This window comes from Sporosarcina jeotgali (genome assembly GCF_033304595.1).
GTDB lineage: Bacteria > Bacillota > Bacilli > Bacillales_A > Planococcaceae > Sporosarcina > Sporosarcina jeotgali.
Window position 1 is genome coordinate 1718221 of record NZ_CP116341.1, and the last position, 115343, is coordinate 1833563.

Annotated in this window: 126 protein-coding genes, 4 pseudogenes and 2 riboswitches (2 of these 132 only partly in view); of the genes and pseudogenes, 20 read left to right on the top strand and 110 right to left on the bottom strand. The window is 40.4% G+C overall.

What is annotated here, in order from left to right; translation table 11 throughout:
• The 23 genes from PGH26_RS08405 to PGH26_RS08515 form a co-directional block, all read right to left on the bottom strand.
• Positions 1 to 134, bottom strand: partial view of a tetratricopeptide repeat protein gene (locus PGH26_RS08405; protein ID WP_323690638.1) — the 5' portion only. Its footprint begins 844 nt before the window's first position; the window shows 134 of its 978 coding nt (coding positions 1-134); it begins with the start codon at positions 132 to 134; its stop codon lies beyond the left edge, outside the window.
• 74 nt (positions 135 to 208) lie between these two features.
• Complete coding sequence (locus tag PGH26_RS08410) at positions 209 to 745, bottom strand: hypothetical protein (protein WP_323690639.1); 537 nt, start codon at positions 743 to 745, stop codon at positions 209 to 211.
• A gap of 279 nt (positions 746 to 1024) precedes the next feature.
• Complete coding sequence (locus PGH26_RS08415; RefSeq protein WP_323690640.1) at positions 1025 to 1477, bottom strand: GNAT family N-acetyltransferase; 453 nt, start codon at positions 1475 to 1477, stop codon at positions 1025 to 1027.
• A 179-nt stretch (positions 1478 to 1656) separates the two neighbouring features.
• The gene (locus tag PGH26_RS08420) at positions 1657 to 2373 is read right to left on the bottom strand and encodes a DUF421 domain-containing protein (RefSeq protein ID WP_323690641.1); all 717 of its coding nucleotides are present in this window, start codon (positions 2371 to 2373) and stop codon (positions 1657 to 1659) included.
• A gap of 60 nt (positions 2374 to 2433) precedes the next feature.
• Positions 2434 to 4155, bottom strand: a complete 1722-nt coding sequence (locus PGH26_RS08425; RefSeq protein ID WP_323690642.1) for a sensor histidine kinase — start codon at positions 4153 to 4155, stop codon at positions 2434 to 2436.
• Entirely contained in the window at positions 4152 to 4922 is a 771-nt protein-coding gene (locus PGH26_RS08430; RefSeq protein WP_323690643.1) for a response regulator transcription factor, read from the bottom strand. The genes PGH26_RS08425 and PGH26_RS08430 overlap by 4 nt, the downstream gene beginning before the upstream one ends.
• Positions 4923 to 4999: 77 nt before the next feature.
• Entirely contained in the window at positions 5000 to 6127 is a 1128-nt protein-coding gene (msrB, locus tag PGH26_RS08435) for a peptide-methionine (R)-S-oxide reductase MsrB (protein WP_323690644.1), read from the bottom strand.
• An 18-nt stretch (positions 6128 to 6145) separates the two neighbouring features.
• Positions 6146 to 6643, bottom strand: coding sequence for a redoxin family protein (locus PGH26_RS08440; protein ID WP_323690645.1), 498 nt, complete (start codon positions 6641 to 6643; stop codon positions 6146 to 6148).
• A 13-nt stretch (positions 6644 to 6656) separates the two neighbouring features.
• Positions 6657 to 7379: a cytochrome c biogenesis CcdA family protein gene (locus tag PGH26_RS08445; RefSeq protein WP_323690646.1), complete on the bottom strand. Its 723-nt coding sequence runs from the start codon at positions 7377 to 7379 to the stop codon at positions 6657 to 6659.
• Between the two features lie 231 nt (positions 7380 to 7610).
• A complete protein-coding gene (locus PGH26_RS08450) occupies positions 7611 to 8297 on the bottom strand; it encodes a copper homeostasis protein CutC (RefSeq protein ID WP_323690647.1) in 687 nt (228 codons plus the stop codon).
• A 129-nt stretch (positions 8298 to 8426) separates the two neighbouring features.
• A complete protein-coding gene (locus tag PGH26_RS08455) occupies positions 8427 to 8807 on the bottom strand; it encodes a hypothetical protein (protein WP_323690648.1) in 381 nt (126 codons plus the stop codon).
• Between the two features lie 388 nt (positions 8808 to 9195).
• Positions 9196 to 9753 (bottom strand): tubby C-terminal domain-like protein, encoded by a 558-nt coding sequence (locus PGH26_RS08460; RefSeq protein ID WP_323690650.1) that lies wholly within the window; start codon positions 9751 to 9753, stop codon positions 9196 to 9198.
• Positions 9746 to 10261, bottom strand: a complete 516-nt coding sequence (locus tag PGH26_RS08465) for a GNAT family N-acetyltransferase (protein ID WP_323690651.1) — start codon at positions 10259 to 10261, stop codon at positions 9746 to 9748. The genes PGH26_RS08460 and PGH26_RS08465 overlap by 8 nt, the downstream gene beginning before the upstream one ends.
• A gap of 113 nt (positions 10262 to 10374) precedes the next feature.
• The gene (locus tag PGH26_RS08470) at positions 10375 to 10914 is read right to left on the bottom strand and encodes a GNAT family N-acetyltransferase (RefSeq protein WP_323690652.1); all 540 of its coding nucleotides are present in this window, start codon (positions 10912 to 10914) and stop codon (positions 10375 to 10377) included.
• 174 nt (positions 10915 to 11088) lie between these two features.
• Complete coding sequence (locus tag PGH26_RS08475) at positions 11089 to 11409, bottom strand: hypothetical protein (protein ID WP_323690653.1); 321 nt, start codon at positions 11407 to 11409, stop codon at positions 11089 to 11091.
• Positions 11410 to 11546: 137 nt separating this feature from the next.
• The gene (locus tag PGH26_RS08480; RefSeq protein ID WP_323690654.1) at positions 11547 to 11729 is read right to left on the bottom strand and encodes a hypothetical protein; all 183 of its coding nucleotides are present in this window, start codon (positions 11727 to 11729) and stop codon (positions 11547 to 11549) included.
• An 830-nt stretch (positions 11730 to 12559) separates the two neighbouring features.
• Positions 12560 to 13075 carry a GNAT family N-acetyltransferase gene (locus PGH26_RS08485; protein ID WP_323690655.1) on the bottom strand — a complete coding sequence of 172 codons (516 nt, stop codon included), beginning with the start codon at positions 13073 to 13075 and terminating at the stop codon, positions 12560 to 12562.
• Between the two features lie 77 nt (positions 13076 to 13152).
• Positions 13153 to 13473 carry a hypothetical protein gene (locus PGH26_RS08490; RefSeq protein ID WP_323690656.1) on the bottom strand — a complete coding sequence of 107 codons (321 nt, stop codon included), beginning with the start codon at positions 13471 to 13473 and terminating at the stop codon, positions 13153 to 13155.
• 71 nt (positions 13474 to 13544) lie between these two features.
• Positions 13545 to 13727, bottom strand: a complete 183-nt coding sequence (locus tag PGH26_RS08495) for a PspC domain-containing protein (RefSeq protein ID WP_323690657.1) — start codon at positions 13725 to 13727, stop codon at positions 13545 to 13547.
• A gap of 498 nt (positions 13728 to 14225) precedes the next feature.
• Positions 14226 to 14435: a hypothetical protein gene (locus PGH26_RS08500; protein ID WP_323690658.1), complete on the bottom strand. Its 210-nt coding sequence runs from the start codon at positions 14433 to 14435 to the stop codon at positions 14226 to 14228.
• A gap of 88 nt (positions 14436 to 14523) precedes the next feature.
• Complete coding sequence (locus tag PGH26_RS08505) at positions 14524 to 15009, bottom strand: GNAT family N-acetyltransferase (protein WP_323690659.1); 486 nt, start codon at positions 15007 to 15009, stop codon at positions 14524 to 14526.
• Between the two features lie 219 nt (positions 15010 to 15228).
• On the bottom strand, positions 15229 to 15765 hold the full coding sequence (locus PGH26_RS08510) for a hypothetical protein (protein WP_323690660.1): 537 nt from the start codon (positions 15763 to 15765) through the stop codon (positions 15229 to 15231).
• Positions 15766 to 15903: 138 nt separating this feature from the next.
• Positions 15904 to 17082: a MalY/PatB family protein gene (locus PGH26_RS08515; protein ID WP_323690661.1), complete on the bottom strand. Its 1179-nt coding sequence runs from the start codon at positions 17080 to 17082 to the stop codon at positions 15904 to 15906.
• A 216-nt stretch (positions 17083 to 17298) separates the two neighbouring features.
• Between PGH26_RS08515 and PGH26_RS08520 the strand changes: the two genes are divergently transcribed.
• Positions 17299 to 19320 carry a penicillin-binding transpeptidase domain-containing protein gene (locus tag PGH26_RS08520; protein ID WP_323690662.1) on the top strand — a complete coding sequence of 674 codons (2022 nt, stop codon included), beginning with the start codon at positions 17299 to 17301 and terminating at the stop codon, positions 19318 to 19320.
• A 66-nt stretch (positions 19321 to 19386) separates the two neighbouring features.
• Here PGH26_RS08520 and PGH26_RS08525 read toward each other — a convergent pair whose 3' ends face one another.
• A complete protein-coding gene (locus tag PGH26_RS08525) occupies positions 19387 to 20682 on the bottom strand; it encodes an arsenic transporter (protein WP_323690663.1) in 1296 nt (431 codons plus the stop codon).
• A gap of 15 nt (positions 20683 to 20697) precedes the next feature.
• Entirely contained in the window at positions 20698 to 21045 is a 348-nt protein-coding gene (locus PGH26_RS08530; RefSeq protein ID WP_323690664.1) for an ArsR/SmtB family transcription factor, read from the bottom strand.
• Positions 21046 to 21267: 222 nt separating this feature from the next.
• On the opposite strand from PGH26_RS08530, the gene PGH26_RS08535 reads away from it, so the two are divergent.
• Positions 21268 to 21456 (top strand): hypothetical protein, encoded by a 189-nt coding sequence (locus PGH26_RS08535; protein WP_323690665.1) that lies wholly within the window; start codon positions 21268 to 21270, stop codon positions 21454 to 21456.
• Positions 21457 to 21594: 138 nt separating this feature from the next.
• Positions 21595 to 22794, top strand: coding sequence for an iron-containing alcohol dehydrogenase (locus PGH26_RS08540; protein WP_323690666.1), 1200 nt, complete (start codon positions 21595 to 21597; stop codon positions 22792 to 22794).
• Between the two features lie 194 nt (positions 22795 to 22988).
• Here PGH26_RS08540 and PGH26_RS08545 read toward each other — a convergent pair whose 3' ends face one another.
• The 5 genes and pseudogenes from PGH26_RS08545 to PGH26_RS08565 all read right to left on the bottom strand — a co-directional run bounded on the left by PGH26_RS08545 (position 22989) and on the right by PGH26_RS08565 (position 27338).
• The gene (locus PGH26_RS08545) at positions 22989 to 23459 is read right to left on the bottom strand and encodes a peptide-methionine (S)-S-oxide reductase (protein ID WP_323690667.1); all 471 of its coding nucleotides are present in this window, start codon (positions 23457 to 23459) and stop codon (positions 22989 to 22991) included.
• Positions 23460 to 23663: 204 nt separating this feature from the next.
• A complete protein-coding gene (locus tag PGH26_RS08550; protein ID WP_323690668.1) occupies positions 23664 to 25472 on the bottom strand; it encodes a M3 family oligoendopeptidase in 1809 nt (602 codons plus the stop codon).
• 115 nt (positions 25473 to 25587) lie between these two features.
• Complete coding sequence (locus PGH26_RS08555) at positions 25588 to 25902, bottom strand: DMT family transporter (protein ID WP_323690669.1); 315 nt, start codon at positions 25900 to 25902, stop codon at positions 25588 to 25590.
• A pseudogene (locus PGH26_RS08560) lies at positions 25902 to 26242 on the bottom strand (DMT family transporter). Before PGH26_RS08560 ends, PGH26_RS08555 begins: the two are co-directional and overlap by 1 nt.
• 60 nt (positions 26243 to 26302) lie before the next feature.
• Positions 26303 to 26402: riboswitch (guanidine-I (ykkC/yxkD leader) on the bottom strand.
• Between the two features lie 15 nt (positions 26403 to 26417).
• Positions 26418 to 27338, bottom strand: coding sequence for an iron-hydroxamate ABC transporter substrate-binding protein (locus PGH26_RS08565; RefSeq protein ID WP_323690670.1), 921 nt, complete (start codon positions 27336 to 27338; stop codon positions 26418 to 26420).
• Positions 27339 to 27900: 562 nt separating this feature from the next.
• Between PGH26_RS08565 and PGH26_RS08570 the strand changes: the two genes are divergently transcribed.
• From PGH26_RS08570 to tnpC, 4 genes are all read left to right on the top strand, one after another.
• The gene (locus PGH26_RS08570; RefSeq protein WP_323690671.1) at positions 27901 to 29598 is read left to right on the top strand and encodes an IS1182 family transposase; all 1698 of its coding nucleotides are present in this window, start codon (positions 27901 to 27903) and stop codon (positions 29596 to 29598) included.
• 158 nt (positions 29599 to 29756) lie between these two features.
• Positions 29757 to 30059, top strand: coding sequence for an IS66 family insertion sequence element accessory protein TnpA (tnpA, locus tag PGH26_RS08575; RefSeq protein ID WP_323690672.1), 303 nt, complete (start codon positions 29757 to 29759; stop codon positions 30057 to 30059).
• Complete coding sequence (tnpB, locus tag PGH26_RS08580) at positions 30059 to 30412, top strand: IS66 family insertion sequence element accessory protein TnpB (protein WP_323690673.1); 354 nt, start codon at positions 30059 to 30061, stop codon at positions 30410 to 30412. Before tnpA ends, tnpB begins: the two co-directional genes overlap by 1 nt.
• 40 nt (positions 30413 to 30452) lie before the next feature.
• On the top strand, positions 30453 to 32039 hold the full coding sequence (gene tnpC, locus PGH26_RS08585) for an IS66 family transposase (protein WP_323693489.1): 1587 nt from the start codon (positions 30453 to 30455) through the stop codon (positions 32037 to 32039).
• A 62-nt stretch (positions 32040 to 32101) separates the two neighbouring features.
• On the opposite strand, the gene PGH26_RS08590 is transcribed toward tnpC, so the two are convergent.
• Positions 32102 to 32923, bottom strand: coding sequence for an alpha/beta fold hydrolase (locus PGH26_RS08590; protein ID WP_323690674.1), 822 nt, complete (start codon positions 32921 to 32923; stop codon positions 32102 to 32104).
• Between the two features lie 331 nt (positions 32924 to 33254).
• Positions 33255 to 33542 (bottom strand): TIGR04104 family putative zinc finger protein, encoded by a 288-nt coding sequence (locus PGH26_RS08595; RefSeq protein ID WP_323690675.1) that lies wholly within the window; start codon positions 33540 to 33542, stop codon positions 33255 to 33257.
• A 55-nt stretch (positions 33543 to 33597) separates the two neighbouring features.
• On the opposite strand from PGH26_RS08595, the gene PGH26_RS08600 reads away from it, so the two are divergent.
• Complete coding sequence (locus PGH26_RS08600; RefSeq protein ID WP_323690676.1) at positions 33598 to 33930, top strand: hypothetical protein; 333 nt, start codon at positions 33598 to 33600, stop codon at positions 33928 to 33930.
• 501 nt (positions 33931 to 34431) lie between these two features.
• On the opposite strand, the gene PGH26_RS08605 is transcribed toward PGH26_RS08600, so the two are convergent.
• From PGH26_RS08605 to PGH26_RS08675, 15 genes are all read right to left on the bottom strand, one after another.
• Complete coding sequence (locus tag PGH26_RS08605) at positions 34432 to 34623, bottom strand: DUF6366 family protein (protein ID WP_099640068.1); 192 nt, start codon at positions 34621 to 34623, stop codon at positions 34432 to 34434.
• Between the two features lie 97 nt (positions 34624 to 34720).
• Entirely contained in the window at positions 34721 to 35110 is a 390-nt protein-coding gene (locus PGH26_RS08610) for a topoisomerase (RefSeq protein ID WP_323690677.1), read from the bottom strand.
• A gap of 137 nt (positions 35111 to 35247) precedes the next feature.
• Positions 35248 to 35739 carry a YjdJ family protein gene (locus PGH26_RS08615; protein ID WP_323690678.1) on the bottom strand — a complete coding sequence of 164 codons (492 nt, stop codon included), beginning with the start codon at positions 35737 to 35739 and terminating at the stop codon, positions 35248 to 35250.
• An 85-nt stretch (positions 35740 to 35824) separates the two neighbouring features.
• Complete coding sequence (locus PGH26_RS08620) at positions 35825 to 36394, bottom strand: hypothetical protein (protein WP_323690679.1); 570 nt, start codon at positions 36392 to 36394, stop codon at positions 35825 to 35827.
• A gap of 142 nt (positions 36395 to 36536) precedes the next feature.
• On the bottom strand, positions 36537 to 36962 hold the full coding sequence (locus tag PGH26_RS08625; RefSeq protein ID WP_323690680.1) for a hypothetical protein: 426 nt from the start codon (positions 36960 to 36962) through the stop codon (positions 36537 to 36539).
• A gap of 94 nt (positions 36963 to 37056) precedes the next feature.
• Complete coding sequence (locus PGH26_RS08630; protein ID WP_323690681.1) at positions 37057 to 37383, bottom strand: hypothetical protein; 327 nt, start codon at positions 37381 to 37383, stop codon at positions 37057 to 37059.
• A gap of 281 nt (positions 37384 to 37664) precedes the next feature.
• The gene (locus tag PGH26_RS08635; RefSeq protein ID WP_323690682.1) at positions 37665 to 37985 is read right to left on the bottom strand and encodes a hypothetical protein; all 321 of its coding nucleotides are present in this window, start codon (positions 37983 to 37985) and stop codon (positions 37665 to 37667) included.
• Between the two features lie 291 nt (positions 37986 to 38276).
• Positions 38277 to 38723 carry a GNAT family N-acetyltransferase gene (locus PGH26_RS08640; protein ID WP_323690683.1) on the bottom strand — a complete coding sequence of 149 codons (447 nt, stop codon included), beginning with the start codon at positions 38721 to 38723 and terminating at the stop codon, positions 38277 to 38279.
• 107 nt (positions 38724 to 38830) lie between these two features.
• The gene (locus PGH26_RS08645) at positions 38831 to 39586 is read right to left on the bottom strand and encodes a hypothetical protein (protein WP_323690684.1); all 756 of its coding nucleotides are present in this window, start codon (positions 39584 to 39586) and stop codon (positions 38831 to 38833) included.
• Between the two features lie 112 nt (positions 39587 to 39698).
• A complete protein-coding gene (locus PGH26_RS08650; RefSeq protein ID WP_323690685.1) occupies positions 39699 to 40190 on the bottom strand; it encodes a GNAT family N-acetyltransferase in 492 nt (163 codons plus the stop codon).
• A 120-nt stretch (positions 40191 to 40310) separates the two neighbouring features.
• The gene (locus PGH26_RS08655; RefSeq protein ID WP_323690686.1) at positions 40311 to 40475 is read right to left on the bottom strand and encodes a hypothetical protein; all 165 of its coding nucleotides are present in this window, start codon (positions 40473 to 40475) and stop codon (positions 40311 to 40313) included.
• Positions 40476 to 41480: 1005 nt separating this feature from the next.
• Positions 41481 to 41606, bottom strand: coding sequence for a hypothetical protein (locus PGH26_RS08660; RefSeq protein ID WP_323690687.1), 126 nt, complete (start codon positions 41604 to 41606; stop codon positions 41481 to 41483).
• A 294-nt stretch (positions 41607 to 41900) separates the two neighbouring features.
• Positions 41901 to 42584 carry a DUF3169 family protein gene (locus PGH26_RS08665; protein ID WP_323690689.1) on the bottom strand — a complete coding sequence of 228 codons (684 nt, stop codon included), beginning with the start codon at positions 42582 to 42584 and terminating at the stop codon, positions 41901 to 41903.
• Positions 42581 to 42787, bottom strand: a complete 207-nt coding sequence (locus tag PGH26_RS08670; RefSeq protein WP_191689581.1) for a helix-turn-helix transcriptional regulator — start codon at positions 42785 to 42787, stop codon at positions 42581 to 42583. Before PGH26_RS08670 ends, PGH26_RS08665 begins: the two co-directional genes overlap by 4 nt.
• A 208-nt stretch (positions 42788 to 42995) precedes the next feature.
• Positions 42996 to 46157 (bottom strand): efflux RND transporter permease subunit, encoded by a 3162-nt coding sequence (locus PGH26_RS08675; RefSeq protein WP_323690690.1) that lies wholly within the window; start codon positions 46155 to 46157, stop codon positions 42996 to 42998.
• A gap of 271 nt (positions 46158 to 46428) precedes the next feature.
• On the opposite strand from PGH26_RS08675, the gene PGH26_RS08680 reads away from it, so the two are divergent.
• Positions 46429 to 47313, top strand: coding sequence for a TetR/AcrR family transcriptional regulator (locus PGH26_RS08680; protein ID WP_323690691.1), 885 nt, complete (start codon positions 46429 to 46431; stop codon positions 47311 to 47313).
• A gap of 164 nt (positions 47314 to 47477) precedes the next feature.
• On the opposite strand, the gene PGH26_RS08685 is transcribed toward PGH26_RS08680, so the two are convergent.
• Positions 47478 to 48491, bottom strand: coding sequence for an LLM class flavin-dependent oxidoreductase (locus PGH26_RS08685; RefSeq protein WP_323690692.1), 1014 nt, complete (start codon positions 48489 to 48491; stop codon positions 47478 to 47480).
• Positions 48492 to 48835: 344 nt separating this feature from the next.
• On the opposite strand from PGH26_RS08685, the gene rpmJ reads away from it, so the two are divergent.
• Both rpmJ and PGH26_RS08695 read left to right on the top strand, forming a co-directional pair.
• Entirely contained in the window at positions 48836 to 48949 is a 114-nt protein-coding gene (gene rpmJ, locus PGH26_RS08690) for a 50S ribosomal protein L36 (RefSeq protein ID WP_323690693.1), read from the top strand.
• A gap of 151 nt (positions 48950 to 49100) precedes the next feature.
• Positions 49101 to 49544, top strand: coding sequence for a carboxymuconolactone decarboxylase family protein (locus PGH26_RS08695; RefSeq protein WP_323690694.1), 444 nt, complete (start codon positions 49101 to 49103; stop codon positions 49542 to 49544).
• Between the two features lie 120 nt (positions 49545 to 49664).
• Here PGH26_RS08695 and PGH26_RS08700 read toward each other — a convergent pair whose 3' ends face one another.
• The 5 genes from PGH26_RS08700 to PGH26_RS08720 all read right to left on the bottom strand — a co-directional run bounded on the left by PGH26_RS08700 (position 49665) and on the right by PGH26_RS08720 (position 53957).
• Complete coding sequence (locus tag PGH26_RS08700) at positions 49665 to 51215, bottom strand: FAD-dependent oxidoreductase (RefSeq protein ID WP_323690695.1); 1551 nt, start codon at positions 51213 to 51215, stop codon at positions 49665 to 49667.
• 177 nt (positions 51216 to 51392) lie between these two features.
• Positions 51393 to 51884 (bottom strand): LURP-one-related/scramblase family protein, encoded by a 492-nt coding sequence (locus PGH26_RS08705; protein WP_323690697.1) that lies wholly within the window; start codon positions 51882 to 51884, stop codon positions 51393 to 51395.
• A 122-nt stretch (positions 51885 to 52006) separates the two neighbouring features.
• Positions 52007 to 52804 carry a hypothetical protein gene (locus tag PGH26_RS08710; protein ID WP_323690698.1) on the bottom strand — a complete coding sequence of 266 codons (798 nt, stop codon included), beginning with the start codon at positions 52802 to 52804 and terminating at the stop codon, positions 52007 to 52009.
• A gap of 76 nt (positions 52805 to 52880) precedes the next feature.
• Positions 52881 to 53303, bottom strand: a complete 423-nt coding sequence (locus PGH26_RS08715) for a DUF1284 domain-containing protein (RefSeq protein WP_323690699.1) — start codon at positions 53301 to 53303, stop codon at positions 52881 to 52883.
• A 138-nt stretch (positions 53304 to 53441) separates the two neighbouring features.
• Positions 53442 to 53957, bottom strand: a complete 516-nt coding sequence (locus PGH26_RS08720) for a GrpB family protein (protein ID WP_323690700.1) — start codon at positions 53955 to 53957, stop codon at positions 53442 to 53444.
• 178 nt (positions 53958 to 54135) lie between these two features.
• A riboswitch (Lysine riboswitch) is annotated at positions 54136 to 54313 on the top strand.
• A 119-nt stretch (positions 54314 to 54432) separates the two neighbouring features.
• Between PGH26_RS08720 and dapA the strand changes: the two genes are divergently transcribed.
• Entirely contained in the window at positions 54433 to 55317 is an 885-nt protein-coding gene (dapA, locus tag PGH26_RS08725) for a 4-hydroxy-tetrahydrodipicolinate synthase (protein ID WP_323690701.1), read from the top strand.
• 87 nt (positions 55318 to 55404) lie between these two features.
• On the opposite strand, the gene PGH26_RS08730 is transcribed toward dapA, so the two are convergent.
• From PGH26_RS08730 to PGH26_RS08815, 18 genes and pseudogenes are all read right to left on the bottom strand, one after another.
• Positions 55405 to 56487, bottom strand: coding sequence for a tartrate dehydrogenase (locus PGH26_RS08730; protein ID WP_323690702.1), 1083 nt, complete (start codon positions 56485 to 56487; stop codon positions 55405 to 55407).
• Between the two features lie 29 nt (positions 56488 to 56516).
• Entirely contained in the window at positions 56517 to 57515 is a 999-nt protein-coding gene (locus PGH26_RS08735) for an NAD(P)-dependent oxidoreductase (RefSeq protein WP_323690703.1), read from the bottom strand.
• Between the two features lie 21 nt (positions 57516 to 57536).
• Positions 57537 to 58724 (bottom strand): thiolase family protein, encoded by a 1188-nt coding sequence (locus PGH26_RS08740; protein ID WP_323693490.1) that lies wholly within the window; start codon positions 58722 to 58724, stop codon positions 57537 to 57539.
• A gap of 3 nt (positions 58725 to 58727) precedes the next feature.
• Positions 58728 to 59888, bottom strand: coding sequence for an acyl-CoA dehydrogenase family protein (locus tag PGH26_RS08745; RefSeq protein ID WP_323690704.1), 1161 nt, complete (start codon positions 59886 to 59888; stop codon positions 58728 to 58730).
• Between the two features lie 14 nt (positions 59889 to 59902).
• Positions 59903 to 60709 carry an enoyl-CoA hydratase/isomerase family protein gene (locus tag PGH26_RS08750; RefSeq protein WP_323690705.1) on the bottom strand — a complete coding sequence of 269 codons (807 nt, stop codon included), beginning with the start codon at positions 60707 to 60709 and terminating at the stop codon, positions 59903 to 59905.
• The gene (locus tag PGH26_RS08755) at positions 60696 to 61541 is read right to left on the bottom strand and encodes a 3-hydroxyacyl-CoA dehydrogenase NAD-binding domain-containing protein (protein ID WP_323690706.1); all 846 of its coding nucleotides are present in this window, start codon (positions 61539 to 61541) and stop codon (positions 60696 to 60698) included. The genes PGH26_RS08750 and PGH26_RS08755 overlap by 14 nt, the downstream gene beginning before the upstream one ends.
• 119 nt (positions 61542 to 61660) lie before the next feature.
• Positions 61661 to 62311: a 3-oxoacid CoA-transferase subunit B gene (locus tag PGH26_RS08760; RefSeq protein WP_323690707.1), complete on the bottom strand. Its 651-nt coding sequence runs from the start codon at positions 62309 to 62311 to the stop codon at positions 61661 to 61663.
• On the bottom strand, positions 62298 to 62984 hold the full coding sequence (locus tag PGH26_RS08765; RefSeq protein WP_323690708.1) for a CoA transferase subunit A: 687 nt from the start codon (positions 62982 to 62984) through the stop codon (positions 62298 to 62300). Before PGH26_RS08765 ends, PGH26_RS08760 begins: the two co-directional genes overlap by 14 nt.
• 249 nt (positions 62985 to 63233) lie before the next feature.
• Positions 63234 to 64709, bottom strand: coding sequence for a sodium/proline symporter (locus PGH26_RS08770; protein ID WP_323690709.1), 1476 nt, complete (start codon positions 64707 to 64709; stop codon positions 63234 to 63236).
• A gap of 47 nt (positions 64710 to 64756) precedes the next feature.
• Complete coding sequence (locus tag PGH26_RS08775; protein WP_323690710.1) at positions 64757 to 65917, bottom strand: NAD(P)/FAD-dependent oxidoreductase; 1161 nt, start codon at positions 65915 to 65917, stop codon at positions 64757 to 64759.
• Between the two features lie 42 nt (positions 65918 to 65959).
• Positions 65960 to 66937, bottom strand: coding sequence for an ornithine cyclodeaminase family protein (locus tag PGH26_RS08780; protein WP_323693491.1), 978 nt, complete (start codon positions 66935 to 66937; stop codon positions 65960 to 65962).
• Positions 66938 to 67116: 179 nt separating this feature from the next.
• Complete coding sequence (locus PGH26_RS08785; RefSeq protein ID WP_323693492.1) at positions 67117 to 67860, bottom strand: amino acid ABC transporter ATP-binding protein; 744 nt, start codon at positions 67858 to 67860, stop codon at positions 67117 to 67119.
• Between the two features lie 42 nt (positions 67861 to 67902).
• Positions 67903 to 68559, bottom strand: coding sequence for an amino acid ABC transporter permease (locus PGH26_RS08790; RefSeq protein WP_323690711.1), 657 nt, complete (start codon positions 68557 to 68559; stop codon positions 67903 to 67905).
• A 42-nt stretch (positions 68560 to 68601) separates the two neighbouring features.
• Positions 68602 to 69756: a saccharopine dehydrogenase family protein gene (locus PGH26_RS08795; protein WP_323690712.1), complete on the bottom strand. Its 1155-nt coding sequence runs from the start codon at positions 69754 to 69756 to the stop codon at positions 68602 to 68604.
• Positions 69757 to 69839: 83 nt separating this feature from the next.
• Positions 69840 to 69995: pseudogene (locus PGH26_RS08800) on the bottom strand (substrate-binding periplasmic protein); the annotation flags it as partial.
• A gap of 117 nt (positions 69996 to 70112) precedes the next feature.
• The gene (locus PGH26_RS08805) at positions 70113 to 71666 is read right to left on the bottom strand and encodes an aldehyde dehydrogenase family protein (RefSeq protein WP_323690713.1); all 1554 of its coding nucleotides are present in this window, start codon (positions 71664 to 71666) and stop codon (positions 70113 to 70115) included.
• Positions 71667 to 71697: 31 nt separating this feature from the next.
• Positions 71698 to 72858 (bottom strand): LL-diaminopimelate aminotransferase, encoded by a 1161-nt coding sequence (locus tag PGH26_RS08810; protein WP_323690714.1) that lies wholly within the window; start codon positions 72856 to 72858, stop codon positions 71698 to 71700.
• Between the two features lie 610 nt (positions 72859 to 73468).
• Positions 73469 to 74086 carry an NUDIX hydrolase gene (locus PGH26_RS08815; protein ID WP_323690715.1) on the bottom strand — a complete coding sequence of 206 codons (618 nt, stop codon included), beginning with the start codon at positions 74084 to 74086 and terminating at the stop codon, positions 73469 to 73471.
• Between the two features lie 231 nt (positions 74087 to 74317).
• On the opposite strand from PGH26_RS08815, the gene PGH26_RS08820 reads away from it, so the two are divergent.
• Positions 74318 to 76393, top strand: coding sequence for a S9 family peptidase (locus PGH26_RS08820; RefSeq protein WP_323690716.1), 2076 nt, complete (start codon positions 74318 to 74320; stop codon positions 76391 to 76393).
• 76 nt (positions 76394 to 76469) lie between these two features.
• Here PGH26_RS08820 and PGH26_RS08825 read toward each other — a convergent pair.
• From PGH26_RS08825 to PGH26_RS08895, 14 genes and pseudogenes are all read right to left on the bottom strand, one after another.
• Positions 76470 to 76610: pseudogene (locus tag PGH26_RS08825) on the bottom strand (His/Gly/Thr/Pro-type tRNA ligase C-terminal domain-containing protein); the annotation flags it as partial.
• A 55-nt stretch (positions 76611 to 76665) separates the two neighbouring features.
• A complete protein-coding gene (locus tag PGH26_RS08830; RefSeq protein ID WP_323690717.1) occupies positions 76666 to 77070 on the bottom strand; it encodes a hypothetical protein in 405 nt (134 codons plus the stop codon).
• Positions 77071 to 77210: 140 nt separating this feature from the next.
• Complete coding sequence (locus PGH26_RS08835) at positions 77211 to 77690, bottom strand: hypothetical protein (RefSeq protein WP_323690718.1); 480 nt, start codon at positions 77688 to 77690, stop codon at positions 77211 to 77213.
• A gap of 325 nt (positions 77691 to 78015) precedes the next feature.
• A complete protein-coding gene (locus PGH26_RS08840) occupies positions 78016 to 78126 on the bottom strand; it encodes a putative holin-like toxin (RefSeq protein ID WP_323690719.1) in 111 nt (36 codons plus the stop codon).
• A gap of 157 nt (positions 78127 to 78283) precedes the next feature.
• Positions 78284 to 78535 (bottom strand): hypothetical protein, encoded by a 252-nt coding sequence (locus tag PGH26_RS08845; protein WP_323690720.1) that lies wholly within the window; start codon positions 78533 to 78535, stop codon positions 78284 to 78286.
• Positions 78536 to 78631: 96 nt separating this feature from the next.
• Positions 78632 to 78970 (bottom strand): PepSY domain-containing protein, encoded by a 339-nt coding sequence (locus PGH26_RS08850; RefSeq protein ID WP_323690721.1) that lies wholly within the window; start codon positions 78968 to 78970, stop codon positions 78632 to 78634.
• Positions 78971 to 79310: 340 nt separating this feature from the next.
• Positions 79311 to 79790 (bottom strand): hypothetical protein, encoded by a 480-nt coding sequence (locus tag PGH26_RS08855; RefSeq protein WP_323690722.1) that lies wholly within the window; start codon positions 79788 to 79790, stop codon positions 79311 to 79313.
• Between the two features lie 418 nt (positions 79791 to 80208).
• Positions 80209 to 81186 carry a DUF2268 domain-containing putative Zn-dependent protease gene (locus PGH26_RS08865; RefSeq protein ID WP_323690723.1) on the bottom strand — a complete coding sequence of 326 codons (978 nt, stop codon included), beginning with the start codon at positions 81184 to 81186 and terminating at the stop codon, positions 80209 to 80211.
• Positions 81187 to 81322: 136 nt separating this feature from the next.
• Positions 81323 to 82063, bottom strand: a complete 741-nt coding sequence (locus PGH26_RS08870; RefSeq protein ID WP_323690724.1) for a class I SAM-dependent methyltransferase — start codon at positions 82061 to 82063, stop codon at positions 81323 to 81325.
• 377 nt (positions 82064 to 82440) lie between these two features.
• Positions 82441 to 83346 carry a DMT family transporter gene (locus PGH26_RS08875; RefSeq protein ID WP_323690725.1) on the bottom strand — a complete coding sequence of 302 codons (906 nt, stop codon included), beginning with the start codon at positions 83344 to 83346 and terminating at the stop codon, positions 82441 to 82443.
• A gap of 189 nt (positions 83347 to 83535) precedes the next feature.
• Positions 83536 to 84768: an MFS transporter gene (locus tag PGH26_RS08880; RefSeq protein WP_323690726.1), complete on the bottom strand. Its 1233-nt coding sequence runs from the start codon at positions 84766 to 84768 to the stop codon at positions 83536 to 83538.
• A 131-nt stretch (positions 84769 to 84899) separates the two neighbouring features.
• Positions 84900 to 85529 carry a LysE family transporter gene (locus tag PGH26_RS08885; protein ID WP_323690727.1) on the bottom strand — a complete coding sequence of 210 codons (630 nt, stop codon included), beginning with the start codon at positions 85527 to 85529 and terminating at the stop codon, positions 84900 to 84902.
• Between the two features lie 388 nt (positions 85530 to 85917).
• Complete coding sequence (locus PGH26_RS08890; protein WP_323693493.1) at positions 85918 to 87960, bottom strand: catalase; 2043 nt, start codon at positions 87958 to 87960, stop codon at positions 85918 to 85920.
• A gap of 213 nt (positions 87961 to 88173) precedes the next feature.
• A complete protein-coding gene (locus PGH26_RS08895) occupies positions 88174 to 90291 on the bottom strand; it encodes an ATP-dependent Clp protease ATP-binding subunit (RefSeq protein ID WP_323690728.1) in 2118 nt (705 codons plus the stop codon).
• Between the two features lie 312 nt (positions 90292 to 90603).
• Between PGH26_RS08895 and PGH26_RS08900 the strand changes: the two genes are divergently transcribed.
• Together PGH26_RS08900 and PGH26_RS08905 are read left to right on the top strand one after the other, a co-directional pair.
• Positions 90604 to 90987: a CidA/LrgA family holin-like protein gene (locus PGH26_RS08900; RefSeq protein WP_323690730.1), complete on the top strand. Its 384-nt coding sequence runs from the start codon at positions 90604 to 90606 to the stop codon at positions 90985 to 90987.
• Complete coding sequence (locus tag PGH26_RS08905) at positions 90978 to 91667, top strand: LrgB family protein (protein ID WP_323690731.1); 690 nt, start codon at positions 90978 to 90980, stop codon at positions 91665 to 91667. The genes PGH26_RS08900 and PGH26_RS08905 overlap by 10 nt, the downstream gene beginning before the upstream one ends.
• A gap of 132 nt (positions 91668 to 91799) precedes the next feature.
• Here PGH26_RS08905 and PGH26_RS08910 read toward each other — a convergent pair whose 3' ends face one another.
• The 3 genes from PGH26_RS08910 to PGH26_RS08920 are packed head-to-tail and all read right to left on the bottom strand — an operon-like array spanning position 91800 to position 93159.
• Positions 91800 to 92252, bottom strand: a complete 453-nt coding sequence (locus PGH26_RS08910; protein ID WP_323690732.1) for a MarR family winged helix-turn-helix transcriptional regulator — start codon at positions 92250 to 92252, stop codon at positions 91800 to 91802.
• Positions 92249 to 92725 (bottom strand): glutathione peroxidase, encoded by a 477-nt coding sequence (locus PGH26_RS08915; RefSeq protein WP_323690733.1) that lies wholly within the window; start codon positions 92723 to 92725, stop codon positions 92249 to 92251. Before PGH26_RS08915 ends, PGH26_RS08910 begins: the two co-directional genes overlap by 4 nt.
• A 14-nt stretch (positions 92726 to 92739) precedes the next feature.
• Positions 92740 to 93159 (bottom strand): organic hydroperoxide resistance protein, encoded by a 420-nt coding sequence (locus PGH26_RS08920; protein ID WP_323690734.1) that lies wholly within the window; start codon positions 93157 to 93159, stop codon positions 92740 to 92742.
• Between the two features lie 168 nt (positions 93160 to 93327).
• On the opposite strand from PGH26_RS08920, the gene PGH26_RS08925 reads away from it, so the two are divergent.
• On the top strand, positions 93328 to 94383 hold the full coding sequence (locus PGH26_RS08925) for a M42 family metallopeptidase (protein WP_323690735.1): 1056 nt from the start codon (positions 93328 to 93330) through the stop codon (positions 94381 to 94383).
• A 129-nt stretch (positions 94384 to 94512) separates the two neighbouring features.
• On the opposite strand, the gene PGH26_RS08930 is transcribed toward PGH26_RS08925, so the two are convergent.
• From PGH26_RS08930 to PGH26_RS08945, 4 genes are all read right to left on the bottom strand, one after another.
• Positions 94513 to 95148, bottom strand: coding sequence for a hypothetical protein (locus PGH26_RS08930; protein WP_323690736.1), 636 nt, complete (start codon positions 95146 to 95148; stop codon positions 94513 to 94515).
• On the bottom strand, positions 95129 to 95641 hold the full coding sequence (locus tag PGH26_RS08935) for an RNA polymerase sigma factor (RefSeq protein WP_323690737.1): 513 nt from the start codon (positions 95639 to 95641) through the stop codon (positions 95129 to 95131). The genes PGH26_RS08930 and PGH26_RS08935 overlap by 20 nt, the downstream gene beginning before the upstream one ends.
• A 181-nt stretch (positions 95642 to 95822) precedes the next feature.
• On the bottom strand, positions 95823 to 97166 hold the full coding sequence (locus tag PGH26_RS08940) for a TldD/PmbA family protein (protein WP_323690738.1): 1344 nt from the start codon (positions 97164 to 97166) through the stop codon (positions 95823 to 95825).
• Positions 97167 to 97168: 2 nt separating this feature from the next.
• A complete protein-coding gene (locus PGH26_RS08945) occupies positions 97169 to 98557 on the bottom strand; it encodes a TldD/PmbA family protein (RefSeq protein WP_323690739.1) in 1389 nt (462 codons plus the stop codon).
• A gap of 334 nt (positions 98558 to 98891) precedes the next feature.
• Between PGH26_RS08945 and PGH26_RS08950 the strand changes: the two genes are divergently transcribed.
• Positions 98892 to 99188 carry a hypothetical protein gene (locus PGH26_RS08950; RefSeq protein WP_323690740.1) on the top strand — a complete coding sequence of 99 codons (297 nt, stop codon included), beginning with the start codon at positions 98892 to 98894 and terminating at the stop codon, positions 99186 to 99188.
• A gap of 192 nt (positions 99189 to 99380) precedes the next feature.
• Here PGH26_RS08950 and PGH26_RS08955 read toward each other — a convergent pair whose 3' ends face one another.
• From PGH26_RS08955 to PGH26_RS09000, 10 genes are all read right to left on the bottom strand, one after another.
• Positions 99381 to 100055 (bottom strand): hypothetical protein, encoded by a 675-nt coding sequence (locus tag PGH26_RS08955; protein ID WP_323690741.1) that lies wholly within the window; start codon positions 100053 to 100055, stop codon positions 99381 to 99383.
• Positions 100056 to 100244: 189 nt separating this feature from the next.
• A complete protein-coding gene (locus PGH26_RS08960) occupies positions 100245 to 100844 on the bottom strand; it encodes a hypothetical protein (protein WP_323690742.1) in 600 nt (199 codons plus the stop codon).
• The gene (locus tag PGH26_RS08965) at positions 100837 to 101220 is read right to left on the bottom strand and encodes a PadR family transcriptional regulator (protein ID WP_431312487.1); all 384 of its coding nucleotides are present in this window, start codon (positions 101218 to 101220) and stop codon (positions 100837 to 100839) included. The genes PGH26_RS08960 and PGH26_RS08965 overlap by 8 nt, the downstream gene beginning before the upstream one ends.
• Before the next feature lie 105 nt (positions 101221 to 101325).
• Positions 101326 to 101571, bottom strand: coding sequence for a GNAT family N-acetyltransferase (locus PGH26_RS08970; RefSeq protein ID WP_323690743.1), 246 nt, complete (start codon positions 101569 to 101571; stop codon positions 101326 to 101328).
• A 6-nt stretch (positions 101572 to 101577) separates the two neighbouring features.
• Entirely contained in the window at positions 101578 to 101838 is a 261-nt protein-coding gene (locus PGH26_RS08975) for a GNAT family protein (RefSeq protein WP_323690744.1), read from the bottom strand.
• 64 nt (positions 101839 to 101902) lie between these two features.
• Positions 101903 to 102145: a hypothetical protein gene (locus PGH26_RS08980; RefSeq protein ID WP_323690745.1), complete on the bottom strand. Its 243-nt coding sequence runs from the start codon at positions 102143 to 102145 to the stop codon at positions 101903 to 101905.
• A gap of 405 nt (positions 102146 to 102550) precedes the next feature.
• Positions 102551 to 102988, bottom strand: a complete 438-nt coding sequence (locus PGH26_RS08985) for a hypothetical protein (RefSeq protein ID WP_323690746.1) — start codon at positions 102986 to 102988, stop codon at positions 102551 to 102553.
• 149 nt (positions 102989 to 103137) lie between these two features.
• The gene (locus PGH26_RS08990; RefSeq protein ID WP_323690747.1) at positions 103138 to 103455 is read right to left on the bottom strand and encodes a hypothetical protein; all 318 of its coding nucleotides are present in this window, start codon (positions 103453 to 103455) and stop codon (positions 103138 to 103140) included.
• A 159-nt stretch (positions 103456 to 103614) separates the two neighbouring features.
• On the bottom strand, positions 103615 to 103890 hold the full coding sequence (locus PGH26_RS08995; protein WP_323693495.1) for a YqhV family protein: 276 nt from the start codon (positions 103888 to 103890) through the stop codon (positions 103615 to 103617).
• 271 nt (positions 103891 to 104161) lie between these two features.
• A complete protein-coding gene (locus PGH26_RS09000; protein WP_323690749.1) occupies positions 104162 to 104686 on the bottom strand; it encodes a hypothetical protein in 525 nt (174 codons plus the stop codon).
• A gap of 273 nt (positions 104687 to 104959) precedes the next feature.
• Between PGH26_RS09000 and PGH26_RS09005 the strand changes: the two genes are divergently transcribed.
• On the top strand, positions 104960 to 106012 hold the full coding sequence (locus tag PGH26_RS09005) for an aromatic acid exporter family protein (RefSeq protein ID WP_323690750.1): 1053 nt from the start codon (positions 104960 to 104962) through the stop codon (positions 106010 to 106012).
• Positions 106013 to 106278: 266 nt separating this feature from the next.
• Here PGH26_RS09005 and PGH26_RS09010 read toward each other — a convergent pair whose 3' ends face one another.
• Complete coding sequence (locus tag PGH26_RS09010) at positions 106279 to 106716, bottom strand: hypothetical protein (RefSeq protein ID WP_323690751.1); 438 nt, start codon at positions 106714 to 106716, stop codon at positions 106279 to 106281.
• Between the two features lie 329 nt (positions 106717 to 107045).
• Between PGH26_RS09010 and PGH26_RS09015 the strand changes: the two genes are divergently transcribed.
• On the top strand, positions 107046 to 108878 hold the full coding sequence (locus PGH26_RS09015) for an alkaline phosphatase family protein (protein WP_323693496.1): 1833 nt from the start codon (positions 107046 to 107048) through the stop codon (positions 108876 to 108878).
• A 96-nt stretch (positions 108879 to 108974) separates the two neighbouring features.
• Here PGH26_RS09015 and PGH26_RS09020 read toward each other — a convergent pair whose 3' ends face one another.
• Together PGH26_RS09020 and PGH26_RS09025 are read right to left on the bottom strand one after the other, a co-directional pair.
• Entirely contained in the window at positions 108975 to 109691 is a 717-nt protein-coding gene (locus PGH26_RS09020; protein WP_323690752.1) for a dihydropteridine reductase, read from the bottom strand.
• 219 nt (positions 109692 to 109910) lie between these two features.
• Positions 109911 to 110693: an SDR family oxidoreductase gene (locus tag PGH26_RS09025; RefSeq protein ID WP_323690753.1), complete on the bottom strand. Its 783-nt coding sequence runs from the start codon at positions 110691 to 110693 to the stop codon at positions 109911 to 109913.
• A gap of 199 nt (positions 110694 to 110892) precedes the next feature.
• On the opposite strand from PGH26_RS09025, the gene PGH26_RS09030 reads away from it, so the two are divergent.
• Positions 110893 to 111486 carry a TetR/AcrR family transcriptional regulator gene (locus tag PGH26_RS09030; RefSeq protein ID WP_323690754.1) on the top strand — a complete coding sequence of 198 codons (594 nt, stop codon included), beginning with the start codon at positions 110893 to 110895 and terminating at the stop codon, positions 111484 to 111486.
• Between the two features lie 168 nt (positions 111487 to 111654).
• Here the strand turns inward: PGH26_RS09030 and PGH26_RS09035 are convergent, their stop codons facing one another.
• From PGH26_RS09035 to PGH26_RS09055, 5 genes and pseudogenes are all read right to left on the bottom strand, one after another.
• Positions 111655 to 113145, bottom strand: a complete 1491-nt coding sequence (locus PGH26_RS09035) for an aldehyde dehydrogenase family protein (RefSeq protein WP_323690755.1) — start codon at positions 113143 to 113145, stop codon at positions 111655 to 111657.
• 165 nt (positions 113146 to 113310) lie between these two features.
• A pseudogene (locus tag PGH26_RS09040) lies at positions 113311 to 113742 on the bottom strand (lysoplasmalogenase family protein); the annotation flags it as partial.
• A gap of 12 nt (positions 113743 to 113754) precedes the next feature.
• Positions 113755 to 113988, bottom strand: a complete 234-nt coding sequence (locus PGH26_RS09045; protein ID WP_323690756.1) for a hypothetical protein — start codon at positions 113986 to 113988, stop codon at positions 113755 to 113757.
• Between the two features lie 103 nt (positions 113989 to 114091).
• The gene (locus PGH26_RS09050) at positions 114092 to 114784 is read right to left on the bottom strand and encodes a hypothetical protein (RefSeq protein ID WP_323690758.1); all 693 of its coding nucleotides are present in this window, start codon (positions 114782 to 114784) and stop codon (positions 114092 to 114094) included.
• 449 nt (positions 114785 to 115233) lie between these two features.
• Positions 115234 to 115343: the 3' end of a sensor domain-containing diguanylate cyclase gene (locus tag PGH26_RS09055; RefSeq protein ID WP_323690759.1), read on the bottom strand. Its footprint extends 1702 nt past the window's final position; the window shows 110 of its 1812 coding nt (coding positions 1703-1812); its start codon lies off the right edge, out of view — the gene reads right to left on this strand; its stop codon occupies positions 115234 to 115236.

Consider the following 115343-nt stretch of genomic DNA (forward strand, 5'->3'; position numbering starts at 1 on the left):
TCAGTAATTCGGACAGCTTCTTCAAATTCTTCTGCCTGCATAGCATCTTCGGCTTGGTCTAGCAATCGCTCTACCGTTCCGGGAAAGACAATCATATTGCCTTTTTTATGTAGTCTTTTCCGTTTGCGTTTCACGTCCGTCACCTGCTTTCACTGATACTATAGCACAGCATTTCCTCTGGAAGCATGCCAGAGGAAATATCGCGTGTTCATTCTTTTTTAGGAATCAATATTTTATCCATCTCAACGCCTTCATGACTTAGACGATTTTCAATGGGTGAAAGAAACTTCATAAACAAGCGATTCACAGTGAGCGTCAATGTTACATCATCTTTGAATTTGAAATCGAACTCGGATTTCCCGTCATCTGCCGGCACAGATTTATAAACCGCTTCATCGACTTCTCCCCAAGCATAAGAATGAGATTGGAAAGACAGAAGCGGACGATAGGTAATCCGATCATCCGATAACATTGTATAATTCAGCGAGGCTATGTAAAAACTAACGCCAGCCAATACTATCAAACCCAAGCTGATTAGTATGGATTTTTTGTTCATATACATGATAAACAGAACAAAGAAAGCAGCTATCAATAACAAGAAAGCTACCGTGTAGACCAAATAAACACCGCCAGAAACGAAAATGAACCAGCTTCCAGTTTTAAAATAGATGGAGTTGGCAACAAAGTTAGGCAACAAAAAAATTGCAGCAGGTGCTAATAAAAGTAAGGCTATCCCGATAACCATCGGGATATGTCTGCGCTCTGTGTGAATGGCATTTCACTTCCTTGCAACTTATTTCCAATTTACTTTTAACTTTTGATCCGTTTTAGATCTTCTATGTAATTGGATTTCAAAATACAAAATTATTTCATCATCAATGGTACCCTATTAATAAGTGGGATGAAGGATTGTTAATAACAAATTTCTCATTCTCTTAACCTATATAGAGAATGAGAAATTATCTAAAACATGTTTTTCTTCTCATAACACTACCGGATATGGTTCATGCTATAAACCCGGGTTTTAATTGAATGCCATCCGATGGGTCGTTTCAGATGCTGAATCATCGAATTCAAAACCATTATGACGGTAAAACGCATCTGCCTTAGACGACTCGGTTTTCACCGTCAGCTCGTGGAACTCATTACGCGCATGTTCAACAATTTCTTTTAGCAGCAGTGATCCTGCCCCATTTCTCCTCTGATCTGCTTCCACGTAAAAGCGTTGAAGCCGTCCAGTCTCTGGATCTCCTCCTGGAACTGGGAAACGGTTCACACCGCCAATTGCTACCACTTTCCCGTGATCATCTTTGACACAATACAATGCCTCACCAGGGCCGGAGAAAGTATTAACACCTTCTTTGTAGTCCTCAGCAAGCCGTGTTACAAAACGATATCCTTCTTCTTCACTTTCAGAAATCAGGGGCTCAATATCAAGTTCATTTAGATTACTTACTTTTTCTACTGTATATGCCATGTATATCCCTCCGTTTTTGAAGTAGATTCAATCCTTTGATTACTTCGCTATAACTTTAGCGAAATCCTTCTTTTCCCGAATATTCCTAAAAGTCACCTGTTACAAAGCATACTAAAGACCAGCTAATTTTATGATTCAGTTAGCTGGCCTTTGAAAGTTATTATAAACGAACACAAAAACTACTCATTTTTATCGTTCCTCGCATCAATGTGCAAGTCTCCATTCGGTTGAATTTCTGCGTAGAACACTTGATCCACCCTGCTGATGCCATTCTTTTTGAGTTGATCATCCACCCATTGCTCGGTCAAGTTGAGCTCCGCTAAATTCTCCAAGACTAATTCTCCATCTGAAATGATTTCTGTGGGAATGTATTTTGGTTCTTTTGCTGATGCCTTCACATCCGTTTTCGTAGCATTATCGAGTCCGGCGCGTTTCATGACACTTAAATTCCCATTGACTTCGAATATTGCATAATACACATCTTTAATGGAGAAAATACTTTGTTCCCGAAGGAGCATATTTAAATCGTTCAGGTCTAAACGCGCTTTACCTAATGCCTCTTCCTCAATCTTACCTCTCTGAATCACAATAATCGGTTTGTCATCCAGGAGAACTCGCGCTTTTTTGGATTTCATCGAAATGTAATTCATAGCAATCGTCAAAACCGCCCACCAGATCATCGCAACCAGCCCGTCCATAAATGGAGTTTCCGATTCGCCGGCAATATCTGCTGCAATGGAACCAATCGTAATCCCGGTTACGTAATGGAAAAATGTCAATTGAGATATTTGTTTTTTCCCCATGAAACGGGCCAGAATCAGCAACACAACAAAAGCGAGTGTTGTCCGTAAGATCATTTCCCAAAAGTCCAATTTAAAAAAGTCATCGTGTGCCATAACTCAGATACACCTCCGTCTTATACGAAGTATGTTCCTGAACTGTTTTTCAATACGTACTTATAGCGAATTCGATAGCTTGATACTGGCAGTCGTACCATCTGCAGCAGATGAATGAATTGTTACACCATAGTTTTCTCCATAATATAATTGAATGCGCTCATCTACGTTTCGAATTCCAATGCCTCCAAGTTTCATTGTCTTTTTCAATTCTGCATTCTCTGCGTCAAATCCATCCCCGTTATCATGAACGGTCAGAATCAGTGTGTCACCTTCAGAGGACGCAGTAATCACAATTTTACCTTCACGGGAAAGTCCTCGAATCCCATGATAGAGCGCATTTTCAACCAGCGGCTGCAGGATTAGTTTCGGAATTTCAATATCGAGCAGCGTCTCATCACAACGGATAGAATACTGCAATTTTTCTCCGTACCGTTCCTTTTGAATGAACAAGTACCGTTCAACATGTTCCAATTCGTTTTCGACCGTCGTTAACTCGCTCCCTCCGCTGAGAGAAAGCCGGAAAAATGAAGCCAGTGCCTTCGTAAGGTCAATCACTTTTTCATGGTCGCCAAATTCAGCCATCCATACAATTGTATCAAGCGTGTTGTATAGGAAATGTGGATTTATCTGACTATGCAGCGCACTGATTTCTGATGTACGAAGATGCTTCTCTTTAATCTTGATTTCCTCCATCAACTTATCAATTCGGTGTGTCATCGTATTGAAATGTCGCGTCAGACTTTGTGCTTCGTAACATCCCTTGGCGTCAACAGGAATTTCCTTTAAACCCGTTTCAATATCCTGCATCGCTTTTTCCAACTTTTGAAACGGCGCAGTTATCCGTCCTGCAAAGAGATAAACACTTGTAGCAGCAATCACCAGCAAAGCAATTCCGACCCAGATGAAGATTTCCATCAGCTGCTTCTTGATCGCAAGAAGACTGTCTTGGGATGAGACGCTGACTAGCATCCAATCTGCATTTTTCAACGAATGCGTATAGGTCAGCGTATTTTCTTTGGAATCATATCCTGCCTGGTCATCTGCAATTGTTTGCAGCTCGCGCTTTTTAACTTCATTTTGAAAATAAGCGGGATCTTCATGGTAGACGACCTCATTTTTTGCATTAAGGATGAAAGAAAACCCATTCTTTCCTAAGTCCAAATCTGATAAATAGTCTTCAATCACTTCATAATCGAGGTCAATCAGCAATACGCCCCGGTTATCCCCTGACGCATCCGTTATCTCACGGCTCATCGAAATGACCCATGTGTCTTTATCCATCGAGAAATCCTGCATTCGCGCTGACGTTAGGAAGGCTTGGCCGCCATTCGTAATCGCTGAGCGATACCACGTTTCCTGCATCATATTCGTCGATTTGCTCATTGTTAAATCCGCTTCATTGGACAAAATCTGTCCGTCTTTACTCACAATAATGATGGATTTGATGAAATCATCAGACGCAAGTGTTGTGTCAATCGTTTTCAAAAGATCACTCTTGACCGAGGATGCGCGTGATGAATCAGACAAATATCCAACAAGCTGAGGGTTTTCGGCGAGCAGACTTGTCACTGCATTTAACCGGTCAATATACAGATCCAGATACATGCCGCTTTGATGGACAGAGGATTTTGTACTTTTCGCAGACTCACTTAAAAGAATTGAGGAAATACTTGAGTAAAGAATTCCTGCCATCAGTAATAGCATCAAACTACTTGCGATAATATAGTGAAATGCAATTTGAACGCGTAATTTCCTGAACGTTTTTGATTGGTTATTCATTCTCTGGATTTCTCCTTAAACTGATTGGGAGACAATAAAAATCGTTTCTTAAATGCTGCACTGAAATAGTTGGGATCTTCAAATCCGACGGAAGCTGCGATTTCATACATCTTCATATCCGTGCTTAGCAATAGTAATTTTGCACGATCCAGACGAGAAGCAATCATGTATTGTTGGAATGTCGTACCGAATAATTGCTTGAATAACGTGCTGACATAAGATGGACTAAGTGAAAGAGTTGATGCCAAAGAGGCAAGAGAAAACTCTAAATTACTGAGATTTGAATTGATTTCTCGGGTGATTTGCGACTTGTAACCCAAAGAGACATCGATAGAATTTGAGGATTGAATGAGGCCGTCTACAAGTTTCGTCACTTCCTGTTGACGGTGTGCTTCTTGAACTTTTCCAATCAGTTTTTGCAACAATTCCTGTATGTCTGTTTTAGAGACTGGTTTCAAGACGTAATCGTCAACACCTGTTTTTAGCGCAGCTACAGCATAGTCAAAATAGTCATATCCTGTGATCATTGCGATTTTCACATCCGGCTTTAACGACTTCGCTGCTGCAGCGAAGTCAAGCCCATTCATTTTCGGCATATTAATGTCCGCGAGCACGAGATCGGGTTTATGTGTTTTAAACAGATCAAGCGCTTCTTCCCCATTTGCCGCTTCAAGAACTTCAGAAATCGAGAGTGCTTTAAAGTCAACAAACGAGCGAATTCCGCGGATTAAAATAGGCTCATCGTCTACAACTAGCAACGTATACATAGTCGGCTCCTTTCCTATGTAAAGTAAAAACGAAAGGCAGCAACAGCCGCCTTTCGCAGTCTTATTTCCAGTGTACCTTACTTCACAAGGCTTGTCAGATAGCCATAACCTGCGTCTTTCATTTCTTCTAGAGGCACAAAATCGATTGCGGCGCTGTTAATGCAATACCGCAAGCCGCCCTTATCTTTCGGTCCGTCATCGAATACATGGCCGAGGTGACTGTCACCAGCGCGGCTTCTAACTTCAATCCGCACCATATTGAAACTCTTATCTTTATGTTCAGTTACCACTTCAGGAATTATCGGCTGCGTGAAACTTGGCCATCCGCATTGTGAATCATACTTATCTTTTGAAGAAAACAACGGTTCACCCGTAGCTACGTCAATGTAGATGCCATCTTCAAATGAATCCCAGTATTTGTTTGAAAACGCAGCTTCCGTATTGCTGCCTTGAGTAACTTTATATTGCGCTTCAGTAAGCTTCTCTTTCAACTCTTTGTCACTTGGTTTGGGATAGTCTGCCGGGTCGATCAATGAGGGAATGTCTTGGTCTTCCAACGAATCGAATTTCACGTGACAATAGCCGTTCGGATTCTTCTCCAAATAATCTTGGTGATACTCCTCTGCTAATGTATAGTTTGTTAGCGGCTGAACCTGTGTTACGATTTTATCGTCATAGCGCACTTGCTGGTCTTTAACGACTTTTTCGATTACAGTTTTCTCTGCCGGATCTGTATAGAAAACACCTGAGCGGTATTGTGTACCTCGATCATTTCCTTGTTTGTTCAATGCAGTCGGATCAATAATCATAAAGAAATGATCCAGGATTGTATTCAAATCGGTGCGTTCGGGATCGTATTGCACATGAACGGTTTCTGCGTGCCCTGTTTTTCCAGAAACAACATCTTCATATGATGGATTTTCTGTCGTTCCGTTCGCATATCCAGAAGTGACATCGTAAACTCCATAAACGCGTTCCATGTAAGCTTCCACACCCCAGAAACAACCTCCAGCTAAGTAAATGTCTTTCAAATTCGTTTCATCGAATGTTAAATCATCATTTGGATTTGCGGGATATTTCGAAGAGGCTGCTGCAGTCAGTGAACCTGAAGTTGTCTCCGCATCACCTTTTGAATCATTCCCAAGGGTACAGCCGCCGAGTATCAATGTAAGTCCAAGCAGCCCAATTAGGTAGGTCAGTTTCATAATAGGTTCCCCTTTCTTTTATTTTAATTGGTCCATCATTTCTTTAATTTGATCATTCGATAACTGACCTGCTTGTGTTTTAACGAGTTCTCCTTTTTTGTTAATGAATGCAGATGTTGGATAGCCGCGGACTTCGAACTCTTTTACAAGATTTCCGCCTTCGTCCATCAGAACAGGTAAATCTTGTACATCGTCAACACCTTTATACCATTTTACAAACGCATCTTTTTTCTTTTCATTGTTATAACCAGGTGCGACAATGGTCAACACTTCAAAATCCGTGTCTTCTGCTGCAAGTGCATTCACTTCTTCAAGCCCAGCAAGACAGATCGGACACCAAGACGCCCAAAACTTGACGTAGACGTTTTTCCCTTCATAATCTGCCAAGTTGACGGTGTTGCCATCTAAGTCTTCCAATTGGAATAACGCGTCTTTGGGTCCTCCGGATTTAGTTTCCGATGAACAAGCTCCGAGAACGGTGACAACTGCCAGTAAAACAAGTAACTTTTTCAGCATGTCAAATCCTCCTTCATTGTGGAATGAGTGTTGTAAAAAAATTCAAGTTGTTCGTCATGAGGAAGACCCCCATCACGACAATGATAATTCCGCCAGCGACCTTTATTTTCCCTAAGTGACGATTCAGTCTTTTCATGCGCTGCAGTAAGAAATCCGAGAAAATTGAAAGGATAAGAAACGGAATCAGCATACCGAGTGCGTAGATGAGCATAAGAAATGCGCCATGAGCTGCTTGCCCTTCGTTTGCCGAAAGTCCGAGAACCGCTCCTAAAATTGGCCCGATACATGGAGTCCAGCCGAAACTGAATGTAAAGCCAAGAAGATAGGTACCGATATAGTCCCGCTTCCCGCTACGTTTCAAGCTCACTTTGTTTTCACGTTCTAAAAACGGAATATGGAACAGTCCGATTTGATGAAGCCCTAGAATTACGACGACAATTCCACAAATGGTGATGAATGTCGTGGTATTAATGAGTGCCCCTAATGCACCTGCACCGAATCCAAGAAGGACAAAACTGGTCGATAAACCAAGGACAAAAATCATTGTTTTAACAATCAAGCGCGGGTGGATACTGAATTTCCCTATCGTAATGACTCGGTTTTGCCGTAAGGACGTCGGATTTCCTGAGGAGAGAATGGATATGTAAACAGGCAGCAGCGGTAAGATGCAAGGAGAGAAAAAGGACAAAACTCCTGCCGCGAAGACACTGCTGAGTAATACTTGTTCGCCAATCATAATAAATGCCTCCTCTTATCTCAGTTTGTAGTTCAATTGTAAAGCGAGGAGAGAAGAATCCCTATAGACTGATATTTGGAGTTTCTTAGAAATGATACGATAAACCATAAAAAGACAGTCCCTTGAGATAAAAATCATCATTAGGGACCGTCTTTATGTTTTTAATCGGTGCGGATTTCTGCTTTAAACAATCATAACTACAGCCAATGATGTTTAATCAGCGAAGAAATTTCACTCACCGATTACAGATTTGATACGTTCGATTACATCAGGCTTGATAGGATACTGAAAACTTTGGTGATTTCTAACTGCGGAACCAAAATGCACTTCAGTGACACCTGTCGCTTCGATGAATTCCGAAAGTCCTTCAGTTGACATACCGTTGCCAGCCAATATGGTGACAGAAGTGTTCTTGGTCTTATCCACTAATGTCCGGATTTGTTCTTTTGATTCAGGAGCGGGTGCTTGTCCGCCTGACGTTAAAATGCGTTGGATTTGAGGAAAATCTCCAATCATATCGATGGCTTCGAGCTGATCTTCGATTTCATCAAATGCCCTGTGGAACGTTACGTTCAAATCGCCTGAGACATCCAAAAGTCGCTTTAAATTGACGGTATCGACTCGATTTTTCTCGTCCAAAACTCCAATTACAATTCCTGCAGCTTTTGTCTGTCGGATGTGATGAATGTCCGCAAGCATTACTTGCATATCTGCTTCATCGTAGTTAAATGTTCGGCTATGAGGACGGACGATAACATATACGGGGATAGAGACACCTTCAACAACTGACTCAATCAGTCCCAAACTCGGCGTCAATCCGCCTTCTGTTAACGCGGAACATAATTCCAGCCGGTCTGCCCCGGCTTGTTCAGCTGTAATGGCATCTTGCAGGCTTGTTGCAATAATTTCGAGTTTCATACTTGAACTCCTCCTGACGAAGTCAAAAAGTTACTTCTTAAAAGTAAAGGGTGTGAATTACTTGTAAGCTTAACAGTATACGCCCTAACCCGGGATGTTCAAAGTATAAACAAATTAGATTGCTCTACTTTAAGAAGCATGATCTGCAGGCGGCAGCTTCTTATATTCTTGATAGATTTCAAATAGACTTATTACCAGCACAATCCATAATGCAGGACTGGATAACGATATGCCGACTTGAGAAACGCCGCCTAGCAATGTGAAACCAATGAGAAGTGCTAACAAGTACGTCGTAAACGCAACTTGCCATAGAAATTTAAACTTCTGGGAACCGTCATGTTGAAGACGCGTTACAAAATATCCCGAAAACAAAATTAGCAGCAATAGCATGATAATGAGAGGTTTGGGAACAAAAAGAAGTTCACTTAACTGCGGAAAGAAATCATAAGCCATTAACGCAGTGATGGACAGCAGAATCAGTGCCATTAAAATCAAGTCTTTATGTTTCAAGACTTCTCCCTCCTTTGAGTTTTATCGGATAACGAGAGCACTAGTTTTCACTTCTGGATTCCGTTACTTACATTCCAAAGAATAGCGACCCGTGAGGTTATTATGAATCTCTAATTTCACTGCCCCCTTATTCTCATAACATTGTGAGGTAAACGTATTTATCTCTTTTGTATTGAAATAATTAATTGAAATGATTAATAAGGATATAATCAGCAAAAGCACTGTTAATAGAATTATAACGTTTGTATTTCTGACTGCTCTCATCGGTCAACCTCCTAACCTCCACTTAATCTTGAAATCTTTAGTACCTAGTGAGATTACCCTCACAAAGCACACGCTTCTTGCTGAATTTTTGAATTCAACAAACCTAGCACCTACTTTAAAATAATTAATAAAGTAGGCTCATCATGTAGTAAACCGCCAAAACCTCGCTAATCGTGAGATCATTGGTGTTAAGAGTAATCTTTAAATGCGTCGGCAGTAATTTTTCAACATATACGAATGCGCAAATCGTTGTGCTGTCATTTGCATAGATATTGCAAGTACGATTAAAAGAATCTCTCTTAAACAAATAGTCATTAGCGTTCTTATGGTAGCGCACACGCGGATTCGTAGTAATCTTAGTTCTATCTTCCAGCAGAAATACGTCTTCTTTCCCGCCGCCTGTTAAATGAACATCCCATTTCAGTTTAAATAGAGTAGATTTAAAGGACTGCTGCATGATCTGTAAGGAGAATCCATCTGTTTCACCAATGATAGTCAGAGACCCCTGTACGGAAAACGGCACATAATTCAGTACTTTATCAAATAAATTTTTATAGTTCCGTTGAATATATCCAATGCGTGCAGACGCAGAATCCTGGATTTCAATCATTTTGTCCGAATCCTTATTAATGGGTAAGACTGCGAAATAATCAACAGGACCGTATCCGAAATTGTTAACCATGGTTGGTAGAGCTCCAAGAATAATAAACAAATTTGAACTTTTGATCCCGCATTTCAAAGTCTTCTTCATCAGTTGCTATTTCCACAAAACCGTTTCCCTCCAAAATTTTCTGGGAGGCCATATTCGCAGTGGTAGTTTTCGCATGAACTTGTTTTATATCCTTTACGGTTTCCAGTAATACAGACAATGCTTTCTTGGCAATGCCCCTTCCAGAATAGCGGCGTCCGATTCGATAACCCAGGTGACCAATCTTATGAGTTTCATCGATATCGACTAAGTTGATTCGACCCAGAACTGTACCCTGATCATCCTTGATTAAATAAAAATTTGAAATCCCACCGGCCTGCTCTTGTAATAAAGCTTCATTTCTCACTTTAAAAATGTCCGGCTTGTAATAGTCATCTCCTCGCGAAGGCACCATTTCCTCAAAATAGGATCTATTTTCAAGTTCGAATGTATACAAGTCATTTAAATCTGAGTCAGTTAATTTCTCAATATATAAATCCATATTCAATACCTGCCAATCGTTAATGCCGTCTGGCACCATACGTTTTTTTACGACTGATGAATCATAAACCTTAGAAACCCATTTAAGTAAACTTTAACAATCGATTCATCCATTTAAGTCCGTTCGGTTCTTAACACTGAAAATATCACGGCATCATGTGACTGATTGTTTTGATAAAGGTACCCTCTAAGTAAGCCCTCTTCCTTAAAAGCCAACCGTTTTAATAGTTGCATAGACACTTCATTCTGCGGATACGTTACTGCGCCAATTCTATACAATTGCAACTCTTCAAATGAATATCTTAAAACTTCCTTAACTGCTTCAGTTGTAATGCCTTGTTTCCAATACAAAGGATCCAATTCGTACCCGATCTCAGCTCTTTTTCCAGCAACGTTAAGGTTATTTAATCCTGCCGTACCAACTAATTCACCTGTTCCTTTTAAAACTATTCCCCACCTGATTCCTCGATTGCTCTCATATGTGTTTTGGAAGGATTTAATGATGATCGTGGCTTCTTCCCTGCTTTTCAAGCTATCCATCCCATAATATTTTGTCACTTCATCATTAGACATGATTTCAAAAATTCTCGGGGCATGTTCCTCTTTCACTTGAATTAGTTTTAAACGATTCGTTTCTAATTCAGGAAATTCCATGTATTTACCTCCCTTTACTTTCTTACTTGTCATTCTTCTTCAAATTGGACAGATTGTAATAGTTGTCTCGATAAACGACTGGAAGCAAGGCTACTTGGTGACCTTTTTAATTAAATACAATATGAAACAATGCATAACTCCACCTGCCATCCCAAAGAGGAACATATAGAGTATTTACACAAGATCATGTAAAACAATGCTTCCCAAAATGCCGGCTATTCCACCGAAGAATGCATATAATAGAACCTTTTTCCAACTTGGGAAATTTTTAATTTTTAGTGAAAAATCTATGTACAGCGATACAGGAAATGCCGTAAACGCATATAACGGAAAGGAATAAAGAGCCACCATAAAGACAGTTTCACCAAAGCTCCAAGAATCTTGAAGAATTAGTAAATACGTTGCAAAGATTAGCCCAAAGAGAATGGGAGAAATTATAATTGCTAAAATGTATTGGGAAATCCGTTCAAAAGTCATTTGAGAGTCTTGTGTCATTTTCTCGCCCCTTCAATTTCCTGGAATTCAGAAAACCTTTACAAGTTGGACTCAGAATGGCATGCGGAATGCATATAGTTATCGACCTTTGAAATCGGCACCGTTTCGCAGGTAAATTCTTTAGCAAGCACAATCGATTAATTTTGTATCCCTCTGCCTTTAAATACAAAAAAATTAGAGCTAATTCCTATTAATCCGCCACCCATCATCGAAACTACCGTACCAATTATTATCCATCCTGCAGATAAGAAAGCAGACACAATTATTCCCGTCAAAAATAACACAAAGCCAATGGAAAATAATATACTGCCTTTTTTCATTGCTTCACCTCTTCAAGTTTAAGATCATGGCTATATTGCAGCCCGGCAGTTGTTGAATAACCTTCCACGTTAGTTTATTACAAAAATAAAGATATACAGTATAAAAAGAAGTACAAAGACTATGATGTTCATGTATGTTCCAAATTCATCTTCTTTTTTTCGAATATCCCTTATTGAAGTTATTACAAGAGATCCGCCTAATAACAAGATGTAATAAATCATATATTCAAATCTTTGCGTAACTAACATAGTAATGCCTGCTGCTAAAACTATAATCTGCAATACAATATTGAGTGCTTTCAACATAGCCCCCCCTGTACCCATCATTTCCTTAACTGGATTTTTCCAGTACTATGTTTCCTCCTCAACATTCCTTGATAGCCATATAAAATGAGCATCGAAACTCTACTTGCAATTAATTATGTTGATTGTCAGAAATAAATAGCTTCATCACTAATAATAAGCCTGTAAACAGATATAAAATAACCGCTAAAATGATAGTAAATATATTGCTGGGCAGAAACTTCAGCAGAAACAGAAACGAAAACATTCCGGCTATAAAAAGTCGATTTGACATGGTTTCCCTGCATAATCGTCCTCGCTTCACCATCATTATAATCAAGGATACAGGCACAAAAAGTAAGGATATAATAAAAAACGGTGTATCTCTTAGATACCAGGGTAAGTCTTTTTCGTCATATGCAAACAAAGAAATCACTCTCCTTTACTACTCGGCTCAATTGATAAGGCGACAATGATTACTCATCGACACGATGTCGTTTGATATCCAAATCAAGCTTTGATTCAAAATCACTGATTTGCTTCTTTGTTTAATGTAGAAAAGGACTTAGTAACTTTGACATATAGTACTCATCAAGAAACTCATCATCTATAAGTAAAGAATCTCTTTTAGTTCCCTCGATTTCAAAGCCCATTTTTTGATACAAAGACAGGCCAGCTTCATTTCGTGTAACAACAGTTAATTCTAAGCGATGTATTTTGTGAAGTTTCGCCCATTGCTCCAGTTCTTCAAATAATTTCGTTCCTGTACCGTTACCTCTGTGAGCTTTAGAAACCCCTGCAACAATGTAAGATGAGTGTTTGTTTCTTCTAGCCTCACCGCCTATAGCAAATACGTATCCTGCTAACTCTTTACTTTCATTTTCTGCTACAAGTACGGTAGAGTTGTTCCTTTCTTTCATGCGCATTAATACTTCTTTTTGGCGCGCATTTGTAACGTCTCTTTCTCCGTCTTCCCATAGCATATATTCAGAAGTTGACTCCACATGCTTCATTAAGCAAATGAGTTTCTCTGCATCTGAAATTTCCGCTTCTCTTACTATCAAGTGATCTCTCCTCACCTATTAATCCATTACATCGCATTCCGTATTCATGAATTGCTCCTAGTTGTAAAATACAGTTCTTAGGCTAATTCCGTACTTTCAACTTCTGTTATCTTTTTATGATGACGAATGATAAAACCTTGTACTGTGAATAAAAGCAGTATTAATACCATCATTCCATCTCTATATGTTTCATAAGATATGTTGGAAATAAAACGATGATAAAGCTCTATAATCAACCAGCCCAAAGGAAAAATTGGAAGTACGTATTTTGATGCTTTGCCTAAAACCCACTGACCTTCTTCACTTTTAGAATACGTACTCATTAAAAATTTCACATTTGAACCTAATGTAAATATGAAAAATGGAACTAACAACACGCCAATAACTATTACAAGCATGATTAAATCCCCCTTTAACAGAAAATTGGAAACCCTTTTGTTCCGTCTTTTATACATAAATATCAGCGTTTTTACAACACTGAGTCATCAAAAGGCATTGAAAAAGCAAGAAAAAAATAAACCAGTACACTCACCGGTAAAAGTAAAAAAAGGATTCTAACACCCATAGAAGAAATACCAACATATTCCGCTATGCCTCCACATACCCCTGACAGCACTTTATCGTTCGAGCTTTTCCTAAGTTTATTTTGCATCTTTAGCACACCTTTCATTTAAAGTAGTTTGGCCAGATTACATCGCTATGATCTTCGCTGATTCTCAAGCCAGTCAAAGAAACCCCAAATCACATCTAAATGTCCATTCATCTAATCGAATTTTCAAAAAACCATTCGTGTAAAGCTCCTGCACATATTCGTTTATAAGCGTCTAAATCTATTAATGTCATGAAAATCTGCATCTCAATCGGCAAAACTCAGGCTAAATTAAGAAATTTTAAACTTTGTAAAATAGCCGTTATTAAAAAGAATAGGATACCCGTTAATATAACCCAAGAAATAGTACTCTTTCTGTTACGAAAAATCTTATAAGCAAAGAAAACTAATGTAACTAGTAACGCCAGCATTCCAATCATTGTGGCTAGCATTAGAAACAAAAACAAAATAAATCTCTCCTGACTTAAATACGAATAGAAATCCAATTAGTTTCGTCTGTATCTAGTATGGTTGGAATACTTTTACCAAACTCCCACGTAATTACCTTCTATTTAATACCTCAATCAATTTGTCACTGGTGATTTTTGCAAATACAAATGAAAGAACCAGTATAAGCAACGTACCGATAAGTACTCCTATCTCTCCGGTGAGTCCACCTAAGCGAAGAATATTCCATAGAAACGAAGATGCTTTAAAATACACGATGAACAATAGGACAATCAAAAAATACCCGATTATCGTTCTTTGCATAGTGTCATCCCTTTCATTTTGTCATTCTCCCGTACTTTTCCAATGTAGACGCCATTATGATTTTTCTACGAATCAAAAATGCAATGAATTATACTGTCAAAACCATTCGAATCGATTGCAGCGTATGACCATCAAAATCCTCTTCAAACTCTTCAATTGTTTTGAACCCTTTCGCATCATAGAAGGACTTTCCTATTAAGTTTTCTCTTTCAACAGTGATATGAATTTTTTCTGCACTTTTCAGTCGCGAGATCCCTTCTTGCAGTAAGGCAGTTCCTGCTCCATTTCCTTGATGTTCTGGGTGAAGGTAAATTGCAGCTAACTCTGAAACTTCTGAATCCGATACAAATGAAAAATTCGCGAATCCCACAATCTGTTCATTCTTTTCTGCAACAAGCATCAAACTGTGTTCCATCCGGCGCAGCATCATTTCATCACTGTAGGCGCCTGTTAAAAATCGCTCTTGAACATCTGCCGGTATGATTCCTTCATAGGTTGCATTCCAGCTTAATTTTGCCGTTTCCTGAACTTGCTGAATATCATCTGGTTCCATAGTTCGAATAGCAATCTGCATGTTGTCCACCTCTGTTTTAAAGATTTTTTTACCAGTTACACTATCAGCAAACAATTCATTAATCGGATATCAGATCTTCATTAATTCTCCAGTATATGCATGCTGCACAACAGTAGCCTGGCATTTCTAATATTCCAATGACTTCTCAATAATGGTTGGTTGATAAGCATATGTGAACTCAATAAAAGCGACAAAGAGCAAATTGCAGTTAACCTATCTTCAGTTAGTTGCACTAGTTGGAGTGGTTAAAGGAAACCAGAATCCCATAATGTTAATCGCTCTGAATGATTTCTCGTTCAGCTTAATTTCACCTGCAGAAAAAACGTAATACCAGTTAAATGCATAACCCTGAATCTGTTCTTTGTTCGCTTCTAACTTCATATCCTCATCATTTATCACTTTTTCTACTCTCACGCATTCATTCCCTAAACATTCAATGCTATAAGTATCTTTTAGATAACTGTCAAATTCTATGGATGACACAGGGACACGTAATATGCCAAGTATCACACTGACAATGAGAATTAGAGTGGTTTTCTTGGTAAAAGGATAGTTCAAATTGAAAATCAGCCCAATCGAACATATGAGTATTACGATAAGTGCAATCTTTTCATCGAAAATTAAATAAATGAAAAATGAATTAATAAGGACAAAAAGCAAATATTTGGTTAGAAAATCAGCGTTCATTTTTTTCACAATCACAAATAATGATAGAAGGGCTGCGAGTATAAAAAATGTATAATTAAATAGTGCCAAACGTTCCACTCCATTTCATAACAATCCTATTCACATATTTGGACATCCCTTCAATCCACGCAAAAAGGAACCTCTTCAGACAATTCTATCCAAAGAGGTTCCGTTTAGCAATCCAATTTTCCAACTATTCACATTTACTTATGAAGGCAGCGAATCAACTGCTTCTTTAATTTGTTGTGCTGCTTTTTCTATGATGGATCTAGAGCAGGCCAGGTTCATGCGGACAAATCCTTCACCGCCAGGACCGAATGCTTTTCCTTGGTTCAGTGCTACATGCGCTTTTGATAGGAAGAATGTTTCGAGCTCTTCAGGTGTCATACCGAGACCGCGGCAGTCAATCCATGCCAAATACGTTGCTTCGAGCGGCAGAACTTTCAGTGCAGGAATATGTTCTGCGAAGTACTCTGTCACATACTTCAAGTTTCCTGCTACATACTCCAATACCTCATCAAGCCATTGGACGCCATGTGAATAAGCTGCTTCTGTTGCGACAGGTCCAAACGAATTAGGCATGCCAATTGAATTCCGATCCGTTTCAGCTGAAAATTTCTCACGCAGCTCTTCATTTGGAATGATGATATTAGATGTTTGCAATCCTGCTAAATTAAACGTTTTACTTGGCGCTGTACACGTAATACTACGCTGTGCAAATTGTTCCGAAATCGATGCAAATGGGATATGACTTCCCTTCCGGAATACTAGGTCGGAATGGATCTCATCAGAAATGACGATAATTCCATACTTCATACAAATATCGCCGAGCCGCTGCAACTCTTCTTTTTTCCAAACAAATCCACCGGGGTTATGAGGATTGCAAAGCATGAGAACTTTTACGGACTCATCGATTTTTGAAACTAAGTCGTCAAAGTCCATTTCATAAGTGCCATTATTGTTTACGAGCGGGTTGTAAACGACTTCCCGATTATTCGTTTCTGTCACTTTCATAAACGGATAGTAGACAGGCGGCTGGACGATTACTTTATCACCAGGTTCTGTAAATGCTTGAACAGCTAAACTTAATGCAGTCACAACTCCCGGACTGTGACAAATCCATTCTTTTTCAACCGCCCAGTTATGACGGGTTTTCATCCAATCAATAATTGACTGGTAATAACTTTCTTCGCGTATAGTATAACCGAAAATGCCATGAGCAGCCTTATCAGCAACAGCTTTGGACACTTCGTCAGGTACTTTGAAATCCATATCTGCAACCCAAAGCGGCAGCAAATCTTTTTCACCAAACAACCCTTCTGCTCCATCCCATTTAACGCTTGATGATTTCATACGATCGATTACTGTATCAAAATTGTATTTCATATGTCCTTCTCCTCTCTGTTCGGAACGATTCCGATTGTATTTATGTTATTATCGTATCGCTAACGAGAGTTAGAGTACAAAAATCAGCTTGCTTAACTTCTTTCTAGATATAACATTCCAATTTGTTATTTAATTTATGGGTATGTTCTAGTACGATGGATATAATGAATAAATAGACAAACTTACTAATGCATAGGGATAGAGGAGGTCATTCTTTTGAAAAAACTGTTATGTATAGGTTCATTTTTAATCGTTTCAATTCTTTTATCAGGATGCACAGAGAAAGAAACGCCTGCAGATCGAGTAGAAGCGTACGTTAATAATTGGAATGAAAGTAAATTCTCTAAGATGTACACCGATTTTTTAACTTCGGATACAACAAAAATGTACGATGCAGATGAATTTGTAGATCGACAAAAGAAATTAGCAAAAGACTTAGGGATTAAAAATCTGAAAGTCACGTACAAGAAGGCGAAAGAAGAAACAGAATGGAAAGAAGAAGAACCCGCGGTATTCCCTATTAAAATTACAATGGACACAATAGCCGGTCCAATTGAATTTGAAAAAGAGCTTACATGGAACTACGAGACTCATGAGGATACGGACAATTGGTATACTGAATGGGATCCGTCATTTATTCTTCCAAAATTGACGGAAAAAGATAAGATTCAAATTTCTACGATGTCCGCAAAACGCGGCAAACTCTTTGACCGTAATGGGAATCCACTTGCTGTGAATGGCACGGGCTATGAAGCTGGTATCGTTCCGGGTAAGTTTACGGACGAAACAAAAAAGAGTGAGCTTGCTGCACTTCTGAACACGACAGTCGAATTTATCGATAAACAGCTAAACCAAAGTTGGGTACAGCCTGATTATTTCGTCCCCATCGCTCCGGTTGCCAAAAATAATCAGGCACTGCTGGACAAACTTCTCACAATACCTGGAATTACTTATCAAGAGACTGAAATGCGAGAATATCCATACGGTGAATCAGCCGCCCATTTAACCGGATACATCGGGAAAATGACCGCGGAATTACTGGAAAAGCACAAAGATGAAGGCTATAAGGAAACCGATTTAATCGGCCGGCAAGGACTCGAACGTATTCTAGAGGAACGTTTGAGGGGAAAAGATGGAATCGGGATCTATATTAAAGGGCCTGAAACAGGTGCTGTACTGCAAAAAGTAGTCGAAACTGAAGCTGTAAATGGAGAAAATATTACGTTGACCATCGATGCAGAGCTCCAAAAAAAGATTTTCACATCCATGAAGAGTGAACCAGGAACTGGTGCAGCGGTGGATCCACAAACCGGTGAAACACTGGCGCTTGTCAGCTCCCCTAGTTTCGACCCTGCAGAATTCATGTTAGGAATTAGCGGAGATCGTTATAAAAAACTATCAGAAGATCCCCTGAAACCCCTTTTCAACCGTTTTGCAGCGGCTTACGCACCTGGGTCATCATTGAAACCCATTACAGCGGCAATCGGATTGGAAAAAGGAACCTTAAAACCAGCACAGGGGCTGTCCATAACAGGACAAACTTGGCAAAAAGATTCATCTTGGGGAGCGTACCGCGTTTCCCGACTCCATCCGGAAGCACCGAATCCGCTCAATTTAAAAAATGCGCTGATCTATTCCGACAATATTTACTTTGCGCAGCAAGCACTTGCTATCGGCAAGGAAGATTTCGTCACCGGTTTAACTAAATTTGGTTTTGGAGAAGAAATTCCATTTATGCTCAACATTTCCCCTTCACAAATTTCGAATGACGGAAAGATTGCTTCTGAAGGTCAACTGGCTGATACTTCCTTCGGACAAGGACAAATGTTAGCGAATATTTTACATCTGGCGACGATCTATGAACCGATCCTAACGAATGGAATTATGTATAAACCTACGTTATTGCTAGATGATAAAACGCAGCAAGTATGGAAAGAAGGAATTCTGAGTCAAGAAAATGCAGATGAATTAAAAAAAGATTTACGAAGTGTCGTAGTGGATGGCTTTGCACAAGCTGCTAATATTCCTGACATCCCTATTTCAGGTAAAACAGGAACCGCCGAATTGAAAACTTCTGCAGAAGGCCGCGGTCAGGAAAACGGATTCTTTGTAAGTTACAATTCGAACAACCCATCATTTATCCTTGCGATGATGATTGAAAATGTAGAGGATAATGGCGGAAGCGGATACGTCGCTGAATTCGCAGCAGAAGTATATAAAGCGATTCACAAACAATAATAGAAATGAAAAAGCGGGCTGTTCTGGAATGTCGTAGCATGACACTCCAGAGCAGTCCGTTTTTTCTTAACTAACGAGCAGCCAGAAATATAACCCTAGAAGCGTTAGGAATAGTGTTGGAATCGTTAAGACAATGCCAACCTTCATATACGTTCCCCAACTGATCTTGACGCCTTTTTGAGACAAAACATGCAGCCAGAGCAGCGTTGCCAAGGAACCGATCGGCGTGATTTTCGGACCTAAATCGGAACCGATTACGTTGGCATAGATCAGCGCTTCCCGAATTGTACCTGTCGTGCTCGTCTCTGCTATAGCCAACGCATCGATCATAACTGTTGGCATGTTATTCATAACGGAAGATAAAATCGCAGCGATGAAGCCCATGGACAGTGTTGCAACAAAAAGACCCTGATTTGCAGCAAGTTGTATTACGTCAGAGAGCAGATTTGTCATTCCCACATTTTTTAATCCGTATACGACGACATACATGCCGACTGAAAAGAATACGATTGCCCAAGGGGCGCCTTTCACCACTTGAATCGTCTCCACGGCAGCGCTTCTTCTTGCCATTAAGAGGAAGAAAACAGCTACAATCCCTGCGATAAACGACACTGGAATCTGTATAAATTCGCTTGCGAAATACCCAGCGAGTAAGATGGCAAGGACTGCCCATGACAGCCGGAACATCGTATGATCTTTTATAGCATCTGCAGGCTTCTTCAGTTGTGATACCTCATATTTTCCAGGAATGCTCTTTCTGAAAAACAGAAATAGGACGATGATACTCGCAGCAAGTGCGAACAGATTCGGCACAATCATCCTGGATGCATATTCAACAAATCCAATCCCGAAAAAGTCAGCAGAAACGATATTAACCAAGTTGCTGACCACAAGCGGCAAAGATGTTGTATCCGCGATGAAACCACTCGCGATAATGAATGGAAAAATCATCTTTTCGCTGAAGTTCAGATTCCTCACCATTGAAAGAACAATTGGCGTCAAAATGAGAGCAGCGCCATCATTAGCAAACAGCGCAGCAACAAGTGCTCCAAGAATACTGACATAGATGAATAGCCTGACGCCGCTTCCTTTAGCAATTCGAGCCATGTGCAAGGCAGCCCATTCGAAGAATCCGATTTCATCTAAAATCAGAGAAATAATAATGATTGCGACAAAAGCTAGCGTTGCGTTCCATACAATTCCCGTCACATCCGCCACGTCTCCGAAATCCACTACACCAAAAAGTAACGCTAAAACTGCCCCGGCACAAGCGGACCAGCCGATTGACAAGTTTTTAGGCTGCCAAATTACAAAAACTAATGTTAACACAAAAATACTAACTGCAATAAATGTTGAACCCAAAACAAGTTTTCCTCCTTATGTACAGGAAATACGCAATCCTTGCGCTTCCAATTCCGAAACGAGTCTGTTCTGATCAGGCAGTTGATCCAGTACAGCCGTTACAAAAGAATAATCTGGATGATTTTTTTGGAGTGAGTAAAAAACCCACTGTCCCCTTCTTTCTTCATTTACTAATCTCGCATCTTTTAGTTTTCGAATGTGTTGACTGATTGCTGGCTGACTTATACTGAAAATCGACACAAATTCACAGACACAGCAATCATGGGATTGCAGTAATTTCATCATGGTCAACCGTGTCGGATCTCCAAGCAGCTTTAGAATCCGTGAACCTCTATTTATGTCTACTAATTGTAAATCTTCCATCTGATCTCCCTCCTATACTTCTACATTACCATATAAGCATGTCCTTATATATATATAAGATTACCAGGTATAATCCTATAGCTTGTTAGTGTAAATCCCAAACCAATAACGATTACTCCAATCAGGATAGAGCCACACTTTTACTTCAACTCTTTTCCCCTTTTTTATCTCATAGTAATGGGCAGCCTGTTCGATTACAATAAGTGTAAAGGAGGCTGGCAGATGAAAAAAGTACAAAAACAAATCATTACAGGTGCTGGTCTTTTCACTGCAATCATTCTAACAAGCAGCGTGCAAGCTATTTTTTCCCCTTTCTTATTTGTACGTCTTTTAAATACAATCGTCATCATTCTAACCGCTACTGGTCTTGGGGCTTTTATTCGAGAATTTTTTATTCAACGAAAAGATTAGTCACCACGTTTTACAGATTATTCTAATTTTTATTGTTGCATAATTGCAGTTACCTGTTCATATCTCTTCATTGAACAAGCTGACTCGCTCACGGTAAATTAGTAAGGCACTGAAATGAAAAATGAAAGGAGTTTACCCGTGTACTCTCTATACTGCAGAACCTATCAATTTGCCTACAAAACAGTCGCGCAATTTCTTCCTTGGCGTCACCCTCTGTTGTTAGAAGGCGAAAACAGTTTGGAAGAATTACCAGCCTTATTACAACGTCAATCGATTGGAAATGTGCTCATCGTTACAGACGCAGGTATTTCACGGCTCGGACTAATGGACTCTTTGTTAGAAGGATTCAAAAAATGTGAGATTCAGTACGTTGTGTATGATAAAACCGTTCCGAATCCAACAATTGAAAACATTGAAGAAGCTCTAACACTCTATAAGTCTTCGGGGTGTGAAGGGATTATTGCGTTTGGCGGCGGTTCTCCAATGGATTGTGCAAAAGGAGTTGCTGCCCGAGCAGCTCAGCCAGGGAAAACACTTGCACAAATGAAAGGTCAACTGAAAGTAAGAAAAGCAATTCCACCTTTTTTTGCAATCCCAACGACTGCAGGAACTGGGAGTGAAACGACAATTGTTTCAGTTGTCTCTAACAGCGAAACCCATGAAAAGTATGCCATCAACGATCCTGTTCTAACCCCGCACTTTGCAATTATGGACCCGCTGTTAACTGTTAATCTCCCAAAACATATTACGTCCACAACCGGAATGGACGCACTCACCCATGCAGTTGAAGCGTATATCGGAAGGAGCAATACACGACAAACAAAGCAGTGGAGTCAAGAAGCAACGAAATTGATTTTCGACAATCTCCATGAAGTTTATCACAACGGAAAGAATATCCAAGCCCGCGCCAATATGCAGCGTGCTTCCTTCCTGGCAGGAAGAGCTTTTACTCGTGCGTACGTTGGCTATATCCATGCCATAGCGCACACTCTCGGCGGATTCTATAATGTTCCGCACGGGCTCGCAAATGCAGTCATTATGCCTCACGTGCTTGAATATTACGGAGACGCAGTACACAAACCGCTCGCAGAGCTTGCAGATATTGCAGGCATCACAGATTCAAGCGATACTGAGGAAGTTAAATGCAAGAAATTCATTGAAGCCTTAAAGCAAATGAATAAGCAGATGGACATACCTGAAACGATTACCGGGATTTTAACATCAGACATTCCATTAATGGTGGAACGGGCGTACAAAGAAGCGAATCCGCTCTATCCAGTCCCTCGGATTTTAAGCAAAAAAGACTTAGAGACGCTGTATATTTTGATAAAAGAATAACTATTGACATAACCTGCTAGTCACTTCAGTGAACATCTATAAATTCGGCAAGTAGAATGTGCCATACTTCATAACAGTGATTCCGCGATATAAAAAGCCTGATCCCTCCATATCTAAAACGAGGAAATCAGGCTTTTAATTTACAGGTGAATCAAACCTTATTGACAATCACTTTTCATTTATAAACTCCGATTTTACTTGTACTTGCTTAATAGTTCCTGTGAGATATGACAATAATCATTTGGACATCTATCTAACCTGTCTTGATGTTCTTCCGCACTCCTTACAAAGTTCGTAAGAGGCATGACTTCTACAACTATACGATTATAATCATCTCGTTCATTAAGGAATGTTTTCGCTTCTTCTAAATGTTTAAAGTCCTCACTATATACGCCTGTTCTATATTTCTCACCAACATCCTCACCCTGCTGATTCAGACTGTACGGATCAATGATTTCAAATAGATAGCCCATTAACTCTTCAATTGTTACAACTGCCGGATCAAATTCTGTTTTTACACATTCCGCGTATCCATCGTAGTCACCCTCAAGTGTATGACTGGTTCCGTTCGCTCTTCCCGCTTCTGTAAACACCACGCCGGGTAACGTCTTTATAAAAGCTTGCACACCCCATAAACAGCCACCTGCAATATAGACGACTTCCACATTGACTCTCTCCTTTATCCGAAAAAACATCAAGATTCTTCCAACTTAACAGACGTTAAAATACTATAAATCCTTTGTCTACTATACATAAAATCATTACGCATTTTCAACCTGCAATAATCGTCCAATTGAATCGGAATCAGTCATTATAAAAAGGTACTTACCTCATTTTATAAAAAAATGCGATAAGTACCTTTTTAATTTTCAATTCTGTAATTTAGTTGTCAATTCAACAAATTCTTCTACATCTTTTCCTACAAGCTCAATCCCAGCTGCCCAGAAATCTTCCTTAGTTACATCTACATCTAAATGTTTCTTTGCCAGGTCTTCAACTTTCATTGACCCGGTATCTCGCAGTAACGCAATATACTTCTCTTCAAATCCTTCTGGATGTTTCAAGTATTCCGCGTAAATACCCAGGCTGAATAAATAACCAAATGTATACGGGAAATTATAGAACGGCACACGATCTATAAAGAAGTGTAACTTGGCTGCCCAGAAATGCGGGTGATAAGAGGATAACGTATCCCCAAATGCTTCTTTTTGAGCATCAACCATCAATTCATTCAAGCGTTTTTCTGATACAATTCCTTTTGCACGTTCTGTGTAAAAGCTATCCTCAAATAAGAAGCGAGCACGAATATTTAAAAACATCGCTGTTGCACCTTCTAATTTATTCGCAAGAAGCGATACTTTTTCCTCATCCGTCGCAGCATTTTTTACCGTTGCATCCGCAATAATCGTTTCAGCAAAGGTGCTGGCAGTTTCGGCTACATTCATGGCATACCCTTGATTTAGTTCCGGCAGATCATTCATGACGTGACTGTGAAAAGCATGTCCCAATTCATGTGCTAATGTGCTGGTATCACTCGGTGAGCCTGTGAATGTCATGAAAATACGGGATTCCTTAAATTCAGGTAAGCTTGTGCAATACCCTCCCGGACGTTTATTCGCACGATCTTCTGCTTCCACCCAGCGGTTTTCAAGCGCATGTTTTGTAAAGTCCGTCAGTTTCGGACCAAACGAAGTGAAATTTTCAATTATAAAATCACACGCTTCATCATAAGTAAAACGAGTTGGTTTCGTATTCCCTAATGCAACGGGTGCATCCACGTCTTGCCAGCCCAGCTTATCCATGCCCAACAAAGTCGCCTTTTGTGCTAAGTAATCAAGAAACGTTTGTTTCTGCGCGTCGACAGCTGACCACATCGCTCTTAACGTTTCTTCTGTCATTCGGTTATATTCAAGCGGTTCCTCTAAATGGCCTTTACGTCCGTGAGCATCTTGCAATGTTAATCGGTAACCTGCTAAATGGTTAAGAATATCTGCAAAAACAGGTCCATTCTTAGACCAGACTTTTTCCCAGTCTTCAAAAAGCTCAGCACGCACAGCTGCATCAGGATCAGCATACATTTTGTTCATCGCTTGACCGATAGATAATTCAGTTGTTTTGCCGTCTTTATCTGTAAAGGGTACTGTCATAATGGAGCCAACGGTATTATACAAATCGCTCCAAGCCGCAATACCGTCTTTATTTAATTTCGCAATCAGTTTCTCTTCATCTTCAGACAATAAACGCTTGCCTTGCTCGCGGATCTCATCTAATGAGAAACTAATTTCCTTCAAGGAAGCATCGTTCAGAAGGTTACTCCAATGATTATCTGAAATTGCTACCAGTTTTTTAGTGAAGATTGTTGACAGTTGCTGTATTTCGCTTCTAAGTTCCATCACTTGGCCTTTAACCACACTGGCATGTTCATCATTCATGAAAGCATCATGCCACATATTAATGAATGTACCCACCTGGCCTAAGCTATTACCGATTACCTCTTGTTGTTTTAATAGTTGCTGCAAAGCAGAAGCATCGGTACCCGAATCGCTATCCCATGCTTTCAACTGATCTGCGTATCGTGCAATATCTTCTTTAACCGATGCCAGTTGAGTTTGCACTTCCTCTGATTGCGTTCCGCCCTTAAATATACTTTCTAAATCCCAAGTGCCATTATAGTTCAATAGAATTCACTCCCCTTATATACCTATTCTAAACGTTTTCAATGAATTTAGAAAGATTTGTTAACTGGCGCGATTTTATTATTAAAAAGACCTCATTTACGCATATCTTTCTAATCTATCCAATTAGTTTAAGTCCAATTGCTGATGATAAAACAATCGCTATAAAAACCATCCTTCTCCAATCTTTTGATTCACCGAAAAATAACATACCAATTAAAGCACCGCCGACAACTCCAATTCCAGTCCATACGGCATAGCCTGTTCCCATAGGGATAAATCTCAATGAATAACTGAGTAAGGCCAGACTGGAACCAAATCCTAAAATTAATAAAGAAACTGTACGCCAATTGCGTTTTACAGATAGTTGATTGATCATTGCAATACCAAACGTCTCCAGCAAACCAGCCAATACTAACGCAAACCATGCCATCAGGATTCACCTCCTGTCTTCACGTTCTCAGTTGTGACTACTTTCAATCCAATGACTCCGATTAATAATGTGGTTATTAAAATAATTTTCCCCCACTTGAATACTTCACCAAAGAAAATAATCCTGCAATGACAGTGCCCGCTGTACCCAATCCTACAAAAACGGCGTAGACCGTCCCAGCTGGCAGTACCTGCGCTGCTGTAATCATCAAGTAATTGCTAACGACAATAAGGATAAATGTTCCTGTCCATGTCCAAAAGTTAAATGCATGAGTTAAACCAATTACCCAAAAAACCTCCAAAAATGCTGCAATGAATACCTTGATCCAGTTTCGATTCATTAAAGAACACCTCTTTACTATTTTCATATAAAAAAAACCGGGAGAATACTGTTAAACAGTATCTCCCGGGCTTTTATCCCTCCGTGACATAGCTAAATAGCTATGAGTTTTCTCTCGGTCCAGACCAACTAATTGCTGCGGAACCCTAGAAAACATCAGGTTTATTCAATTCAGCTTACTTTAAAAATTGTTCTTTAAAATAGTTCAGCTGGTAATCTAACGTCATGGCATCGTTAAACATAAATGCACTTCCATCCACTTCGATTACATGGCCGTTCTTCACTGCCGGCATTTCTTTATAAAGTTCTGTCTCTTGATAGGAATTATCTTGGTCATTGTATTGACTCACAACCAAGTAGTCTCCAACATAGTCAGGCAATACTTCAGATGAAATCATGTAGTATCCTTCTTTACTAGTCATTTCTTTTACTTTTTCAGGCATTTCCATCCCCATTGCTTGATAAAGTACCTCTGTACCTCTTCCCCAGCTATTTCCAAGAATCCCTATATCCTTATCGTAACTTTCCATTACTGTCACAGTTGAATTTTCGCCGACTTTTGCTTTAATTTCTTTCCCTGCAGTCATTGCACGTTTTTTGAAGTCATCGATCCAGTCTTGAGCTTCTTTTTCTTTGTTTACCAATTTACCAATTTCTAAATGCTGCGTCAAATAATCAACTTTATTATATGTATAGGTAACGGTTGGGGCAATCTTTTTCATCCTATCCAAGTTATTATTATCACTGTCTCTAATTATTAAATCCGGTTTTAATTCAATAATTTTTTCTAAATCCTCATCTGAAACAGTTGTAACATCTTTTAGTTGATCCTTAAATAGAGGGCTTCCTTTAGACCATTCGTCCACCCCTACGATATTGATGCCAAAAGAAATTAAGTCGCCTGCATTACCAGTTAACACTACTACTCTTTTTGGGTGAGCAGGTACTTCAATAGGTCCATTCTCAGATTGATATGTAATTGTTTCACTTTCGTCCTTTTTATTTGAATCCCCTGCCGGCTGATTCTTTGTGCTATTGCCACAGGCACTAATAATGAGTACACACATGACAATGAAAGGAAGCAGTAATTTTTTCAATTTGTGATTCTCCTTTGTAATTGTTATTATTTCAAACGTTGCTCACATTGAAAATGATAATGATAATCATTCCCATTTAAAATAATAATCTCTTTTAAATTTATTGTCAATAGCCTATGTGAATTCCCCCCTTTCTATCAGGGGATACTCAAAAGATCGGGATTAGAAAACATTCCGGAGAGCTATCAATCGTTCTGTACCTGTTAAAATTAGGGTTAAAATTAGATACAAAAATAGAGGCTGGGACAAAACTAAAATATAGTCCGTTCCCCTGCGCTCCAAAAGGCACGCTTTCCGCGGGGCGCGCTTGAGCCTCCTCGTACGCTATCGCTTCCTGCGGGGTCTCAACATTCGCGCTAAATCCCACAGGAGTCGGCCTTTTTCTGCTCCGGTACACTCTGATGGTCTAAAAATAGTTGCTAACAACTGATATAGTAAAATAAAAAAGAACGAATCCTAAGGAATTAACCTGGGGATTCGTTCTTTTGGAATTTTAGATAGGAAAATAGGAAGACACTCTGTTAAAATAGATTCACCACAAACCATTTAAGGAGGTCTTCCTATGTTTAAAAAGTATACCATGAATCAATTAATTTTGCCGCTCGATATGGAAATGAAGTTACAGAAAGATGATATTGCCTACGCTGTGAATGAGCTCGTGGAGTCGATCCCTGGAGAAGCCTTCACAGGCTTTTTGCGTGAAACTGGCTGTCCCGCCTATCACCCACGCATGATGATGAAGGTTTTGCTCTGCGCTTACACACAATCTGTGTTTTCCGGTAGGAAGATTGAAGGGCTATTGAAAGATAGTGTCCGGATGATGTGGCTAGCTCAGGGATACGAACCAACTTATCGCACGATTAATCGCTTTCGGGTTCACCCCGAAGTGAAAGAACTTCTACGTCAATGCTTTGTGCAGTTCCGCTGCCGACTTGTCGAAGAAAAGCAAATTGATGAAGAAGCCATCTTCATAGACGGAACGAAGCTCGAAGCGAATGCGAATAAGTATACGTTTGTTTGGCGCAAAGCCGTTGAAAGATACAGTGCGAGCCTGATGGAAAAATCAAATCAGATGTATGAGGAACTTTTGGCAAAGAACATCATTCCGGAAATCGAACGAGAAAGTTCGGACGAACTTACCACGAACGACCTGTCCAACATCCTCAACAAGCTGGAAGATACGGTACAGATCTACGATGAAAAAATTGAAGAAAGTGAAGATACAGAAGTTCGAAAAGAGCTCCGGTCGCAACGTAAGGAACCAAAACAGTATCGGAAAAAGTTCCAGGATTTTTTACAACGTAAAGAAAAATATCGGATTCACATGGAAATTTTCGGAGACCGTAACAGCTATTCCAAGACGGATTATGACGCCACCTTCATGAGGATGAAGGAGGATCATATGAGGAATGGTCAGCTCAAGGCAGGCTACAATGTACAAGTAGCAACAGAAGGACAGTATGCGCTAGCTTACGATATCTACCCAAACCCAACAGATACACGAACACTCATCCCGTTTCTTAATCTCATCGAGAAAGACTACTTCGAGCTGCCGGAGTACATCGTCGCAGATGCTGGTTATGGCAGTGAACAGAACTATGGAGATATCCTTGAAAACAGAAAGCGTACCCCATTAATCACCTACAATCAGTATCGGAAAGAAAAGACAAAGAAATACAAAGAAGATCCGTTCAACACAATGAATTGGGCTTATGATGAGGATGCAGATTCCTACACTTGTCCGAATGGCCGTAGGCTAGGATTTAGCTATTTTTCAAAACGTACCGACAAATACGGATTCACACGCGAATACAAAGTATATGAAAGTGATGATTGTTCCGATTGTCCATTGCGCTCCCTTTGTACGAAAGCGCATGAAGGCAACAACCGGAAATTATATATCAATGAAAAATGGGAAATGCATAAAACAATCATTCGAGCGAAGCTTTCAGAAGAGAAAACAGGTTCACTCTACGGTCAACGGAAAATCGACGTAGAACCAGTTTTTGGATTTCTGAAGGCGAATTTGGCGTTCACTCGTTTCTCTGTGAGGGGAAATGAGAAGGTGAAAAATGAAATGGGCTTCGCATTCATGGCCGTGAATTTGAGGAAATACACGGCCATAAACAACATTCACGCATCAACAAATGGAAAGAATACAAGAAAAAAAGCGAGTGTTCACCAAAAATCGGTGAACACTCGCTTTTTGTTTCAATTTGACTGGTTATGTCCCAGCCTCTTCTTTTACCATCGTAACTGAGAAAATATGCAGTTAATACACTTCGTGATTGATTTCTTGTTTCCACAAGAGAATTTGATTAGCAACTTCTTCCGGTAAGCGTCCAATAGCTAACACATACTAATAGAAGGTTTTGCATGAGATACTCTTTCCAGATTTAAATTCTGGGAGGGGTTTTTTTGAAAAGAAAAGAGAAAGAATTGTACTGGATAGACCAAATAAAAGACTATCGACAAAGTGGAGAATCCTTAATTGAGTGGTGCGAGAAGAAAGAAATTAAGATCTACACAATGAAATACTGGTTACGGAAGCAGTCGCCAGTATCCGCCGAATCACAAGAAACTGCTTGGATTCCCTGCGTGGTCGAGGAACCTTCAAGTGCTTCTATTACACTAAAGATAAAAAATGTAGAAATCGAAGTATTGAGTGGCTTCCAGGACGAATTGTTACTCAGGGTCCTTCGGACACTTGAAGAACTATGATGAATGGGCGGACAGTCGAACAGGTCTATTTAGCTGCTGGACCGACTGACCTTCGGAAATCAATCGATGGGCTGGCTGTCATTGTTCAAGAGCTTTTTGAACTTGACCCGTTCTCTCACGCGCTCTTTGTGTTCTGTAATCGGAAGAAAGACAAACTCAAGATCTTATTTTGGGATCACAATGGCTTTTGGCTCTATTACCGTCGGCTGGAAAAAGGATTGTTTGATTGGCCAGACTTTGGCTCTAGCCAACCACTTCCCATCACATCCAGACAGTTGAACTGGCTACTTGATGGTCTTCCACTGAACCAACGCCAGGCGCATCCTTCTGTGGCAGCGAAAAAAATTATTTAGATACTATTAGAGCGTGCAGATTTATGCTATTCTAAGACCTATGAAAACACTGGACGGAAACACCTCACCCACAATTGAAGAGCTTGAGAAAAAGAACGCGCAGCTGGAGAACAAGATGAAGACCTTGGAATTGAAGCTGCAATGGTACGAAGAACAGTTTAAACTGGCTCAGCAGAAACGGTTCGGTTCATCGAGTGAGAAGACCGATGACAATCAGTTGTCGCTTCCACTCTTTAACGAGGCTGAAGTTTCTGCGTCTGTCTTGTTGGCAGAACCTACAATGGAGACGATTAGCTATGCACGCAAAAAAGTCGGCGACCGTGCAGAAAAACTTAAGAATCTTCCGGTTGAAACCATTCATTATGACCTTTTGGACGAAGAGAAGGTCTGTTTGGCGTGCGATCACGAACTCCACGAAATGAGTATTCAAACTCGACAAGAGTTGAAGATTGTACCGGCACAAGTGAAGGTCGTCGAACATATACAGCACATTTACAGTTGCCGTCATTGCGAGAACCATTCAATCACGACGCCGATCGTGAAGGCAAAGATGCCGAATCCAGTCATCCCGAAGGGATTGGCTTCTCCTTCAGCGATTGCCTTTATCATGACCCAAAAGTTTGCGGATGGTCTGCCTCTTTATCGCCAAGAAAAGCAGCTGGAACGCATGGGGATTCCGTTGAATCGACAGACGCTCTCAAATTGGGTGATCTCGGCCACAACACGGTGGTTGACTCCAGTCTATGAGTGCCTTCATCGGCAATTGATGCAGGAAGACTTACTTCACGCTGATGAAACCAGCGTACAAGTACTGGATGAGCCGGGTAAGTCGGCACAATCCAAGTCCTACATGTGGCTCTATCGCACGAGTGGTAGTTCAAAGAAACCGATGGTTCTCTTCGATTACCGTCCGAATCGCGCGAAAGAAAATCCACAGAAGTTCTTGAGCGGGTTCACGGGATATCTGCATGTCGATGGGTATGCGGGTTATGAATCCCTGGAAAATGTCGAACTTTCGGGGTGTTGGGCGCACGCACGCCGGAAATTTGATGAAGCCCTCAAGGCAACTAAAGGTGCGTCGTCAGATTCGAACCGTTCGACGATTGCGAAGAAGGGGCTTGCTTTCTGTAATCAATTATTTGCGATTGAGCGTAAGATCAAGGATAAAAATCCAGAAGAGCGCCTAAAAATTAGACAACAAGACAGTCAGCCTGTGCTGGATGCTTATTTGGTCTGGCTAACGGAACAGAAAGAAATCATTGCGCCCAAATCAGCAACCGGCGGTGCGATCACGTATTCCTTGAATCAATGGCAAAAACTGACGACCTTTATGAAAGATGGGCGCATCGAAATCGACAACAATCGTGCCGAAAGATCGATCAAACCATTTGTCATTGGAAGAAAGAATTGGCTGTTCGCTGTTTCGACGACTGGAGCGAAATCCAGCGCAATCGCTTATAGTCTCGTAGAGACGGCCAAAGAGAACAACTTAAATCCATTTCTTTATCTGCAATTTCTTTTCGAAGAACTTCCACAGCTTGATATGAATGACAAATTACAAATCGATCATCTGATGCCTTGGTCGAAAGAACTTCCTAAGGACTGTTATATCCAGAAAAGAAAATGAACAAAATGCCCTTCCAAAAAAAATCGGAAGGGCATTTTGTTTTCTAAGAAACCAGGTGTTCTTTATTGGACGCTTACTTCTTCCGGATTGTCCCAATGAAGATGGTGCTGAGTATTTTCTATTCCAATTACCTTTAATACGTCAACGCCTTTTTTAATTTCCTGTACTCCTATTTTGCGAGCTGAATCTGCAGGTTCAATTGCGGCATGAAGTAATAAAACAGGACACTGAATGCTATTAAAAGCAGTCGAACAAGGCTCTTTATAGAATGCCTTAATAATCGCTAAGATACTGAAGACGTCAGCCTTAAATACATAGGTATCGTTAACTTTTTTAAAACTGGAGGCTATTAAGGGATCGAGATTGGTATTCCATTGCTTTGTTGTGTAACTTTGGTATTCTTTGACCACTTCATCCCAAGATCCATAAATACTGGACTCCACGTATTCTTTCCAATCAATCAAGGCTGTTTCCTCTGTCAGTCCGTCAACATGCTCAGGAAAAGCAAATCCTCCGTCTAATAAAATAACGCCACTAACCTTATCGGGATACATTTTTGCTGCATGCAGGCAAATGTCTGCCCCCCATGAATGCCCCATCATGTAAAAAGGTTGATTCGTAATCTGCTGTATCACTTGATACATCCTTTTTGCTAAAGAGGAAAACATATAGTCCTCAGCCCGATGAAGCGACTCAGTTTCCCCGTGTCCCGGGTTATCTATTAGAATAAGATGAAAATCATTTATTAAGTATTCATTGAGCCCAGAAAAACTATTTAAATCACCTGTCATTCCGTGCAGACAAACAAGTGAAGGACGGCTGTTATCACCAAGTTCACACCCATGAAATGTATGGCCATCTACTGCTATTTGAAACTTCTTCAATTCCATTTCTCTCCCTTAAGTACTTCTTTTTGATATATTCGTTAATCTGATTACCTCCAGCTAATTTGCATGATCCCAGTATAGTCTATATCTGGAGTAGAGCTAAGCACGTTGATGTACGTTACAGCGTATGGTTTCAGAAGGTCGTGGATTGGACGTATTTCTGAGAACTTCACAAGAAATTAAGGCAGCTTTAACACGAGGGGCTCAAGGCTCACGATAATCCTACGCTTGCACTCCAATCAACTAAGTGTGCAGGAACTAATAAACGTCCAGGATTGTTAAAAAAAGTATCTTTAGAGAATTGCCGTCATCAGTAAATACAACTCGTTCAAGCAACTTTGAATTTAACAAAATACGGTACGAACAAAGAGCCAATACTCAGTATGGCGAGTCCTGCACCCAGCGTAGCCAAATGGTTAGTGAAAGGTGAAAAGAAAATGACAAAAAGAAGCATTGGCAAGCCAGTAAGCGATACAAAAAGCAACCTGCCTTCAAAAGTCAATTTATGTTCTGCACCGCAATTATCACATGTAACTGGTTTGTAGACCCAGCCTAAAAATGCTTTGTAAACTTTACTCCAGCTGAAAGGCATATTACAATTTTGACATTTTCGCAATACCAACACTCCTTTTCCGGCATAATATAATGGGTCTATTCTAGGACAATGTTGCATGGTTAAAGCTCTTGATTATTGTTCTAAGAAATATATTATCGGGAGTAAAACCAAGCCTAGCAGAAAAAGTACCGGAATCGAAGAAACAATTAAAGCAAAGATCCTTAACTTACCTTTTCGGCTAAAAAGTGCAGTTAGGAATGAAGTTATTATTAATGAAATAACCACAACATCTCCAATTTCTGAAGTTCCATTCACTACAATTGGTGCAATAAAGGCAAAAATAATAAATAAAGAAAACAATGACAATGAAATGATACTTAAATATCTTCTTAACAAAATCATTTCACCTCTTCTGCTCTTTTCTCGCTCAATTGTTTTTCAGGCGTAAATCCTTGTTCCAGAATTGCATCCGTTTATGAAAAGTATTAAGAGTTCTTTTATCAATTTTTGCTCATTCTAGCATATCCAGATTTGCTGTGAGGATGATTTTTCTTGTGATTTAAAAGCATCAAAAATATCCCGATTATTGCTGTAATTAAAACGGGAATAAACATTTTATTCATGAGACTGTAAAGCAGTACGATAATGAAAATTACAACGATTAAAGAGTGAAAGGCATAATACTTTTTCAATTTAATTACTCCTCTACATATTTTTAACTGGCCCGTTTGCGTTATTAGCGCGATTACTTAGGCAGCAATCGCACCCATATCTGAAATAATGTTAAGCACGTTGATTTGCATTCCAACCGTACGCTTTCCGGAGGGCGTGGCTTGAGCCGCTTCCTTCGCTTCGCTCCGTCCAGGGTCTCAAGCGCACGCTAATCCTCTCGGAGTCGACGGCTTGCACTCCAATCAACTAAGGGTGTATTACCAAAAATCGCCCCCGTTTAACGAAAGAAGGTGGCGTATATTATAAATCCAATTATCAATAAAAGAATCATAAGTCCAGTGCCTTTCCAACCTAAGCCACCTACTAAATCCGAAAGTACGCTTCCGTGAATACTGCTTGCGGGATGCTTTAATTCCTTCTGCCTTAATCTTTCACGTCTTTCTTCAGGAGTTTCATTATCTCTACCCATTTCACCACTCCTTAAATTTTCTTTGGTGTGCTTCAAAATGGCCCGATTCTTGAACAACTTTTATCCCGCAAACGCCCCCGATTTCTTAAGTTTCCTATTAATACTTCTCGATTTTTATTGTTATATCTTCTTCGCTAATTGTTGCGTTTTCTGCTTCGGAAACTTTCTTTATAGAATCCTCCACTGCTTGTTGAATCATTGTTTCATCTACTTTTACATCCTTCGGGTAACTTACTGATACAGTCATATCTTTAACATTACCATCCACCATTATTGCTATTGATTCTTTATCCAGTTCCGTTTGCTCTGTAATAGATGTTATTACTTCACTTTTCAACTCTGAAACTAAATTCAATTCTGATGATAAATCCGCATCATTTTCCTCGTTTTCTGAATCCTCTAGTACTACCACTTCGGGCTCTCCATTACACCCAACTAAAAAAATCGAACTGAATAATACTCCTGAAATTATAGCTTTTTTAATCATTTCTAGTCCCGCCCTTTCAAAGGTTACGAATTCTACAACAATTTTCCATACATAAATTTGACGATATTTATTGGTGGAAGTTTCAAATTAAAACACAATTTTCCACAATCGGCCCAAAGCTATCCGATTAAGCCTTGTTAGGTAAAAAATATAAAATTCCCTTTATTCTTAGTACCTTTTAGCATCCTTAAAAAGAACACAATAGCAAGAGATAGATTGATTAACCCATTAAAAAGAAAAGCAAAGATGAAATATTTCCCTCCTACTGTTGGTGAACTATATATTGTTAAACCTAATAAAACTTGGATTATACTAATTGCAGAAAGAAAGACTGTTAATCTTTTGATGTTATTTTTAAGTAATAAGTAACCGCTTAAAGTTGCGATATAAGATAAGCTAAATAGAATTAATATAGGATACACAGGATGAAATTTTGCTGCATAGATAAAATAGTCTAATTGTGATATATCGGAGTTATTTGTAATCTGTCCATTAAATACTTTTGAAAATAATGCAGTGTGCTTCCACTCCCACGGGACTTCCCTAATTGCACTCCCTTCATACCATGCTATAAACGTTGAAAAAGCTAAAAGCATTGAGGCTATTAAGTATTGACCGGCATATTTCATGTGTTCCCCCTTATTTATTTTAAGATACTTCATATCTTGAATAATTTGGATCGTTTGAAGTGATACCCTAATTCATCAATAACAATTAAAACGCGGTGTACCATGACAATGGTGATTGTTTAATAATAAAAGTCAGTAAAACAGAAAAAAATATTATCAAAATCATCTGCTTCGGCTCTTTATAAAAAATTATACATAAAACGCAATACATAATTAGTTCTGTAATATAATTCAGATACACATAGAATATTCCCATCCCCACTGAAAGACTTAACATCAATCCCATGGGAAATGCAGGTAAAATAAAAGCTGAGCGACTGTTATTTTTAGCGAACCATACAATAGCCGCTAAAAAAGGGGAAGCTAAGGCTATAAGGCCCCAGTATAAAATATAACTTGTCGAAAAAACACCAAACAACATCGCAGAGTATACGTAATAACCACTAAACATTCCTAGAAAGAAAATCATTGTATGAATGCCCGCTCGAATTGGAGTTTTACTATATGCCGCTATTAATGTCCCGATAAATACCCAAATGCCCAATCTGGTAAATACATCACCAAAGTAAGGAACGGAATCTAAGTACTTGGTAATTACACCAAAGATTAGACTCGCAAATAACAAAGACATATGAATTGCTAATCTTTTTTTCAAATTCCCCACTCCAATTTTCCAAACACATTTTCTGTCTAATTATTTACATAATGAATGAGACAATACGTTTCTCCATAAAATGGCCCTGTTTCGGTATTGGGGCTTTTACTTATCAAGTAATCGCCCCCGTTAGCAGTGGTGTTTATTTCATGCCATTTAGTTCTTTTCTAATTTCTTCAGACAAAGTATTGGGACTTGTTATTTCATAAAAATGACCATCAATCATTTGCAAAACATTATTGTAACCTAGAACGAATCCTGTTGTTTTCTCAATTCCCTTATCGTCATAAAGTATTTTGACTTCATAACTCATCATTGGTGTAGACTTAACCTTTCTAATCTTCATTTCACTTGATTCATCGACAATATTCATTAGCTGCGCCTCAGTCAAATTGAATTCTTTATCAGGAAATTGACGGTCTTCAACTGTTATTTCATTAATGGATTTATGATCAAATCCATTTTTAAAAGCTTCGCCAAAAGTCGTTATTTTATTGTTTTCTAGATACAAATAAAAACTAATACCTAAAATTAATACCAGTAGACCCGCAACAATACTCTTTTTCATAGTATTCTCTCCCAACTGATTTCCTCAGTAGCTACCTAACAAAATGGTCCGATTCCGGCATACGATTGCTTGATTAAAGCGCCCGTTACTGGATTTACTGTTTTTTTAACTGATTGTATAATAATTGATTGCATAGTTCCGAACAAAGGCCTTGTGTTTTATATCTATTCAACAGGTCATTTACATCAATAAATATTCCATTCTTACGTAGTAAACTTTCAAATTGCATAAATGTTAAATTCGGATCAATTTCGACTTTTTTATCAGGGAATGACTTGTGAACTGTTTGATTAATCTCTGTCAATTTATTACCAAGCATTTTAGCAGTAGATGTATAAGTTAGTATTGTCTCAATAAAATCAATTTCAGTATGAGATAACCCTTGATTTCCCAACCATTCACTAGCAGTTTTGTGCGTCATATCATCGCCCCTTTTTGGGTGTAGGTCTTTATCAATCTGGCCCTATTGTTTAAGATACTTTTTTAGTAGTACTCTTCGTTGCTTGGAGTGCAGGCGCCGACTCCTGTAGGATCAGCGTGAGTCTTGAGACCCCGCAGTGTCGCGACCTTTGCGACCGAGGAGACTCAAGCCACGCCCTCAGGAAAGCGTGCGCAGGAACGCAAAGCAACATTTGATAATGGCCCTATTACGGTATTGGCGTGCTTACTTGTAAAGCAATCGCCCTCAATTCTGGAGTAATTTCACTTCTTTTCTAGAGCCTTAATAAGTCTTACTAGCCAATATAATGCCACCCACGGAAGAATAAACATCGTAGCCCATTCAATTAACCTTGGAACTAAATAGAATCCATTTACTCCTAGAATACCTAGAGCAAACCAAATCCCTGCCACAATCACTAAAGCGATTATTATACTTGTTGTAGTTCCGTCCATTCTTTTTGACCTTTTTGATAATTTCCGAATGGCTAGCACAATTAATGCGATAACAGCTACCAAGATAATTAACTTAATTAACGAGCTCGTTAAGTATTGCAAATTATTATATGATCTGATTTCCTCCAAAAAAACACCCCTAGCAGAATCAAAAGTATAATTCCTTAATCATGGCCTGATTCTTGAATGTATGCTTTATAATAACTACACTCCGTTGCTTGGAGCGGAAGATGGACGACTCCGAAGGGATCAGCGTGCGCCTTGAGACCCCGCAGGGAGCGTTTTTTTGCGACTGAGGAGGCTCAAGCCACGCCCCTCGGAAAGCGTTCCGTCTGGAGCGCAAAGCAACAATTTGCATGCTAAATAATGGTCCGATTTTGGTATGGGCACGATTAATTATTGCATCAATCGCACCCTTGATTATTGAATCGTATATTTAAATATCAGTTCTCCATTTGGATCTTTTTCATTCATAAACACAAAGCCAATATCTTTGTATAAATGATAAGCTACTTTATTCTCCTCAACGATACTCAAATATATCACTTTTATTTCATACTCTTTTCTGACGATATCAATAAGCTTTAACATGGCTTTTTTGCCTAATCCTTTACCCTGAAACTTTTCATCTATTATTATCCGATCAATCCAAGTATCTTTATTTGGACCGAAAGAACCGTACATAGCAAAGCCAATAATATCTTCTTCACTATATATAGCTACTGGATGCCATTGTTGAATTTCTTTGGCTTCGGCTAGACATTCCTCTACTGGTTCAATATATTTCTCTTGTCCCGGTTTGACTCTTATATTTCTAACCATACATTCATTGGTTTCATCAATATCCGTTATATAAATATTGTTCATTTTATTAGTTAAATCTCCTTCACTAATTGCGTTAAATGGCCCGATTGCGATATAGAGAGATCACTTATTTAGTAATTGCCCACGATTACCAACTAGCAAGATATTTATTACTTTTGTTTCTCGATGATTAATTGTCCTTTTTGCTGCTCGACATTGAAAGTGGATTCCTTACTATTCCCCAAATTTGCTGAGACTGTTTTTCCTGAATAGCGTTCATCCGCATAGATAAATACATAACCCTCTTTTTCAAGAATAACGTACCCTTCACGCTCTCCTTCCTGTAATTCCAACAATCCATAACCTGCTCTTGAGTAATTAAATAGAGCAATGGCAGGCTTATCATCAATAGTTAATGCAAAGGCTGTCAGCTCACCATTAATCCATTCATCTATTTTAATTATTTCAGCAAGGTCTTTATTTAACGAATATGGACTTTCGTAAAATGATTGAAGTTCACGCCAAAGTTCATGCTGTGAAGGATATTCGAGATTTGACCAAGTTCCTATTTCTGTTACTTCATCACCATTAACCCGTAAGGTAACACCTATTGTTGGTGTCTCTATATCATTCACATCGAAATTACCAACCGTAAGACCGGCTTCATAATGTTCCTGTCTAATCGTGAATACTCTATCGGGGTAGTTTTCATCAAGATAATCACTTACGATTCCATACGCCTCAGAATGCTTATTCGTTTTCAACGCAGGAAAATAAAGAACGTATCCAATAAATCCTAAGACTAGAATGATCGTAAACGCAATTGCTACTCTCCTTTTCTTCCTAAAAATAAACCAAAGAATTGTTATCGCAATGACTATTGCAACGCCAACCACAAAAAAGTAGATCAGTTCACTTGGACTCATATGAGTTCTCCTAACACGAAAGAAATTCTTATAATAGTCTTCTGAAAATCCGGCCAGTTTGCGAGATAGATGGGATTTTGTATAAAACAAACGATCCCCATTCCAGAACAACTTACAATGACTTTTCCATTTTTATATTTGTTTCAACATATCCTAGTTTTTCATATAAACCTCTTGCCGCTTTGTTATGACCAAAGACGTGAAGCCCTATTTCTTTCAGTCCAAGCTCTCTGGCTTTAAGTTCAATTTGTTTCATTGCTTGTTTTCCATAACCTTTTCCTTGATCGGATTTCCAAATGTTATTTACATAATAATCGTGTATCAAAATACCATTAGGAAGTTCGCAACAATCTTTTCTAATATTACCGAACTTTTCTAATATTACCGAAGGAACTTTTATGAAGATACTCAGTTTGGATTGTCTCCTTTTGGATTCTTCTTCTTTTTGTCCCCAAAGTATGTCCAAAGATGATATGCGGACCAAAATAAAACCCCACTTACAAATATTATTATTGGTCCAACAAATGGCTTTCGCTGAATATACTCCGGAGTGAAAAATGCTAACAATAATAAAATAGTTATGGCTGGTATTAAAAGAATCCAATAACGTTTGTCTTTAAATGTGCTAAAACTACACATAAAATCCCCCTCTCATAACCCATTTTCGTTAGACGATTGAATCACACGATTTATTCAAGAACTGTGACCAGTAATTAAAAGCTCATCATATTTCTTTCCTATCGATCCACTCAAATAAATAATGGAAAGGAAATGCAAGTAAAGAAACTAATATGACTTCTAACCAATCGATTTTCGACCTAAAAATCCATTGTGCAACGATGAGTACTGCAAATAAAAATACGGTAAACTGCGCGCTGGCTTTCATCATTATGAACCTCCATTCTATAAGAATCTGAAATTAGTTTATTTAGGAATAGTTACACACGATGAAACGAGGAATAATAATTAGTTGCTGTGTTTTACTTTCGCGTCAAATAGTATCTTGCGTTAGCGAAAAGGACACCTCCTAAAAGGAAAAGCATGACTATGACCCAACTGGCAATTGCTGAATACTTTCCTTTTAGAATAAACTCACTTATCAAATTCACAGCTACCATTATAGCCATTACAATATACAACCATATTACATACTTCATAATTCACCTCTTAACAGAATTCTTTAATTTGACCATTGAAATGATTGGATACTTTGTTTATACCACTCATGAAACGCCATTGTTATTGGGCTAATATACTTTCATTTTTCAAGACTCTTACTTGAGTTTGTAAAACTTATCATAGCTGAATTCAAAAGCCAAAACATTAAATAAAAAAATGCAATGTTAAAAATTAATCCGAGCCACAAAAAACTGAATCCTCCATTTTCGTATAGGCTCAACCAATCGGCTGGAAACCCTAAAAAGGTTGATCCGCGTTCGATTCTGATTCCAATACCAGGAATAAAGGATGTACCCAGAACACAGACAATACTTAAGATTAAAATATAGTTCATACACTTGTTTCTCATCCCAGAAACCCACTTTCCCTAAATTTTTTCTTCTGAATTTCCTCTGCCATTGGCCATATTGCGGTATTGGGTATTCGGTATTCGGTAGCGGGAACTTGCTTATCAAGCAAATGGTCCCGATTAAGAGATTAATCTTGAGCGGAATGTCTTTTAAGTCTTTTATAAAAAAATATATACTTAAAAGAAACTGCTGTACGCCGATAATTCCTAATATGTTCACCACCGTTACGGAATAGGAACTAACCATATTAATCGCGATAAACAATAGTATTAAGAGAACTTGCGTAGCTCTAAATACTTTTCTTATTACCTCTCCCCTCGCTCTATATAAATACATTACGTTGCTCGAATCGGAAGACGGCCGACTCAGAAGGGATCAGCGAAAGACGTATCGAAGAACGGCTTTTGCGAATAAAGCGCAGCGAGAAGAAGTACGTCTTTGTAATCGACTTGAGATCCAGCACGGATGCCTTCGCTAATTGGTCGGCTCAAGCCACTCCCCATAGAAAACGTTCCGTCTGGAGCGCAAACCAACATTTTGCATACTAAATGGGCTCGTTAGTTGCAGATACTCACAATTCACTTCTTCTATATTGTACCAAACCGCCTTTAAATTGTCTGAATATAAATAAAGAAAAAAATTAAAAAAGAAGTCGATAGAAATCATTTATATTCCCTCCACAAAAAAACACCCAAACCAAGTAATCAATCTGCGTGGTTTGGGGTATCGTGATTTAGTCGGCAAAACATTATATAAAATAATCTATCGTTCCATTCATCTTCAATTCATGATTTATTGCGAATCAGTAAATAGTATTGGGCATTTGCACCAATGATCACAGCACCTATCAAAAATATGGCGAACAATTGAGATGTACCTGTAAAAACAGAGTAGAATATTAGCAGAAACAGCCCTAAGATGAGTGTGGTATTTAGCGTATTAAACGAACGATAGAGTCCCTCCAGCATGACATGGCGTTCACCTTCATCAGATGCCGCCAGCAATTTTTTGCCGTAGTCTTTTTCAGAAATAGATGGCAGCTTCCGATCAGGAAAAAACGAATTGACCAAACTTGTTACAGCCAGTGAAAGAATAAATGCTGCTGTCCCTATGATTATTGAACTCGTTTCAAGCCAAGTTGCCTGTTCCGTAATAATTGAAATCGCAACTGAGGCAATTCCAAATACAACACTGGCAATAACAATCATGTTCGTATCACTAAACTTTTTATAGAGCCATATATCCCGCTCATCTTCCGCATCACCTGATACCGTTGAATTTGCTTTTTTACGCATTTGCAGGATGCTGACTCCTACATACACAAGCAGCAATAATGTTAGTGTTGTTAAAACCACATTCACAGGATATGCAATTGTTAAAAAGTTAAAGTTCAGCTGAACGGAAAGCATTAGATACATGCCAATGAACCCCACCACCGCACCAAGTAACCCATACATAACTAACCTCATTCGATCTCCTCCTCTTCGAATAGAAAAACACTTTCAATCGCTTCATTAAAAATCCTCGCAATTCGTACAGCAATCAGCAAAGATGGGATGAATTCCTCCCGCTCGATTAAACTGATCGTCTGCCGCGATACTTTTGCTCGTTTTGCAAGCTCTGTCTGATTCAGTCCATTCCGTGCACGCAATTCTTTCAAACGTGTTTTCACTGACTTCACCTCTTCCATCAAATTGTAACGTATACATTTCAATTTGACAATTATATTTGTCAAATTGACTATTTTGTTTTTCAATTTATGTCATAAATATAAAGTTTATATTTTCTAAAGGAGCGTTTATACTTCAAGAAACACAAAAAGGCAACTCACCTCTATGGGCCAGTTACCTTTTTGTAGATAGTGATTAAACTAAAGTACTTTAATCCCTAAAGTTATCTTTTACTTTTCTCTTACGCGGTTTCATGAACGTTTCATAAACAATTGGAACAATAACAAGTGTCAATAGTGTTGAACTGGTCAGACCACCGATAACTGTTACACCGAGGCCTTTAGAAATCAGTCCGCCACCGCCGCCTTCAACACCAAGTGCTAATGGGATAAGCGCACCGATTGTAGCGAGAGCTGTCATTAAGATTGGACGAAGACGAGTGGATCCCGCTTCCAAAAGGGCTTCACGTGTTGAAAGGCCTTCCTTCTCTTGATGGATTACTCGGTCGATCAAAACAATCGCGTTCGTTACAACAATACCAATCAGCATCAATGCACCAATCATAGCGGATACATTTATTGGCTCACCGGAAATCCAAAGCGCCACTAAACTGCCGATGATTGTGAATGGCAGTGAGAACAAAATCGCAAGTGGTGCTAATGCGCCGCCAAATGTCACTACAAGGACAAAGTAAACAATCGCTACTGCTGCTAGCATAGCAAGCCCCAACTGGGAGAATGACTCATTGATTTGTTCTGTGACACCTCCGAAGTCCACTTTCACTCCGTTCGGCAAGTCCAGGTCACTGATTTTCTTTTCTACTGAACTTGAAATCGCTGCGACATCTTTACTTGTCACATCAGCCGTAAGGGAGGCATACATTTTGCCATCTCTTCGCTGGATTGTGTCTGGTGTTTTACCTTCTTCGACATCCATTACATCTCCAAGTTTAACAGGGATGCCTAGCGGTGATTGAATGACCTTGTTTTTCAACTCATCGATATTTTTATACTGATCTTCTTTCACTTCGATATATACATTTAACTCTTTTCCATCTTGTTTTACCGTAGTGATTGCAGGCGCTTCACCAGGAGTCATAAGATTCATGCCAACTTGTGCTGCGGTCAATCCCAAGCTGCTCAATTTTTCCTGATTTGCGACAAGCTTGTATTGGTCATATGCTTCTGTAAGGCTGGACTCTGCTTTTTCCAAATCCTTGTTGTCTTCTAAAATAGGCAAGATCTGGTCCGTTGCTTTCTCGATATCTTCCTTATTATCCCCATAGACGTATAATTGTAAGCCGCTGCCGCCCATGCCGCTAAAGTCCATACTCTTCCACTCGCCTTGGGCATTGTCTTTATTTAGCTTGTCAATGACTTTAGATGTTTCATCACCGAAGTTTTTAAAGTCTTTATCGTACTCAATGAAGAACAGCGCAGAATTACTTCCGCCCATTCCCATCATAGCATCCATAGGGCTGCCGCCGCCTAACGAGTACTGATAAGTCGTAACACCTTCATGTTTACTTAAATAATTCTCTGCATCCATCGTAATTTTTTCTACATCTTCTCTTGTTTGGCCCGCTTCCGGACTATAAGTAGCCATGATCATTTTTTCTTCTTCATCAGGCAAGAAGCTAACGCCTATTAATGGAACTAAGAAGAAACTTAGAACAAGGATGACTACAGATCCTCCGAAGGTAATCAGCTTATGATTCAATGTCCATTCCAGAACATGAATATATGCGTTTGCCAGCTTCCCTGGTTTTTCTTTTTCCGCTTTAACTTCTTTTGTTCCAACTAGACTCAATTGCTTTTTATACAACGAATGAGCAAGCATTGGAACAATGGTCACAGCCACAACTAATGAAGCTGCGAGTGCAAATGCGACCGCTAATGCAAACGGCAGGAACATCTGTCCAACCATGCCGCCAACTAACCCGATTGGCAAGAATACGGCGATTGTCACGATTGTAGATGAGAAGATTGGGATAAACATTTGACGCGTCGCTTCGCGTATTAACTCTTTACCGCGTAATTGTTCTCCTGGCAGTGCCATACGTCGATAGATATTTTCCATAACGACGATTGAGTCATCGATTACGCGACCAATCGCAACCGTCAAAGCCCCTAGTGTTAACAGGTTTAACGTAATATCCATCTGATGTAATAGGAATATTGCCATCAATAAAGACAATGGAATGGAAATGATGGAAATCAGGGTTGTTTTAATACTTCTCAAGAACAATAAGATAATCAATACTGCAAAAATGATCCCGAACAATGCTTTACTAAGCATCGTACTTACTGCACTTTCGATTGGCTCCCCTTGGTCCAGCGTAGTAATGATTTTTAAATCCAAGTCTTTTTCAAAAGCAGAAATTTTATCTTTCACATCGTTGACCACTTCGACAGTATTGCCGTCAGCTGCTTTTACAATTTGAATCCCGATGGAGTCTTCCCCGTTCGTTCTAGAAATCGATTCAGCTTCACTTACTACTTTAATATCAGCTAAATCTCCTAATTGAACAGAAGAAATTTCTGCCGGAGTTTGTGCTTGTGGATTCCCTTGCTGTGTTTGTGCACCTGGATTCCCTTGTTGCGCTTGACTCATTTCACCTGCTTGAGCCGGCATGGCAGGAATCTTTAATTTTTTCAAATCGTCCACACTGGCGATATTTCCGTCAATGATCAGATTCTTCACTTTGCCATCAAAATCAGTTAAACCTAACGGGAATGTAATATCTGATCCTTGTATGATTTGCTGAATTGTATCTTGTGATAATCCGTATTTCTTTAACTCTTCATCCTTAAAGTCAATAGTAACTTTTTTCAATTGCTGCCCAGTAATTTGGACATCTGCTACTCCCTCGATACCTTCTAATTCAGAAAGGACGTCTTTTTCGACTACTGTCGTCATTTCTTCTGCAGTCCGTTTGTTATCACTTACACTCAATGTTAGAACCGGGAGTGCATCGAAACTCAGTCGTGAAACTTGTGGTTCTATAACACCATCTGGTAACGAAAGAGACGTCAAGGCTTCTTTTATTTCCTCAGTCGCTTTATCCATATCTGTATCGAAATCAAATTGAACTTGAATAGAGGATGCATTAGCTAAAGAAGAAGAGCTAACCAGTTCTACACCATTCAAGTTTTGAATCCGTTGCTCAATTGGAACCGTAACTTTTTCCGCGACCTCATCTGGAGCTGCCCCTGGATAGGTAGTCAGAACGGTTACATTTGGTAACGTAATCGTCGGCATCGTTTCCTGTTTCATATTGAAACCGGAATACAATCCAGCAACTACAACCATAATTGTCAGTATCCACACTGCGAACTTATTGTTCAGTGCGAAATTGGTGATTTTCTTCAACTCATACACTCCCCGTATTGATGATTCTTTCTCTCATTGACCATGCAGTCACGATGTACTAAACTATAAATGACCAGTCAGTCAAATGCAAGATTTAATGCATTCCAGTCTAGCTTCTATATTGTAAGAATGATAATTACAATCGGAATGACTACTTGGTCATGCGTACCAGCAATTACAAATGCTACTCACCCTTATGTTGACAATATGTGACTGCTTGGTAAACTGAATGGTAATACATAAAAATATGCACGATGAAAAGGTGAGACTGATGAAAGCACGAAAACAAAAAGAAATCATTGAGTCAGCCATCAAATTATTTGCAGAAAATGGCTTTACGAATACATCCATTCAGGAGATTGTAAATGATTGCGGCATTTCTAAAGGTGCATTCTACAATTACTTTCCTTCCAAAGAAGCGCTGCACATCGCCATTTTTGAATATTACTTCGAACAGATGAGAACCAGAACTCACGAAATCGATAACGAACAGTTACCTCCCCGTGAAAAACTTACAAAACTGTTAAGCGTTCCATTTGAACAACTGACGCAGCAGAAGGACTTTTTCATGGTGTATATGCGCGAACAAAGCTTTTCGATCAATAAAGAACTCCGACAGGTTATGGAAAAAACCCAATTCGAAATGCTGGCTTGGTATCAAAATAACTTGAAAGAAGTTTACGGAGAGAAAATCGCTGACTATACCGGTGATATTATAATGTTAATTGAAGGAATTAGAAGCAGTTATTTAGTAGCCATCCTAATTCAAGATTTACAGATTGATGCAGCGCTAGTACCGACTTTCATTATGAATCGCATTGACGATATGGTTGACTCTTTTGAAAAAGGAGAAGAGCCCATCATGAAACGAAATTTATTGAACATTTTCACCCAAAATTCATTGGACACGTTATCTATCAGCGAAAAAGTGTCGTCGTTACTTGAAGACATGCACGAACAGCTTGAAGTCATGAATTTTAGTGATGAACAAAAGGAGGGACTGACGGGGGTCATCGACTTCCTAAATCGCGAGCTTGAAAAACCTGCGATTGAAAAATATACGTTCCAGGGGATGCTTGCTAATTTAAAAACGGTTAAAGAATTTGATATCTATCGAGAAAAAATCGCTAACTTGTTAGGACTTCAACTTTTATAACACTTGTAAAATCGCACTTGGTTTACATCCAGTTCCCCACTTTATTCAAAATTAGTAATCAGCAGCAACAAAAGCCGCCAGCCCTCCGTTATTTAAAGGAGGCTGGCGGCTTTTGTTATTTAGCAACTCACTTATTACGAATCTGCCAAAAGAATAGCAGGAAGTTAATCCATCATATCTGCAATGATTTCAAACGAACGCAAGCGATCCTTTTGGTGGAATACAGGCGAACTGATAATGAATTCATTCGCTTTTGTCTGATTCAAAAATGCTTCCAGTTTACGTTTCACCGTTTCAGGACTTCCAACAATTGTTGCTGGTGAATCGAGCATATTGGCAGCTGAAACTTTTTCACTTGGTGACCACACCGCGTCCGGATCATCTAAAGGCGGCTTGAATTGTGTCGGCATGCCACGGTGAAGACTTAAGAATTGCTGTTGGAAAGAAGTTGCAAGCCATAGAGCTCGCTCGTCTGTATCAGCTGCAACAATACTGACTCCTAACATCGCATATGGATCTTGAAGATGCTTCGACGGTTTGAAGTTCTGATGATACAGCTGTAATGCCTGCATCACATAAGCAGGTGCAAAGTGGCTGGCGAACGAAAAAGGCAAACCTTGCTGCGCAGCAAGCTGAGCGCTAAAGCCTGATGAACCAAGCAGCCAAATCGGAATGTCTTGACCTTCACCTGGAAATGCACGGACACGGGCATTTGGCTGCGGATCGAAATACGAACGCAACTCCTCCACTTGCTGCGGGAAGTCTTCCCCGCTGCTATGCAATGTCCGTCGAAGCGCATATGCTGTTGCCTGGTCACTTCCCGGTGCTCGGCCCAGCCCTAAGTCAATGCGTCCAGGGTAAAGTGCGTCAAGTGTTCCGAACTGTTCAGCAATCACGAGCGGTGCATGGTTTGGCAGCATAACGCCACCCGAGCCAACTCGCATACGCTCTGTTGCTCCGGCAATATGACCAATCAAAACAGACGTCGCAGAGCTGCCTACACCCGGCATATTGTGATGCTCTGCCAGCCAGTAACGATTGAAACCTAAACCTTCGGCGTGCTGTGCCAGTTCCACACTATTTTTAAAAGTCTCAGTAGGACTCCCGCCTTCGTTGATGGGCGCGAGATCTAATACGGATAATGGTATTCCATTGAATGTTTTTGTTGTTAAAGTCAATTTCAACACTCCTTATCGCTTGTTTTATGAATTCGCTCACAAGCTTACTTTTAGTAACCTATGGTTAAAATTACTATAGTCAAGGCTGGAAATCAACTTTATTGTTCCATACAACAGACAAGTGTATTTCAAAAAGTGATCTGCCTGCTTAATTCCGAGAAATTTAAATGTTCATCGAAACTGCCGCTTTTCAAATTCGGGATATTCGTTAGAAACTGCGGGATTAGTTACCAGCAATTTTAATGGATTCCAAGGGCATAATACTTCATATATAAAGAAAAATTGTTGAATATCTTTTTTAAGAACCGGAATAATAATAATTTCATTAAAAGGAGTTGAATTATATGAAAGTACGTCCTTCAGTTAAACCGATTTGTGAAAAGTGCAAGATAATTCGAAGACGAGGAAAAGTGATGGTCATCTGTGAAAATCAGAAACATAAACAAAGACAAGGATAATGCATCAGACTAATCAACTGAAATCGGCATATCAGGACAAATAAACCTTTTGGTTCAGCCAGATTTCATGAATATCCCGGTTTAAATTAGAGATCTCTATTATCCCTTCAAGGTATAATGGCAGTATCTTAGATAAAAGGGGTTTTGCGCAATGGAACCAAGAGTTTCTCATTTTGACCAAGCACCGGACGGCATGTCAATTATGTTAGAAATGGAGAAGTATATTAAAACCACAGCAATCGAACAAAGTTTGCAGGAGCTCATCAAAATTCGAGCTTCCCAAATTAACGGATGTGCGTACTGTTTAAATATGCATACTGCCGATGCTCGTAAAATCGGCGAAGCTGAACAAAGGATATCTTGTATTAGCGCATGGGATGACTGCGATTTTTACACAGAATCTGAAAGGGCAGCGTTAGAACTAACAGAACATGTGACGCTAGTCTCTGCTAAACGCGTTCCAGATGACCTTTACAAAAAAGTACGATTACATTTTAATGAAAAACAATATGTTGATTTGATTCTAATTATCAACCAGATTAACAATTGGAATCGAATTTCTATCGCAATGGGAATTCGTTCATCCGAAAAATAATTCTACAAATCGAGCAAAGTTACTGCTCGATTTTTTCATGAAAATTCACTGTATTTGTGCTTCTAAGTCAAGATTATCAGCAACTTCGGCAATTCTCTCCAGTCAGTATCCTGAATCTTCTTAGGTGAGATTATCAATCATTTTATAATCGTATTTTTGCAATGGTTTTTCAGCCGGCCCCTCAATTACCTCTCCGGTATACGAAAACCGGGAGCCGTGACATGGACAGTCCCAGGTCCGTTCTCCGTTATTCCATGCCACCTCACACCCTATATGCGTACAAGTTGTATCGACGATGTGAACCTTCCCTTCGTCATCTTTAAAGGCGCCTTTTCGATGGCCATCCAATGTAATGACCGCACCCTCTCCTTTAGATAAGTCTTCAGGCTTGGTCTTCGGCGTTTCAAGCTTTCCTTTAATAAGCTGTCCGACTACGTTTGCATTTTCAACTACAAAGTTTTTCACACTTGGGTGGACATTGAATCTTGAAGGTGTATAGAGATCTGCATACGGATTTTCTTTGCCTAGAACCATATCCCGGAATAACAAACCCGCAGCTGTTCCATTCGACATTCCCCATTTTCGGAATCCTGTCGCTATCAGGACATTTGGGTTTCCAGCTGTTAACTCACCGATATAAGGCAAATTATCCAATGACACTAAGTCTTGTGCCGACCAGCGATATCTCACTTCTTCCAGTTCGAAGACATCTTCCCCAAACGTCTCCAAAGCCTTATAATGATCCATCGTTTCAATCCCTTGGCCCGTTTTATGGTCTTCTCCCACAATCAGGACCAGCTCTTCATCATTTGCAGTTACGGAACGAAGTGAACGCGCAGGTTTATCCGCACTAATATAAATTCCACCCGGAAATTCCTTCTTCGTCTTAACGGCTAAAGCGTATGAACGATTTGCATACAACCTGGTTGAGTAAAGTCCTGTGCCTTCATAAAAAGGAAAATGGGAACAAATAAGGACGTGTTTTGCTGTTATGCGTTTATCCTCAGTCGTTAGAACAGACGGATTAACCCCAGTTTCTATATTCACTGCCGTTGTCTGTTCAAAAATCTGACCGCCCTTATCTGTGATGTGCTGGATAAGATGAACCAAGTACTTAGTCGGATGAAACTGGGCTTGGTTTTTCATAACAAGTGCATTTTGGATTTCGATAGGAAATGGAATCGAATCCACCAATTCCCCATCGATTCCTAACGTCTTATACGCCTCTGCTTCTTTTTCTATCTTCTTCGCGTATTTCTCTGTAGTAGAGTAGATGTACGCATCTTCGGGGCTAAATTCACATTCGATAGAATGCCTGTCCACCGTTTCTTTCATAAACTTCAGTGCTTCAGAATTCGCTTGATAATACAATCCTGCCTTTTCTCTTCCAAGGCTATGAATGAATTCAGCATAAATTAAGTCATGCTGAGCGGTGATTTTAGCAGTCGTATGCCCCGTGGTTCCATTCAATACTTCATCTGAATCGATGACAGCCACTTTCAAGCCCTCATTTGCTAACAAATAAGCGGAAGTGATTCCCGTTATACCTGCTCCTACAATTACTGCATCCACATCCATATCCTGTTCCAACTTCGGAAACTTAGGGAACTCTATATTTGTACGCCAATACGATAACGATTCCTTAGGCAGCTTTTCTTCATGATGGGTCATTTTTAGTCCTCCATTCAATTCCTGATTCGTATGAAGGATTCCCTATCTGTTTGCAGGTTATACAGATATAAAAAGCCTAATCCTGTTAATCGAAAGTGGAATAAGGCAAAGAGTGCATAAGAAAATCGCTCCGGGGTTTACACATTCCAGGGTATCCTTGAATAGCTAAATTGCTTCTTACATAACCGTTGCTGCACCGGATTGGTCAGCTTGCACACAGTCAATCGCAACAACTAGCGCAACTAGCAAGGTTTCCATCTCTTCGTTAACTACTTGGATCCGATAACTGTCACCGAACTCGAACCATTTCTTCTCAACCCGGCCGACAACTTCACCATACTGCAACACTTCAAAATCCATATCCCACCAATTTCCGCTTACTTCAATATCTGCTGCTTGAATCGTATATCGAGCCTTGAGAAATGTGAATTGCTTTTGAATCGTCACCAATTCCTGACCTGCAACCTCCACAAAAAATGTCGGCAGGAAACTGAATATCTTTTTAGTGATCACTGCAACTTCATGTCCTGGTATATCTAGAATTGAATACGTTTTGGGAACTTGCATAAAACTGCCTTCAACTCGGTATACATCGTTTTCATTAGAATCTTTCACCGCAAATTTCCCGCTCATACTGAACATTTTTTGCTTCATATACAATTCCTTCATGAGAAACCCTCCCTAGTTTTAAAACAAACCTGCAAATGTCGTTGTATTCTTCTAAAGATGTGTTTTAGATACTGTATTTACGGTAAATCCTTCAGAAGGTTTTACTTGCCAAGTAGCACTATTTAATAGCCCGGACAATAAAAATCATCCGCGGAAACCGAGTATTCCTTATAAATATCTTTAAAAAGCGCATCACAAATAAGCTGTTTCAAGACACCGCTGAAGTATCCTGGCATACTGCGGATGTTTTTTGTTTTAGCAGCCATGACCGTTATATGAGTCGCTTGATAGGATAGATCGTCAAATAATTCTTCTTTACCTTTGTGAATATCGAACTTCAGCATTTTTCCAGAGAGGGACTTATGGATTCCAAAAAACTCTCTGGCTTTCGATACATCCCCGCTGAACGACAATAATGATTTCATCTTCCCGAATAATGTAGTGGGATACTTTTCTGCCGCAGGCTGAGACGTCTTTATAAGATCTTTAAGATTTTTAGATTTATAGAAAGAAGGTTCATTTCCGATTTCCGGCTCCGAAACCTTTGTTCCATCAGCTTCTTTCAAGATTGCTCCACTGCTCGTTTTCCCCTGCTCATTTACAGGCAAAATCAGATAAATATTAGCACCAAGTCCACTCATAATAGGTCGTACATATTGGATTCGTTGAATAATCTGGAGTCTCTCCAACTTACAAAGTGTACGCCGTATTGTAGAATTGGACTTCCCCAATTTCTTCTCAATTGTTTCATGTTTCAAATGCGCGGCTAAATATTTTACGGAGTAGCATCGAATCATTTCAAGAACGGCTCGATCCGTTTTGTTCAACTGGGACCAGTGGATATCCAAATGTTTGCGTGCTGCGGTGTCCATTTCTTCTTTCGAACTGAATTTCGCATATCGAGATAGGTAGTGTGTCATTTTAAAATCCCCCTTTCTCTCTATATAGAGTCGGAGGATCAAAAAGTAGACAGGGGTCCTGCTATTTTGGCAAAGCTTATTTCTGTTCCACTTCCAGCAATCCTTGAGCTTCGATTACTCGCTCTACTCCTTGTTCACAAAAGCCATAAGAACGCCAGGAACAGCTTTCGCAGACAACCGCAATATCGGATGCTTCCACATTTACACGAATCCGCCGTTCAACTTCCCGCCAAGGCAGCACATCGCTGTATTTGAGCCCTAAGCGTTTCACAATTTCTTTATCTCTGCTAAAAATTCCTTTATCTTCACAATGGTATGGCTGGTCGTCCGGAAACTTTGCACACAAGTGGTCAGGACCTTTGATAATTTGAATTAACGTATCTGGTTGTTCGCGCAATAAAGTATGAATTTCCGTCATATTTGCAACATATTCTTCCGAGTATCCCATTCCCCGATACCCAAGCAAGCAAAAAATATGATGGCCTCTTAATTTGATCAATAGAGTACTCTCCTTTGGCTGCTGCTTTTTTGAATCGATCTTTTGATTTTTGTTACCTCTATAGTATCATCCGTTATAAAGTTAGAAAGCTTTTAGACATATAAAAAAAGAAGGGAAAAATCCCCTCTCCCAGTGACTTCATTCAGTTTCATACCACGATAATGCTTTCTCTTCTAAATTCTTTATAAACGAACTTTTCCCTTCGACGTAAGATGAACTATCGTTTGGATATTTATTAGCCAAGCTTGCCTTTAATTCACCATATCGTCTTGCCTCATCAGGATGGGTTCTCAAAAAGTTTTTAACCGCTAAGTGCCGATCCACATTGTACGTATCATCTGCTTGATAAAATTGAACTTGATGGGTCCGTGCATCGCCGCCCTTACGAAAATAACGTCTTCTCGGTGTTCCAAACTCACCAAGCGCCTCGTATCCCATGTCTTCCATCTGTTCATTCCTAAATTCAACTTTCTGGATATCGCGGACGACAGGCATCATATCGAGAATTGGTTTCGCTTGTAATCCAGGAACAGAAGTACTGCCAATGTGATGAATATCTACAAGCTCTTCACCAAATAGTTCTTTGATTTTTTTGGCTTCTTCTTGAAACAACTGATCCCATTCAGAGTCATGATCAACTACTATGACTCTCATATGTCCACCACTTCCTTTCAGGTTTTTAGTGATTTAACAAGGAGTTAATTATTTTCATGTTATCACACTATTTAAAAATGAATACAACGGCGATAGAAGTTCATAAACATAGTTGCATTTTTATTCGATAGAGTGTAAACTGTATGTAATTAAACATTCACTTATTTCGAAATTTTGAAGTAAGGATAGAGGCGCAAAAACCATTAGTACACACTCTGAGGATGATGAGATCCGCTGAAGTTTGTGAAAAGGGGGATTTGCCGAAGTGGAGAGATTCTCATTATCTCAAAGCTGGTTCTGGGCTGAACAAGTGCAGAACTGTCATATAGGAAACTATATGGAGGGCTATCTGATGCAGAGAAATAATTTATTATTTCCAAGCAGCAGCGTTCTCTCGCTGGTGCTTTTTGCGTTTCAGGATACACTGCCTTCCACCTCTATGTTTTGAACAAAAACAAAAGGAGATGGAGAACAGATGAATTTTGGACAACTGATTACTGCTATGGTGACACCATTTGACGAGCAAGGTGAAATTGACTTTCCCGCTGCCCGGAACTTGATCAATCATTTAATTGAAAACGGATCGGATGCCCTGGTGGTTGCAGGGACAACAGGAGAGTCCCCGACGTTAACAAACGAAGAAAAAGTGAATTTATTTGAATTTACGGTGCAAGTTGCAGGTGGCCGTTTCCCTGTCATTGCAGGCACAGGATCTAATAATACGAGGGAATCGATCCAGCTGACGCAGCAGGCTGAAGCCGCTGGAGTGGATGGAATCATGCTTGTCACTCCCTATTACAACAAGCCGAGCCAAGAAGGAATGTATCAGCATTTCAAGACTATTGCCCAAGCTTCTTCACTGCCAATTATGCTTTATAACATACCGGGCCGCAGTTCAGTTAATATGAGTCCTGACACAATTATCCGCCTTGCTGACATTCCTAATATCGTAGCTGTCAAAGAAGCGAGCGGCGACTTGGATGCGATGGCAGACATCATCGAACATACACCTGCAGACTTTGCACTTTATAGCGGTGACGATGGACTTACGCTTCCTGTCCTATCCATTGGCGGAGCTGGGGTCGTGTCTGTATCCGCACATATTATAGGACCTGAGATGAAAACGATGATGAGTCATTTCAATAGCGGCCGCATTCGAGAAGCGTCCACCTTGCATCGCCGGATGCTGCCCATTATGAAAGAACTGTTCGCTGCACCGAACCCTTCACCTGTGAAAGCTGCATTGAATTTGGAAGGCGTCGCAGTAGGCGGCGTGCGATTACCTATGCTTCCTTTAACAGACGTTCAGCTGAGTTCATTGAATCGTGTATTGCATGGGCAAGATACAATTCTAATTTAACTGTGTAAACGAGCAGCCCATTCCGAATTGGAATGGGCTGTACTCATTTTCAGGTTGGGTTGAACTCCTGGGAAAACTGTTCCTGGACTAGACCAATTCTGAGGACCGTGCTGCAAGTAATTCAACAAACCGATCCCCTAGTTGTGTTGTTGTAGATTCCCCGCCTAAATCTGAGGTGAGCGACTCTTTTTCATGCAGCATTTCTTGAATTACAGATAAGATCGCCTTCCCCCACTTTTCTTCCCCAAAGAAGTCCATCATTTGACTGACTGACCAAATGGCAGCAATGGGATTCGCGATTCCTTTTCCTGAAATATCTGGCGCTGAACCATGTACAGGCTCAAACATGGAGGGATAGCTGCGTTCAGGATTAATGTTTGCGCCAGTTGCCAATCCCATTCCTCCAGTAATAGCAGCACCGATATCTGTCAAAATATCTCCAAAAAGATTAGAAGTGACCACCACTTCAAACCGCTCAGGCTCCGTCACAAAGTAAAGACTGGCAGCATCCACGAGATACGAATACGTTTGCACATCCGGATATTCCTTACCCACTTCCTCAAATACTTCATCCCAGAACACCATTGAATAGTTCAGCGCATTCGCTTTACTGATACTTGTCAATGTCCGGTTAGACCGTTTTGCCTCTTCATAGGCGTAGCGAATAATACGCTCCGTTCCTTTACGCGAAAAAACGCCAGTTTGTAAGACGACTTCTTCTGGCTTTCCTTTAAAAAGCCAGTCTCCAGCTCCGGCATACTCACCTTCACTGTTTTCCCGAATGACGAGGAAGTCGATTTGCTCTGCCGTTTTATTTTTCAAGGGGGTAAGTGCCGGGTTCAATAACGTAATCGGCCGGAGATTTACATATTGGTCAAATTCTTTTCTGATTGTAAGCAATAGATCCCAAAGAGAAATATGATCAGGCACGCCCGGATAACCTACTGCTCCCAGATAGATCGCATCAAATCCTTTGAGCTTCTCGATTCCGTCATCCGCCATCATTTTCCCGTGCTCCAAATAATACTCACATCCCCATGGAAATTCAGTGAATGAAAAGGAAATTGCCGGATCTAATTGTTCAATCGCCTGCAGCACTTTTACACCTTCAGCCACCACTTCCGGACCTATTCCGTCTCCCGGGATAAGGGCAATCTTAAATGTTTTCATAATTTCCTCCTAGGTGTTACAAAAATGACTTAACCCTTATTCGTTTTAACAATACTTTGTGCATTAGCAATCACAGATAACGTCTCGCCTTGGATTGCTTTTATCAAATTCTCTGCAATCACTACTGACGTTTTTCTAGCCGCCTCTATACTGATCCCCCCAATATGAGGAGTCATCGTAATTTCTTTCATCTCAAAAAACGGATGATTGTCCGATGGCGGTTCGACTGCAAATACATCTACCCCAGCTCTGCTAAATGTTTTATTTTTAAGTGATGCAACCATATCTGCTTCATGGATGACACCGCCTCGTGACGTATTGATGAGAACAGCGGAGGGTTTCATAAGATTGAAGAGCTTTTGGTCAATCAATTCTCTTGTTTGTTCGGTCAATGGTATGTGAAGACTTACCGCATCACTTGTTTTGAAAACTTCTTCCATCGAAGTCGTCACTTCCACCCCTAGAGAATCAGCGAGCTGCTGCCTATCTGACGAAATCGTTCGAACGTAGGCGGTTACGTGCATTCCAAAGCCATTCTTCGCGATGTTCGCCACTTTTTGTGCAATCGATCCAAATCCAATTAATCCAAGTGTTTTACCTTCTAATTCTGTTGTGTATCTTCCGTCTCTGAATGAAAAGTTCCCTTTTTGCATTTCTGAGTGAAAAACATTTATATCTTTCATCACAGATAATAGTAACGCTATGGCATGTTCTGCTGTCGCTGTGCTATTCATTTTAGGTGCATGCAATACTTTAATTCCTTTAGATGTCGCACAGGCCACATCGATATTGTCGAGACCGATTCCTGCGCCGGAAATCGCAGTCACATGTCCACAGTGATTTAATAGTTCTGGTGTGATTTTCGCAGGTGCTCTTAAGATGATTCCATCTACTGTGTTTTGTTGTAAGTACATAATGATCGCTGGTTCATCAAACTCATTGAATTGTTTCACATTAGCAAGTTCTCTCAACTTTTTCTCGCCATCCGGATGATACATCGGCAGTATTTGAATGACATGCAAAGACAATCGGCCACACCTTTCATCTAGTCATTGTAAATTTTCAACGATCGTTGTAATTCCCTGGCCCCCGCCGATACAAAGCGTCACCAATCCATATTTCGAGCCTCTGCGCTTCATCTCATGGAGCATCTTCGTCATCAGTACTGCCCCTGTAGCGCCAATTGGATGCCCCAGAGCTATTGCACCACCGTTTACATTCACTTTTTTAATGTCCATGCCAGTCCCTTTGATGACAGATAACGCTTGTGCAGCAAATGCTTCGTTCAGTTCAATCAAGTCGATCTCCTCGATAGTGAGTCCGCATTGCTCCAATGCTTTCTTTGTCGAAGTCACCGGGCCGATCCCCATGACTTCAGGAGAAACACCGCTGACTGCTTGAGCGATGATTTTCGCTTTTGCCTTTAATCCATATTCGTTTAATTTGTCTTCTGACATCATGAGTACGACGGATGCCGCATCGTTTCTGCCGCTTGTATTTCCTGCAGTGACTGTTCCATCTTCTTTGAACACCGCGCGAAGTTTTGCCAGTTGCTCTTTAGAGGATTTTCTAGGATGTTCGTCCACTTCAAACTGAAAACTATTTTTTCTTGATTTCACTTCAAAAGGAACGATTTCTTCTTTGAAGCGCCCCTCTTGAATGGCGTTTTCAGCAAGAAGCTGACTTCTCATTGCGAATTCATCCTGTTCTTCTCGTGAAATCGCATAGTGTTCAGCTAGATTTTCAGCCGTATAGCCCATTGTTAATGCGCCGTAAACTTCAGCAGGCTGCGAGCAGGGCTGACTCTCTGTGTTCGGATCCAAAATCATCCCATTCCCCGCACCGAAACCATATCTGGCATTTCGAATGTAATAAGGGGCCGTACTCATACTTTCCGCACCGCCTGCTATCACAACATCTGATAACCCCAATCGGATTTGCTGGTCTGCATTATTGATGGCTTGCAAGCCTGAACCGCATTGACGATGAACCGTGTACCCCGGAACCGTGACAGGCAGTTCTGCTCGTAACGCAGCCAGGCGGGCTAAATTAGATGTATCTGCACTCTGCTTTGCCTGACCCAGAATAACTTCGTCTACCTTAATATCTGTATTCGTTCTTTCCATCAATTCACGAATCACTTTCTCCGCTAAATGATCTACTGGGATATCTTTAAGGGAACCTCCCATTCTGCCGACTGCAGTTCTTACCGCTTCAACAATATAAGAATGCCTCAACATTCACAGCCCCTTATTCGCATAATCGCGTTTCAGTTCACTGGCAATGATATTTCGCTGGATTTCAGAAGTGCCTTCATAGATTTTTGTGATTCTGGCATCGCGGTAGTATCGTTCAATTGGATAGTCTTTCATATATCCAATGCCTCCGTGAATTTGTAACGCTAAATCCGCAACCTTGTTATAAACCTCAGAAGCAAACAGCTTTGCAATCGCCGCCTCTCTTACGACGCGCATGTTCTGATCCGTCATCCAAGCAACTCGGTAGGTCATGGAACGGAGTACTTCGATTTGCATGCTGATTTCAGCAAGCATATGCTGGACTGCTTGCATATCGACAATCTTTTGGCCAAATTGTTCTCGCTCATGCGCATATTCAAGGGAGTGTTCCAGCAATCTAACACAAGATCCCAAGTTTCTTGCGGCTAATCCTGCCCGGCCGTTCGCCAGGATTTTCAATGCATTAATATAGCCTGAACCTTCTTCACCCAGAACGTTTTCCGCAGGGACTTCCATATTATCGAAAAATAATTCTGCAGAGTGTGATCCTCTTAACCCCATTTTCTGTTCGACCGATCCCAAGATGAACCCCGGCGTATCCTTTTCAACGATGAATGATGTAATACCCCTGGCCCCTTTAGAACTGTCCGTCACCGCCATGACAGTAAAAACATGGCCGTCTACCGCATTCGTAATATAGTGCTTGGACCCGTTAATGACGTATTTATCACCTTTTTTAACAGCTGTCGTTTTTAAATTTGCCGCATTCGATCCCGCGCTCGGCTCCGTCAGTCCAAATGCACCAATCCATTCTCCGGTTGCCATCTTCGGCAAGTACTTCTTCTTTTGTTCTTCTGTTCCCAGGTCTACAATTCCAACAGTACCGATTCCCGTGTGAGCACCGATAAGTGTCGTGAATCCGTTATGCGTTTTTCCGAGTTCTTCATAAATCGCACATTTCCCGACCATATCGAGTCCAAGCCCTCCATATTCTTCAGGGATTCCGAGACTGAAAAGTCCCATCTCTTTGGATAGATCTACGATTCTTTCAGGAATGTGATCATTTTCTTCAATATCCATCGCTGCCGGTTCAACTTGTTCCCGGACAAACTTTCTGACGTTTGCTCTTAAAAAATCGATATCTTCCGTGAAATTGAAATCCATAGCCAGTTCTCCCCTTATCGATTGATGAAATTCGCCTGTCTTTTTTCTAAAAATGCAAGAGTTCCTTCTTTTTTATCTTCAGTCGTAAAGACGACTGCTTGAGATAGTTTTTCAATCCACATCGCTGTTCCAGAATCGACATCGTATCCTTTATGGACGGCTGATTTTACAAGTTGTACGGCGATGGGACCTTTTTTCATAACGTCAGAAGCAATTTTTTGAACGGTTTCAATGAGTTCTGTTTTATCTACAAAATAGGTTGCCAAACCAATTCGTTCGGCTTCTTCCCCATCGATGATTTTTCCCGTTAAGATCATATCCAGCGCGCGTCCCTTCCCGATAATTCTAGAAAGCCGCTGCGTGCCTCCAGCTCCGGGGATGATTCCCAAATTGAGTTCCGGTAATCCTAACCTGGCTTGTTTTGTTACAACTCGCAAATCACAGGCGAGCGCCAATTCACAGCCGCCCCCGAGTGCAAATCCATTTACAGCAGCAATGGTCACTTTCGAGCAATTTTCAATTTTTGCGTATACCCCCTGCATACCGGGTATAAGCGCTTCGAGTGCATCCCGCTCATGGAGTTGTTGAATATCAGCCCCAGCTGCAAATGATTTTCCTCCTGCACCTTGAATGACAATTACACGTATCTCGTTATCCATTTCTGCATCAGAAATTGCGGAATCGAGTTCCAATAACGTTTTTGCGTCTAATGCATTTCTCATTTCAGGGCGGTTCAGAGTAAGCCACATGATGCCATCTTTCTTTTTCATAAGCACATGACTGTAAAGCGTTATATCGTTTCCTCCCTTACGAGTATTCATAAAATCCTTTGCCGCTTTTCTTCCCAAGACGGCCCGCCTTTACATAGTTCACAATCAGCGGACACGGCCGATATTTTTCGCCCAGCGCTGCATATAAGTACTCCATATTTCGAAGTCTCGTATCCAAACCGACTAAATCAGCGAGTTCTAAAGGGCCCATGGGATGATTCAATCCTAATTTCATTGCCTTATCGATATCTTCAGCAGAAGCAACTCCTTCCATCAACATGTTCATCGCCTCATTGCCGATTAAACAGTTCATTCTGGACGTTACGAAACCAGGGAATTCATTAACTTCAACGGCTTCTTTTTTCAGCGATTCAGCAATGCCTTTGACAAATTCTACTGTTGCCTCGGATGTTTCTAGCCCTTTGACTACCTCTATCAATTTCATCTTATGAACCGGATTAAAGAAATGCATAGCCACAACTTTGCTTGGCCGGGATGTTTGTGCACCGATTTCAGTAGGACTCATGGTCGAAGTGTTTGTAGCAAGCACTGTTTCCGGTCTGCAAATACGGTCCAGCTTTTGGAACACTTCAATTTTCAATTCAATCTTTTCTAGAACTGCTTCAATAACTAGATCTGCGTCTTTCGCTGCAAGTCCCAAATTGGATTCATATGTCAGGTTCATTTTCGCGAAGTTGTAAGTTTCCTCTTTTAGAAAGCCCCCGCGAAAACTTGAATCCAGCAACCCTTCTATATCCTTTTTTGCTGCAGCAAGTATTTCATCGTTCAAGTCGTTCAAAACGACGTTAAATCCGGACACTGCACACGTATAAGCGATTCCCTTGCCCATCACACCGGAACCGACAACTGTGATTTGTTTCATGGATGATCCTCCTCGATAATTACTGCTTCAAGTTAAGAGTCCCTTTGATGAATGAACATCTTTTCAAAAAGCTGAACTGCTTGTCTACTAAACCTTCAGTCTCCCAAGGGTTCAGCACCTCAGGTATTCGCAATCTCTGAATTGTATTCAAACTCAGCACCCGTTAGTTCTTTTAGCTGCTCAATGGTTACATCAGATAAGATCTCAACAAGCTTCATCGTTCCTTCTTCAAACTTGAAAACAGCATGTTCCGAAACTACTAGATCCGCTTTTCGTATTCCGCTCGATGGAAAAGTCAGTTCCTTCACAAGTTTTGGCTCTCCATTTTTAGAAGTGTGTACTGTGGCAACAATAATTTCATTGGCGCCTGCAACTAAATCCATTGCCCCTCCTACGCCCAAAATGGTTTGGCCTGGTACCGCCCAATTGGCGATTTCGCCAGTCTGATCCACTTGTAATACACCCAGGACCGCAACATCGATATGGCCGCCTCGAATCATTGCAAACGAATTTGAGCTATCAAATAATGAAGCTCCGATTTCCATCGTGATGGGTTCTTTGCTGGCACTAATCAAATCCATATTCACTTCTTCTGCAGAGGGAGTCGGTCCCATTCCAAGCAACCCATTCTCCGATTGTAAAACGAGTTTTTTCTCCCCTAAGTAATCTGGGATCAGTGTCGGAATCCCTACACCCAGATTGACGACTTGGCCTTGTTTCAACTCTTGGACAATGCGTTTCGCTATTTTTATGCGATCAGTCTGACTCAACGAAAACACCTGCCTTTTTCACATAATTACTTTTCACGATATAATCTACATAAACGTGAGGAGTCACAATTTCAGACGGCAGCAGGACGCCGTTTTCAACGATTTCATCCACTTCCGCAATGACGATTTTACTCGCAGTCGCCATTACCGGATTAAAGTTTCTGCCTGTATGGTCGTACACTAAATTTCCCAGATAATCTGCTTTATGCGCTTTGATTAATGAAACGTCACCTTTGATCGCTTTTTCTAATATGAATCGTTCCCCATCAATCACTTTCTCTTCTTTTCCTTCTGATAGTTTTGTACCGACTGCCGTTTTCGTATAGAAACCTCCAATTCCTGCACCGCCGCACCTTACAGCTTCTGCTAACGTTCCTTGCGGGATTAATTCAATTTCCAGTTCCCCGTCGACCCATGCTTGGACTGCATCGCGATTGGTCGTAAAGTAAGAGCCAATTGCTTTGTCCAATTTCTTCTCTCTCAAAAGAATTCCCAAGCCTTTCCCCGGTTCCCCTAAGTTATTACTGACAATCGTTAAGTTTTTTAACGAGGAGGCTGCGATGCCATCGATTAATGTCAATGGTGTTCCAGACATTCCAAAGCCGCCAACGAGCAGTTTATCTCCATCTTTCACGAAATTCACAAATTCATTTTTCTCCAGCAATTTTCCCAAATCCGATCTCCTTCCGAGTTAGGCTATAAGCTCTCACGCAAATCACTTGCGACTTGTTACGGGTACAAATCAAACAGCCGAATTTGTTTTGCGTTTCCCCTCACTTCATGTATATTCCAAGTCCTTGTCTGTAATACGTTCTAATTCTGAATCTATCATTTTGATAACTCCGTTATGTACAAACTAAAGACACAAACTAGTACGTCTGCGTCTTTAGTTAATTTGAAAGGTCTCGTGAAGTTCTCTGGCTTATATCTGTGATGATTCCGGAGCTTCTGCAGGAGCCGTCTCCTGATCTTCTTTTTTATCCGGGAATAGCAGACTGAAGATAATCCCGAATGCCAAAGCGATAAAGAATGTTGTGAAACGAGAAGTTGCAATTGCATCAAGCGGTGTAGAAATCCAAATAACGGTGCTCACGAATCCTGAGACAATCGTTGCGATTACACCGATCCCCGAATAGCGTTTCCAGAAGAACGTTAGCATGATCGCAGGCGATAACGTACATCCTACTCCAGCCCATGCCCAGCTGACGACGAGGAATACCAGTGACTTCGAGGTTAGCGCAATGATTAAGCCCACTATTCCAGCTGCGACAATTGTCAGGCGGGAGATTGCGACCAATTTCTTTTCAGTCAGCTTCAAATTCATAGCTCGCTGGATAATATCCTCACTCACCGAACTTGTAATGACGAGTAACTGTGAATCCGCTGTGGAAATGATGGCTGCAAGGATCCCTGCAAGTAATACGCCTGCAATCCAAGGCGGCATTAAGTCAAGAATCATAAAGGGTAAAATCATTTCAACATCCGCAAAAACTTGACCTTGGTATAATGTCAGTGCGGTAATCCCAATCATGAATGCCCCGCTGTAAGCCAATATCGTCCAAGTAATTGCGACGAAACTTCCTTGTTTTGCTTCCTTCTCACTTCTAAGCGCCATGAATCGAGCACTCAATTGCGGCTGGCCCCCTAGGAAACCAAAGAACCAGGCAAAGTTGTTAAAGAGCAATAATCCCAATGAAAACCCAATGGCCCCGCCTGTCCACGAATCCATTGATGGACCTGCCGCCACAAGAGCCTGACTTATCGACAAATCCGCTGCTGAAATCTGGACTAACGCGACAATCGGCAGTACCACCAATGTTATGAGCATCATGATCGATTGAATCATGTCTGTCCAAACGACAGTTACGAAGCCCCCTGCATACGCTAGGATTACGACTACAATAATACTTAAAATAGCTCCGACCTTTGTCGGGATATTAAAGACAGCCAATAATGTTTTTCCAGCACCTGCAATTTGTGCGCCAAAATAGAACATCATGAAACTGAAAATAAGAATAGTAGAAAGCCAAAGAATCATTTTTCCGTGTTTCCCAAAACGGTGCGCTAGAAAACTAGGCAGAGTCAGCGTACCGGTCTTCTCAGCTTCTTTCATAAATCGTTTTGCTAAGAATAGCCAAGAGAAGATAATACCTGATGCAATTCCAACCGCTACCCAAACTCCTGACAACCCCGTGGCGAAGACAAAACCGGTATATCCTAATAGGAGCCATGCCGACTCTCCCGTGGCACGTTCTGAAAATGCTAACGCCCAGCCTGGCAATTGTTTACCGCCTAACAGGAAATCTGCGTGACTTTTAGATCTTCTGCTAACGAGAAATCCAACTACCAGCATGATCAAAAGATACAAGACGAATTCAACCATTATTATCGTATTCAATTCATTCATCTCCTTTGGTTTTCTTAGCTCACTTCGAACAGCTCTTGTTAGACAATTGCATCTTCCAGTACTAAATCATTCTCAGCAAAACGTTCGACCCTCAGCGGTGACAAATCGAGCGTTTCGTATTTCCCTTTGCAAATCAGCTCTGCCAATCCAAGACCCACACCTGGTGCTTGCTGCATGCCGTGACCGCTGAATCCAAGCGCAACGTAATACCCTTTCATCAGAGGATGTTCTCCGATAATTGCATTTTGATCGACGGTATTATGGTCGTACATTCCAGCCCATCCAGTTTCCAATTTGAGACTTTCAAAGTTTGGTATTCGATGTGCTAAAATCGGCCATAATTGATCGAATGAAGAACGTTTCCATTTAAAATCGATGCCCGGCTTCACTTCATCCGAAAATCCAGCAACTATCCGATCCATCTCATGACGGAAATAGACTCCTGTCGGATCAATTGTAAGCGGTAACATTTTCTCTAACCTTTTCTCAGAATCGAAAACATACATCTGACGCTTCAAAGGAACAACCGGTAACGGCATCCCCATGTTTTCACTTAACGCAGCGCCCCAGGCACCTGCACAATTAATTACAATGCGTGAATTGTAAATCGTTCCGTCTGCTAATTGAACGCCTTTCATTTTTCCGTTTTCAGTTCGTAATGTCGAAACTTCAGCATTTATATAGTGAACGTCTAAATACTGGGCATTTTTTCGATATGCCTGCATCACTGAGTACGGATCCAAATAGCCATCTTCCTTGCAGTATAAGCCTCCAGCCAGGTCCCCTGTTTCGAGCTCCGGGATGATGGTCAGCAGATCGTCAGTTGTAAGAATTTCTGAAGGCACCCCGAGTGAATTTTGCAGCTTAAGCTGTTTCTCATATGCAGATAGCATTCGATCCGTCGATAAAAATAAGTAGCCGCGCTGTTTAAAGTCAATTTCCGCTTTTTCTTCTCCGATCGCCATGTCGTCTGCAAAGTTCTTATAGACTTCTAAACTGAACCGGCTTAGTTGGATATTGATAGAGGTTGAATATAATTGCCGAAAACCGCCTGCGCTTCTGGAAGTAGAAGAATATTCATATGTCGGATCTTTTTCAAAAACCACGATGCTTCCTTCAAATCCGTTCTTACGAAGTGAATACGCTGTACTCGACCCCATAACTCCCCCGCCGACAATGATAATATCCGCTTTTTTCATAGCCTGTACTCCCCCTAAAATAGTAGTTCGTCGTACGTAACTTCATGTAAGGTCAACAGTCACTCCGGCGTTTTGTTTGCATGCTTTATCGTAAAAGTATTTTGCAATGACAATATCAGCGATGGCTAAGCCGACTGATTTAAATACGGTGATTTCCTGGTCATTTTCTCTGCCAGCTAAAGTCCCGCTAATAATTTGTCCAAGTTCACCGTGGATGGCATCACTTGAATACATTCCTGCTTGAATCGGAACATCTAAATCTCCCGCTTCTTCCAATGCCGAATCTTTGGATTCCACAACTACTTTAGCAGCATCGCAAATGGCGGATGTCGGCAATTCTTGCATAGTTGGTTTGAAAGAACCGACTCCATTTATATGGACTCCTGGTTTTAAAGGTTCTGTAAAGACAGGCTGCATAGAGGTTGTAGCGGTGACAAGAATATCTGACCTTCTAACTGCTTCATTCGGATCCTGGCAAATGATGACTTTCTTGTTGAACTTATTGAAGACAAAATCGGAAAATGCAATCGCCTTTTCTTCACTTCGATTGTGAATATAAATCGTTTCAATGTCTCTCACTGCCAGAATCGCTTCACACAGTCCTTTGGCTTGTTCACCTGTGCCGATAATCCCTAATGTTTTGGAATCCTCCCGAGCTAAATACTTAGTTGCCACACCCGATAAGGCTCCCGTCCGTAACCTTGTTAAGTAGGAGCCTTCTAACAATGCAAGCGGTTCTCCCGTAGAAATGTCTGAAAGTAAAACCACACCGTTAATCGCTTTTTTTCCAATAGATACATTTGAAGGTACGACGTTTACATATTTGAGTCCCATCGAGCTAAGACCCTCGGCTACTGACGGCATCACGATACCAGAGTTTTCAGTGCCAAACGGTAAAATTGTTCGAATGGGTGTATCGGTAGCAGAAGCAGAAAACTCCTTCAAGGCAACCTCGATACATTGTAAAATTTCTTTCATGTCTGCTAGTTCCATTTGGCTTTTAGCACTCAAAACTAATATTGGAAATCCCTCCCTATCGAATAATGTGCTCTGTCTTCCAATATACTTTTATATGTTGAAAGATATACATCCAAACATGAATCATTTCTGCTGACAAAAACCTGATTACAAAGATAAAAAAGCAGAGAGAGAGTTGTTCTCCTCCTGCTTTTTCGTGTTGCGGCCAGAGACCTTAGCAATCACTTCGTCATCATTGGAAATTGATTTGTCCGTTCTTCTTTTGGATGATCAAAAATCTCCTGCGGTGTCCCTTGTTCGACAATATAACCGTCATCCATAAAGATCACTCGATCCGCCACATCTCTAGCGAAATTCATCTCATGTGTGACGATGACCATCGTCATTCCTTCTTCAGCTAACTCTTTGATCACCTGTAACACTTCTCGAACCAATTCAGGGTCCAAAGCTGAAGTTGGTTCATCATAAAGCATTACAGTAGGATTAAGAGATAACGCCCGGGCAATCGCAACCCGCTGCTGCTGTCCTCCTGATAATTGGACCGGATAATGGTCACAGCGATCTCCAAGACCCACCTTATTAAGAAGGGATTCCGCTAATTCTTTTGCTTCGGCTGCTTTAACTCCATTTATCGTCATAGGTCCTTCCATGACGTTTTCTATTGCTGTCTTATTCGGGAACAAGTTAAACGATTGAAACACAAATCCGGTTTTCTTCCTCATTTCCCTAATTTCTTTCTTCCGTTTACGATCCAATTTTCCACCTGTATGTAATTCATGGGGACCGATTTGAATCAGTCCCTCATTCGGCTCTTCCAAATAGGTCAGGCAACGCAGGAAAGTCGATTTGCCCGACCCGCTTGGCCCCATAATCACGACGACTTCACTTTTATCTACAGTTAAATCAACTCCGCGCAAAACGGGATTACTTCCGAAGGTTTTCTTCAGATTTTTCACTCGTATGATCTTCAAAATCCTCTCTCCCTGAACACAGATTTTGTATAGAGATTACCGCGCTAAATATTTTGAGGAACGCTTTTCCAATTTATCAAGCATCGTAGTAAAGAATGTAATGAGGATCCAATAAATTGCTGCCGCAACTAAATAGATCGTTAGTGGCTCGAACGTTTTTGCAATGATTAAACTAGACATCTGCAGTAATTCTGTAACGGTGATGACCGATACGAGCGATGTATCTTTAACAAGAACGATAAATGAGTTGGATAGTGTCGGAATGGCGATACGAAGACTTTGGGGAAGAATGATTCTTCTCATAGCTTGCCCATACGTCATTCCCATTGAAGTTGCTGCTTCCATCTGCCCTCTGTCAACAGCGAGTATGGAGGCACGGAATGATTCAGAAAGATACGCACCTGCGTTCAGGCTTAACGCCATAATTCCAGAAGAGATAGGATCTAGTGAAATCCCGATTTGCGGCAATCCATAATAGATAACAAATATTTGAACAAGAAGTGGAGTGCCTCGAATTATAGAAATATACACGCTGGCAATTTCATTTAAGATCTTAACCTTCAGAATTCGGATAAGAGCCGTGGAAAAACCAATAACTAATGCAATAACTACGGAAATACAACTTAAAAACAGCGTCATTATCGTTGCTTTTAATAGCGATGGTATTGAGTCAATTAGTATCGCAGCATCCACTAATCCACTTCCTTCCTGACTTTCTAACAAGTTATAGGACTTTTAAGAGGAACCCTGTTCCTTAAAATCAATGTGAATCCCAAGCTCTTTTAGTTCTGCTATAAAAGGATCAAATCTATCTTCGACTATGACTGTTTCAATAGGAACTACACCCGTTTCGAGTATCTTTCTCTCCGCAATCCATTTGGCAGCGAGCGCAGCCGGAAGTGCTGTTGTTTTAGCCATCGATGTGATGTTTCGTTCATGGTCATACAAATCCACCATTTCCCATGTAACTTTCTTATAGTTTCCATCTTTCATTCCGTCCACTTCCACTCGCACCACCGTTACATCTTCATTGGATCCGCCGATCATTTTTGGCGAAAGAATCTTTTCTGATAGCTTGACTGGAGTTGTCGTAACCCCATCCATTTCAAACGGCTCTTTATCCAGGAAGCCTAACTCTTCAAGCACTTTCATCTTGGACCAATGGCCAGGATAACGAATCGTTTTTTCAGTTAAGTTTTTCACTTTTCCTTTTAGCGTAAATGCAGTGCTGTGAGCATCTGTAATCACAGCCTCACAGTCACCCACGGGATAAGGGAACGTCAATGACTCCAGACCTGAAAGTGCGGGCAGCTCGACAATTTCGCCATTTTTAATCGCAAAAGCAGGTTTCGTATACAGCCCTAAAACACTCTCGAGCCGAAATACGACTTGATACCATAACGGCGGAACCGGCCATCTCGGAATCCCTCCGCATATTAAGACTGCGTCATGCGCTTCATCCAGCATTTCTATTCCTCGTGCTGCAAGGAAGTTCGTAATGCCCGGCGCCACGCCGCACCCAGGAATAATCGTAACCCCTGCTGCTGTTGCTTCGTTGTGTAATTCTAATTTCTCTTGAAACATGGAACCCACTAGGTCTACCAAATGACATTTAGCTGCAATTGCGCCTTTTACTGCAGTTAAGCTTAACGAATGAGGAAGACACCCGACCGCAACATCCGCTTCACGAAGTACTTTTATGAAATCTACTTCAGTCGCGAGCGTTGCTGTCTTCCCAAAAACTTTTGGATTATCTGCAATTTCGAGACATTTGTCGATACTTTCTTGCCTCACATCCACTGCAGTGACCGATTCAATTCCCTCGAACTTTGCCATTTCACTCACGATAGTTGTGCCGATCATTCCAGTCCCTAAAACGACTATCCGCATATAAATTTTCACCCCTATCTATTCTTCGTAAAGAAAAACCCTAGGGTCACCATCAAATTTCATCGGGTCACCCTAGGAGTTCATCATATGTCTATCGGGTCTTTTCCGAACCACTTCTTATAGATTTCTTTATAGGTTCCATCTTCTTTCATCTCTTTTAACGCAGCATTCACTTTTTCAACAAAGGCTTCGTTTCCTTTATTGACCGCCATCCCAATTTCATCTTTATTTATAATGTCCAGTTCATCTGAATGATTCATAACCTATCCTAAGCTGAGTTCGATAAATTCAAAAAGCCGCCAGCAGTACTGACGGTTAAACCCGGTCAATACTGCTGGCAGCTGCCATTTTACAAATTAGTAGTTATCGATTTGCGCTCTTTGAAGTTTTCCGCTGTAATCCACATAAACGGATTTCCATTCTGTATAGACATCAAGTGCAGCTACACCGGAATCTCTATGTCCATTTCCAGTCCCTTTTGTCCCGCCGAAAGGCAGATGGATTTCTGCTCCCGTCGTCCCCGCATTGATGTAAACAATTCCAGTATCCAGGTCCCTCATCGCTTGGAATGCGAGATTAACATTGGAGGTGAATATCGAACTGGACAATCCGAATTTCACACTATTGTTCACTTCAATCGCTTCTTCCAGGCTTTTTACAGGGATAATAGAGACGACTGGGCCAAAAATCTCCTCTTGGGCAATTCTCATGTCAACCGTCACATTGGTGAAAATGGTAGGCGCGTAGAAATTCCCGGTAACGAGTCCGCTATCTGTGACCATACTTCCCCCAGCAAGAAGGGCAGCTCCCTCTTCGAGACCGATTTTCACGTACTCATGAATTTTCCCTAAAGAGGAACGATTAATAACCGGACCTACTTTTACCGTTTCGTCTGCTCCGTCGCCAAGAGACAATTCACCAATTCGTTCTACAAGCTTATTCTCCAGTTCCTCTTTTACATTCTCATGGACGATAATTCGGCTAGTGGCTGTGCATCGCTGGCCGCTTGTACCAAATGCTCCCCATAAAATCCCGTCAACCGCAAGATCGAGATCCGCATCATCCAATACAATGACAGCATTTTTACCTCCCATTTCTAGAGAAGTCCGTTTCAACAGTTCACCAGCACGGGCATTGATGGCACTTCCGACTTCGTTTGACCCCGTAAAGGAAATCAAATCGATATCCGGGTGCTCCACCATTGCATTCCCTACTTCTCTTCCGGAACCATTCACTAAATTCAGCAGACCTTTCGGCAATCCTGCTTCTTCAAAAATCTTCGCGAATTCGTATGCGATAATGGGTGTTTCAGTTGCAGGTTTCCATACTACTGCATTCCCTGAAACAAGTGCCGGAAACGATTTCCAAGAAGCAATGGCAATCGGGAAATTCCACGGGGTGATCAAGCCCGCAACGCCGATCGGAACGCGGACACTCATCGCGAATTTGTTGCGAAGCTCGGAAGGAACCGTATCTCCAAAAAGACGACGGCCTTCTCCTGCCATGTAATAAGCCATATCAATCGCTTCTTGAACTTCACCGCGTGCTTCGTCAATCACTTTACCCATTTCACTAGTCAAAATCTGTGATAATTCTTCTTTACGTTCCTTCAACAGGCCTGCAATTTTGTACAAGTATTCCGCACGCTCAGGTGCCGGAACGAGACGCCATTCTTTTTGAGCTTTTTTAGCAGCTTGAACGGCACGATCTACGTCTTCATCCGTAGACTGCGTCACTTCCCCCAGCACTTTACCGTTCGCTGGATTCAGCACGTCCACAAATTTACCCGAGGAGGATTCGCACCACTCCCCGTCGATGTAGTTAAGAAGTTTTTTTGTGTCACCGCCTTGAATTGTTTTCGTTCCTTTTTTATTCAGATGAACTACTTGAATTCCCTTTCGATTTACCATAATTATTGCCTCCCTCTATTTTACGTATCTGTTACATACTTTCTTGTATGCGGTGGATTGCTTCGAATAATCGTGTATTCGGAACCGATAAAGAGATGCGGAAATACCCCTCTCCACTTGGCCCAAAGGCATTACCAGGTGTTACGATAACTCCTGTTTCCTCTAAAATGTGTGTCACGAATTCAGTAGAATTATAGCCTTCCGGTACAGGTGCCCAGACGAAGAAACTTCCTTTTGGCGGGTCAACATTTATCCCGATAGAGGCTAGTCCTTCCAATACAACCGACATTCTTTCTTCATAGATCCGATTATGCGTCGTCACACAGCTTTGGTCAGCATCTAAAGCGTACGCTGCTGCCTTTTGAATCGGCGTAAATTGTCCGGTATCTGTATTACTTTTAAGGACAGAAAGTGCTTTGATGATATCTTTATTGCCTGCGACATATCCGATTCTCCAACCGGTCATATTATAGGTTTTCGAAAGTGAACCGAATTCAACCGTACTGTTTTTCGACCCCTCGACCTGCAGGATGCTTGGTGCAGTATAGTCCGAATAGGTCACCATGTTATAGGCAGAATCATGAGCGATCGGGATGCCATGTTCTTTAGAAAACGCGACTGCCTTTTGAAAGAATTCAATGTCAACAGTAGCCGAAGTCGGATTACCAGGGTAATTTAAAAACATCAGTTTGGAACACTTGATGACTTCTTGAGGAATTGAACTGAAATCCGGTTCGAAATTATTCTCTTTCAGCAAAGGCATGTCATAATACTTTCCGTTTGCAAGCAACGTTGCCATTCTGTAGACGGGATAGCTCGGGTCCGGGATCAATACCGTATCCCCGGGATCGATCAAAGTTGGAATCAGATGAGCAATCCCTTCTTTCGAGCCGATAAGGGCTAATACTTCCGTTTCGGGATCGAGTTCTACACCATATTGCCGTAAATAGAAATCAGCAATGGATTGCCGATATTCAAGGCATCCTATGAAACTGGGATACTTGAAGTTCGCAGGATCCTGCATCTCTTCTACTAATTTCTCAACAATATGCGGCGGTGTTGGCAAATCGGGATCCCCAATTCCTAAATCGATTACATCCACTCCCGCTTCAATCATGGCTGCTTTCTTCTTATTGATCTCTGCAAACAAATATGGAGGAATTTGTCCCAAACGATTCGATTGATAGTTCAAAGAACCACCTGCCTTATCTTTAATCTCAACACTAGATGCCTCCATATAAAATCTATGAAGTTTTGCGGACGAATATGACTAAAGGATACTTGTGGATTCCAAATGGTAAATGAAACCGAGATTGAAAAGGGATAGCCGGCAGCTATGGTAATAGTGAAATGTAAAAAGGAATGCGCTATCGAAGAAAAGGCCACTGAAAAAGTCCATTAAAGTTAGTTATGTATAAGAGACTGTTGATTTGCGCTCCAGGCGGACGCGTTCCGAGGGGCTCGATTTCAGCCTCCTCGTCGCTTCGCTTCTGCGGGGTCTTCAACCTTCGCTGATCCCTCCAGAGTCGCCGCCTTCTGCTCCAATCAACGGGATTGTTCAGTCATCCATCAATGGATATTCCATATATTTTAAAGCGAGCCCATCACTGTGAAACAAGTGATGGGCTCTTAGCGTTTGTTGTATAATAAGTGAATTACATTCAAGTGGTGTCACAATGATTTCTAATTAAGAATCCTTACAACTCAGTCCATTTATGGTTATTTATGATCATGTCGTCCCTAAGATCAACATGCTACGTCAAATTAACGAACATCTATCCCATTTACTTATTATCTAGATATCAGTCAAAATACACGGGTTCATCGCGGTTATGTAAGTGTTTGAAAGCGATGTTGATCTGGGATTCAGTATTTCTCGCTATCGATAAAATCGGTAACGTATCTTCAGAGAAAAATTCTACAGCGCTGGTTTCGATTCCTGTTTCTGGCTTGCCCCCGATGATTTCACATTGGATAAACAGTTTGTACACGCAGTAAGCCGAAAAGGGATGGGGATGCATTTTTTTATCGAATACACCAATCGTTTTAACTGCCCTTACGTCAAATCCCGACTCTTCTTTGACCTCTTTTACTGCAACTTCGCTTGGCGATAACCCAATGTCGCCCCACCCGCCTGGCAAGGCCCATTCACCGTCTGCTTCCTCTTGAACCATCAAAATCTGATCATCCTTGAAAACCACTGCTCGGATGTCTACCTTCGGTGTAGGGTAACCTGATTCATTCGCAAATAACATTTTAATAATCGTTTCATCGATCTCTGTTTGCTGTGCCACCATCTCAACACTAATGTCTCTGATCATTTCAAACCGTTCCACGTCGTATTTATCTTTTGAATAGGTTAAGCCGGCCTGCGCAATAGCTTGCAACTGTTTTGCCCATTCGAGCCATTTTGGTTCCATAACCAGAAAACCCCTTCCAGTTGTTTTTTCTCATTCTACACTAGGCATAATCCAGAGCCAACCAGTACATCCAATTGAACAGACATAAGGTGTTCCATGACCTTTCTATTTGATTTAACATCCTCAGCTATTCTTATATGAGCACCATATCGAAGAATCTCGTGCCAGGAAGGGTTTTCCAGTGTACATCACGAAACTAATTCATAGAACGAAGGAAGGAGCTTTTCTCACATGAAACCGCCTATCGCAAAACGAATTCCCTATCCTCAACAGTTGCACGGAGATGTACGTCAAGACGACTATTATTGGCTAAAGGACCGCAATAATCCGGAAGTCATTGAGTATGTGGAGGAGGAAAATCGATATTACACTGAAATCATGGAGCCGTTGAAAGAAGAGACCGAAGAAATTTACCAGCGTATGGTAGATCGCGTTCCTGAATCCGAAATTGCTGTGCCTGTGCAGCATGGACCGTATTTCACTTATTCCCGTTTGGACAAAACCCAGCAATACCCAATCTATGCCCGGAAGAAGGCGGAGACCCGCGAGCTTCTATCTGCAGCAACAGAAGAAATCGTACTCGACCTGAACGAACTTGCTGAAACAAGTGATTATTTAAGTGTCACTGCGCTGAGATGGAGTACTGACCAGCGCTTGCTCGCTTATTTAGAAAATCGAGATGGGACAGATCGCTATACTGTTTTTATCAAAGACATGGAAACAGGCGAACTTCTGTCGGATCAGATTCCCGATGTGTTCATATACGGCAGTGTGGAATGGAGCAGAAGCGGTGATACTATTTTTTATATCACCGTCGATGAGTCAGAACGCCCTAGTAAGCTGATGCGGCATCGTTTAGGCAGCGATATCGGTCAAGATGAGCTGATTTACGAGGAAAATGACGAGACATTCACACTTTCTATGAATAAATCCCAAAGCGGGAAATTCATCATTGTGCATGCCGACTCGAAAACAACGAGTGAAATCCGTCTTATTGACGCAGACTCCCCGCTGTCGCCTTACCAGTTAGTCGACGAACGCAGAGCTGGTGTCGAATACGATGTGGAACATTGGGAAAAGGATTTGCTCATATTGACAAACGATGACGCAGAAAACTTCAAGCTGCTTTACTGTCCACTCCATGACCTGAATGCCCGTAAAACTCTCGTGGATTATAACGAGAATCGATATCTCCAGGCACTGTATCCTTTCCAGGAAAAGCTGCTGGTTGCAGGCCGCGAAAACGGACTGACCCAAATATGGGAACTGAAAGATGGTCACTTGGAACAAATCGAATGGGATGAACCCCTCTATTCCGTTTCAGTAAAATCAAATCAAAGCTACGACACTTCTGAAGTGTTACTCAGCTTTGAATCGATGCTGACTCCAGAAACAACCTATGGACTGGATTTGCTAAGTGGAGAGAGACAATGTCTGCAAGTTGCACAAGTCAGCGGTGACTATGACCCTTCTGCCTTCCGCCAAAAACAATTGTGGGCTACTGCAGAAGATGGAGTGAGAGTTCCCTTGAATCTCGTTTATAAAGAAGGGGCTCTCGATAACGGACCCGCTCCGATCATCTTGTATGCCTATGGTTCGTACGGAGCAAACAGTGACCCGTATTTCAGTCCATACCGTATTCCAGTATTGGAAAAAGGGATTGTCTATGTCACTGCACAAGTGCGTGGCGGTTCTGAAATGGGAAAACATTGGTACGAAGATGGCAAAATGCAAAATAAGCGAAACACATTTACAGACTTTATCGCAGCTGCTGAGTATTTAATAGAGGAAGGATATACAACTTCTGAGCAGCTGGCTGCTCGCGGCGGCAGTGCGGGCGGATTGCTTGCAGGAGCAGTTGCTAATATGGCAGGTGATTTGTTTAAAGTAATCGTTCCGGAAGTCCCATTTGTCGATGTTGTTACTACGATGCTCGACACCTCCATCCCGTTAACTACACTCGAGTGGGACGAATGGGGAGACCCTCGTGAGCCGGAAGCTTATTTTTACATGAAATCCTACAGCCCATATGACAATGTAGAAGCGAAAGACTATCCGCATCTGTACGTAACGACAGGTTTAAACGATCCGCGCGTCGGCTATTGGGAACCCGCTAAATGGGTTGCCCGTTTAAGAGAAATGAAAACGGATAATCATATTATCGTAATGAAAACTAACATGGGTGCCGGCCACTTTGGTGAGTCCGGACGCTTCAATCAGTTGAAAGAAGTTGCGTCGCTATATGCTTTCGTGTTGGACAAGATTGGCACAGGCGCTGAAATGAAAGTTCAGAATGCGGTTCAATAACTTCAACTGTTAAATTAGGAGGAGAAAGCTTTGTGCTCTTCTCCTCTTCTTATTTGTGTAAATAGAGTATTCCTCTTTACACCTCTTCTAACAAATCCAATGCCGCCTCAACTGGCAGTTGCCCAAGATCTCCTTCTTTACGCTTTCTCACGGACACCGCCTGATTTTCCACTTCTTTATCTCCGACAATTTCTTGGACTCTAATATCCCAACGTTTAGTATTGCTATAGCCAAACGTATATGGTCCCCTTACACCAGCTCCCTAGAATTCATCAAGGGGCAAAACCATAGAAAATCAGCGTAAAGATAAAAAAGGAAACAAAGCTGACTGCCAGGAGAAACATCAGCCACAAGAGATATACAGGAATTCGTACTCTATTGTTTGGAATTATTCGTTTCGCTATTTTAAACGTTACATAGGCGACGACAACAAACACCGGGACAATGAAGAAATATGAAAACGTGCCTACCCAGTCACTTAAAGCTCGAAATCCCTCATCAGGAACCGGTCCCTGATATAGATGATACTCCTCCGTAATTTTAGAGATTCCAGTTAAAAACAGGACAGATAACAGAGTAAAATAAAGGATCACGAATACCCTGACAACCCGTTTTTCTTTTAAAAGAAGAAGGTACATCGAAATTAATAAAAAAGTTAAAATGATAACTTTAAACACAGCTTCACCACCTGATTTATAAATTAATTAAAGCTATAATAAAACTCCTTCAGCTTCATTATCTCAATGGTCCTATTAATAATGGACAAAAATCCTTTTTCCAGTATTGCGCCCGATTGGTGCAATGTGTTTAGACACCCTTACTTTTTAGTTTCGCTAATCAAATCATAGATATAATTATAGTCAAACTTAGAATCCACAATTTCATAATAACCATTCTTGAATCCCGTTATGGAAGAACTAATACGAAGGATATTAGGGGTGTCGATTGATATGTCTGAGATAAATATCATATCTAATTCGTTAAACCTTAAAGCCCCGTTATAATAGGTTGCATTTTCATAATTAAGCATTGCCTGTGCCTTTTTATCTTTTATAGGTTTTAATTTTAGATCGCTTAAATATTCCAAAACTAAGCCACAAGTATTTGCATCTTCGCACTTTGCATTGACTCCATCGCCATCGGGGAGATTTTTTGTAATGTAAAAATCAACATTGGATTCGGATGCGTACTGCTTAATGGGATTAAAAGGAATCAGATAGTAAATGAAGCCCTTGTATAGATAAATTGATATTAAAGCTAAGACTATCGCAAAGGCTAAGTACTTCATCTTTTTCATTTTGAATCAATTCCTTTCGATTTATCTTGAAAGCATATTGACATCGTCCCCCACAAAATGGCCCGTTTGATGTACTGTCCTTATCACACGAAAGCACCCGATTCCCGAATATTCCACCACTACCAGAACACATTAATTTGTATCATTTAAAAAAGTGTATTTTCGGCATAAACGTGGTAGAGTAAAGATATACTAAAAAAGACCGAGTGCGCGAACACCCGGTCAATGCAGCTGACATCCGCATGAAGTGCGGCTGACCAGTTGAAAAGATGTTTGAACTGAAAAAAGTAACCATCTCATCTACTTGGGTCGTAGCGGAGGGTGGTTACTTTTTTCTATTGGTGGATAGAGCAATTATCGCGGCGATAGCTGTTAGCATTGCCGCCAAGAACATCCCAAATTGGAATAACATGTTCATTGCTTCGTATGTCACCATATAAACACCCCCTTTCACAAGGGAGTGTCAACCGCCCATCCGCTATATGCAGCTGCTATTATAATTCTATCACCTAATCAATATTTTAAAAAGGCTGGGCGTAAGTTTTTCAAGAATCGCGCCCTTTAGCGGTTTAAGAATAATCTGATTTTATTTTTCAGATGTTTAATTTCATGTAAATCATTTTCAATAAGACAAGCCCAAAACCAATTGCAATAAAGCCTAAAGAACGTTTCAGATTAACTTTTTTCTGTATAAAGATCATAACTAAAGCGTACCCTACTAGCAAAAACCATTGAATATTATCTGATAGATGCAAGATGCTGGTTATACTTACAATGCCTAGAATAATCATAATATGAAATCCATCAATTTCTTGAACGCCTTTTTTCTTCACTTCTCCATACATAAAATCCTCCCCTTCAAATTCCTTTAAATGGCCCGATTGAAGTACAAATTTAATTCACTTAAAGCTATCGTTTATTGATTAAACTCCTGAATTCACTCAATTTGACGGTCCATAAACTCCAATAAGTTTACCTGTATAGGCGTCTATAAGAACCATTGGATACTGTTTTTGATAGGTTAACGTAACTTCCCACTCCATTTTATTTGTAAGTTTATTCCAAAATCCATTCTTTTGATGTAACGATACACTGATATTTTCAGAGGGAGTATTATTCCAATCCGTTTTTTCTAGTGACTTACTCTTTTCTTCTTCCTGATATTGCAAGTATTTTTTAGCGCTGGCTATCGCTTCCTCATTACTCATTATTGGATATTGATAAGAGTATAAAAAAATCATAATCATAATTATAATTAAACTTAATAAAAGTTTTTTCAAACCTTCACGCCTCCTCATCAATACAAAAGTATTCATTTTTCAAGTTACGCTTTAACCCTAAACGGCCCTTAAACGGCATACTCTTTATCCCAGAATTGCCCCCGTTTGTTTAACACCTCTTTATGCCATATCTTCTTCTTGGTTTTCAAAATCGATCCATGTCCACTTAGACCTATATAAAGTTCGTGTTCCTCAGACCAAAGGTTTGCCGATCGCTTCCTTCAGATTCCGCGTCGCCACGGACACCCTTGCGTTACTGCCTTCACAGTTCGGGACCTACACCCTATAGACTATGCTCATGCTGGGCATACGTTAAAAAGAGTAGCTATAGCTACTCTTTTTAACGTGATAGTCGCTCTAGAATATTACTTATCTTTGTGCTATGTTGGTGACCAATTAAATTTCCGAAACTGAAATCTTTTTCCGCTCTCGCTTTATATTCTGCAATCCAATCCCTTTGGCCGTGAGCGTTAGTAGGTGTTTCATAAAGACTAAAATCAGCTGAAACTCGACTTGGGTCAAGCCGTCTTAAATTATGTTCGGCTCTTTCAAAATCGAATGTAAGAAACGAATGATCCAACAAAGAAATCTCTCCAGCTTCGTATAACGCAGTAGAAATTTTCACCATCTCATCGAAAGTTGAATTTCTTACATCATATTTAGCTGAAAGTTCTTTGTAAAGGGCAGAAGAATCTTTTGGTTTTGTATTAACTACTGCTTCTTCGACAACGAAAGAAGAACTCTCCGCTTCCGGCTTTGTATTAAGATTTTTTAAGTATTGTGGTGTTACTTGTTGAGAAGAAATTGAGGTTATATTCATATAATCAGCTACTTTCTTAAGAAAATTAGTGTGCGATCATTTAATAAGCTTAGAATCGCTCATTGTGTTTCCTGGAAAAACCGAGGAAGTGTTTTGATAAGTGAAATTACCATTATCTTGACCGCTAGCATCTGGCCCGATTCTGGAATTAGCTTTATACATACTACTTTCCGTTGCTTGGAGTGCAGGCGCCGACTCCCGGAGGATCAGCGTGAGTCTTGAGACCCCGCAGTGTCGTGCTCTTTGCGACCGAGGAGGCTCAAGCCACGCCCTCGGGAAAGCGTGCGCCGGAACGGAAAGCAACTGTTCTTATACTATTTTCTGCCCCGATTCTTGAATATGTGCTCGAATTGGTGAATCCAATCAAAAGTCCCCTTCGTTACGACATGGCTCTGCCAATGAACAACGAACAAAACATCTATCGATAATTCGCTAAGTAATTCACTTCTTCAAATAGTTCCTTAGGCTCTTGAGCTGTCCATTCCTCCACTGTCATCTCAGGATGCAGATCCAAGTAAGATCTGACTATTTTGTATCCTTCGCTGTACCCGTAGTAATTTGGAATACCATTTGAGCCGCCCATTATAATTTCCAGTATTTCTGGGCCGGCATCACGCTCCAGGGAGGGTTCTATCTTACTCCAAACTTCCTTGTTAAAACTTTCATTTATCAAAGTGTACATACTATTTAAATCAGGATACATGAGAGTCTCAAACATCACAGCCTCTCCTTCCAAAGTTAAATGATCTAATCCTGTGAGCGGCTTATTATCCTTCAAATGTTTTTCGAGCCAGACACTATGATGATATTCATGGGACATGGCTGATTTAAAGTATTTATCAAATCCTTCGTAATAGACGACGATTTGCCCAGCTCCAATTGTCCCCATATCGGAAGGAAAGTTTTCATTTTCAGGAAATATACATACAGTTGTTTCTTTATCTGTTGGAAGAGCGTTTGAGGATTTAACAAGCGATTCCTCAAATACCTCATTAAGCTGATCCGTATTCATTTTTTCAATTTGATTCTTTACTCGTTCAAAATCGCTCCTTTTAGTCACCAATTCGAATATATCCTCAGAATTCATAAGTTTTGCATCTTCAAAACAGGATTCATTTACAGGTGTAATGATTTCCTGTTGAAATAACTTAAAAAGCTGTTCATCCGGTTGATTTTGCACAGCTTCAAAAAAATTCTCATAGAGCTGATACGCATGAATAATAGAGAATTTCTGTCCCGTGTCAGGATTTTTGAAAGAATAGGTGATATTCTGCAGTGCGTTCTCTGGAGTGATTCGTTCCGGAGGCTGTCCAGTTTGCTTACAGGCTGATACAGAAAAAGCTAACACCATGAAAATTATGAGTAAGAGTTTGTTTTTACTATGTATGATTTTCATCTCCTATCGATTGACTCAACTGCGTGCCTTAACCTAGAACAATGATTAAAGTTAGTTCACGATTCAATTCGATCCGCCAAAGCGCCTAATCATCTATAAATAGTTCTCCGATTGTACTGCAAGATTATTTCCTGATTTATTTTCCACACTCAAATACTTGAAACGAATTTCCTGAGCCATATCCATTTGCAACATCATGGCGAATAAAATTCCTAAAACCATTCGATCGCAATACAGTTTCGAATTCTTCGTTTTCATAAAGTCGAACGGGAAAGTTCATGAGTTCTTCTTTCTTAACTTGAACATCTGTAACTAGGTGATATTTCAGCTTTGTATTAAGCATGTTACTTTTCTGGTCAAAACTCACTTTCTTATACTCAATAATTTCATCGGAGCCAATAATTTGTCTATTTGTTTCAATCCAATCGGATATCTCCTCTACTGGCCCCTTGTTTGTCATGACAGTCAGCAGGATCTTTCCTCCTTCTTTCAAGACATTTCTCATGTTAGAAAGGCCGTCTTTCACTAATTCATCGGGCATAAGTGAAAAAGAACCAAAAGGGATTATAATAAGATCATAATTTTTATCGCTCGTAAATTCTTCAAGTCTACAACGAATTAAATTCGCCTTAAGATTTAAATTACGAGCTTTACTTTCACATAAGCCGAGCATTTCTTCAGAAAGATCGAAGCCGTCAATATTAATCCCTCTTTCCAAGAGGGGAATAAGCATTCTTCCATTTCCGCACATCGGTTCTAGGACTTGCATGTCTTTATCCTTAATGAAAGACAGGTAAAACTTAAGTTCCTCTTTCCCCGCAATCGACTTATTGGTTTCATAAATACGCGTGCAAAGTTCCCCGTAATAGTCCTCCAAAATGATTTCCCCCGATAACTTTTTTCTTATATTATTAGCATCTTCTTACTTTAACGATTTGAACCAATTGTTGAAGAATCTAACAATTCATTTGTTTACACTATTGTACCAAAACTTGTAATGAATAACCAAATGTATATTTTTAATTATCAATCTTTACTAGGTCTGCTTCTTTGTAATTTAAAAAGATCCCAGATTCCAATTTATCAGGAATCCGGGAGTCTCATTTTAAACGGTTTTTGGAATCCCAAGCTAAGCAGCAGTTGTTTTCCGGACGCTCCTAATATTCCATATATTGCAATTATGTGCTATCACCACATCCCAAAGCAGGAAATCCCCAGAACCAAACGGAACACCTCAGGATTATAAACAAACTTCTATATATCTTTATTCCCTTTTCTGTACCGTCGTCCCGCTACTAATATTGCGGAATACAATACGAATGCTATCCCAAGCACTTGCCATCCCCGCAGATGATCTCCAAGGAACAAGACCCCCATCACTACTGCAACAATTGGTTCAATGGTTGCTAAAATGGATGCCTTCCCTGCTTCTAAGTATTTCAATCCCGAAGTGTAAAGCACATAAGCTGCCACCGTCGAGACCAATGCCAGCAATAATGACGCTATCCAAACATCTGCATGCTGAAATTTTTCGGCTTTAGTAACGATATTACTCGTCAATAGCATGAAAATACTTGTGTAGAGAAACGTGTATGTTGTAATTGTCAGCGCGGAATACCGTTTAGTGACTGGCTTTGTAAAAATGCTATATAGTGCATAGCAAAAACCTGATAGGATTCCCATAAGCAGTGTCTTGCCAGGTATACTTTCTGAGCCAAGCGGAAGCAGTCCAACGACAAAGGCGCAGCCTGTAATTGCAAAGGCTAGAGCCCATCCTTTCCGCATAGTTAATGGCTCTTTGAAAAAAAGTCTCGACAGAACCGTGACAAATAATGGTCCGGTATATAATAACGTTACCGCCAGGGACAAACTTGATTGTGAAAAAACTTCGAAATAGAAATAGTTAAACAGTGCAAGACTGAAAATCCCAGCGCTGGCAAACAAGAAATGATCTTTTAATCGGGTGCGTAACTGATCCCGATAAAAAATAAGCATAATTACTAGTAAAAATATAAAACTGAAGATCCCTCGTATCGCTACGACATCCCATGCCGTGAACCCTCGTGCATACAACGGGGAAATGAATAACCCAATCAGCCCCCAGCATACTGCTCCCGCAATGGTCATCAGATAGACGTTAAGTCCCGGCTGAGTTTCCATTCCATCTCCCCCTACTCGTACATCTATGTATTTGCCGAATTAGATCATACAATATTCTAACATTGATAAATAGATGCAATCCAACTTTTATGTAAATTGAGTCAAACAAAAAGACAGCCTTATCTAATTCAAAGGCTGTCCGTATCCTATCCTATTTTGTATTCCACTGCCAGTCGAGCTAAAATCGGATTAAATCATTTCCTCATTTTTTCCTATTTTATCAATCTGGATGAATTTCCAGACCACTAGCAGCAATAGGAATCCTAAAACTCCTGCTGCTATATAGCTGACATTCAAATAGTTTTTCATCACAATTGACATTACAGGCGGGCCGGCTGCGACACCGATAAACCGTGCGGAACTGTAAAAAGAAGTTACCGTGCCTCTGAGGTCTTTTTGAATATTATCTGTAATGATTGCATCCAGCGCAGGCAGCAATGCACCAATGGCTAACCCGACCACGCTTGTGACTATTAGCAGCAGAAACAACTTGTTACTTGAGAACCCAACGAAAACTACACTTACAGACATAGTGATCAAACATGTAATCATGAGCATTTTAATCGTCTTTAAGTTCCCCTTGACTTTTCTGCCAGAAATGAATGAAGCGATACAGAGTATGAGAAGCGGGATAGCTAATACAAATCCCTTCTTTATGCCTTTAATATCATGCGTCTTTTCCAGGTTTTCTGATAAGAAGAACAGCATACTGAACAAAATCAGCATTACCAGTACACCATTCAGGAAGACTGCTGACAGCCACTTTCCTTCAGCTCTAAACACTTTCTTAGTATTATTGAGAAATTCTTTAAACTTTATCGGCTCATCTTCATCTTTCGGCACCTTGACAAAGAAGAAAATAAGAATAATGGAAATTAGACTAAGCACCGAAATCGAGAAGAATGGCAAAAACCATAAAATCGCCGCAAATAAGGAACCCAGTATGGGACTCAACACTTTTCCAAAAGTATTAGATGTTTCAATAATCCCAAGCGTAGTACTCGTTTTTTCCTCATCATCGTGATAAAGATCTCCAACTAGCGGTAAGACAATCGGCATAGCTCCTGCTGCTCCCATTCCTTGAAGAATACGTCCGATTATTATTATCGTGTAGGGATCTTCCAATTTCCAAGAAGCAAATCCTGCAACCAATCCTCCCACTAATGCCAATACAAGGCTTGGTAAAATCACTTTCTTTCTGCCAAAACGATCGGATAAGTAACCTGCTATCGGGATAAGGATAATCGCTGCAACTGAATAGCTGGTGATGATCATGCTTGATTGAAATGCCGTAATCCCTACCTTATCCTCCAATATCGGCAAAACCGGAATGAGCATGGAATTTCCCAGCGTCATAATAAGGGGAATTGATGCCAGACTAACAATGCACCATGTGCTGACATGATTTGAGTTTTTACTCATTCTACACCTCAACTAAAATTATTTCATCCAGTTAAGGTATAGTCTCCTTATTACTTTTTTTTATGCAGATTGGTGTTTCTTAATGGAATATGACTTCTGTTTCTTCCTGTTAAGTTTATGTAGAAGACGATTTATAAAAATAAGGCTTTAAAAGCTTGAATTCCGAAATATATTCCAAAGCCTATCATTGAAAAGGAAGAAATGATCGAGACATATTTCAAAATTTTTGATGACAGCACTTGACGCGCGCCGTTAGATAAAATAGACATGATAAAGTCCACCAGCATGATTCCAGCCAATATTGCAGAGCTGTTTACTATTACTTGATATTCAGTCGCTCTTCCAGCAGAGTTTGCGAGAATAGAACCATAAATTCCCACCCAGAAGAGTATCGTCAGCGGATTAAACAGTGACATGAAAAACCCTGTTAAGATTGAATGGCGGAGTCGAATACTTTTCCCAGTCTTCAAATTCACGTTCGTTTCATTTACGAAAAATAAGTTTTCAATACCTGTATATAAAAGAACGAAGCACCCGAATGACCAAAGAATAATTTGCAGAAATGGGGACTCGATGAATCTTCCTATTCCAAAATACACTAAACTCATATAGAGGACATCAGTAGCTATGGAACCAAGACTGAAAAACCAAGCATGGAAAAAACCATTTTTAATCCCTTTATTCAATAGAACTGCTTTAACTGGCCCAATAGGAGCGGCTAACGATATACCTAGAATCAGATAAACAAAAAGGGAATTCATGAATGCAGCCCTCCACAAAAATAGTGTCTGTCTATTTTATTCATAAGCTCTTGCGTATACGACAAGCCTTCATAGAAAATTTGAATTCATTTCAAAAGTATCCGGCACTTCATTTCATAGGTTCCGTGAGTTTCCGCAAAGTACACGAGCACTTCAGTATGGTATTTGTACTGGACTGATAACGGAAAACGACCGGATCTATTAACTATTCAGATCCGGTCTTTTAGCAGTTTCCATATGAAAATACCCATCAAAAACATAAAGTCTCATACGCATTACACTTTTTATCTACTCGTTTTCTAATTCTAAAAGCGGTATACCAATCGTGTAAAAAGGAAGTGCCTCAAAGCTGATTCACGTGAGTTAGCAGAACGACTAGCTACCTAACTCATTTCCTATCCCAAAAACGCTGCTGAGCAATTGCTGCAACGAATTCCTCACCGAAGTTCGGATTGTTATCGGCAAAAACAACCCCAGCGAAGTTATTCTTTTGAGATTTCTTGATGAAAGATTGACCTGAAGCGGCAACGCCGATCGGTTTATAGTGTTTGTATGCAACATTTAAATATTCTTTAACATCGTAGTTGAATTGTTCCTGTTTCTTAGGATTTCCTCCAACAATATAGAGAGAATCGAAGAGATATGGACTGGTCGTCAAGAATGTTTCATCCACTTTGAGCTGGGTGCCGTCATTACCTGTAACCGTCCCTAACGTCTCGCTGACAATTACTATGAACACACCGTACTTTTCCAAAGTGTTCAATACATTCGTAACTTCATTTGTATCAAAACCATCTCCAACCAGTACGCCGACTTTTTGTGAATAGGCGTATTTAGGAGTGGTGGTCTGACTCAATGATGGATAGCTGGTGGAGACAGGTACTTGAGAACCGCTCGGACGATTGACACCTATATTTTCTGCCACGATATAAGCCATCTCTTCATCTACATTCACTAGAATATCTGCGTTCTGCTGTCGAACAGACTCACTTTTACAACTGCCAAGCTGATAACTCAACGCTTCAATTGTATGTTGTTTTTCAACAGGTGATAAACTGTTCCAGAAAATCCGGGGCTGTGTGAAGAAGTCATCGAAAGATTTACTGCGAGCCCGGATGACATGGCCCTCCACTTTTTTCGGATAAGATTCATACCCTCCTTCTTCTGGCGGGGTTGTATAGGGAGTGTTATTCGATAGCGAGTTCTTATGGTAGTTCGTCTGATCCACATCGATCCGATACCTCATAAATCCTTGTCGTGTATTGTTATGGAATGGACAAATCGGACGGTTAATCGGCAAATCCTGGAAATTCGCACTGCCAAGTCTATGGTATTGTGCACTCTGATAAGCCATCAGTCTTCCTTGAAGGACTGGATCATTTGAAAAATCAATGCCCGGAACGACATTGGCAGGGTTAAACGCAACTTGTTCAAGCTCCGCAAATTCGTTATCCACGTTTCGATTCAGTGTCATTTTCCCTATCATTTGGACAGGGATCAGTTCTTCCGGCCAAAACTTCGATGGATCGAGGATGTCAAAATCATAGTTGAATTCATCTTCCTTCGCAATCAGCTGGACCCCTAACTCATATTCTGCAAATGCACCGCGATCTATTGCTTCCCTTAAATCGCGACGATGGAAATCGGGATCGATTCCTCCAATTTTCTGAGCTTCATCCTGCAATAACGAATGGACTCCCAAGACCGGTTTCCAAACAAACCGGACAAAAGTTGCGATTTCTTGTTCGTTGACAAATAGATACGTATTAATGGACCAAGATTCCATCATCCGATAGCTTCTCAGGATCCCTCGATCGGACATAACCCATAACACCATGTGGAGTGCTTCTTGATTATTTGCTACATAGTCCCAGAAGTTATCATGTGCGCCTGCAGCAGTCGGCATCCCAGTTCGAGGCTCCGGCTGGTAGGCATGCAAGGCGTCCGGAAATTTCATAGCATCCTGGTTGATTAACACAGGCATCGCAATTGTCGTCAAGTCGTAGTTTCCTTCTTCTGTGTAAAACTTCACGCCTTTACAACGTAAATCTCTAGCCGTGTCCTTCGATCCCCTGCTTCCTTGTACGGTTGAGAACCGGACGAAAAGCGGTGTCTTCTTCCCAGCTTCCTGTAAAAAACCGGCTTTCGTAAACTGCTTCATGGACTGATAACATTCAAATTCTCCATGCGCTCCGTAACCTCTAGCGTGAACTTTCCTTTCGGGGATCGGCTCATGTACGAAATGCGACATCTTTTCAAAGAATTCATAGTCTTGACGCAGCGAGGGACCGCGGATACCCGCCTTTAATTGGTCTTCATCGTTTGATAACTTTTTCGATTGGTTTGTTGTCAGCGGCTTTCCAGAATTCCGGATACGGAATTCTTCCAGCTGATCATTTTTACTGTTTCCTGAGATGTTCTTTTCATTCATAGAAGATGATTCCACATGTATGCACCCTTCTCTCAAGATATTTCCATACAATAGTAAGATATGCCACGCAGATCAGAGTATTCATCATAGATTCAAGAGGATTCTAGTGAAAAGTGAAAAAACCACCCCATGCTTTTAATAAGCAAAAAGGGTGGTTTATCAATCAAATAGAGTCAATTACCTCTACGTTTATTATATTTAAATCATTTTCTATTAAGCTCGCTGTACCGCAATTTCTTCCCCGACAATATCCACACTTACATGTCCAACGGTCTCATTTTCCAATAAAAGATCTGTCAAAGGATCTTCAATTTTGTCTTGAATCACTCTTCGCAGCGGACGAGCGCCGAAGCGTTTGTCATAGCCTAATTTCACAAGTGCTTGCTTTGCTTCTTGAGTAATGGAGAGGTTGATGTCATTTTCTTCAATAGTTTTTTGAAGATCCATAAGCATCAAATCTACAATCTCCAGAAGGTCTTCTTCTGATAGTTCGTTGAATGCAACAATCGCATCAAAACGATTTAGAAACTCTGGTTTGAAATAATCACTTAAGGTTTCTAACATCGTTACAGACTCATGCTCTGTCTGATTGAAGCCGACACTTGCTTTTTGAGCAACGCCTGTTCCTGCATTGCTCGTCATAATGATGACTGTATCTTTGAAACTTACAGTACGGCCATGCGAGTCCGTCAATCGGCCGTCCTCCATAATTTGCAGGAACATGTTTTGCACATCGGGGTGAGCTTTTTCGATTTCATCGAGCAACAAAATTGAGTATGGATTTCTACGAATTTGTTCCGTCAATTGACCAGCTTCTTCATGACCGACATAGCCAGGAGGTGACCCGATGACTTTGGAAGTGGCATGCTTCTCCATATACTCACTCATGTCCAGACGGATTAACGTATCACGGGAACCGAATAACTCTTCCGCCAAAACCTTAGTAATTTCCGTTTTCCCAACACCAGTTGGTCCGACAAAAAGGAATGATCCGATCGGTCGATCCTTGGATTTTAATCCAGCACGGCTGCGGCGGATTGCTTTTGCGACTTTTTGAACCGCTTCAGACTGGCCAATAATTTTCTTCCCCAGACTTTCGGCAAGTCCTTTCATTTTTGCTTGCTCTGCAGCTTGAAGTTTTGTCACTGGAATACCTGTTTTCTCTTCTACAATCAATTCGATATCCGCAACAGATACTTCTGTATGCCCGGATTCTCCGTTTTGTTTTGCTTCCTCTAACTTTTTCTTTAATTGCACTTCTTCAGCACGCAGGTTGGCTGCTTTTTCATAATTCTCTTGATCTGCGGCTTGCTCTTTTTGCTGAACGATTTCTTGCAAGCGCATTTCCAGAGATTCTGAATCTCCAGCGGATGTCTGTTCCAGATTTAATCGTGCGCCCGCCTCATCCATCAAGTCAATCGCTTTATCTGGTAAAAAACGGTCCTGGATATAGCGCTGTGAAAGCGTTACAAACGCTTGTACCGCTTCGTCTGAATAGCTGACACTGTGGAAGTTTTCGTAACGATCTTTAATACCGTTCAAAATTTTAATTGTATCTTCTGCAGATGGTTCTTTAACGATGATTGGCTGGAATCGACGTTCAAGGGCAGCATCTTTTTCAATTTGTCGGTATTCTTTAAGCGTTGTTGCGCCAATCAGCTGTAACGTACCTCTGGCTAACGCAGGTTTTAAGATATTTCCTGCATCCATCTTAGACCCTTCGGCTGTTCCAGCTCCAACGAGTAAGTGAATTTCATCTACGAACAATAAAACATCCTGACGCGTTTCCAATTCCTCAATCAGCTGCTTCATCCGCTCTTCAAATTGTCCCCGGATTCCCGTATTTGTAACAAGGGATGCAACATCCAGCACGTATACTTTTTTGTTCAATAATTTCGCTGGCACATCACCTTCGTGGATTTTCACTGCAAGCCCTTCAGCAATCGCAGTTTTACCAACACCCGGTTCTCCAATCAAGACAGGATTATTTTTGTTTCTTCTATTTAGAGTTTCGATTACGCGCTTAATTTCCTGATTGCGTCCGATTACTGGGTCTATTAAACCTTCTTGTGCATCATCGGATAAGTTTTTGCCTAACTGGTCCAGTAATCCCGGCTCGTGACTTTCAGGCTCTCTCACTTGCGTATATGTTTGTTTTGGCCCATTCGCCTGGTAAGATTCAGTTGAGAATGACGGTATGTTCCCTGCACTCAGTTGACCTTGTAATTCTTGAAAGCAGGAACTGCATAGATTTACCTGCATCGCTTGCTGATTCACTTGCAGCCTTAAATTCATAGTTGCTTGGTTTTTTTCACAATGTTGGCATCTCATAGTATGTTCCTCCTTAATAGTTCACGTGTCATTTGACTTTGACTATCTTTAACCTTACTTCTATTTTACACTGACCTAATTTGACATTCAAGAAATGTGCTTATAGTTATTTTTATTAAGCTGTAACTTGTTTTCCTTAGAAACGGATTACGCTCAGGTTTTTGGTAAACACTGAAAACAATGTCTTTTGCGTTTGATTGAACCTGTTTTATATACTATAAGAATGGATTAAAAACGAATCGAGAGCTTCATCTAGTTGAACTCTTCAACACAATCTCATTCGAAATTGATGAAAGAAGGAATTCGAAAGCTATGAAAATTATAGTTAAGCTGAGTCAAGTCGCCGTACTATATGGTTTTTACTTAGCGGGAAGCTGGATACATGACTTCCTCCACATCCCGCTTCCGGGCAGCATTATAGGTTTATTGTTAGTTTGGGGATTATTAAGCACAAACCTTTTACAATTGAAATGGATAGAATCAGGAGCGCATGCCCTCTTATCGGTTCTGCCTATATTTTTCATCCCTGCAACTGTTGCTGTCATGAATTATGGCCACTTCTTTTCTGGCAAAGGCAGCTTGTTAATTCCAATTACAATTGTCAGTACGTTTTTAACGATGGGAATGGCCAGTTTTGTTAGCCAATCGGTCGCAAAGCGGATGGACAAGAAAAAGGCGGGATCTGAATGCAGCTGATTCTTCTATCATTGGGATTCATACTCATGACGATTGCAATCTATTTTGCAATGACTGTGCTTTATATGAAAGTCCACTTACCATTTTTAGTACCCATCATTACCACTACAATTGTCATTATCGTCATTCTGGTTCTGTTTAATATTCCTTATGAAACGTATATGTTTGGCGGACAGTGGATTGATAAGCTTCTCGGCCCTGCCGTGGTCTCGCTGGCGATTCCTTTATATAAACAAAAAGAATTATTGAAGCGTCATATCTTTCCGATTCTGACTGGCGTTTTGGCCGGATGTCTGACAGGGATGGTTACGGGCGTGCTGCTTGCGAAAAGTGCCGGATTTCCAAAAGAACTTGTCTTATCCATTTTGCCTAAATCGATTACGACGCCAATTGCGATGCAAATTGCAACGCAAATCGGCGGAGTTCCAGCACTGGCAGCCGTTTTTGTCATCATTGCTGGAATCTCGGGTGTGCTACTAAGTCACTATTTCCTCGCATTCTTCAAGTTGGACACGACTCTTGGACGTGGAATTGGATTAGGTGTCGCCACCCATGCTATCGGAACTTCCAAAGCGATTGAATACGGTGAACAGGAAGCGTCGTTAAGTTCTGTTGCAATGACTCTTTCTGCTATTTTCGGATCCATTCTCGGGCCAGTGGTTGCTCTGTTATTTTATTGATGAAATGACTTGGCAGTTTAAATAGATCGATACTAATGATGATTTTATAGTCGACCTTTGCTATTAAAACAAGCAGAAACCGATTAAATTCGGTTTCTGCTTATTTCGTTGTCGATTAATCTTTAATGAAGTTTACAAATCAATAGTTGTCGAGCGTTGCTTCAATTTACGATGCAGACCATTCAGCTTCTCCATCAGCTCTTCATATTCTGTCAAACTAATGTTGCATAACTGTACTTCTTCTGCAACCCGTCTTGTAATCGCACGTTGCTCCTGGAAGGCTTTTTCTTCAAGGGTTACATATACTTTCCGCTCGTCTTCTTTAGAGCGTTGTTTACGAAGCCAGCCATTTTCCTGCATTCGTGAAATCATTGGATTCAGAGTACCTGTTCCCAGGTTTACCCGCTCCCCCAGTTCCTTCATTGTCACTTCATCTTTTTCCCATAATGCTAATAATACTAAGTATTGAGGATACGTCAGTCCAAATGATTTTAGAGCACTCGTATACAATTTGTTAAACTCTCCAGCAGTTTCATAGACAGCGAAACAAAGCTGTTTGTCGAGTGAAAGGAAATCTTTCATCATAGGAGCTTTTCCACATCTTCTGCCAATTTCTCAGGAGCCGTCTGCGGAGCGTATCGATTTACCACTTTTCCATCACGATCCACTAAAAACTTAGTGAAGTTCCACTTAATCTTTTTTGATAGCATTCCTTTCTTCTCTGAAGTTAAATGAGTGAATAAGGGATCAGCATGGTCCCCATTTACATCAACTTTAGCGAATACGGGAAATGTAACACCGTAATTCACTTGGCAAAATTCTGTAGTTTCATCTATATTATCAAACTCTTGGTCGTTGAATTGATCGCAAGGAAAGCCTAAAACTGTTAAGCCTTGGTCTTTATATTCTTCATATAATTCCTGCAGTCCGCCAAACTGAGGTGCAAACCCGCATTTACTCGCTGTATTGACAATAAGGAGCGGCTTGCCTTCATATTCCTTTAGCGACAGCATTTCACCATTTGCTTTTTTCACTTCGAAATCATAAATTGAACCCATTCGAATTCCTCCTCTTAGTTAACAAATAGTTCAACTTCTATATTACCGCGCATCGCTTTTGAGTATGGGCAATAGTTGTGCGCTTTGTGTGCATATTCTAAAGCTACTGCATGTTCTACTCCCTCAATTGAAACTTCCAGTTTGACCCCGAGCTTCACGCCTTTGTCTTCCTTATCTGGATACAACGCAACAGTTGCTATAACTTCACTGCTTTCAAACTCGACTTGGTCTTTTTCTAATTGAAGTTCAAGTGCGCTGTTAAAACATGCACTATATCCAGCCGCAAATAACTGTTCAGGATTTGAAGCAGTTGTCACATCTCCCCCAAGTGCAGCCGGTTTGGCTACATCTAAATTGAAGATATTGTCCGGTGAATAAACCGATCCATCCCGGCCGCCTGTATTAATAATCGTAGTTTCGTAAAATGGTTTCATAGTTAAAACTCCTTTTATTTTATATCTTGCACGATTCAATCGTATACGATATAAAATCTTGTTACAAATTTAATGCTTGCTATGATTAAATTTCAACAACAATAGTTGTGACAATTCTTATAAAACGATAAACTTAGAGTGACGAACCATTTTGAAAGGAGCATACATATGACATATAAACCAGATACGGCTGAAACAAAAAAACTGATCCAGCAACTTGTATCGATTCCAAGTCCTTCAGGCTATACAAATGAGGTCATCACTTTTGTCGAAGATTATTTGAAAAAGTTCAATGTGAAAACGATGCGCAACCGTAAAGGCGGACTGATTGCCACACTGCCTGGTAAAAACAATGAGGAGCACCGCATGCTGACGGCCCACGTGGATACGCTTGGCGCTATGGTAAAAGAAGTGAAAAGCAATGGACGACTGAAACTCGATTTGATTGGCGGCTATAACTACAATTCAATTGAAGGCGAGTACTGTCAAATTCATACGGCTTCAGGCAAAACGATTACAGGCACGATCTTAATGCACCAAACTTCTGTACACGTGTACAAAGATGCTGGCAAAGCAGACCGAAACCAAGTAAATATGGAAGTCCGCATTGATGCGAATGTGAAGAACGAGAAGGAAGTCCGCGCTCTCGGCATAGAAGTCGGTGATTTTGTATCACTCGATCCGCGTGTGGAGATTTGTGATAATGGGTTTATCAAGTCCCGCCACTTGGATGATAAAGCCAGTGTCGCGATTTTGCTGCAGCTTATTAAACAACTCCATGAAGAGAAAATCACTTTACCGGTTACAACACATTTCTTAATTTCCAACAATGAAGAAATCGGTTATGGCGGGAATTCCAATATTCCAGAGGAAACTGTCGAGTATTTAGCAGTCGATATGGGTGCAATGGGGGATGGCCAATCTACAGATGAATACACGGTGTCCATTTGTGCAAAAGACGGAAGCGGCCCTTACCACCTGGGACTGCGCAACTCACTCGTTGAATTAGCGAAAAAACGAGACATTGCCTACAAGCTCGATATTTATCCGTACTATGGATCTGATGCATCCGCAGCCATCAGAGCAGGACATGACATCATTCACGGACTGATTGGACCGGGCATTGACTCTTCACACGCGTTTGAACGCACACATGAGGATTCGCTGGAATGTACATTGCAGCTGCTTTATTATTATGTGCAGTCAGAGTTACAGCAGTATTGATTGAATAACAAAAAAGACCAGCTGCCATTTTTCAGGCGGCTGGTTTTTACATTCTTTAGGATTTCTGAATCCCCTGTAAACAGTGTGAATCAAGAACAATTGCATATAGATTTTCACTGGCACTTAACCTTATTCTGGTTCACCGTCGATATAGAAGGGAGTATTAAATTCCACGCCGTCTTCTCCTATATACTTCCGCGGAGCAATTTTAGTCAATTGATATGTGAAACCTTTATCTCCCTTTACACGCAATGTGTAGCGGTCTCCCTCTCTTTCAATCTTAAAATCATCAAATTCTCCTGCAGGCAATGCAGGTTCCGGTATTGTGTAAACATTCTGGTATTTCTCAGGTTCTTCATCATCCTCTTCCTTCCCCATCAATGAATCTCCCATGTCTATGAAGACATCCTGAATGATCAGCAAATGGTCCGTGACTTCAATGCTGTATTTGCTGGGACTTGTAAAGCTGGTCTGCAGCAGATACACATTCCTCCAGGATTCCGTCACATCTTTTCCGTCCGATTCAGCAGCAGGTGTCTCAGTGGCAGATGGAGTGAGAAGTGCATAAAGACCGCCAGCAAGTGACAAAAAGACAATCATTGACACGACAACGGGAATCCATTTCGGCGTCCGGCGGGGTGATTTACGTGAGGCATGCTCAAAAACTCGACTGCGTGCTTTTCTTTTTTGCTCGCTTGAGGGTTCTGTTGCTTTGCTAAGTGATTTCAATTCTTCTGTAATGTCATCATCGGACAAGTGTGTCAATTGTAAAACCTCCCTTCTCCAATTCTTCCTTAAATGCTGCCAGCGCACGGGACAGGCTCATTTTCACTTTGCTCTCGGTGCAGTTTAGTATCACCGCAGTCTCTTTAGTGGAAAATTCTTGGACTTTGCGTAACGTGATTACTTGCTGGTAACTTGGTTTTAGTTTCCCGAGTGCCTCGTAAAATTCTTTATGCTGAAAATTTAAAAGTGCAGTCTTTTCTGCGGATATATCGAGAAGATTGCAGTTGCTTGGCAGATCAATAAAGTGAGTCAATGGATGTTTCTTACGAAAATGGCTGATGACAGTCGTATAGGCAATACGGAAAATCCAAGTCTTCACAGACGATTGCTCTTTGAATTGGTGTTCTTTTGCGATCACCTTGATAAATGTCTCCTGAGCTAAGTCTTCCGCTGTCTGAACGTGTTTAACCTGCAGAAGAATATAGCTGTATACGGCATCGAAGTAGTTATCAAACCACTTGTAACTGGACATCTTTTCACCTCTCTTATGTACTTAGACGCAAATTATTTAAATCGGTCACTAACTAAATGATATATTCGCTTTGTTTGGTTGATGGATAACAAAAAAGACATCCTATAAGGGATGCCCTGTGGATCCTATTACATGAATGATTCTGATTGCTTTTTCCATTTGTACTTTAAACTTTTTTCTATTAATCCACGGTGACCGACAATGCTTTTACTTTTACTGAAGGTGAACCATACCCGCCCGGAACGAATTTCAAATCAGCTCCCACCGATTCGATTCCATTCATATAGTCAAAGAAGTTTCCTGCAATTGTCATCTGTTTCACAGGGGAAGAGATTTTTCCATCTTTGATATAGAACCCTGATGCAGCTACTGAAAAATCACCGGATATCGTACTTGTTCCTGAGTGAAGACCAGACAATTCTGTAATCAATACCCCCTCCTCCATAGCGGCGATCAGTTCTTCCTGACTTTCTTCCCCTGGAGCAATGTATAAATTGTCAGGCGCTACGGATAACGTGCTTTTATAAGATGCTTTACTCGCATGGCCAGTTGAAGAAACACCATCTTTTTTTGCCGTTTTCCGATTATGAAGAAGGGTTTTAAGGGTGCCATTTGATATAATCATCGTTTTTTCAGTAGCTACTCCTTCACCGTCGAAGTTTTTTCCTAACAACGCTTCCGGATGAAATGGATCGTCAACAATGCTGAAGGTTTCCGCACCAATTCCTTCACCAACTTTGTCTTTCAGCAAGGACTGTTCTTTTTGCGCTTCTTCTGCCGAAAAGATCGGTGTAAATGCTGCTAACAATGAGGCAGACGCATCATGCCGCATAATGACCGGATACTTACGTGACGGGATGGATGTCTCTCCCAACTTAGAAAGCGCTTCTTCCGCAGCTTCTTTAGCAATCTCCTCGGCATTCAACGAATTGAAATCCCGTGTCAATCGAACGCCCGCACCTGTTTTCATCTCTTCCCCATCTTTTGCAACCGCGGAAACAAAAATGATGAGACCATTGGTTTTACCTTGTAATGAAAGACCTTTATTGTTGGCAAGCACCCGCTCCTCCGTGAAGTCCTGGATCATGCAATAATTCAACGAAGTAATCCTGGAATCGTAAGCCAGCGTTTTCTTTTCCACTTCTTTGATGAACTCGATTTTGTCAGGGATTGAAACAGCTGCAAGCTCCTCACTGTAACGGGAATGCTCCGAGTAGTGTTCACTTCCTTCAAAAATATCTGTCCCATCATCTTCATCCAAAACGTCGGCATTCGCTTTGGCACTTTCAATTAAGAAGGAAATAGAATCCTCATCGATTTTTTCCGTATATGCATAGCCCATGCTGCCATTGTACAGACCCCTGAATCCAACACCGGCTTCTTCAGAAGTTTCATAGCTGTCTATTTCACCTTCAAATATCTTTACTTGAAACGAATTCGATTTCTCATAGTAAAATTCAGCTTCTTCAAACTTGGCATCCTGTGCTTTACTGAGTAATTCTTCCTGAAATTGTTGAATATCCATGGTTACTCCCCCTTTGTCCCACCGACAGTAATTTCACTAACACGCAACATAGGCTGCCCCACATTTACAGGGAGGCTGCCGCTGACAGACCCGCACATTCCAGCTCCATGCGCTAAGTTATTGCCGACTTTATCGACCATCTGTAACGTTTTTGCACCATTCCCAATCAGCGTGGCGCCGCGCAATGGACGATCAATCTTTCCATCCTTCACTAAGTAGGCTTCAGCAACGGCAAAGTTGTAATCCCCAGTTGCCGGATTCACTTGACCGCCGCCCATATACTTCGCGTAAATTCCATTTTCTGTTGAAGAAATGATTTCTTCCGGTGTCGATTGTCCTGGCGCGATATACGTGTTTGTCATTCTGGAAGTAGGGTTAAATCGATACGACTGACGACGAGAAGATCCCGTTGCCTCTGTATTCATGCGACGTGCGTTAAATTTATCAATCATATAGCCTTTTAAGATTCCATTTTCAATCAATACATTTTTACGGGTTTTCTCTCCTTCATCGTCAATCGATAACGAGCCCCACTCATTAGGAAGCGTCCCATCATCGATATAGGTCACAATATCAGGTGCCACCTTTTCCCCGATTCGATTTGCAAAGACCGAGTTATTCTTTGCCACTGAAGTCGCCTCAAGGCCATGTCCGCACGCTTCATGGAAAATCACTCCACCGAATTCGTTATCGATAATCACCGGGAACTTTCCACTTGGACACTCGTCTGCACCAAGCATCGTCACAGCAATACGGGATGCCTCGCCTGCGTAATGCTGCAAATCCAGATTTTCGATGAATTCAAAACCGGCATGAGCACCGGGACCATAGAACCCGCTCTGCATTTCTCCGCCATCCATCGCTGTCGATTGAATCGCAAGTCTGGAATGGACACGCTGATCTTCGACAAACTTGCCTTCAGAATTTGCAATTAAGACATGCTGCTCTTCATCAACATAACGAAGCCCCACTTGCCGGATTCGCTCATCATAACTTTTGGCAATTTCGTTCGCTTTTCGCATCACTGCTACTTTCCGTGCATGCTCAACGGTTTGCGGAAGCTGGGCAATCGTATGAATCGGTTGAACAATCTCTTTTTGCAGAGGATGGATAATTCCATTTCCGCCGCCGCTGATTGCTAAAGCAGCACGCTTTGCCGCTTCAATTAACCCTTCTTCCGTGAAATCAGAAGTATACGTATACACATTTTGAAGCCCTGAGAAAATACGGATCCCTATTCCGAAATCACGCCCCGATATACTTTTTTCAACTTTATCGCTCTGCAGCTCTATCGAATTGACAAACTTGTCTTCTATGAAAACCTCTGAAAAATCACCGCCAGTGGATAACGCGGCTTCCAATACGTTTTCTATAATGGATTGTTTAATCATTTCCCATTCCCCCTCCATTTGGATTATAACCTATATTTTGTTAGAATACATTGATTTAGATAACTATTCAGTTTTTGGTATTGTTACTGCCAGTTCAATATAAAATTTACTCCCCTAGGATAAATCGTTAACGGATATCAGCACACTTTGCTTCACATGAAAATAGCTGCCTTCATGGCAGGCAGCTTTCCATTGTATTCTTGCGACCCTCTTAATATTCAAAATGGAATGCAATAAAAAATCTTTAATTCTTAAACCAGAAACGACATTCGTTTTAGATAGTCGTTCTATCGTATATACTTAGAATTATAATTTCACTACGGAGGATCAGATTATGGAATTTAAAAATATCGATGAGCAAATCATTCAGAAATATAAAGAAGATGAAACGCTTATGGTCCGCCTATTTGTTCAATGGTGCGCGAACTTTGACCTGGACCCTCAAGTTCTATATCACAGGGCGTACCCGGCACAGTCAATAAATGTACTTTTGAAAGAAGTGATAGAAAGTGATGATGGATTTGACGAACTTCATATCGGCAATGAAACGATGCTCGATGTTCTCCAAATGTTTGGAAACGACGACCTTGCATTTGTAGTGGCGGATGAAATTCAACGCCTGGAAAAATAATAGGTGATGGCAGCTGTCACCTTGTTACACTTCGTCTCCCACCCGAAAATTACCAAAGAAGACATATCACCCGCTGCTTATCAGTTTTCCAATGGGGGAACGTTAAGATAGTTCAGACTCACCGCGTTAAAGTGAATAAAGATAAAAGCCTACTCCTCTATATCAGATATGAGGAGTAGGCTTTTTATTAATTCAGTCCATTAAAACTGATGAAATTGTATTCGTCTCCGTATTCACTGTAATCGTCATTGAGTTACACACACTAGCAAAAGCCTGTACTGCAGTCCTCTCTCTAAATGATTCATCAAATTCCCATTCACTTGGCATTACTACAAAGTATCCAGAAGCAGAGATGAAAGAGGCTTTAAAAAAAGTCCACAGCGAATGAACATCATATTCCACCAACTTCTGAACAGCGTCGAGATTCACTTTATATTCTTTTATCGTGAAATCCCCACCCCATTCCGCAGTACTCGTGCCGTAAACATCAGCTACGATGGGATTTAGTAGTTCATTATTTAATAAGTTTATGAACTGTGTTGTGGAACTTTCTATTACGTTTTGCATGCTTAACATGACTTGACCATCAGCTGTAATTTTTGAAATCCCATTGAAATGCGGAGCAATTTCTTCCATAACTTGATCATGGATAATACGATCCATTATAGGAATATCTAAAACTCCATTTGATTCGATTAAAACAAAGGGAGCCAAAAAGTACTGCGCTAGTGGTGATAAATGTTGTTCACATGGCTTTTTAACAATCAATTTCTCGATTACTATTTTAGGCGGCTTAGAATTCTCATTGAATTCCAAATCAAGGGTTTCAATATTATCGTTTGACTGTATCTCTTCAAATAAATTCATACTAGTTCCTTTCTAGACTTTCAAATTAGAAAGGAAATTTCTTGTGCACCAAAGTAAAGAACTTCCCTCTATTTTAAAAGTCGTTTTATTTTAAAATCTTTTCCAGTTACGATTTCTTAAAAGTTCCAAAGAAAAATGGGCTGTTTGAAGTTCAGCTACTTAGCATATATAGCCCCATTCTTTTAGTGTCTATTTGGCTGCCCAAAACACTAGACCTGCTAAAAAAACCGTCATAATCACAGCGATGATTATACTTCCAAGGGTCCCAAAATTAATAATAGGACTGCTAATATTTTGATTTAGATACACTATGCCAAATGAAATAGCAGATATTAATATCACCAATCCAAGAAATAAAATAGCACGCTTTACAGGCATATACTTTTTTATTATAGTACATTTTAAGTATGCAAAAGCGAATAATAAAAACATACTGCTAATCACAATATGACTAACAATATCCAAGACTGAATACGACAGATCTAGTGTTAATATGTCCGGGAAAAGCATAAATGTAAATGACCCGAAGATGATTAAACATATATACTTGAACCAGCTTTTATTATCAGTTGTTAACTCCCCCGAAACCATTTCCATATATTCTTTCGGAGACGATCCAACAATTTTTTCAATGGTCTTGCCATTCTGTTCCGCTTCATATAAGTGATCTTCCAAATCATTTACAATATCATTCACGTCATCTAAACTTTTTTTGCTTGTTATTAAGTAAACACGTAGATCCTCTAAAAACTTTTTGCTTTTTCTAGACAGTGCGAACTCACTACTCATTTTTTCCCTCTCCTTCTGTATCTGTTATGGAATATAAAACGTTGTTTACATTGACTTGCAATATATTCCACCGATTATGAAAATTACCTAATTCTATTTCTCCCTTGGGAGTTAAAGTATAATACTTTCTTTTAGGACCAGCAGTAGACTTCTTTAAAGTAGATGTAACAAGTTCTTCTTTTTGCATACGCAATAACAATGGATAAATTGTACCTTCACTAAAAGAATCAAATCCGAAATCCTCCAACTTCTCTGCCAGTTCATAACCATAAACTTCCCCCTTTTGTATGATAGCTAATAAGCACCCATCAATGATTCCTTTCAACATCTGTGTTGATGACAAACTAATTCCCCTCCTCTTTACCTTGTATAACATGAGTAATGAGCATAATATTTTTCAATGCATGATAGTGTCTTCATGATAATACAAACTAACTTGCTATGCAAGACAATCGAGCGACCTAAAAATCTAAAGTTGTCTTTAAGAAGACAACCTGTATTGTATTAACCTAGTTTCAACACCTAAGTATTCCTCAGTACCCATTCTGCCAACTTCCTTAAATCCTATTCTTTCCAGCATCTTACTAGCTCGCATATTCGTCTCGTTTGTTTCAGCATGAAAAATTGTAATCCCAAAGCGGTCAGATGCATGATCCATCATGCACAGACAGGAATTATATCCAATTCCCTTTCCCCATAGCGTACTGTCACCAATTGCAATTCCCAATTCCGCTTAGTTATTTTTAATATGAGCTAAGTCTGCATATCCAATTAACTCATTTTCAAAATCGATTCCCAACCGAATAGAATCTTCGGCTAGATGATTTACACAATGCAGCCACCATTTATATAGTTCTTGCTCGTCTCTATGTAACTCCCAGTCGTTTGCCAAACAAAATGCGTCGTTTTTACTCCATTTCAGAACGTTAGGAAAGTCTTCCAAAATTATTGATCTAAGTTTTATAGAATTACTGGCATTGTCTTCAAAAGTCATAAGTTCCCCTCTTCTACTAAAATGATGGCTTAATTCACAGACTAGATTTGCATCAAAACATTAGTTAACTGCCATCTCTACTGCGGGCAGACTTTTTCTTGTCTTTAAGATCCAAATAAGCACTGTATCCAAAGTAAACCAGCAATCCGCTCCAGAAAACAATCGCTGAAGAGAATAGTTCCTTTTCCACTAACAAATAGAAAAAAAAGTTAATGAATGATACGATCATATACGTATAAAAACCAAGCAAAACCGCTCTTATGCTATTCTTTTTTTCCTTTTCGTTCATCCGTCGGAAAAACATCATGTAACTCCCCTCTTCTTTAAATCACCACTAGCCGATGGCAGCCCGAATGAAATATTCTTAACCAATTAGTTTAAATAGATTGCTCTCAAGCCTTATGCAGTTCCTAGTTTGACCCATTCAAGTGAAAGAATCTGTTTGTATGTAAACTAGTCAAGTTTGTATACCAAGTATAACATTCCCAATTCTGAAAAGTGCATTATCTAGTGACGATTATCAATTTGTCAATCATCGCTAAAGACACATCAAGAATTATCCGTATTGTTGTGCGCCATCACTGATTTGCTGTTTGTGTATTGAATACATTTACTGCGGACTTAATGCAGTCAGTATCTAAGTTAACAGTTGCATGTTTTTTTCTGCAACAAAAAAACGCCATGGCAGGCGTTCAAATAAAACAAACTAGTTTTAACCATATTTAGAAAGCTGTGATTCTAATTCAGAATTCAGTTCGTTGACTTCATCTAAATAGTGACCCAACATCGATTTCAAATACAGCAATCCGTCCATAGCAGTCGGGAAATACCCTTCTTCCACTATGTGTGAAATCGTTGTATGTACTTCTTCCTTATTTCTAAGATTGATCTTTAGAATTCCACTTTTAACATCGTATACCATCAAATCATAATCGGTTTTATTAAATCCCAGTATTGGACCTCTGCTCGTGTGGAGCTGGATCGAAGGATGCGTAAATATCAAGTTTTTCTTATGATACCACTCAATCAGGTCTTTAGATTTCTCTAAAAGGGCAGCAAGTACATCTTCTTGCTGTTGCTGCAATTCTTTTACCTGATTTGAAATCCGTTCGTATTCAATGAACTGAGCATCTAAATCTTCAACTGTCATCTAATCACATCTCCCTCTCCGTCACTGTCGAATTTTATTACCATTCGACAAATCGCGACGAAATCCTTCAATCCTATTTAAGGATTGGCATAAGAGATTCGTGTTTTTTTAACGAAACATGAAGGTTCTGCAAAGAAGCTATTTATTAATCATTCCTCAATCTTTTTCTTTAAATTAAAACGTTCCACTCGATCTGCAAGACCTGCATCCAGCAGCGCCTCAACTTCAATTTTTCCAAACAGGTCAAAATGGGGGTAGTCTTTTTTATAGTCAATCCATTCAGGCTTTAACCCATAGGTTTGTCCCCACTCCATCAGCAGATCAATATCCGCACAGCCAACCTTCGTCACTGTATTGCATCCTGGAAAACGGTCATCGATCCAGTAATGGGTAAGAAAGGCTATCTCACCAGCACGAACTGCTTCTTTCCAAGCTCTCAATTCTGTACGATTAGTTCCGAACGCCATCAGAAGGGCCTCCGTAAATTTCCTTTTCTTGTTTGTTGATAAACATAACATCACCTCTGCTCACCATTATACAAAAGAGGTCTGTCTATTACAGTTCAGGCAGCTTGTAGATGCGAAGTATGCTCTGTAACTGTTCCTGTGCAGTTCATTTCAAGTTTTTCACTTGGCCTTCAAACTGAACAAAATGAGAGAAATTCCTGCAAACAGACATACCATCCTCGTCAAAGAGATCTTTTCAGTGAGTCCGCTGAGTGCAAGTCCTGTTGTGACAATCAAGATAACCGGACCAACTAGAGCCAGCATGCTGTTAATGTAGAAAGCCTTTTCCAAGTCATTGAATTTGTACATTAATGCAGCAGCCGATATTTCAATACTCCCCGAAATCACTCGTAACAATATGATAAAAAGTAACGCCCTCTCAATAACTCCAATCACATCCTCGGTTGTATTCAGACCAATATATGCAACCTGTCCAATTATTATTTGAAGGAACGTGGAATCGGTCATACTGGATAACCTTTCAAACAATCAGTTGCTAATTTCAACTTCACCATATAATGCAAAAAAACGCTGACTCATCACCAGCGCTTTCAAGTTTAAGTTTTCAATTTACTTCAATTCCCTTATCGCACTACCATTAAGGTCAAACATCAACAGATTTAATATAGCTTTTCCATAATAAATTTCAAACCATTTACACTCACTTCTAATTTGAATCTGACAGCGGAAGCCAGAAACCCATGACGTTAACAGCTGTCAATGAGAAAGAATCTGTTACGAGTTCTCCTTTTGCCCAAAAGAAATATGAAGATAGGTGATAGCTTTGTATTGCTGAACTTTCAGCGTTCATGACCGGAATATCATCGTTTTCAGAAACTTGCAGGCATTCTATCCCTGCACAAAAAATACCATGTTCATCTTTCAAATAGCTGCTGAATTCAGCTGTCTCATACGGTACACGATAAAGGGATACGAAGATTAGCATGCCCGCTATTAACACACACTTTTTAATGAGCGAAGAATCCAAATCGAGTGTGAGTCCTATAATACAAAACAAAAATAGAACCATCCAAACTATCGACTTCGATTGAAATACTAGATGAAAAAAGAACGACATCATCAGGAAATATGCTAAATACCGCGTCAGTAATTCTTCTTTTGATTTAAAAAACAATCCATAAAACAACGCACTCGCTATAATTGCGAAAAATGCTATTTGAAATACACTCACTGCCGGTCCCCCTCTTTTACAGTAAGGTGTTTTTAAAGCAAACCTTCATGATTGTTAACTTTTAACAGATTGTATTGTGAATATGTGCTCCATCCCAGTCTATATCCACATCTTACCGGAAAGATTAAATTATCACAATACTCGACAAGTTATCATATGTTTTTTCGATGAATAGATCCATTCATTTCATTAGGAAAGATCAATGAAACAGATGGGGCGTACACAACCATCTGCTTCCTATGTTAAAATTAATGTGTAAGGGGACAAGATTAAATGCGAAACTTTCATTTCCATGGCATCCGAATTGTAAAAACAGGCATCGCCATATTTTTAACAGCCATTATTTGTGAATGGTTTCACTGGCCGCCTGTATTTGCAGTTATCACGGCTATTGTAACGATAGAACCGACCGTGAGTGATTCCATAAAAAAAGGCATCGTCCGATTTCCGGCATCTGCTATTGGTTCAGCATACGCTGTTTTTTTCATTGCACTTTTCGGGAACTCACCGATTACCTATACACTAGCTGCCGTATTCACCATTTTAACCTGTTACAAATTGAATCTCCATGCAGGGCTGCTTGTTGCAACATTGACAGCTGTCGCCATGGTCGAGGTCATCCATAGCAATTATTTAATCTCATTTTTCATTCGTCTAGGGACAACTACGACAGGTCTGCTAGTATCCACAGCTGTAAACATGATTGTCTTTCGCCCAGATTATCGAAAAGATATTTTAGACAGCATCCAGAATATCGGAGCACGGGCAGGAACACTACTTGAACAAACCTTCCGAACGATTCTCTATGATCAGCACATAGACCGGAAAATCAATAGGGATATCATGCACCAGCTCAACAAAGAAATCATGAAAACGGAAACTCTCATTCGTTTTCAACGGGATGAATCGAAATTGCATCCTCTGATAGGTGGAGATAAAAATGAACTTCATATGGCTGAAAGGCAATTATCCTATTTGCATAATCTGGATTATCATTTAGGAAATCTAATCAATTTACCCCTGAATAAGATTTCATGGACAAGTTCAGAACGTGCAGTCATCATGGACGCTGTAACGGAACTTGCCGATGATCTTCAGCATGCAGCAGACTACAATTCCAAAAAACATCAGCTTCAATTGAAAAACATTACAGATCTTTTCTGGGAAGACAATGAAGAGATCACAAAAAACAATGACATTCATCCAACTCAGTTCCCTCCTGAGTTAATTATTCTGTACGAGCTCGTCACAATATATAATTTAGTAGATCGATTTTACAATCCTGCTCAACCAATATGTCATCATGAAGTTAAGCAAAAAGATTGATCCTAATCGAAGAAAGAATCTTTTGGATAAAGGCTTTTGTTGGTAATCTTACATGTACTTTAAGAGCAGTTAAAATTCCTCTATACAAGGCTCCAGTTCAATGATTGAACTGGAGCCTTTTTTGCTTCAAGAAGCAGTAATGTCAGTAAAAGAAATAATTTAGTGCATGAAATCGACATCTACCGATACAAAAGCTTGGTTTTGTGAGACATCTCTTTTTTGAAGACACTAATAAAAAGCATCCGCACCCAGCAGATACTTTTTCATTAGGACCATATCCATATACCGAGCCGAACAAATATATTCGCCAGCACAACCAGGCCAATCAAAGCAACTAGCATATATTTTACGATTGCAAACATCAGCTGGACTATTTCCTTCTTCGTATTAACCTGAGCGAACCATCGCTTTTGACCGCATTCTTCACAATACAGCTTATGCTGAGTCATCGCAGCCCCAACTTTAACTAACCCGCTTTGTACACTGCCGCCAATTTCACGCTTCATGGAAAACTGATCTCTCCAAGTTGAATCGGATAATTTGATTTGTTTACTGTGAGGACACTCTACCGATTGATATTTGATATAAAAATCATCATACATCCCTTTTCGTTTTAAATCATTAATATATAATTTCCAAACGAGTCTCACCAACAAAAAGAGGGAACTCACAATCGCCAAAATGAAAACAATTAATGCAGTCATCCGCATCCATCCCTTTACTGTAATTGATCGGTTGGTTAATAGACTATCATTCAACAGTGAGCATGTCATGCATAACGTTGTTCAAGTTTTCAGTAATTAGTTGTCTGCGAACCTCATTTAGCAAGATTTTCAATTAGTTTTAATGTATTAACTTTCATTAATACTCTTGCAGGTTTACGTTATTTTGAGAACGGGAATACCTTCGTGAAGCGAGGGATGCCATTATCAAAAATTATATTAAAGCTGTACTATTCAGTGCTCTGTTCAGCGTCTCATTTACTTGTACTGATTCTGTTTATGCAGCTGATACAACTGGTACTATCAGTGTGGTGTCGTTTGACGGATTAGGCTACGCGGACGCACAGCGCTATATGAATAAAGGAAGTATGCCGAACTTGAAAGAATTTCAAAAAAATGCTGCCTATGCGACAGATTTTGTCACAGTGATGCCCTCTTTAACTGCTCCTTCCCATGCTGCTATGGCAACAGGCGCAGGACCTGAAAAAACTGGGGTTGTCAGTAACCAATTTCACACACGTGAAGACAAGGTAAATGACGATCAAAGCGGATTTGCACAAACACTAGGCGTGACCCCAATATGGAAAGAAGCTGTAAATCAAGGAAAAGTCACCGCCACTGTGGCCTTTCCAGACTCTAATCCGGAAAATTCTTCTGCAGCTGCTTATGCCGTGTACTCGGGCGGAACCTTATCTAAGTCACATCTGCATAATTTGAAATTCTCCGCTATAGAAGACGAAAGAATTAATCAGCTGGCTACTAAGCCTGTAAAAGTGGAAGAAGCTATTATTACATTAGATATAAAGGATGCTCCTACCCAGCAGCTATTTATCTTGAGAACAGATGAAAAAGAACCGAAACTCTATATTTCCACAGATCAACATAGCATTGGAAAAAAGATGTCGTCAAACGGCTGGATTCCTATCGACTTGGATTTACCTTCCCTGGATAGCGCAGGCTTTTACGTGAAACTTAAAGGGGATGTCAAAAAGAAGGAGAATCTTCAATTGTTCCAAGGCACGATAATGGGAGGTCTTTACCGCGGTGCCGACGATTTTTCGAATCGAATCAAGTCAAAATTCGGATTTTATCCTGCGGCTGATGAACAGGAGGCATTTACGTCTGGACAGATTACCCGTGAAGAATATGAACAAGTCGGAGAGCATTTCACACAGTGGGTAACAGACGTCAGTTCATATATTAAAAGTACTTATCACCCCGACCTGCTGTTTTATTACTATCCTATGGTAGATACCGAACTGCATAAATTCTTATTAAGAGACCCTGCACAGCCAGGCTATACTCCCGCCAATGTACGAAAGAATGAAGAGTACGTAAGCTGGGCATTCAGTCAAGCTGATCAAGCGATTGGAAAAATACGCAACAACATGAATTCTGATGATCATTTGATAGTTATTTCAGACCATGGATTGGAACCAATTCATACAAGGCTATCTCCAAATAAGGAACTCGAGAAGGCTGGCCTTTTAGTGAGGGATCAAAAAGGAAAGATTGATTCGACTAAAACAAAAGCATATGCAGAAGCGAGCGGGACGATTGCACATGTCTATGTAAACTTAAAAGGCAGAGAACGCAGAGGAAGCGTGGAAGATACAGAATTTGATCAAGTAAAACAACAGATCGTGTCAATTTTTAAAACCCGTAAAGTTTTGTCCTCTATCGCTCAAAACCCAGAGAAAATGGTTCCCCCTAGTATACGCTGGCTTACTGGCAAAACAGAGAACCCTTCTAAAATAGTTACGTATCCGAATAAGTTAGGAGCATTTAATCCTGACTACAGCGAAGTTACTCCATATGAAAGAGTTTGGACATCGGATTCCGGTGAACATGACTTTTTAATGAATGGAAATAGCGGTGATGTCTTCTTATCAGCGGCCCCTGGATTTTTATTGGCTAGAAATGCGGATTTCGCTGTTGAGCCAACATTGGAACTTGGAAGTCACGGCGGTGATCCAGACCGTCGAAGACTGCGACCTATGTTGTATGCAGCCGGACCCGGAATTCCCCCGGGTGAAATGGACAATTCGATATCAATGGTGGACATTGCACCGAGTCTATATGAATTATTAGGGTTACAAACACCAGATTTTGTTGAGGGGAAACCAATTTGGAACAGCAAGTGATCGATGATGCCTGAACACAAAACAAGTACCATTGTTTTGTGTTCAGGCATTTTTTAGTGTCAGAAATTATTTCGAGTGCAGAATTAACTTTTTTGCTTAAACTGACACATCTGCTGATAAAAAATCAGGCAGAGATTGTTCACGTTTATCAAGCATGATCTGTTCGGGATTGACGCCCTGCTCACGAAGCACTTCAATATTCTGAATGAGGAATTCATCGCTGCCGACAACATAGAAGAGTCCATCCTTATCAGAAGCGAGCTGCTTCACTTCTTCATAATAATCTTTTCGATTATCAACGAACTGGGATGTGAACTTCTTATCAGGTGTAGATTCAAAAATAGCAGTGAATAAAAAATCCTTTGATGAGTCAATGTTCAGTGAATGAATTTGATTCACGTTATCAGCACGTTCGAAATAATCCAGAACGAGCGGTCTGAAAGTTGCCAGACCGACTCCGGACGACAGCAAGTATACATTTTTATCAGTTCTCTTAAGCGGCACATTTGAATGCGTTTTAAATAGTGCGACTTCATCGCCGACAGTTAGATTCCGCAAAATGGTTTTAAACTCTGAACACTGTTCTTTAATGCGAGTGGTAATCCCGATCGAATTTTCATATGGTAACGTGGAAATGGACATATGACGGATCAAGTTTCGATTAGGCTTTTCTCCAGCATTAAAACCTTCCAGCGCTAAGTGAGTGTGAGAGCCCTCTTCCCATACAAAGTCTTTCGGGCAGTCGAGTAAGAACGTTTTAACCTCAGGTGTTTCTTCTATAATCTTATTGATTTTAGTCCAGTAAATCTGCATTCTAAATCCCCCTTTTGAATAATTATTACATTTGTAAACCCACTATACTATAAATGATAATAATTCTCAATTAAATCCTTTAATTTTATGATTTACGTTAAAAACCCTATGGAATTTTCATTTTTTTAACCGTTCATCATCCAGGTGGATACATATAAAAAGAACATCGGTTTCCCGATGTCCTTTTTAAGTTGAACACTAATTTCCAACGAACTGCAATCAATATTTATAGGATTGTCCACCATCAATTGGCACAACGACACCGTTAATAAAGTCAGCTTGTTTTGAAAGTAAAAATGCAACTAAGTAACCCACTTCTTCAGGCTTACCAAAGCGACGCATCGGATTCCCTTTCACGAACTCTTTACCCGCAGATTCCCAATCATCTCCTCCTATTTGGCGGAGTGATCCCTCAACCATAGGCGTCATAATAGCACCCGGTGCGATCGCTTTGATGGAAACACCAAACTCTCCATATTCTACTGCGGAATTACGTGTCAACCCTACAACACCGTGTTTAGAAGCTGCATACCCTGACTGATTACCAACCCCGCGAATCCCTCCAACAGAAGCAGTATTCACTATTGAACCTGTTCCCTGATCTTTCATAACTTTTAGTACATGTTTCATTCCGTAGAAAACACCATTTAAGTTAATGGAAACTACCTTTTCGAATTCATCAGTACCAAAATCTTCTGTTAAATTTTGTTTACCTTCAATGCCTGCATTGTTAAAGAAAGCATCGATCTTCCCGTATTTTTCAACTGTTGCATCCACGTATCCTTTTACAGCTTCTTCATCAGCTACGTTCGCTTTCACTAACAACACTTCTGTATTCGAAGAAATTGCTAATACTTTTTCTTCTGTTTCCTTTAAGCCTTCTAGACTTAAATCCACTAATACTAACTTCGCATTTTCAGATGCTAATTGTAAGGATGCGGCCTGTCCAAGTCCTGAACCCGCTCCTGTCACAATCACGACTTTATTCTCAAAACGATTCATATGATCTCCTCCATTGTTTAATTTTGTAGAATGCACAATAAGTGTATGCTTGCTACTAATTCACACCCTTTTTTATGCTTCTACTTCTTATAAGCTTATTTTACTAAACAGCAACGTTTTCAAACCATCCGCAAAAATTGATATAATGTGGAGGAAACCAACACTTTTGCAGAAACTGTTCACAAGGGAGGGGTATTTAGTGAAATCCGATTCCATCCAAGCTATTCGAACGAAGCAATTTTTGAAAAACGGATTTATTGAAATGGTACATAAAAAAGGATATGGAGCTGTTACAGTTAAAGATATCATCGATTGTGCACAATTTAATCGAACTACTTTTTATGTATATTATCATAATAAAGACGATCTGGTTAAAGAGTTAATGGAGGAAATGTTCCAAGCCATTCAATATAACAGTATATCTAAGTATAAAATCGATAAGCACACGAAAGTGACAGAGCTAACGACAGACTCGTTCGAATTATTGAATTACATTTATGATCATCGCAGCTATTTCAAATTACTCCTGTTAGAGGATACATTGCCGCATATCCATCTTCAGCTTCCCGAAGCAATTTTTAATGTATTACAAAATAAATTCGACATTCAGTACAATGTATCCACTGTTGATGATGATTCCCAAAAACGCTATATGTCTTTCGGTACCGCAGGATTAATTATGGATTGGGTTTCTAAAGATTTTGATGCAACACCTGCGGAAATGACCGAAAAGTTGATTGCAATTCTGAATACATTTGCAAAAGGGTTTATCATAAAAGAAATTACTGGTTAAAGGGCATTTAGGCGAATGAAATGTGCCATTTTCCTCATTTCAATCCGCATAATTTCATTTCCTTTTAATCTGCGAATAACACTGCAGAGCGAGGATATCTGGTTAAAAGGGGTATCAGGCAGAATGCCCGATACCCCTTTTAACTCATATTTTGGATGTGTACCAGAATCAATACATACCGTCTGTTTCTTCACTTGTGTTGATAAAGATATTCTTAGTTTGAGAATACGCATCTAAGATACTCTTGTACGTCTCGCGGCCAATACCTGATTTTTTATAGCCGCCAAACGGTGCACCTGCGGAGACATTAGTGAATTGGTTCACCCACATCCGCCCTGTGTGAACGCCTCGAGAAACACGAAGTGCTTTGTTAATGTCACGTGTGAACACGCCGCCTGCAAGACCGTAATCCGAGTCATTCGCTAATTTAATTGCTTCAGCCTCATCTTTAAACTTAATGATTGTTGCAACAGGACCGAAGATTTCTTCTTGAGCAATCCGCATTTTATTATCGGCATCCGCTAAAATAGTGGGCGCCATAAAAGCACCATCGCCCAACCCATTGTCTTTAAGCTGATAGCCGCCTGTAATGACTTTGGCTCCTTCTTTTTTACCAATCTCCACATATTCTAAAATTTTGTCCAGTTGTGTTTGATTGATTTGCGCACCCATCTGGACGCCCTCTTCCCAAGGCAATCCCACTTTCACTTTCTCAAATGCCTTTTTCAATGCCTCTAAGAAGTCGTCGTATATCTCTTCTTGGATAAAAATACGTGAACCTGCACTGCAAACTTGTCCCTGGTTGAAGAGAATACCCATTTGAACTCCTTCAATTGCACGATCCCAAGGCGCATCACTAAAGATAATATTAGCTGATTTACCGCCTAGCTCCAGAGTGGATGGAATTAAACGATTGGCTGCAGCTTTTGCAACTTTGTATCCAACCTCCGTGGAACCGGTAAAGGCCAATTTAGAAATTCCTTCGTGGTTTAGAAGATAGTCTCCGGATTGTGAACCTTTACCTGTAACGATATTGACGACGCCTTTAGGTAATAACGGATCTACTATTTTTGCAAATTCCAGGATACTGAGAGATGTGGACGAAGACGGTGAAATGACAATTGTGTTCCCCGCAGCTAATGCAGGTGCAAGTTTCCAGGCAGCCATTAGTATTGGGAAATTCCACGGAACAATTTGCCCCACAACACCAATCGGTTCTTTCAGAACGATTGTCAGATTGTCTTCATCTAATTGTTTAGCTGTTCCTTCTTCAGAACGAATGACACCCGCAAAGTAACGGAAATGATCCGCCGCTAAACGAACATCCCCACCTGCAGTTTCTCTCAATGGTTTTCCATTATCAAGTGTTTCTACCATAGCCAGATGCTCATTATTTTTTTCAATGGCATCCGCAATCTTCAATAAAATGCCGCTTCTTTCTTCAACTCCAATTTTGGACCATTCAGGGAATGCTTTTTGTGCGGCATCCACTGCACTGTCCACATCAGCATTGGATGCGTTTATGAATTCACTTAGTTTTTCACCGGTTGAAGGATTGATGGAATCGATTTTTTCACCTTTGGAACCTTCAGTCCATTGACCATTAATATAAAGATTATAAGAAGGGTCTATATATTTTTTTACGTCTACAGTACTCATAAATTAATCGTCCTCCCTTTTATTGTCTACTACATTAAATTCCCGATAATTTCCTAAACAAACATAACCATTCAAAGAGTTTCTATTCTTACATTCAAAAGCAATCGGACCATCCCTCAAAAAGGATGGTCCGATTGCTTTTATAAATTACCATACAGCATATTATCAACTATTCTTGTGTACTATAGATTCCATTTTTCCATCATCATAGTTTGGGCTCATGTGCCGATCCCCTATGCTGGCAGCAAAAAAGACTTGCGCAGCGTAGTAAGTACTCATGACGAGTGCTTCCCGGGCTGGAAGCGGAGTAACAAATCGATCAATCGCAAGGAACGAATCTGAACAAATAAAGAGAATTGCTCCAATGATAACAAACGGCAGCCGTGTACGAATGGCTTCCCACCCCATTATAAGAATCACCGCGATGTACGCAATGATCGCTGCACCAAGAACCAGTTCCACTGCAAGAATTTGAGGAACCGCAATCCAAATAACGATAAAAAGTCCGTACAGAATAAGCGGTATTGCTGCCAAAAGCGGTACGGACTGACGCCGTGCTGTCCGGAATGCAGTGATATAAAACAAATGAGCAACAAAAAATGCAGAAAGTCAAGCCATGAACCAATAAATTGCAGCATCTGCCACCATACTAATCACTAAGCCCATTAGAATAACCTTTTTATAATAGGCAGAAACCAAAGACATGTTTGAAGCCGCATACATAATAATCAACATCATTGGAACTAGCTTCATAGCAATTTTGAATCCCACCGGTTCTTCCGGTATTAGAAAAATGTAGACAAGCCCCATTATGGTGATGACAGCCAGCAGCACATTACGCACGCAACTCCACTCCTTCTAAATTGTTGCTTGTGAGTCAAACAACCTCAACTAAAGAAAGAATCATTTCAAAGTTGAGTCGTACACAGAAAACGGTTTCTTGACGTCACTCTTTCACAACGGATTCAATAATCCTTTTCATTTTCTCATTTCCATATGCTTCATAACCGATTATATTTTCATCCAGCAAGTAAATTGTATGGAACGTGGATCCATCTTCAAGTTGAAAGTATATAAAGACTCGGTTGTGCCTATTGCTTTCGTTTTCGGGGTCTGTATCTCCTTCATAAGGAAGGGACAAGTATTCTTTAAGAAACTCTTTAGTTTGCTCAGGGTCCATTTCTCCAAGAAAGGAATCATCTTCATCACTTCTGATGCTGATTTTGGTCACTTTCCCTTCTATGTCGGCGAGGTCACCCAGCGTTTCTGCATTTGGATTGTTGACTACTTGAAACACACGGCCATCTGCAAAAACACGAAATTCCGGTTTATAGCCTTCCACTTCGTACACCTGCGTTCCCACAGAAACATAAGAAGCCTCGCCGTTTTTCAACTTATGACTGGAGCAAGCGTGACCGTCCAGCATATACGATACGTTACCAAGACTGTCTCCTGTTTCCGGAACAGGAGCATCTTCGTTATGAATCATGCCACTGCTGTATTTGATATCGTTCATCATAAGCACATCTGCCCAATCGATTTGACCATCTGGACATCCCCGGATACCATCCCAGAACGAACAGCCCGCGCTTAGGGAAGACATCGACAAAATTAGTGCCAGTAACCACTTCTTTTTCATAACTTGCATCCCCCTAAAGTTTTAAGATGGTTACAAACTTAATTCAACAGAAGCGCAAGGAAAAAGACGCCAAAGCTCTCTGCAGCCTATGAATTAAAATAATTGATTCTATACAAGTTATTGGCTTTGAAGATCGTGTGTGTATTGTTCACTAGCGACAGTTTTTGGTAAAAAAACCATGTCACAGTCGGGTGCTGTAGCCATTCCGCGAGTACAGCTCATTCTATTATCTGATTTGTAGGAATTCCATGTATCCTCATCATACCTCATTTGAAAAATGAACGGGACATTTTTTACCACTATTTTACTGCATTTAAAAAACCGCTTGCCCAGGCAGCAGCAAGCGGTTTTTACTGTTTTAGTTATTCTATGAGTGTTATCTTGTACCAGACAACATTAAGGTGATTCAGAACCTTTCTGGTGCACGGCCATACAGCGCTATAGAGCATTCAAAAATCGGTATCCTGCCTTATGTTAATGAACTCTACTCGGTTTCTTCCATTTTCCTTTGCAGCGTATAACGCTTTGTCACTTCGCGATATAAAGGAATTCAGTGTAT

Excerpts from the sequence above, each read along its gene's own strand:
- PGH26_RS08855 (WP_323690722.1), bottom strand. The coding sequence starts at position 79,790 with ATGAATATAACCTCAATTTCTTCTCAACAAGTAACACCACAATACTTA.
- PGH26_RS08410 (WP_323690639.1), bottom strand. The coding sequence starts at position 745 with ATGGTTATCGGGATAGCCTTACTTTTATTAGCACCTGCTGCAATTTTT.
- PGH26_RS08865 (WP_323690723.1), bottom strand. The coding sequence starts at position 81,186 with ATGAAAATCATACATAGTAAAAACAAACTCTTACTCATAATTTTCATG.
- PGH26_RS08880 (WP_323690726.1), bottom strand. The coding sequence starts at position 84,768 with ATGAGTAAAAACTCAAATCATGTCAGCACATGGTGCATTGTTAGTCTG.
- PGH26_RS08920 (WP_323690734.1), bottom strand. The coding sequence starts at position 93,159 with ATGAAACCATTTTACGAAACTACGATTATTAATACAGGCGGCCGGGAT.
- PGH26_RS08975 (WP_323690744.1), bottom strand. The coding sequence starts at position 101,838 with ATGACTTTTGAAGACAATGCCAGTAATTCTATAAAACTTAGATCAATA.
- PGH26_RS08695 (WP_323690694.1), top strand. The coding sequence starts at position 49,101 with ATGGAACCAAGAGTTTCTCATTTTGACCAAGCACCGGACGGCATGTCA.
- PGH26_RS08945 (WP_323690739.1), bottom strand. The coding sequence starts at position 98,557 with ATGATTAAACAATCCATTATAGAAAACGTATTGGAAGCCGCGTTATCC.
- PGH26_RS09010 (WP_323690751.1), bottom strand. The coding sequence starts at position 106,716 with ATGACTGCATTAATTGTTTTCATTTTGGCGATTGTGAGTTCCCTCTTT.
- PGH26_RS08600 (WP_323690676.1), top strand. The coding sequence starts at position 33,598 with ATGGTTAAAGCTCTTGATTATTGTTCTAAGAAATATATTATCGGGAGT.
- PGH26_RS08535 (WP_323690665.1), top strand. The coding sequence starts at position 21,268 with ATGAAAAAAGTACAAAAACAAATCATTACAGGTGCTGGTCTTTTCACT.
- tnpB (WP_323690673.1), top strand. The coding sequence starts at position 30,059 with ATGAATGGGCGGACAGTCGAACAGGTCTATTTAGCTGCTGGACCGACT.
- PGH26_RS08460 (WP_323690650.1), bottom strand. The coding sequence starts at position 9,753 with ATGGTTAACAATTTCGGATACGGTCCTGTTGATTATTTCGCAGTCTTA.
- PGH26_RS08505 (WP_323690659.1), bottom strand. The coding sequence starts at position 15,009 with ATGCAGATTGCTATTCGAACTATGGAACCAGATGATATTCAGCAAGTT.
- PGH26_RS08815 (WP_323690715.1), bottom strand. The coding sequence starts at position 74,086 with ATGGAACCAAAATGGCTCGAATGGGCAAAACAGTTGCAAGCTATTGCG.
- PGH26_RS08515 (WP_323690661.1), bottom strand. The coding sequence starts at position 17,082 with ATGAAATACAATTTTGATACAGTAATCGATCGTATGAAATCATCAAGC.
- PGH26_RS09050 (WP_323690758.1), bottom strand. The coding sequence starts at position 114,784 with ATGAAAAAGAAGTGGTTACTGGCACTAATTTTGTCGATGTCTTCCCTA.
- PGH26_RS09020 (WP_323690752.1), bottom strand. The coding sequence starts at position 109,691 with ATGCAGATTTACTGGACTAAAATCAATAAGATTATAGAAGAAACACCT.
- rpmJ (WP_323690693.1), top strand. The coding sequence starts at position 48,836 with ATGAAAGTACGTCCTTCAGTTAAACCGATTTGTGAAAAGTGCAAGATA.
- PGH26_RS08805 (WP_323690713.1), bottom strand. The coding sequence starts at position 71,666 with ATGGTAAATCGAAAGGGAATTCAAGTAGTTCATCTGAATAAAAAAGGA.
- PGH26_RS08775 (WP_323690710.1), bottom strand. The coding sequence starts at position 65,917 with ATGAAAAAAGCGGATATTATCATTGTCGGCGGGGGAGTTATGGGGTCG.
- PGH26_RS09005 (WP_323690750.1), top strand. The coding sequence starts at position 104,960 with ATGCGAAACTTTCATTTCCATGGCATCCGAATTGTAAAAACAGGCATC.
- PGH26_RS09035 (WP_323690755.1), bottom strand. The coding sequence starts at position 113,145 with ATGAGTACTGTAGACGTAAAAAAATATATAGACCCTTCTTATAATCTT.
- PGH26_RS08960 (WP_323690742.1), bottom strand. The coding sequence starts at position 100,844 with ATGAGTAGTGAGTTCGCACTGTCTAGAAAAAGCAAAAAGTTTTTAGAG.
- PGH26_RS08480 (WP_323690654.1), bottom strand. The coding sequence starts at position 11,729 with ATGAAAAAAGGCAGTATATTATTTTCCATTGGCTTTGTGTTATTTTTG.
- tnpC (WP_323693489.1), top strand. The coding sequence starts at position 30,453 with ATGAAAACACTGGACGGAAACACCTCACCCACAATTGAAGAGCTTGAG.
- PGH26_RS08555 (WP_323690669.1), bottom strand. The coding sequence starts at position 25,902 with ATGGCATGGTTTGCGTTAGTATTGGCTGGTTTGCTGGAGACGTTTGGT.
- PGH26_RS08990 (WP_323690747.1), bottom strand. The coding sequence starts at position 103,455 with ATGGCGTTCGGAACTAATCGTACAGAATTGAGAGCTTGGAAAGAAGCA.
- PGH26_RS08500 (WP_323690658.1), bottom strand. The coding sequence starts at position 14,435 with ATGCAAAGAACGATAATCGGGTATTTTTTGATTGTCCTATTGTTCATC.
- PGH26_RS08605 (WP_099640068.1), bottom strand. The coding sequence starts at position 34,623 with ATGGGTAGAGATAATGAAACTCCTGAAGAAAGACGTGAAAGATTAAGG.
- PGH26_RS08915 (WP_323690733.1), bottom strand. The coding sequence starts at position 92,725 with ATGGGTTCAATTTATGATTTCGAAGTGAAAAAAGCAAATGGTGAAATG.
- PGH26_RS08475 (WP_323690653.1), bottom strand. The coding sequence starts at position 11,409 with ATGACACAAGACTCTCAAATGACTTTTGAACGGATTTCCCAATACATT.
- PGH26_RS08700 (WP_323690695.1), bottom strand. The coding sequence starts at position 51,215 with ATGACCCATCATGAAGAAAAGCTGCCTAAGGAATCGTTATCGTATTGG.
- PGH26_RS08625 (WP_323690680.1), bottom strand. The coding sequence starts at position 36,962 with ATGAAAAAGAGTATTGTTGCGGGTCTACTGGTATTAATTTTAGGTATT.
- PGH26_RS08745 (WP_323690704.1), bottom strand. The coding sequence starts at position 59,888 with ATGGATTTCAATTTCACGGAAGATATCGATTTTTTAAGAGCAAACGTC.
- PGH26_RS08415 (WP_323690640.1), bottom strand. The coding sequence starts at position 1,477 with ATGGCATATACAGTAGAAAAAGTAAGTAATCTAAATGAACTTGATATT.
- PGH26_RS08820 (WP_323690716.1), top strand. The coding sequence starts at position 74,318 with ATGAAACCGCCTATCGCAAAACGAATTCCCTATCCTCAACAGTTGCAC.
- PGH26_RS08425 (WP_323690642.1), bottom strand. The coding sequence starts at position 4,155 with ATGAATAACCAATCAAAAACGTTCAGGAAATTACGCGTTCAAATTGCA.
- PGH26_RS08900 (WP_323690730.1), top strand. The coding sequence starts at position 90,604 with ATGAAAATTATAGTTAAGCTGAGTCAAGTCGCCGTACTATATGGTTTT.
- PGH26_RS08965 (WP_431312487.1), bottom strand. The coding sequence starts at position 101,220 with ATGTTATACAAGGTAAAGAGGAGGGGAATTAGTTTGTCATCAACACAG.
- PGH26_RS08705 (WP_323690697.1), bottom strand. The coding sequence starts at position 51,884 with ATGAAGGAATTGTATATGAAGCAAAAAATGTTCAGTATGAGCGGGAAA.
- PGH26_RS08490 (WP_323690656.1), bottom strand. The coding sequence starts at position 13,473 with ATGCTTGTAATAGTTATTGGCGTGTTGTTAGTTCCATTTTTCATATTT.
- PGH26_RS08910 (WP_323690732.1), bottom strand. The coding sequence starts at position 92,252 with ATGATGAAAGATTTCCTTTCACTCGACAAACAGCTTTGTTTCGCTGTC.
- PGH26_RS08530 (WP_323690664.1), bottom strand. The coding sequence starts at position 21,045 with ATGGAAGATTTACAATTAGTAGACATAAATAGAGGTTCACGGATTCTA.
- PGH26_RS08925 (WP_323690735.1), top strand. The coding sequence starts at position 93,328 with ATGACATATAAACCAGATACGGCTGAAACAAAAAAACTGATCCAGCAA.
- PGH26_RS08905 (WP_323690731.1), top strand. The coding sequence starts at position 90,978 with ATGCAGCTGATTCTTCTATCATTGGGATTCATACTCATGACGATTGCA.
- PGH26_RS08495 (WP_323690657.1), bottom strand. The coding sequence starts at position 13,727 with ATGCAAAATAAACTTAGGAAAAGCTCGAACGATAAAGTGCTGTCAGGG.
- PGH26_RS08875 (WP_323690725.1), bottom strand. The coding sequence starts at position 83,346 with ATGGAAACTCAGCCGGGACTTAACGTCTATCTGATGACCATTGCGGGA.
- PGH26_RS08470 (WP_323690652.1), bottom strand. The coding sequence starts at position 10,914 with ATGGAATTTCCTGAATTAGAAACGAATCGTTTAAAACTAATTCAAGTG.
- PGH26_RS08950 (WP_323690740.1), top strand. The coding sequence starts at position 98,892 with ATGGAATTTAAAAATATCGATGAGCAAATCATTCAGAAATATAAAGAA.
- PGH26_RS08980 (WP_323690745.1), bottom strand. The coding sequence starts at position 102,145 with ATGATGTTTTTCCGACGGATGAACGAAAAGGAAAAAAAGAATAGCATA.
- PGH26_RS08445 (WP_323690646.1), bottom strand. The coding sequence starts at position 7,379 with ATGATTGGCGAACAAGTATTACTCAGCAGTGTCTTCGCGGCAGGAGTT.
- PGH26_RS08615 (WP_323690678.1), bottom strand. The coding sequence starts at position 35,739 with ATGAAATATGCCGGTCAATACTTAATAGCCTCAATGCTTTTAGCTTTT.
- PGH26_RS08940 (WP_323690738.1), bottom strand. The coding sequence starts at position 97,166 with ATGGATATTCAACAATTTCAGGAAGAATTACTCAGTAAAGCACAGGAT.
- PGH26_RS08885 (WP_323690727.1), bottom strand. The coding sequence starts at position 85,529 with ATGAATTCCCTTTTTGTTTATCTGATTCTAGGTATATCGTTAGCCGCT.
- PGH26_RS08730 (WP_323690702.1), bottom strand. The coding sequence starts at position 56,487 with ATGAAAACATTTAAGATTGCCCTTATCCCGGGAGACGGAATAGGTCCG.
- PGH26_RS08840 (WP_323690719.1), bottom strand. The coding sequence starts at position 78,126 with ATGGTGACATACGAAGCAATGAACATGTTATTCCAATTTGGGATGTTC.
- PGH26_RS08450 (WP_323690647.1), bottom strand. The coding sequence starts at position 8,297 with ATGAAACTCGAAATTATTGCAACAAGCCTGCAAGATGCCATTACAGCT.
- dapA (WP_323690701.1), top strand. The coding sequence starts at position 54,433 with ATGAATTTTGGACAACTGATTACTGCTATGGTGACACCATTTGACGAG.
- PGH26_RS08610 (WP_323690677.1), bottom strand. The coding sequence starts at position 35,110 with ATGATTAAAAAAGCTATAATTTCAGGAGTATTATTCAGTTCGATTTTT.
- PGH26_RS08440 (WP_323690645.1), bottom strand. The coding sequence starts at position 6,643 with ATGCTGAAAAAGTTACTTGTTTTACTGGCAGTTGTCACCGTTCTCGGA.
- PGH26_RS08465 (WP_323690651.1), bottom strand. The coding sequence starts at position 10,261 with ATGGATTTATATATTGAGAAATTAACTGACTCAGATTTAAATGACTTG.
- PGH26_RS08985 (WP_323690746.1), bottom strand. The coding sequence starts at position 102,988 with ATGACAGTTGAAGATTTAGATGCTCAGTTCATTGAATACGAACGGATT.
- PGH26_RS08655 (WP_323690686.1), bottom strand. The coding sequence starts at position 40,475 with ATGATGAAAGCCAGCGCGCAGTTTACCGTATTTTTATTTGCAGTACTC.
- PGH26_RS08955 (WP_323690741.1), bottom strand. The coding sequence starts at position 100,055 with ATGAATTTATTTGAAGAGATACAGTCAAACGATAATATTGAAACCCTT.
- PGH26_RS08935 (WP_323690737.1), bottom strand. The coding sequence starts at position 95,641 with ATGTCCAGTTACAAGTGGTTTGATAACTACTTCGATGCCGTATACAGC.
- PGH26_RS08895 (WP_323690728.1), bottom strand. The coding sequence starts at position 90,291 with ATGAGATGCCAACATTGTGAAAAAAACCAAGCAACTATGAATTTAAGG.
- PGH26_RS08570 (WP_323690671.1), top strand. The coding sequence starts at position 27,901 with ATGTTTAAAAAGTATACCATGAATCAATTAATTTTGCCGCTCGATATG.
- PGH26_RS08750 (WP_323690705.1), bottom strand. The coding sequence starts at position 60,709 with ATGAATACTCGTAAGGGAGGAAACGATATAACGCTTTACAGTCATGTG.
- msrB (WP_323690644.1), bottom strand. The coding sequence starts at position 6,127 with ATGAAACTGACCTACCTAATTGGGCTGCTTGGACTTACATTGATACTC.
- PGH26_RS08640 (WP_323690683.1), bottom strand. The coding sequence starts at position 38,723 with ATGAACAATATTTATATAACGGATATTGATGAAACCAATGAATGTATG.
- PGH26_RS08755 (WP_323690706.1), bottom strand. The coding sequence starts at position 61,541 with ATGAAACAAATCACAGTTGTCGGTTCCGGTGTGATGGGCAAGGGAATC.
- PGH26_RS08680 (WP_323690691.1), top strand. The coding sequence starts at position 46,429 with ATGAAAGCACGAAAACAAAAAGAAATCATTGAGTCAGCCATCAAATTA.
- PGH26_RS08845 (WP_323690720.1), bottom strand. The coding sequence starts at position 78,535 with ATGTATGGAGAAGTGAAGAAAAAAGGCGTTCAAGAAATTGATGGATTT.
- PGH26_RS08665 (WP_323690689.1), bottom strand. The coding sequence starts at position 42,584 with ATGAGGTTAGTTATGTATGGGTTACTTGGTGCGGTGGTGGGGTTCATT.
- PGH26_RS08710 (WP_323690698.1), bottom strand. The coding sequence starts at position 52,804 with ATGACACACTACCTATCTCGATATGCGAAATTCAGTTCGAAAGAAGAA.
- PGH26_RS08430 (WP_323690643.1), bottom strand. The coding sequence starts at position 4,922 with ATGTATACGTTGCTAGTTGTAGACGATGAGCCTATTTTAATCCGCGGA.
- PGH26_RS08420 (WP_323690641.1), bottom strand. The coding sequence starts at position 2,373 with ATGGCACACGATGACTTTTTTAAATTGGACTTTTGGGAAATGATCTTA.
- PGH26_RS08720 (WP_323690700.1), bottom strand. The coding sequence starts at position 53,957 with ATGAGAGTCATAGTAGTTGATCATGACTCTGAATGGGATCAGTTGTTT.
- PGH26_RS08795 (WP_323690712.1), bottom strand. The coding sequence starts at position 69,756 with ATGCGGATAGTCGTTTTAGGGACTGGAATGATCGGCACAACTATCGTG.
- PGH26_RS08890 (WP_323693493.1), bottom strand. The coding sequence starts at position 87,960 with ATGAATGAAAAGAACATCTCAGGAAACAGTAAAAATGATCAGCTGGAA.
- PGH26_RS08630 (WP_323690681.1), bottom strand. The coding sequence starts at position 37,383 with ATGACGCACAAAACTGCTAGTGAATGGTTGGGAAATCAAGGGTTATCT.
- PGH26_RS08645 (WP_323690684.1), bottom strand. The coding sequence starts at position 39,586 with ATGAGTCCAAGTGAACTGATCTACTTTTTTGTGGTTGGCGTTGCAATA.
- PGH26_RS09025 (WP_323690753.1), bottom strand. The coding sequence starts at position 110,693 with ATGAATCGTTTTGAGAATAAAGTCGTGATTGTGACAGGAGCGGGTTCA.
- PGH26_RS08835 (WP_323690718.1), bottom strand. The coding sequence starts at position 77,690 with ATGAAAAAGATGAAGTACTTAGCCTTTGCGATAGTCTTAGCTTTAATA.